We start from the raw sequence: 102,295 nt of genomic DNA, 5'->3' as shown, positions 1-102,295 counted from the left end.
CTGGTCGTTGTCCGACTGGCCGGTGATCTTGCGGATACGCTGCACCACCTCGTCCTTGCCAGGCATATCGATCATGTCGAAGGCCAGGTCCAGCAGCTGGATGGACATCTCCGGTGGCAGCTTGCCCAGCATGTCGAAGAACTGCTCGGCAAAGGCCTGACGCATCGATTCGCGGAAGTCCTGCTGGTCGACGATGAAGTCGGCCTGGTTGCGACTGATGTCGTTGTCCACCACCCAGACGTTGTTGAGCGTGTCCAGGCGCAGCTGGTTGATCACCCGCCAGTCCAGCCCCTTGCGCTCCCCGACGATCCGGAACTGCCGTTCCTCAGTCATGTATTGCTCGGTGAGGGACAGCTGCTTTTCGCCGCTGAGCTGGATGCCCAGACGGTAGTTGTCGAACAGCTCCGCGGTGCTCACGGCACCTTCCTGCTGCTTGGCCAGGATCGCCCTGCCACTGGCCGCGTTGGTCTCACGGCCAAGCAGTTCCCGGTTCACACCGGAGCCGTCGTGGATATGCGCTGCATCCAGCTCCAGCAGCTTGATCTGAGCCTCGGCCACATCGAGGTTGCGCTCGACCTTGATCCTGGCAAGTCCATTGTTCTTCAGCGGGATCACGCCGTTGGGCTTGGCGATTTCGCGCTTCACTTCCTCGATGCGGTCCTCATCGATGGCGCCATCCTCATAGAACAGCTGATTCGTGCTCAGCGCCCAGAGCAACTTGCTCATGCGCTTGTTCAGGTCTTCCTGCGAGTCGCGCACGCCGCGGACCAAACCGTATTCCATGCCATCGCGGTTGCGGCGATAGCACCAGTACGGGGTGTAGGGGAACCGACCGTGTCGGAACGGGCTGCGTTTGAGCTGCAGCAGTCCGCCTTCGGTGAAGATCGCACACCACATTTCCTCGACCACGGCGTCGGAGAGCGAGTAGACCGGCGAGGCCTGGCCCTTCATTGCTGCCAGCGCCGCCTGGTGGTCGGGGTTGTTCGGGTCGAAGCGATCGCCCCGGAACTCGCCGCCCCACAGGCGCTTGTGTGCGACCGGGCGTTTGAACCAGCACTCGATCAGACGGACCCGCAAGCGGCAACGGCTATCCAGGGAGGCCCTGCCGGTGATGCGACGGCCGGTCACGGTATGGCCGCGGCTGTCGTAGCGGCGGAAGACCTGGGGAAGGTCCAGCTCTTCGTCGAAGGCGCCGTTGTCGCCGTCGTAGTGGTCCTGGGCCGCCCGGTTCACCAGTTCAATGCGGTCCGGGAACATTGCCTCGGCGTAGTCGAGGTCCGCGAACTTCTCCCGCAGCAGGAAACGACAGTCGCTCAGATCCAGCGCCCGGCTGACCGGATCCCGACGCATCTGCCGCCAGGGAATGTGGCCCACCATCACCGGCTCGTCCGCGCGGTCGGTCCGGATCGATTCCTCGGTCCAGCCGCACCCGGCGATCGCGGCATCCTTGAAGGCCTGGCTACGCGCCCAGGGCACGCGGTTGGTGTCGCTGAGGTACTTCATCAGCTCCGACTTCACCGCGGCAATGTCGACGTCGTCCTCCGCGCGGGGGTGCACCACGCCATCGATGCGAGTGCGTCGCTCCGTGCCGATGACCCAGTCGATGGCCATCTTGATCTTGTTGTAGGTCAGTGGAGCCTGGTGCCGGGCAGCCAGGACAGCGCGGTCTTCCTCCGACCACTGGATGTGGTCATAGAAGTCGTAGTCGAGCATCTGCTCGATGCGGTTGTCGTAGAACGCATCGAGGGCCGTGTACCAGTAGTCCAGGACCTTCGCGTGGAGGCGGCGGTTCTCCAGGCTGTCCAGCGGGTGGCCTTCCACGTCCGGCGGCGCCGCGGTGGCCACGTCTGCAGCGCCGGGGTCGTAAGCCGGCTCGCTGCGCAAGTTCTCGATCGTCTGCATCAGTTCACCTTCTGCCCGTTGATCTTGATCTGGATCCCCATCCGGGCCATCTCGCCGAGCCACTGCTCCCGCGTCTGCTCCGCCGGCGGCCGCAGATTCTTCACGTCCTCGCAGAATTCGAGGATCGCGTCGTGGATGCGGTGGCGGTAGGCCGGCACGTCCAGGCCGTAGAGCGCGACCGAGGCGTTCTGCAGGCGGGCGACCATGTCGCCGATGTGGTGGTGCCGGCCCCGATCCCTGTCCTCCGGCCGGAAGATCCAGAAGTCGCGGAACGGCACCAGGTAGGCCGGGCTGCCATAGGCGATCATCCCGGTCACGGGGTTCACACCCTCGACGCGGCGGTTTTCGTTCCGGATATAGAGGGCCGCATCGTCGTCGCCATCGCGCACGATGTGGGTCAGGTAGAGGGTGAGGTCCCCCTTCTTGCCACACCACACGAAGCCATCCGGGGCGAGCTCGACCCCGGCGCTCATGCTTCTGCTCCCAGCAGTTCCAGGGCTGCGTCCAGCTCTTCCACAACCGCCGCTGCGGCCTGGTCCGGTGACAGGACGTGGTCCTCGACCAGGCTGCCGTGGTTCTCGCCCCCTGGCAGGTACCGCGCGTAGGCGCGGGCCTGCTGCAGGTGGATGGCCAGCTGCTCGACGTCACGGTCTTCCACGTCAGTTCGCCTTCCTGGCCAGGTCGGAGGTGATCTGCGCGGCGATCGCCGGATGGGTGCCGGCAACGTCCTGGGCAATGCGCTGCAGGACGGTACGAGCGGTGAGCTCGCTCAGCTCGTGGTTACCGCGGTAGTCGACCATCGTGTCGCCTTCCGGCGATCGCAACATGAAAGCGACGCTTACCAGTTGCCCTTCATCAGCGGCGGCCACCAGCATCGACAGCAGGTCGACCAGCTCGACCGTGGTGGGTTGGTTCCGCTCGCGGGGGGAAACGCTCATGCAGTTCTCCAGTTGTCGTTGGTCGTGCCGCGCGACTCGCCCACGCGACGGCCGCTGCTGCTGACATAGCCCTGGGCCGCCTGCCGGAACGCGTCGGCAGGATTGCTGGCCCAGTTGTGGAATGGGAGGTCGGAATACGTTTCGGTCTTCTCGTTCCAGACCTTGGTGTAGCGTCGCAGGGCTTCCAGCCCTCCGCGGCCCTGGCCTGCCTTGGGTGGGCCGCACCGGACCCTGTCGAACCGGCAGCGCGGCAGCATGTTGCGCACCATGTCGATGCCCTCGGTGATGTCGTTGATCCGGGGCACCACAACAATCGGCTTGATCCCCAGCTTTCCGGCCACCTGAACCCGGTTCTCGTTGGCGGACCAGTCCTCGTTGGCACCGTCGTGGGGCCAGTAGTGCTTGCCGTACAGGTAACCGCGTTCCTTGAGCACCTTGGCGTAGTGCGCCACGCCGAAGCCGGAGTTCTCGTAGAAATCGACAAAGTCCAGCCAGGGGCCGTTCTCCTGCATGAACCAGATGCTCGTCGCATCGCTGCGCCCGATGTCCCAGAAGGTGTGGATGGGCACCTGCGGGTTGATCGGGAGATCGGTGATCCGCCCGCTGCTGTCGGCGGCAGCCATTTCCTTGCCGTAGTACGCACCTTCAGTGCTCGCCTGGAAGGCCTCTTCCGGCGTGCTGGGGTGCTCCCGCTTCATCTTGTCGCGCTGCTCGGCCGCCTTCTTGACGTACCAGGCCTTCTGCTCGGGCCGCAGCGTGTAGTTCATCTCCGCCTCGACCTTGGCGAAGTAGGCCTCGTCCTCGGCGGTGAGCGTGACGCCGTCCGGGTCGAGCTCGTTGATCGGATCCCGGAACCACGGATAGAAGTGGAAGCGGTAGTCCATCGCCGTCAGCTTGGCCGTGCCGGCGCGGATCTGCCGGTCCAGCTCGATCGCCGTCTGGCAGCGCTCGTAGAAGTCGCCGGCGGCGCCATAGGCGGTCGACTCGATCACCACGATGTTGCCGGAGGCGATCGCATTCAGCGCACCGGAAGCCACCTCCCCTGCCCGCTCCGGGTACATGGCGCACATCGGGCCGTACTCGGAGATATGCAGGAACGTCAGCGTGCCGCCGCGGTGGGAAACCGAGACCTCGATGCTGGATCCATTGGCCAGCTCCAGGACGCCGTCGCGCATGTCGCGCCGGACTGCCGGCCGGATCTTCTTCAGCCAGTCCGGCAGGTTGTCGTAGGCGTAGAGCACCTTGCTGCGGAAGAACTTGGCGGCATCGCCGGCGGTATGGGCGACCACACCGGCCTTGGTGTTCTTCTTGAACAGCGCCATGTCCAAGGCGCGGATGCAGGCCCAGGTCGTGATGCCGTGCTGGCGCGACTTCAGCGCCAGGTTCAACGTGTGCAGGTTGTCGTCGAGGTCCGCCTGCACCTCGTTCAGCTTGAACTGCACCCGTCGACCGAACTTGTCGGTGATGTAGTACAGGTTGTTCAGCCGCCACCACCGATCGCCCAGCTTCTCGATGATTCGGCTGGCGTCCTGGTCGCTAAGTTCCTCCACGGCCTACTTGCTCCGCGACGTCGCCGGGCCGGGGCCGGTATCTGATCCGTCGATGAGGTCCATCACGTCGCCCAGGATCCGCGTCTGGCTCTCGATCGGACCACCGTTCTTGCCGGTGTGCTCGACCTTCTTTGCGAACATGCCGAAGTGCGTACCCAAGGTCTTGACCGCATCGAGGCGGCTGACCAGCTTGATCTTCTTGGTCAGGCCGACGGCGCGCCGCTCGTCGCCTCGCCCCTCCCACTCTTCGAACACCTCCACACCCTGGACCAGGCTGGCCTCTTCCGCAGTGAGCTCGCTCATCGGCTTCAGGTTGCCGTGCTGATCGAACAGGGTGCGGATGTCACCCAGGGCCATGAAGGCCAGCCGGGCAAGCACCGCTTCCTGATCGACCCGCTGCGACAGCAGCAGCTCTTCTTTCCTGCTGGCCAGGTAGGCCTGCACTTTGGAGTTGGCCAGCAGCCTCGCTGCGGCGGCGCTGGCCGCGGCACCGGTGGCCTTGTAGCCGGCGCGCATGTAGGCCGCAGTGCCGTTGAAATCGACCAGGTACTCGTCCGCGAACCGCCGTTGCTGGTCCTGCAGGCCCGTCGCCGGGTCAATCTTTCCGGCCACAGGCTGGGTTCCTCTCAGATTGGATCAACGTTGCACTGCAGGGCCGTCACCTACCCCGAGCGGGAGTTCGACGCTGGACGGCCAGTTGAACTGGGACGGTTGGGGTAGCAGTGGTCGCACCTGCTCCCAGGTCTCGATACCTGCGGGCGGAGATACGACGAGCGCTTCCAGCGCCTGATTCACTGCATCGCGCCATGCCACCATGGCGTGGGCCTCCAGACGGTAGCGATCCACGCCACTGTTGAAGTAGCCAACGCACGTCTCGATGCTGTCGTATCCGCGATCCTGCACAACAGATGCCATCCACTCCCAAGCTGCAGCGCGGATTGCGCGGTAGTGCTCGGGCGAGTGCAGCTCGTAGGGCGGCGGGATCGGGAGTGGTGTATTGCCTTCGTCCAGCCACTGCTGATATTCGTCCCACATGCGATGGCCGCGTGGGATGAACGCGCCGGTTTCGATGCAGCGGATCACATCAGGGTTTTCAGTAAGCTGATACACGATCAAAGCTCCGCATCAAGTAGGACTTTGTACCCGCTTCCTCGCGAACCAAGGTAGGCGGACTGGCCGGAAGTCAGCCCGGAACTTTGCACGGTGACTGCCAATCGGTTAGTGCCTATGGGGATCAGGTTCTGAGCGACAAATGGGCGATTGCCGCCAGAAGCATCCGTCACGCTGGGGGTGTCCCCCACGTTCTGTGCGGATGGTGTCACACGCATGGGGATTGCAAAGTTAATGAACCCCAGCACCGTGGTTGGGTTAAGAACCATGGCGAGGGTAAAAGCGTTGCCCGAGTCCTGACTGTATAGATAGCAGTACCTGTAGCACAGCATCAGTTCGAGAGCGTCGGGGCGAAACTCAAAAGGCGTGGCGATGATGCTGTCTTCGACCTGTACTTCCGTAATGCTGACTGTCCCGCTTTTTTGGCCTGCGTTGAGAGAGCGTCCGGCGAGATTCGCGCCTGCGTCCAACCAGAAGCTGAGCTGGAGGTAGTCATTGTCGCCGATCGTTTTACCAACCACGGTCGGGACTGCGATCTGGACGGCGAATTGCTGCCAGTCAGTGCCAAGCGTGACCGACGCGTTCAAACTATCGACACCAGCAGAGCCGCCAGCGCCGAATGATTGCTGAAACTCTACGCCAACCTTGAAATCGGCGGCACTGGCCTTGGCTTTGAAGCTGACCGTCACAGTCTTACCGGACAGCTGGCGAACACCCTCGATACGCTGCTGAATCAGCGCGAAGTTGGAGGCCCCAGCGACGCTACTGACGATCGCTTGGAGCATGTGCTTCGACTTCTGGAGCATCGGCACAGTGCCGCCGCCAGGAGGAATGTCGACCCGCTGAATCCAAATAGTCGACCCGGTGGCGTTGGCCTGCCACCTATCCGACGTATATCGCTGTCCGGCTGCAGCCGGGAAATTCGCGCCACGCTGCCAGAAACGGAAGTCGCCGTTGATCAGCGCGTTTCGGCCGACCAGTCCTTCGATCATCGTACCGGGGATCGTGTCAGCAGCGGCCATCTCCTCGATACGGGCCGTGGTCTGGTTGAGGATGAGTGGAGTGCGGGTAGCCATCAGGTGGTCGCCTGTACGTTGAACGTGCCGCCTGCGCGCAAGCCGATCGTCATCGTGTAGGTCGAGGTCAGCGCGATGTTGAACACCCCGCCAGCCCGGAGCCCAACCGCGACCTGCAGTGGAACACCGATCAAGATGTCGTCGGCGGGCAGCTCCCTGGTGCGATTGCTCGCATCCAGCACAAGCGGGCGGCGCGCTGCCATATCAGGCCCTGACCACAGGGTTACCGATCTCGGCGTTGATCTCGCCCACGTCGGTGGCCACGCCCAGGACCTGCAGGATGTGACCCGCCGTGGTCGTCCCCGACGCCAGCGGCACAACACCGCCCGGCGTGGTGTGGCTCAGCACGTAGGTCGCCCCGGGGGACAGACCCGAAAGCGAGCTGTTCGGCCCTTCGAAGTAGACGGTGGCGTCGCTGCCGATGGCGCCGACGCCGGCGCGCACGAAGCCATGGGCGCGCTTGCCTGCGTTCGCAGCGCTGGCATCGGCCTTGCGCACCTTGGCCGTGCCGGCGTCGTCCCAGATGTTCACGTAGTCGCCGGCGGCCAGCACCTCGCTGGCCGGGTAGATCTTGGTGTCTGCGCCAATGCCAGCCGGCAGCAGCGAGTCGTCGAAGCGGCCATCCGGGCCCAGGGCCGCGATCTTGCCGGCATCGGCAGCACCAGCTGACGCGGTGACGCCTTCGACCTCAGTGGTGATGTTGTTCTTGAGCTGCAGGGTCTTGTCGGCCATGGGTTCAGATCCGCGCAATGGGTGAGTCGAAGTCGATCATCAGGGTGGTGGCGTTGAGCGCCCGGCCAACGCACAACAACCAGCCGGTGGTGCCCGGGGCTTGCGTGAGCGCGCCGTCGGTGCCGCACCACACCGCGCCGTCGCGCCAGGTCCAGCTGGCTTCCTCGATCGTGCCGGCCAGGCGCACCGCGACCTCGCCGCTGTTGGCCGACTGCAGGGCGATGCCAATGCAGGCCTGCGCGTGTTCCAGCACCGCCGTGTCCGGGTGATAGGCCTTGCCGTTGTCCAGGCGAACCACGCGGTGACCATGGATCGGCTGGCCAACTGGGTACGTCGCTTCTGGCGAGGTGCCGGCCGGACCGGCCGGGCCCTGCGCGCCGCGCGCTGCAACCTCGACCGTCCGCGTGTCTGCCTGGATTGCCTCGACCTGTGTCGGGCGGGCCGTTGCGACGATCGGTGTGCGGGGATCGCGAATGGCGACGGCACCGCGGCGCTCGACCACGATCACGCGGGCCGCGCCCTCGCTGGCTCGAATCACAGGCATCAGCGTGTCGTCTCGCCCTGGACCGTGACCTTGCCGGCCACCAGCGGGATCACGTACTCCGGATCCGCGCCCGCCGGCTTGAACAGCTCCAGGCTGTAGCAGTGCTTCACCTTGCGTGCGTTCGCCGGGTTCAGCACCTCGGTGGCCACCGCTGGCACGGTAATCGAGACCATCCCGTCCAACGGATCGGCAATGACCAGCGAACCGGCCGCGGTACTGAGCTCCATGACCAGGGTGTCGGCCTCGGTCAGCCCGAACTGGCCCGCCAGCGTCCGCACCTGCATCCGCGCCTGGTAGCCGGTCAGGTCGAACGGGCTCCCATCCGGGTTGGTGTAGGTGAAGTCGTCCTCCCAGGTCGCGCCGCGCACGACCGTGAGGCTGAAGCTGGCGGGCGTCCGGCTCACAGGGTCAGCTGGGCGTGCAGTGCGTTGACGAAGTCGAGGGTCTGCGCAGCTGCGTCTCGCCTCTTGAACAGATCTTCGAGCAACGGGGACGCACCGACGGCACGTCCGGTGGATGCCTGGGAGTCGGGCTTCGCCTCTGCCAGCGCCGGCGCGAGGCGAAGCGCCAGCTGCTCGACAGCGATGTGCAGATCCTGCTGGGCCCGCGCCAAGTCCTTCACGGCGGATTCGATCGGGGTCTGCGGGTCCGCCAGTGGGGTTGTGCCGGCTTGCTGGTTCAACATGCTGCTCTCCTATGGCGTCGGGATGGCGATCAAAGCTGGATTACGTTCTTGGCGTCGAGCCGGCGCAGGCACTGTTCGCAGGCCTTCCGTCGCACGTCGCAGGTGCGGAGCTTGTCGGCCAGCTGGCCGACCACGTCCCCGCCGATGCTGTCCCAGGCGTCCGCGGCGGCAGGATCGGCCGTCACACGCACGCCGGTGTCTTCGCCGGCGTCGACGCACGGCCGGAAGCACATCGCGTCGCACTGCGCCGGCACACGCTGCAGGTGCTGCGTGCAGCCCACCAGCAGGATCAGTGCCGCGATCGGGAGAGCCTGGCGCAGCTTCATGGCGTCAGCGCTGCGGCCAGTGCCAGCGGCCGGGGTGGCTGCCGGATTCCTCACTGGCCTCGTCACGGCTGGTGACCCACAGCACGTCATTACCGTCCAGGAACACCTGGGCGTTGACCTGGCCGTTCGGCTGGACCGCCACGACCAGGGCGGGCAGCACGTCGCCGGCGGCTGCCCGGTTGCCGACGTGGGCCTGTGCACCGACTGGCCAGGTGCTGTCGAGCAGCCGCTCCTGCATGGACGGACCGTCGGTCCGGCGCGCATTGATGCGCAGCGCGTCGGTGTCGCTCAGGGTGTAGTGGACGATCCGTCCGATCGAGGGCTTCTGGGTCACTTCCCGGTCCTGCTGGTCGGCCCGAGGGCCTGGTTGATGGCGTCGACCCGGGCCTGACCCGGGGCGCAGTTGGCTGGCAGTGGCTGCGCTGCAGCTGCCGCTCGGTAGATGGTTCTGGTTCGCTCGCCGCGTGCAGCGATCGCCTCGAGCCGCTGCAGCAGCTCGGCGCTGTCGGTCTGAGCCTGGCGTGCGATCCCGGCCGTCACCTCCAGCGTGTCTTCGAGGGTCGCGGCGCGAGCTGCAGCTGCAGCCTCACGGCGATCGCCGTACTGCCTGACGTTGAGCCAGAGCGACATGGCCAGCAGGCCGGCCAGGATGGCCACCCACTTCCAGGCTGCCCACCAGGCCCTGATCGCCGACCTGGTGATCACTGCAGGCGGCCTTGGCAGGTGGCCATTTCCCACTGCCGGCGATCGATGATGCCGCCGCACTTCGAACGCCACTGCGGAAGCGCGCAATCGCGCTTCACGCCGTCGATCCTGACGAGCCGCCACTTCCACATTTCGGTGCATGCGGCCTGGCGCTCGCCGGCGTTGAGCCGCTTCGCCGCGGTGCTGGCACAGAAGGCCGGCGTGCCGATGTTGTAGGCGAAGTGGCCCCAAGCCTTGATCTCATGGAATTCGAACTCACCACGGACGCACTGCCCCATGTGGCCGAGCATGGTCCGCACGTAGGCCGTCTCCAGCCTGGTGCACTCGTCGTCGGTGTAGCGCTTGCCCTTCACCACCGCCGGGCCAGTGATGCCGGCGCAGACAGTCAGGATGCCGGCCGAATCGTAGTACGGCGTATATCGGCGCCCTTCGTGCGCTGAGTCGTTCGTGCCCAGGGCAGCGACGAGCGCTCCGATCAACGCCAGCGGCGCGGCGGCGAAGCCGACGCGTTGCTTGGTGCTGAGCTTGGTATCAGCCACGGCGGCGGATCCACGCCCAGAATCGCTTGGCGTTGCCCATGCGGGCGGTCCACCAGGCCGACCAGTCACCCCAGTTCTTCACCATGACGGTGAAAGTCTGGACGATGGTGAAGATGATCGTGCCGATCAGGGCCCAGTCGCTCAGGGTGTAGCCCGGCGAGTAGGTTGCAGCGGTGACGCTGACGGCCGCTCCGATCTTCGAACCTGCGACCGCCAGGTCCGTCGTGATCTGCTCTTTGATGCTCACCGCGGTTCCCCCAATGAAAGGAGGCCGGCATGGCCCACCACTACCGCGGTTGCAAGGTCGCGCGGACACCAGCGGCGCGTCTCACGACGGCCTATGTGCTGGCTTGAGTGGTGGCCATGACTACCGGCCGTTTGGTAGCGGGAGGTGGATTCGAACCACCGACCTCGTGGTTATGAGCCACGCGAGCTGCCGGACTGCTCTACCCCGCAAACAAGAAGGCCGCTGATCGACCAGCGGACTCCCACGTCCTGGTCAATCAACGGCCTTTGAATGGAGGCGCCCATAAGAACGCCCACTGTAGGAATTCAAACCTACTTTCGGTTCCCGAGGCAACTGCGGTTCCTCATGAGGAAGATTTCTTCCTCATGAGGAAACAAGTGAGGTCAGCTAGGTGAACGTTTTACGCGCCGGGGCCACGCTCCAGCAGCGCCACAACGAGCCCACCTATCATCGACGTGTAGATAACCGACGTGCCGATGGCCACCAATGCCGCAGTGCGCCGGTGGGCGAATGTTCCCCCTAGGCTCCACCCCGCACCAATACAGATCCTCAACGCCAGAAAGGCAACGGCAATCGCTACCACGTAGTTCAGTCCCGGAATTGGGAACAACCGAGCCGGCGCAGCGAACATTGCACCGGCTGCGGTCACCAAGGCGGCAGTGATGGCCAGGGCCTCACCAAACTCGTACCACTTGTCCTTTCCGCTCAACGATCTACCCCTGTCGGCGCAAGCAATGGGCGCAGCCATGGGACTGACCATCAGCCCCTAACAAACCTTAACAAATGTGATAATCCCGGCCAATACAGGGAGGGTGTCGCAATGGTTGAGACCGTACTGGGCATGACCGATCTTCAGATCAAGCTCTTCACTGCAATCGGCCAGATCCTCGTGGCTGCAGCAGTCGGCATCATCGCCTGGCGCCAGTGGCGGACGGCGAGGAACAAACTTAAAGCTGATTTGTTCGACAGGCGATTCACGCTCTTCCGCAACCTCGAAGATGCGCTCGACGTCGCTATGACCGTCAGCAAGCGTCAGGAAGGTTTAGAGGAGCTTGAGTACTACGCCCGGGAGGTGAAGTGGGTGTTCGGCAAGTCTCTCGAGAAGAAGCTCCGGGAACAGGTGATCAAGCCAATCAAGGAACTCGTCGATCTTGTTTCCAAAGCGACTGAGCAGAGGAGATTGGAGAACATTGCCAAAGCCGCGAGGGCCCCTTTCAACGACACTCAGCTTCGAAAACTGAGAGAAAGGATTGCGACCATACGCAAGACTATAGAGAGTTCCCCGGGCAAGCTGCGTACCCTCTTTGATGAACAGCTCACCCTTAAGCACTAGCGCCGAGGGAGCTATCGGTCCGGCACAACCCATAGAGCGTTTCGGAAGCCCCGCCTGCCACCGTGAAGCGCTTCCTGCAGGGCAGCGCTGGCGCACTTGTGGGCCTTGATGTAGTTGCCCTTGCGCATCTTTGCCGACTTGGCCAGGCCAGCGAACGGCTGGCGCCGCTCCGGCCACACCAGTTCGTGGGCTGCGTCGTAGATCACCAGGCGAAGGCGCCACCGATCTGCCGGCTTGCCGAGATCCAGCGGCCGCGGGCGCATTGCGCGCACGTCCTTGGCCACCTGGCGGTAGGCAGCGAGGGAGAGCCTTGCGATCGCAGCGGGGCCCATCCGCGTCGCTACAGCCAGCGCGGTGTGCTTCTCCAGCGGGTTGCGCATGTAGCCGACCGCGCCGGCGATGTCGCTGCTGCCCAGCGGCGCCAAGGTACTGCGCCCCTCCACTGGCATACGGTAGCTCCCGCCAACCAGCAGGCGCGACAGCAGCTCCAGGACATCGCCCTTGCCCTCGTCATCGAATCCATCCGGGGCTGCGCCGCGGCGCCGCTGGCCTGCACCGTCGTCCGCCGGCGGCGGAAGAACCGGTGCACGGCGGCACCAGGCATCCAGCGCCGCCGCCAGGGCACCGGCAGGATCCTGGCCAACGAACACGGCTGAGGATGCCCCGCAGCTGCAGCACTGGATCTGTGCGCCACGCGGGAACAGGCCAGTCGGGGCGGTACCACAGCGGCCACACCGGACTGGCGCGCTGCTATCGAAGATGGCTCCCTGCGACCCGCAGTGCCGGCACTGGAACTGTACGAGCTGCGACTCCCGGCCAGGCCAGCACACCCTCGCCTTGCCGTTGCAGTTGGCGCAGGACGGGATCTTCTTCCCATTGAGGAACGCCACTTCGAGCTCGCGTGCGGCAGCGAGCGCGGTGGTACCGACTGCAGTTTCGTTCATGGCGTCTGTTCCAGGGTCTTCTTGGGATCCGCTGCAGCGCGCGCGGCGCGCGCCTGGGCCAGCACCTGGGCATAGGCCTCGGGGTGCTGGACCTCGAAAGCAGGGAGGGTTCCGCGGGCCCATTTCCCGCCGCCCAGTTGCTTCAGCCATCCGTCGGTCGCGCAGAAGCGGCGCGGATCTACGCCATGGGCCCGGACACCCTTCGCCGTCGTGAAGCCATCGAGCTCGAGATCTGCCAGCACCTTCAGCGCGCCGACCTTCCAGGGCGTCAACTGCAGCGGCGCCGGCACACCTGCGGCCACTTTCGGCACAAACTCAGGCAGCTCACAGCGCCTGGTGGGGTTCCAGTCGAACCATGCCGTGGGCCCCCACTCGCGGAGATCGCCGGATGCCCGGTCCCATGGGGCGGCCTGGTGCAGGCCATGCCGATGCACCTCGCGCTGGATCTGCTGCCCGGGCTCCGTCTTCCACCGGCCGGTGCAGCTGTCCGGCACCAGGACCTGCACACCTAGCGCATCGAGCATGCGTGCAATGCCGTAGTTTGCTGCCGTCGTACAGGGAACCAGCACAGCCCTGAAGTCCGGGCCCCGCTGGTCGGCGTTGCTCCAGTGCGCCGGCAGGATCTGGTCGGCCACCTTGGCGTTGAGCTGCAGCTTCGCCTCGATGCCGAGCTGGTGCCCGGTCGCCTTCCACACAGCGAGGATGTCGAAGCCTGCCGTCTCGGGGTAGATCTCCCAGCCGTCAGTCGCGGTCAGACAGTCGATCAGGCACGTGCACAGGGCAGCTTCGGTCGGGAACCGCGCCTTCAGCTCCGCAGGTTTCATTGGCCCTTCCTCTTGAATGCCTTGGCCATGCCGTCGTACTTGACGACGTCGGCGACCAGTTGCGAGTCCTGGGTGGAGCGGGCGGCGCGCTCGGCCTCGCAGGTCGGTACCGGCAGCGCGCGGAGCTCGGCAAGCCGGGCACGTGCCTGGTTGACCTTGTCCTCGGCCCAGAGCGCCTTGGTCGCGAATGGCCGGTCCTTCGCAGGGCGGTCGACCTTGGGCGGTCCGCCCGCCGAGCAGCGCCGTTCGATCTCCCGCAGCAGGTCGGTGGTGGCCACCGCACTGAGGTCGACGCCGGTACCGCCTAGGCGGCCACTGGATCTCCAGCCGCTCATGCCAGCAACACCTTGATCGGGTAGTGGTGCTCCACTTCGCGCTTCTTGATGCGGAATTCCTTCGTCTCCCGGCCCTTCACGTCCACGAAGTCGACATGCCCGTCGCGCAGGAACACCAGGAAGTCCAGGACGTACCTGGTGCCGCCGGGTAGGTGGATCGGTACCTGGCGCAGCCAGAAGTGCACCTCGCCGGCCTGCTGGCGCAGTTTCAGCTGCTCGTAGTAGCGGGCCTCGCGCTTCGAGTCGAAGCGGATCCCGTCCACCGTGGTGATCACATTGCCGTACTTCGGCCGCTTCTCCACCGGTGCGCGCGGCTGATGGTCGGCCGGCCCACGTGCAGGTGCAGCCTGGCCAGCCTTGTGCACCAGCTGCTGCATACCCTGCGGCATGTCCTCAATTCGGTTGTAGCGGAGCCCACGGTTGCTCATTGGCCACCGTCCTGCGGTAGACCGAGCAACCGTGCAGCGCGCGCTTCGAACGCCTCCAGCTGGTTTCGAACCCGGAGCTCGAACGCCGCATGTTCCTTTGTCACGTCCGCCAGCAGCGCCGCGCACTCGGCCTGCAGGAATGCCAGGCGCTGATCAATGGTGATCTGGCGGAGCTGGGTGCCCTGCCCCGCCATCGGTGACGCGGCAGCCAATGAGGCCGTGCTCCTGCCCGGGGCCGATGGCTGCAGGACCCGCGCCTGGCCAGCTGCGATCGACCAAGTCGGCTCGGCACGCCCATAACGGCGATTCGCCCTGTCGTCGCCCTGGGTGACCAGTTGCTCGCCGAGCATGCCACGCAGTATCCCGGCCACAGCGGCTGGGGTGATCGCTGCGCATTCCCTGGGGTGGCCCATGGCCAGCGCCAGGGTCGTCATGGCCTCGTGCACTTCGGAGGCCGTCATCGGTTCGCTGGCCTCCTGCAGGGCATACAGCACCTGCGACCGGTGGTAGCTGCGCAGTTGCTCCTGGTCGATCATCGATCCAGCCCTGCCGCTGCCATCTTGCCCGTCGCCGGCGGATGGTCGTCGTTGCCTGGCTCTGCAGATCCCTTGCCGAAGATCTCCGCGATCTCGCGCTCAGCACGGCGGAGTGCTTCAGGGCTGGCCGGTACCGGCGTGGCCACAGCGGCCTGGCCCAGGACCGCCACCGGCTCGTCCGGCAGCTGCCCGCCGCGCATCACGTATTCGCGCGCCTGGTCGTAGGCCTCCCGCAACAGGCGATCGCTCTTGTCGGCACTCGATGTGCGGTAGCGATGGCCGTCCAGGTACTGCCACACCAGGCGCGTGAAGCCGTCCCGGCGGCCGGTGTCGTTGCGGACAGCGGCGAAGCTCGGCACACCCAGGCAGCGCAGCCGGAACTCCGGCAGGGTCGGTGGCCACGGGTCGGCCGAGGCGATGCTCGAGCCCAGGCCCGCGGCCAGCTGGTCCCCGGTGAGCCCGGCAAGCCCTTTCGCCCAGGTAGCGGCAGCGCCGCCGCTGGGATCCTCGCCGTAGGCGCTGGTCCAGCGGTAGCCGTAGATCTCAGCCATGCGCACCCACAGCGTGCGCGTAGCCCGGGCCGTCAAGGGCGCCTGCTGTGCCGGCGGCGGCGTCTGCCTCTGCAGCGGCGTCACGGAGCTCGTCTGCCTCTGCGCGACGTCGGACTCGTTCGGCAGCAGAGCCTGAATTGTTGGCATGGTCGGTCCCCTCGGGTTTCGGTGTTACGGGCAGTGCCAGGCCTGCAGCCATCGTCTGGCGCAGGGAGCGATTGAGGTCGTGGCCGTCGGCCGTGAGCTGACGGAAGCGCGGCTGTAGTTCCAGCCAGCTGCTGATCGTCATCGGCTTGCCCAGCACACGGCGGTGCCGCACGAACCTGGCCAGGACTTGCGGGTCCAGACCCGGCGGCAATCGGGGGATGCCCATCAGCTCGCGCTTGACCTCGTCGTCGCTGAGCTGCGGCACCACCGCATCGTCGTCGCGCGCCTGCGCGTTTGACGGTTCAATGACCTTTACTGACCTTTCATGACCTTTAGGGTCCGTCTCGCGGACCGGTTGAGTACGCGAGACGGACCGGTCAGGTCCGCCAGACGTACCGGTCGAGTTCGCGAGACGTACCGGTCGTTCTTGCGCACCGGTACTTCCCGCGTACCGGTCGGAGCCTTCAGTCTCTTCCAACCCGTCCGTATCGCGTACCGGTTCGGCATTCGTACCGGTCTGCGTGCCGGACCGGTCTACACCTTCGCCGTTCTCCGACCGGTCCGTCGGGCGAACCGGTTTGGATGCACGCCGTGGCTTCGACGCGAACACCTCTGGGTCCAGGCGGCCAAGGTTGAGGCTGTACCGGTTGCTGTACTTGGTGCCGCCGGCATCACTGCCGCCGCGGCGGATGGTCAGCACCTGGTTGTCTTCCAGCCACGCGATCGCGCTGAGCAGCGCGGTCTTGCTCAGGCAGGTCTTCTGGATCAACGTGGTGAATCCCGGATAGGCCATGCCGAAGTCGTCCGCGTGCCACGCCAGCGCCATCAGCAACGCCTTTGCGGGCGGCGGCATCTGCAGCTTCCAGCAGAGCTCCGTGATTTTGTTGCTCATTGCGCAGGCCTATCCCGTTACGGGCAGCCCACGCTTTGGACGGCGTTGCCCCTGATGGGCGCGCTCCAATCGCTCGGGCTGGTGCTGAACTGCGCGCGACCCTGTCCATGGATGGCACCTGGGCGCGGCTCCGGCGCGGGCGTGTTGAGGCGTTCCAGCTGGCCGGCGGCGCGCTCCACGGCGGCTGCACACTGCGCCTGGACGTCGAGCAGCTGCTGCATCAGCTCCTGCCGGCGGTGCTCGGTCGGGATCGAGCGGACCTCATAACCAAGATCCGCGGCCATGGCCAGGAAGAGCTGGTGCCGGCCGAAGCGGCGCATCAGCGCCCACAGCTCGCCGATCTTGAAGAACTCGGCCTTGTTCGGGTTGAGGCAGCTGTTGAACTTGGCAACAGCGCTGGTCCAGTCCTTCAGCTTCTCCTGATCCCAGAAGCCGTTGTCCAGCAAGAACTGAATCATCGCGTTGCGGGTGTGTGCGTCGACATCGCACGTGGCCTTCAGGGCCGCCAGTGCGTCCTGCAGCCAGGTTTCATCGATCCAGGGCATGGGAGTCCTCGGTAGTAAGGGCGGGTCCTCCGGCTGGCAGAATGGCGGTGCAACCCAACCCAAACACCAACCGGAGACACCCATGGCAGATTTGCAGCAACTTGCAATTGACTTTGACGGCTTCCAGCACCGCGTCCGCGGACAGTTCGAGGCGGTCGCTCAGGACATGCACGTACTCCATGGTGAGAAGGCAGCCATGGACCTATGGATTCATGCGCTGATCGCTACTCATCCAAACCCAGCCGCTCTGAAGGCTCGGGTCCAAGACCTTGTCGGACAGGTAGAGAAAGCGGGTACGCCAGACTGGGCGGTTCAGAGACGAGATTCCCTGACCCGGATGCTTCAGCGGTATGGCGCCTTCTTCGATCAGATTCATCCGGGGGTCTGATTTCCCCGGAGTTGTCGTCGAAAACCGGCGCCCAATGCCCTGGTCGACTCGGATCTCGAGTTTCGGCGGTAAACACCAGGTCCGATGCGCCGACATGCTTGTCGGCCATCGGCTTGCAATCGCCAGACATCACTCGGCACCTCCAGATGAACGTGGCACACCCTTGTTCGTAGGCATCAGTTGCCGACTACTGACAGAATCGACCCCCGCCCAAAGGACAATCTCCCCCATGACCCCATCCGAGCTGGAAGCCCGGTTCGCCCAATACGACGAACGAATCGCCGCCTTGGAGGCTGAAAAGCAGGCGAACAGCTGGTTCACGCTGGCCGTCATTGGCAGTCATCCCGACACAGAAATGCTGCTGGAGGTGGTTCGCGCCGCCATCCAAACACTGCGCGGCAAAACCTCGCCCGAAGCCCCAGCCGGCGTGGCCGCTGCGACCGTGCTTCGCCTGTTGGAGATCGAGCGTCAGATCCTGAAGGCGCAGCAGAGCCGCCAGGAGCTGGCGGAGGCGGCGGAAGCGGAGCGGCTGTTGGAACAGCAGCGCGCTGGTTCTGAGCAGGAACGCTAGACGCCGGCTGCCGCTGCTCCAGCGCGCGCACTCGGCGCTCCAGCGCTCCGATGCGCTTCAGCGCCGCGGTCATGACGGTCGGCGTGCTCGCAGGCAGCGCGTTCGACCGGCCTGCGGTATTGCGGCCGCTGTTCATCGCGCCCCCTTACCGAACACCACCAGAAGGCGGCCCCAGAATCCGACCGGCGGCGGCGGCGCTTTCGTCGCGGTCCGCATGGAATCTTCGTGCTGCTGGACGCGCCAAGCGCTGAGGTCGTCGACCTGGCGCTGGAGGTCCCGGACCTGGTTGCGCAGCGCGCGCAGCTCACGGATCTCACGCCCGTGGCCTTGGCCCTCCCCTTCGCGAGGATTGCTGAGGTGTCGACGGGCCATCAGGCTGTCTCCAGCGGAACGATGCGGCCGGCGTCCACGTCGCCGCTCGGTTCGGTGCGCTGTTCCATAACCGGATCCATAACCGGATCGGCCTGCGCCACCACTTCGGCCAGGCCGCCCCGTTCCAGGCCTTCGAAGGCGTTCAGCGCCTCGATCAGCTGCTGCAGGCTGGCGATCGTCGGGTTCGTTATCTGCCCGTGCGCCAGCTTCGTCAGCCACGAATAGCCGATGTCCGGGTTCTGCCGGGCGATCTCGGCGTACTTCCCTTCATGCGCACGCAGGCGCACCACGGTTTGATGCAAGAGGGTATCGGCGTCCATGTCCGCAACCTATCATTCTAATGCTAGGCAATCAAGCATCGAAGAGCGTTCAGCCATCACTAGCATGGTAGCCATGGCAAGACGTCCCTCGAGCGCAGATGTCATCGCCGCCAATGTGCGGCGACTGATGAAGCACCTGAACCTCTCTCAGGCAGAGCTCGGCCGCAAAGCCGGGGTTGCGCAAACTCTGCTGTCGGGGCTGCTGAGCCCGGATGGCGCCTCCAAGAACCCGACCTCTTCGACCGTCGACAAGCTCGCCGACGCCTTCAAGATCACACCTTGGAAGCTCCTGGTTCAGGACATCACGCTGGATAGCCTCTTGGACGAGGAGGTCGAACGCCTGGTGGACGCCTTCGCCACGGTGCCACCAGAGGGCCGTTCGGTAATTCTGCGGGTGGCTGATGCTGAAGTTCGCTACTCCCAGGTGCCGGCGACCGTTCCGATCAAGGACACAGGGACATGATCAGCCATGGGAATACTCGACTTTCTTGGTAGTGCAGCAGGCGTCATGACGATGCAGACGGGCGCGGATGTATTCATTCACCGCCATACGCGCGTCATCACCTTCAACCTGCCGTCCCAATGGCGTGACCACGCCAACAAGCTCGTCAAGGAACGCTTCCAGGCGCAGCTCGTCCGGTCCGAAATGGATGCGGCGCTGCTGAAGCTCGCGGTGTTCTGGACCTGCGCGATGCAAAGCGATCCTGCTCGGGCAGAGCAAATCGCCGACGCCATGTACGACCTCCGCACTGCCGCGGGAGGCGGGATCACGCCTGGCCTGTCCCTTGAAGTCAGGGAATTCACCGGCCACTAAATCCTGATCAATCAGCTGCTTAGCATCAAGTCGGGACTATCTATCATTTTAGTGCTTGACTGTTCACCAACCTATCATTATGTTGCTAGCCATCCCAAGCACGGATGGTTGAGCACATGTCTGCACTGTCTTCGTCGCTGTACCTGGCACTTGGCATCGCCACTGCCACCGGCATTGGCGCCACCTTCTCCACTTCGTCCCCTTCCACAGACGAACCCGGCCAGACCGTCCGGGCACCAGCTGCACTGGTGATCACCAGCCCGCGCATCTGCGCGGCGCTGGAGGTCTACACCCTGGCCAACGAGAACGACTGGGGCCTGCGCACCACCATCGCGCAGGCAGTGCTCAACGGCTTCAACGATGCCGGCCGCGTGCCGGACTGTGCCGCCGGCGTCTCCGCCGCGTTGGCCAAGGACTTCTCCCCCTATCGCTGGCAGCTCGCGCTCGACGCCGTCGACGCGGTTGTCGCCGGTACCTATTCCGTTTCCCCCGACGCCTGCGCCCGGGCCAATACCGTCGTCCTCCTGTCGACGGAAGCCACCTCCCCAGTGGTGGCCCGGGCGCAGTGCGTCATCTATGACCTGGCTTTCGTGGAGGTGCACTGATGGCCTTCACCGAACGCCGCTGCCGCATCTGCGGCTGCACCGAGCTGCAGGCCTGCCGCGGCGGCTGCTCCTGGATCGACAAGGATCTCTGCAGCAGCTGCGGCGAGGCTGCCAGCCATACCGCGCCCGTCATCATGGGGCAGCGCCTGCTGATCGCCGGCAGCAGCATCAAGCTCAGCCGCACCGAGGCCGTGGTGATGCAGGTCCTGGTCGCGGCCCCGGATCGCCTGGTGGACGTCGACGCGCTGCACGCGGCGATGTACCCGGGCAGCAAGCCCCCGTCGCGGGAATCCAACGTCCTGCAGGTGCTGGTGTCGCGCGTGCGCCGCAAGCTCGCTGACGCTGGCCACAAGCACGCCATCGAGACCATCCGCCTGCGCGGCTACCGCTTCGTGATGCCCCAAGGGGGTGGCGCGTGACCGCCCAAGTCGACTTCACTGCCAAATGCTTCGGCGCGAACCTTCGCCTCACCCGGGAGAGTGACAGCTCCTGGCGCGTGTCGCTCTACACCTTCGTCGGCAAGAACAAGACGCTCCGAAACATCGCCTTCGCCTGTACCCATCCCGGCAAAGTGCCGCGCGTAGTTCCGCCCGATGCTGACGCCGACACGCCCGCCGCTCTGTGGCTTGGCTCTGCCGCCTTCGATCTACCGGACACCCTCGCCCCGAAGATCCAGGCCTTCCTCGCTGAGCATGCCAAAGGCGGTGCCGCATGAACGCGCCTGGTGAAGTGCTGGCGGCCAAGCTGGCCGGTCGATGTGCGAATGGCCTCGAGCGCGGCCAGGGCACCAAGCTGCACGCGATTCCCGCCGCCCAGGTGCGCCAGCATGCTGGTTTTGTCGAAGCCACTGGCAAGGCACTGTGCGGTGCACAGCCTGGTCGCCGGTCGGTGGGTTGGACCGTGTGCGAGCAGCATCTGGTGTCCTGCCCTCGCTGCCAGCGGGTCCTTGCCCGCGTCAAAGGCGGTGCAGCATGAAGACGGAAGAGATCATCGCCGAGGCCACCGGTGCGCTGTTCCGGCGCGTGCTGGCCATCGGCACCGCCGCCGGCTTCGTGCTGGGCGTGTTCGCAACCCTCGGATCCCGGGCGGTGCTGTCATGACCATCGTGAACATGACGGTCGACGCCGAGATCGACCTCGACGACCTGGTCGAGAACCTGGGACCGCAGAGCAAGGAATACCTCACGAACCTGCTGAAAGTCGACGGCGAAGCAGCGCGCGCGCCAGATGGCCGCACCTTCGAACAGATCATCGAAGCCGCGTTCTATGAGACGCGAGCAATGCCGTCAGTACCGCGGGCGTTGGTCGAGCTGTTCTGGGTAGTGCACGGGAGGGCCATGTCATGACGCCAGACCTGCACCTGCTGGGCCACGGCGTCGACGCGATCCTGCAGCACGACCTGGACCGCATGCCGCCGGCAATCACCCCCGCGGCGCGCGTGCAGCGCTACCAGCGCGCGGTGTCGATCGCACCGCCGGACCAGTGGCGCGCGCTGCGGATCCGCTTCGGCACGATCTTCCAGACCGCCTGGAGCGCGGGGATGAAGCCCGACCTGGCCACCTGGGCGCGGAAGTTCCAGCGCATCGCCGAGGCCTGCCGACCATGAGGCTCTTCCACGTCCACATCCCGGGCGTGGCTGGACCGCACAGCGTCATCGCAGAAGCCGAGCAGGCCGCGATCGACGACGCGCTCTACAGCCTGGGCCTTTCCGAACTGCCCGAAGGCAGCAGCGTCACCTCTGAACAGACCGGAGACACCTGATGTTCTTCCGCAACCTCACGATGTTCACCTATCCGCAGCTGCAGATGTTCGACTGGCAGGACGGCCTGCAGGCGCGTGCCCTGAAGCCGGTCGGCCCGCTGGAAATGTGCTCGGCCGGCTTCATTTCGCCATTCGGCCGCGAAGAGAAGGAGCTGCTGTCGCACGAAATCGGCCGCTGCATGTGGATGGCCATCGGCGCCGAAGAGAAGATCCTGCCGCCGGCGGTGGTGAACAACCTGCTCGACCTCAAGCTGCTGGAGATCGAGGAACGCGACGGGCGCCGCCCCGGCGGCCGCGAACGGAAGCGCATCAAGGACGACCTGCTGCACGAGCTGCTGCCTCGTGCCTTCGTCCGCCCCTCCCGCACGGATCTCTACCTGGACCACCAGCGCGGCGTTGTGTTCGTCGACACCAGCAGCCGTAAGACAGGCGAGGCCGCCATGAGCCAGCTGCGCAACGTGGTCGGCAGCTTCCCCGCCCTGCCCTTGAATGCCGAGGTTTCGCCGCGGGCGATTCTGACCGGTTGGGTTGCCGGTGAAGCCCTTCCCGATGGCCTCTGCCTGGGCGAGGAATGCGAGCTGCGCGATCCAGTCGAAGGCGGCGCAATCGTTCGCTGCCAGCACCACGAACTGCGCTGCGACGAGGTCGACCTGCACCTGGAGACCGGCAAGCAGGTCACCAAGCTCGCCCTGGTGCTGGACGACCACCTCTCCTTCGTCCTCGGTGACGACCTGATCGTCCGAAAGCTCCGTTTCCTGGACGGCGCAGTGGAGCAGCTGCAGCACGGCGACGAGGACGGCAGGCGCGCCGAGTTCGATGCCCGGTTCGCCCTGCAGATCGCCGAAGTCGGCCGGCTCTACGACCTGGTCCGCAAGCAGTTCCGCCTCACCACCTACGCATGAGGTTGCCATGCACCCGACTTCCCTGATCACCGGCCGTTTCCCTCTCAACACGTTGCTGGCTCATGCGCTGGCTCAGGCACGCGTGGCCAGCCCGGAGCTGGCAAGGCACCTGCGCCGCATTGCGCCACGCCATCGCACAACCTGGGCGCCGGCCGGTGGTGGCCACGCCGAGCGAGCGCGCCGCGTGCGCCAGATCCAGGCCGGCTCGCTGACCGCGGCCAATGGCCTGATCCCCACATACACGGGGGATCACTCATGAACCGCGTTCGCGCCTTCCTGTGTGCCCTGTTCGGCTGCGCGCGCGACTGGCCGGATATGGAGTCGTGCGCCCGCTGCGGCAGCTACATGGATCTGCAGGCGCCGCCCCGCACTGTGGGCCGGCGCGTATTGGACCGCGTCGCCACTGCACTGATCCAGCGCGGCACCCGCACGCCCTACTTCCACCTGGTCAACGCCGATGGCACGCCCTACATGGACCGCTTCTGGCTGCTGCGTATCGGCCGCGCCGGCGTCGACGACCGTGGTCAGCCCCGGCCCTGGTTGGCCCTGCGTCTGCACCACATCCGCAGCAGCGACCACGGCGGCGTCTTCCACGACCACCCCTGGTCCTTCTTCAGTCTGATCCTGCGCGGTGGGTACTTCGAGCATCGCCCCTTCGACGGGCCGCTGCCGGCGGTACCGGACGCGGTGCCCTCGGCGATCGCCGAGGAACCGTACTCGTCGACCTGGTATGGCGCTGGCCAGCTGCTGTTCCGCCGTGCTGAGGGCTGGCATCGCATCGCGCTGGCCGAGGACCTGCAGGCCGAAGGCACCTGGACGGTGGTGCTGACCCTACCGCCGCGCGCGCACAGCTGGGGCTTCCGAATCCGCGGTCAGAAGATCGAGCACGGCGAGTTCTTCCGGAAGGAAGCCATTCGGCAGCGCGCGCGGCGGCAGCCCCCCGCTCCAAGGCGTTCCGGGTGGAACCCGTGACCCATGACGCGCAAGTCACACCCCAACGCGCGCCGGCCCTGGACGGTCGACGAGGACGAGACGCTGCGGCTGAACTGGCCGCGGTTTCCCGCCTTTCTGATCGCCCACGTCCTCGAGCGGCCCAAGGCCGCGGTGTACCGACGAGCAGCGTTGCTGGGCCTGCAGAAGGCCGAGGACTTCCACACCCAGCCGATGGCCGCGCTCTGGAACGGGACGCAGGAACCGGGATCGATCGCGTCACGGATCAAGCCCGGCAGCACCCCACCGAACAAGGGCCTGCGGCGACCTGGCTGGTATGCCGGCCGGATGCGAGAAACCCAGTTCAAGAAGGGGCGCCCGGCCAGCGAGGCGCGCAACTACGTGCCGATCGGGACCGAGAAGGTCGATCCGAAACGGAAGGTGCTGATGCGCAAGGTCACAGACGACCCAGCCCTGTTCCCAGTCAATCGCTGGCGCCCGGTGCACGTGATGGTCTGGGAGGCGGCAAACGGCCCGGTACCGGAGGGACACATCGTGGTGTTCCGGCCCGGCCTGAAGACGCTGGTCGCCGCCGAGATCACTGCTGATCGCCTCGAGACCGTGACCCTCGCCGAGAACATGCGGCGCAACAGCTACCACAACCGGTTCCCGCCGGAACTGAAAGAACTTGTCCACCTGAAGTCCAGCATCACGCGCCGGCTCAAGAGGCGAATCAAGGAGCAAGAAGATGAAGAACAAGGTCAGTGACGTCCGCGACCACCTGGTCGCCATGCTCGAACGCTTGGGCGACGACGACCTGAGTGCCGAACAGATGGGCCAGGTCATCGAGCGCGCCAAGGCCTCGACCATCGTGGCCACCACCTACATCGGTGCGGTGAAGGTCGAGCTCGACGCGATCCGGTTGGCCCATGAAACCGGAAACCTGACGGCGGCAGTTGCCGAGCCCCAGCAGCTCCCCACGTTGCTGCCCGGCCAGAGGCGCTGACGATGACCGCAGATCGCCCCGTAGCAATCGAGGGCTGCGACATGGCCACCGGCCCTGACGTCACCTCCGTAGCGGACATCGTGGACGGCAAGGTCATCAACGTCCGCCATCTACCTCGGCAGGATCCGCTCACGAAAAAGTCGCAGGTGCTGCTGGTTCTGCGCGCCGGCGGCCGCATCGCAGCTGGCCATCGGCCCGGCCTGCTGCAGCTGCTCGGCGCCGACGACAGCCCGATACCCGCTTGGCAAACCGCCCTGAAGGCCGCCCAGGCCTCGTCCGCACAGTCCGGAGATACCAATGAGCCGCAGTGACGTCCTCCCTCGCTTCCTCGCCGATACGGCCTCCCATGAGCTGCGGATCGTGGTCGACGACGGCGTGCACCGCCACCTGCAGTTCCGGCGCCCTGGTACCTACTGCTACGGCTTCGACATCGTGACCTGGCCCGGGCACCTGGCGATCTCCGGCGACATGGGTACGGCCGTCTTCAGCCGCCTGCACGACATGTTCGAGTTCTTCCGCGCCAAGCCTGCGGAGCATGAAGAGGCCGGTGGCCTGTTCGTGAACGATGGCTACTGGGCAGAGAAGTGCGTGGCCAACGACGGCGAGAAGAAGGAATTCAGCGCTGACCTCTTCCGCGCGCTGGTGACCCGCCTGTTCAAGGAATACGTCGAGGAACGCGTGGATCCCGACGACCTGGCGGATCCGGACACGCCCCCGGAATGGGTGGCCCGGCTGTGGCAGGAGCTCGAGCTCGAAGTGCTGAACGACTCGGAAGATCACGATGCCCTGAGCAACGCGATCAGTGCGATGTCGGACTTCAGGCCGAACGACCCGGACTACAGCGACTTCCAGATCACCGACGCCTGGGAATACGCATCGTCTCTGCAGCAGTACACGTTCCACTTCCTCTGGCGCCTGTATGCGATCGCCCACGCGGTCCGTGCATACGACGATGCCGCCGGCGCGGACGAACCGACAGGCCTGCCCGGCGACATTGCCGCGCCGGCACCGCTGGCGGAGGTGGCCCATGCGTGAGCATCCCATTCTTTTCAACGGCGCCATGGTGCGAGCCATCCTGGACGGCGAGAAGACGCAGACGCGCCGCCTGTGCAAGGACATGAACGCGTGGGTAGACCAAAGCTGCCGAGAGGTGCGGCATGTTGACGGCGTGCCCCATCACTTCCTGCTCGGCGCGCAAATGCCCATCGAGAAACTGCGCTGCCCCTATGGCCAGCCTGGCGACCGACTGTGGGTACGCGAGACGACGGTGAACGTGGAAGAGCATGGATACGTCGGCACCGTCTACCTGGAGTCCAAAGAGGGCTACGCCACGCTGCAGGGCGGGTTGGCACCTGGGCCGGACGACGTGACCGAAGTCGAGCCGAACGAGATCACATTGCGGCCGTCCATCCACATGCCGCGCTCCATGTGCCGGCTGTTCCTTGAAATCACCGACGTGCGGGTCGAGCGACTGCAGGCCATCAGCGAGGCCGATGCCGCCGCCGAGGGCGCCAGCCCGGCCGTGCTGCTGGATATCCGACTGCGCCACGGCCAGCCACGCGCGGCAAAGCCGATGGTCTACGAGGACCGCCGGGAGATCTTCGCCGACCTCTGGGACAGCACCGGGGGCGACTGGAACAGCAACCCCTGGGTGTGGGTCATCACCTTCAAGAGGATCGAAGCATGAACGACGTCAACAAGGCCTGCTCCTGCCCGAGCGGCGGCGGCTCGCTGCGCCACCCGTGTCCGGCCCATCCGCCCCGGGCGGACGTGCAGCCCGGTGGGAGGATGAGGCAGGGAGATCAGGCCGAGCGGGGGCCGTGGCGCTCGATGGACACGTGCCCGCGCGACGGAACCGTGGTTCGTCTGCGGTGGGGTGAAGACCATGTATCGCCAGGCTGGTGGTCTGCGCCGGTGGCGCCGGTGCAGAACGACGATGGAACCTGGCCGACCGATACGGGTGGATTCCCCTGGGCATTCATTGATTTCAACAACGGCGCTGCGTTCGTCAACCATGCCGTAGACACCGAGTATGGGCCTACTCATTGGGCACCCTATGTCACCCTCTCCGCCCAGCCCTCCACGGGTGGTCAGGATGCGCCGTTCCCATGGGAGAACTTCCCGGCGTACCTGATCGACAAGTGCGAAGGCGACACGATCAGCGAAGAAGGCTTGCAGCACGCGTTGGCCGCGATGGCAGAGGATGAGCGCTACTGCCGCGCCGCCCGCCAGCCGACGGATGGACTCTCATGGGCTGACTACTGGATCGAACGTGGACAATCCGACGTGGCCCACGACTTCGAGGCGTTTTCCCGCGCTGAGGCTTGGGCGCTCCAGCGCTTCCCAGACGCTGGCCAGCCGGTGGGGCAGCTCACCGATGCCGAGATCGACGCCCGCCTCAACACCCTGTACCGCGACATGGTGGCCAGCGGCCAGCACAACGGCGGCATGTCGGGCGTTGCATGGGACCGGGCCGTCTATCGCATGGCATCAAACCAGTCGTCCGGAAATTCCGGAGAACTCACCGTTGATAGCCAGCCGGTGGGGGAGCCGGTGGCGTGGGTGAACGGCCGACACCTGGACGATTGCATTGCCACGCCGATGATCGAGAGCAACGATGACGCGACGATTCTTAAGCCGCGGAACATCGGCGCCAGCTCCCGGCCGGACGGCTATACGGACATACCTCTTTACCGTGCGCCCGCACGCGACGTCGACCTAGTGCCAGGCATTGTCCGTTGTGCGAAGTGCTCGTTCCAGCTTCATCGCACGAACCTCTACCTGCAGAGCGGCACGGTCGGCGCTGGCGATAGCCAGACCGAACCTTGCCCGAACGGCTGCGGCCCGCTGTGGCCGGTGACGTGGGAAACGTGGGCACGTGAGGGCTGGGCCGAAGTTGAGCGGCTGCACTTGGAGAGGGCCGACCTTTCCAACCAGCACTCCCCCACTCTCACGGAGATCGGGATCTTCCTGAAGAAGTGCGACCCGCGCCTCGTCTGTGAGTATGTGGATGACGACGTGAACCTGAAGGTCGCACTCCAGGCAAGCCTTGAGCAGCGTCAGCACGTTCCGCAGCAGCCGGTTTGCTACGTGCACCCGATGGACGCCGATCTACTACGAACCAAGGCAGTCGTGCTGCGCCGGGTCGACACCTACTGGAGCAAAATCGCCGATGCAGTCCCGGTCTATCTGGGAGCGCCCGCGCAGGCCGTGGACCCGGTGCCTGCCTCGTTCCCGGACACGCAGGAAGTGCGCGACATTCTCGGACGCCCCAACTTCTGGTGCAGCCCGTGGGCAAATGTCCTGCGCATGCGCGGCGACGAGATTCCGAACAAGGCCGAAGAAGAACAAGCGGCGGTGATCAGGTTCATGCTGAATCACTACCTCGCTAACGGTGCCGATTGGGCTGAAACCGCTGGTGCCGAGTTGGACGCGATCCGGAAGGCCGGCAGCCAGGCGGTGGGCAAATGAGCCTCCCCTACGAGAACGCCACCAGCGGCAACAATGCGATCAACGACATCCAGAAGATGCTGCGATCCTTCGGATGCCAGCGCTTCGCCACAGGTGAGGACTACGAGACCGGCGAGCTGTTCATCCAATTCGAGCACCGCGGCCGGCAGGTGCAGCTCAAGGCCAGCGCGCGCGGCTACGCAGCGGCCTGGCTGCGCGAGCACCCCTATGGCCCCCGGATCCGGGCCACTCGAGCCGAACACGAAGCCAAGGCGCTCAAGATCGGCGGCGTCGCCGTCTACTCGATCCTGCGCGACTGGGTGAAAGGCCAGGTCACGGCAATCGAGATCGGCATGCTGACCTTCGAGGCCGCGTTCTTGTCGCACATCCTGCTTTCCAGCGGGCAGACGGTGATCGAGCACGTGCAGCAGCAGAAGCTGCTGCCGCAGGAGGCAGACCATGGCTGAGGTCGCAATCGACATCACCGGCGAGGAAGGGCAGCTGACCATCGAGAACACGGTCGCTTTCGACCTGCAGCTGAGCGGCTGCGGGTTGTGCATCGACATGACCCACGACCAAGGCCATGCGATCTACCTGGCTTTGGCAGCCTTCTTCGGCCCGGGAGATACGACCAATGGCTGAGTGCATGACCCTGGTCGCCCATGGGGCAAAGGCCGCTCAAAACTTCGACCCTGACCCTCCGCGTTGCATGACGTGCGTCTATTTCCGCCGCGAGCCCCACACCCTTCACCGGTTTGTCTCCCGGCCGAATCGTAGGGGCAACATGGTTACGCGCAAGGTGCCACTGCGGAAGGATCCGATCTTGAACCCCATTGTGGACCGCTGCAGCTTCGGGAACTTCCTGACCAAGCCGCATGCCATCTGCGACGAATGGCGGAGCCGCAAGGGGGAGGTCATCGACCATGGCTGACCAGGCAGCGCGCGATCGCGCCACCGACCACAACATTCACCCAGATCTAGCCAGGGAGCTTCGCGCGATCGCCGCGGTCCCCATGGATCTCCGCCGGCCGGCGCTGCGGCACCTGGCCGAGAACATCGGCACCGCCGCAATGGTCGATCTGTTCGGCGAGTTCATTGGGCTGGCCAACCAGGTCGCTCGCAATGCCCGCGAGCAGGCCGAGGACCTGCTGGTGCTGCAGGGCCACGTGTGGCCGCACGAGGCCGAGCGCGTGAACATGCCCTGCATCCTGGGCGCCCTCAACGGCATCGTGCTGGCCGCCGGCATCGACCCTGGCCCGCTCTGCGGGGGCTGTGCGTTCCGCGCCGGTACCGTGGCCAACCAGTGCCTCCCGACCACCGAGGACGCTGACTACTGCTCCACCCCGGGCGAGCGCCCCTTCCTCTGCCACGAAGCCGTGGACGAGCACGGCAACGCCATCAGCGCCTGCCGCGGCTTCGCCCAGCGGCGCGCCGCCTTGAATGCTGCCGAGCGCAGCACCGAACACCAGGAGCCCGACGCATGAATACCTCTGACCGCCTGCCTGTGCACTACCACGTGCACCTGGACGTCGCCGGCGCACTGACGAACTTCACCGACCAGGATCTGGACGGGCTTTTCCAGCGCAACCCGCCCGGCGAGCCGGTGACTGCAGCCGAAGCCCGCCGAGTGCTGACCGACCACCTGGCCGGCGGCCGCAGGGTCATCCCGCTCGCGCCCTGCGAGGGCTTTGATTACAGCGGTACCGGCTGCCCGGGCCACCTGGCAGAAGCTGAGGCAGACCATGGCTGATGCAGGCACTGCCGACGGCACTGCCACCCGGATCCTGCAGCTGCTGCAGGAGGGGCCGGGCCTGGCCGGCGAGCTGGCCGCCGAGCTGCAGCTGCCTTCGAACCGGGTCAGCAGCTACCTGCACCAGCTGGCCAAGACCGGCCGTGTGCAGCGCGCGGCCTTCCACGGTCCCGACGAGCGCCCATCGGTCCTATGGAGCCTGCAGGCGGTGCCCCATGAGTAACCACGTCCCCTCAGCGCGAGGGTTGTCGAGGACCACATCCCCCGCGAACCTGCGCCCGGTCCGATTCGTCACGCTCAAGCAGTTCGAGACGCTGACCGGCTACACGGTCGATGCCATCAACTCGAAGATCAAGCGTGGCGATTGGCTGGAGGGCGCCGTGTTCATCAAGGCGCCAGATGGAAGAAACCTGATCGATTTGGAGGGGTACGAAGAGTGGGTAGTCCAAGGCAAAGCGGCGTCCGGCCAGTTTCACAAGGCAGCATCGAGATAACGTTCCACTACCGCGGCAAGCGCTGCCGCGAACGACTGAAGCTGCCCCCGACCGCTCGGAACCTGCGGTACTGCGAAAACCTGCTGGGCCAGATCAAGATCGAGATCGAGAAAGGCACGTTCGACTACGCCACCCACTTCCCCAACAGCAAGCGTGCCCGTCAGGTCGCCACCCGCCCTGCAGCCCTGGACAACCTGGAGCAGGTGCTGACCCGGTGGCTGGCGCAGAAAGAGCCCGAGCTCGAGCACAGCAGCCTGATCGGTTACCGGCGCATCGTCGAGAACATCCTGGTGCCGCGCTGCGGAGCGATCGCGCTGCGTGACTTCGACCGTATCGCCCTGAAGGAGCTGGTGGCCACGTTCGACGAGTCGACATCGGCCAAGCGCATCAACAACGTCCTGGGCCCGCTCCGCGGCGCCCTGGATGAGGCCGTGGCCGACGACCTGATCCCGAGCAATCCCCTCGACGGGTTCAGGGTGAAGCGGCGTGCCAAGGCCAATGCGCGCGAAGAGGTCGACCCCTTCACGCCGGAGGAAGTCCAGGCAATCCTGGCCTCCTGCCGCGAGGACCAGGTCCGCAACTACTGCCAGTTCAACTTCGCCACCGGCCTGCGCACCTCGGAAATGATTGGTCTCTGCTGGTCGGACATCGACTGGCGCAAGGGAACGGTCAAGATCCGGCGCGCCTGGGTCATGGGCAAGATGAAGGCTCCGAAGACCGAGTCCGGTGTGCGTGAGGTGCAGCTGCTGCAGCCGGCGATTGATGCCCTGAAGGCCCAGCGTGCCCATACCGCCACCGCCGGCGAGTTCGTCTTCCATGATCCCAGGACGAATGCGCGGTGGGGGTCGGATCAGAGCATCCGCGCTGGCGAATGGCAGCGCGCGCTGCGTAAAGCTGGGGTCCGGTACCGGTACCCGTATCAGATGCGCCACACCTTCGCCTCCCAGGCGCTCAGCGCCGGCGAGAACGTCATGTGGGTGGCGCGGCAGATGGGGCACCGAGACTGGACGATCACGGCGAAGAAGTACGGCCGCTGGATCCCCTCGATGGTCCCCGATGCGGGCGCTAAGGCTGCCGCGGTTTGGGGCGTGGTGTCCACACCTTAGTGGGCTATCCTGAGCTTCCTGAACGGCATGAGGAAGCGAATGAACGACGAATCGAAAGGTACGGATGCCGGCTCCGCCTCCCAGACAGACGCCGATGCGGACAGGGATACGCTATTCATCCGTTCCCCGGAGGACTTCACCTCCGACTTCTTGTCAGGTTGGATCGTAGACGGTCGTAGCGGAGGCTTGGTTCGCGGCCGCCTTCACGAAGAGGGGCATGTATCTATGATTGAGCATGTCGGTCCACTCGGAACGTTCGAATTCCGAGGGGTGATGGAGGGTGGGGAGTACATCATGAGCACCGACGCGACAGCGGCTCATTTTGATCGCCTTGTGCAGATCAACAGCGACAAGACCCCTTGCGACATCCCGCTACCGGATGCGCCGCCAGGGCGCGTAATTGACGTGGCCGCGGAACCACACGACAAGCTGTTGTTGATCCAACGACAATTCATCATCAACCGCGTTTCCACTCGCAGGCACCTCAGCGAGCTCGTCGCTCTTAACGCCTCCCACACCTATTACCGTGGCCAGTTCTTTAGTGACGATGTGGTTACCTATCTGAACGATCATCCTGAGCTCGGGGATGGTCCAGCCGTTGACGGCGACTGACGCGTGACTGTTCAGGAAGATTGCCGTAGTATTCGCGTCGTTGGGCAGGGTTAGTGCCAGCTTTTTGCCAGCATTGACCCCAAAAGCCTTGCAATACTTGAAGAAACCGGGGGTGCATTGGTTTCGACGGGGGTTGTGAAGTCGCCTGGCGCATGCCGAGGGGGTAGCTTTCCTCGTAAATCCAGCTGCAAAACTCTAGTTGCCAACGACGACAACTACGCTCTGGCCGCTTAAGGCCTAAGCCTCGAAACCGCTTGTGTCCATGCTCGCGGTGTAGAGTCACTATCATGGAATCGCGCTGGGTGGCTGCCTGTCAGTCCGGCACTAGAACACAACAGGCTGGTTCCCGGATGCGCTTTGCGCACCGTGCTGTTCGGGGACGAGATCCAACGGTGAGCTAAGCATGTAGTGCTGGGGATGGAGTGCCTTCGGACGGCGGTTCAATTCCGCCCACCTCCACCAACGAACGGTTCGTCAAGGACCGGAGAAGCCCGGAAACCCCCGCATCACAAGGGTTTCCGGGCTTTTTTACTTTCCGGCCTAGTTCGCGTCAGTTCGTTGCAGGCCGTGAGACGGTGGGGGCATATTTTGGGGCATCCGCCCGGACCTGAAAGACACATGCCCCCACTTACCGATCTGGCCATTCGCAAGGCCAAAGCAACGGACCGCACGCAGAAGATCTTCGATGGCGGCGGTCTGTACTTGGAGATCTCGCCCAAGGACAGCCGCTGGTGGCGGCTGAAGTATCGCTTCGACGGGAAGGAGAAGCGGCTCGCATTGGGCGTCTACCCAGACGTGACCCTGGCTCTCGCCCGGCAGCGGCGGGACGACGCGCGGCAGCTGCTGGCGCGCGGGGTGGATCCGGGCGAGCACAAGAAGGCGGCAGCCGTGGCTCGAGCGGAACTGGGAGCCAACACGTTCGAGGTCATCGCACGGGAATGGCTGGCCAAGCGCGATTGGGTGCCGAAGTACCGCATCAAGGTCGAAGCGTGGTTCGCCAATGACGTATTTCCGTGGGTCGGAAGCCGACCAGCGGCCGAGTTGGAAGCGACGGATTTCCTGTCGGTCGCTAGGCGCGTGGAGACCCGCGGCGCCATCGAATCGGCGCACCGAATCATGCAGAACTGCAGCCAGGTGATGCGATACGCCATCGCCACCGGCAGGGCGAAGCGCGACCCGGTTGCGGACCTGCGCGGCGCTCTTACCCCCTCGCCAGAGAATCACTACGCCGCAGTCACCGAGCCCGTCGAACTGGCGCCCCTGCTGCGTGCCATGTATGGCTACTCTGGGACGCTGACGGTTCGGATGGCCCTCCGCCTCGCTCCAATGCTGTTTCTGCGTCCTGGCGAGCTACGACAGGCCGAGTGGGCGGAATTCGACCTCGAGGAGCGGATGTGGACGATCCCCAAGGGAAGGATGAAGATGCGCCGACCGCACATTGTCCCGTTGTCGCTGCAGGCTCTCGCGATCCTTGAGGAAATCAAGCCGCTCACCGGACGGGGAAAGTACGTCTTCCCCTCGGCTCGTTCCAAAGCACGGCCCATGTCAGAGAACGCAGTGACTGCGGCTCTGCGCAGAATGGGGTTCGAGTCGGGCACGGTCACTGGACACGGCTTCCGCGCCACAGCGCGCACCATACTGGACGAGGTCCTGAAGGTCCGGCCCGACATCATCGAGCACCAGCTGGCCCATGAAGTGAAGGATCTGAACGGCCGTGCCTACAATCGTACGACCCACCTCGATGAGCGGGTTCGGATGATGCAGGAATGGGCGGACTACCTGGACAGGCTGCGCGATGGGAACGTGGTGCAGCTGCGGGTTGCTTGATGCCTACACGCCGCGACGCAGCTGCTGCAGCCCTGCCCTCACCCACGCCTTGCGCGCGTCCTTCGGGCGGGGCTTGGTCGCCGGCAGGGGCTTGGCGGGCTCCAACGCTTCCTTGACCCGCGCTGTGGCGAGCGCGGTCGCCTCGGCCAGGCGCCGGGCCTGTTGCTGCTGCTCAGGTGTCGGTGGCAGGCCGGGCAGCGGTTCGAGCGGTTCGGCTGGCGTGGTGTCCAGCAGCCGGGCCACTGCCGCGCGCAGGCGCATGTCCGGGTAGAGCCGGACTGCGCACCACCGCTCGGCGTAGCGCTTGCCCTGGGCGATGCTGGCGGCCGGAACCTCCTTGATCTGCCACATCTTCCGAGCGTCCAGACGCACGCGCACAGCGCCATCCTTGCCGCATCTGATGTTGGCGATCTGCCGGCCGCTCCACCACAGCACCCACGTGTCGCCCAGCTGGACCCAGCCGGAGGGTGGTGGTGCGGTGCGGAAACCTTGATAGCCGTGCATGGGAAGCATGGCCGGAAGGATACGGCCGGCGGTCGCAAAGGATGCGACAAGGGATTGTTCACCGGCTGAACCGTTCGGCGAAGGAATTGTTAAGGCTTGCATCGGCGGTTTGACGAAATCGTCAATTTGCCAGAATGGCAGTGTCGAGCATGGCTCGCCTATGCGCGTCATGTTAGCGCGGCCATCGTCATGGCCCCGGCGTATCAGTCCTTCGTCGGCAGCATGACCGCGCCTGCTTCCGAATGTTCCTCCAAGCACATTCTGTAGTTCTCCTTCTGAGTACCACCGTAGTAGTCAGCGCGCTCGTACGACTCTTTGATACACGTCGCACGGGCCTCTTCACGCTCGGCTCGCCGACTCTCTCTGACCTGAAAGTAAGAGACGGCTAGGATCAGGAGGATCACAAGCCCCACTATCACGTCTTTTCTGCCCACTGCTGTTCCTACCATTGACGTCTAGCCCAGATCGTATCAGGCCCCGTGCCCTACACATTCCGGGCACAAGCAGGCGGGCTACGCTCCGGCCATGTGCGGCCGATTCGTCCAGCTCCCCGTTGTCGACTTTGGCCAGCCCGGTCTGGCTGACCTTGCCCCCGGACTGGCGGAGATCCAGCCCAGCTACAACCTGGCGCCGACGCAGCGCGCCTCGGTGATCCTGGACCGCGGCGAAGGCCGGCAGGTCACCCGGCTGGCGTGGGGCCTGCTGCCGTTCTGGGCCAAGGCCAAGGGCCTGCAGGGCTCGACCATCAACGCGCGGATCGAGACGGTGGCCACCAAGCCAGCCTTCCGATCGGCGTTCAAGAAGCGCCGCTGCGTGATCCCCATGGCCGGCTACTACGAGTGGTCGGTGAGCCCGATCGACGAGAAGAAGGATCCCTGGTTCATCCACGCCACCGGGCCGCTGCTGGCCGCCGGGCTGTGGGAGGACACCAGCCCGCTGCTGCCCGACGGCAACCTGGGGACCTTCACCATCATCACCGGCGACAGCAGCGGTGTCTCGGCCGACATCCACGATCGCATGCCGGTGTGGCTGCAGGCCGGCCAGCTAGACGAATGGATGGCCGCCAGCCCGGACGATGCCATGGCGATGCTGCTGGCCAGTGAGCCACCGGCGATGGAGGCTTACCGGGTCAGCCGCGCGGTGAACACGCCGCGGAACAACCGCGAGGACCTGCTGCTGCAGGTCGCATAGTCCCACATCATCCGAACCCCAGCGGCACCTCGGTCAGATCCACGATGAAGATCGTGGCGTTCTGCGGCCCCATCGTCACGCCGCCCACCGGGAAGGTGTTCGACGTAAGGGTATGCTGGGAAACGACCTGCTTCGAGATGAAGATCCGGTTATCGCTGGTCATGTGGAAGTAGTCAGCATTCATCGTGCAGCGATCCTGCGCCACGGACGAGTAGTAGAACCGCGGCGACGGGATGGCGATGCCGATTTTGGTGCCCGGGAAGAACTGCCCGATCTCCACAGGCGGCCCTGCCACAGACGGTAGCGCCACCACCTGCAGCACGCGCAGGCCCTTTCGCCGGGAGTCGTAGAAGACCGTCCCATCTTCACCGCGCATCCGCAGCCCCACCGGACCTGATGCTGCACGCTCAGCCGCGCTGAACGTGTAGTACTCCAGCGACTTGTTCGGAGCCGACCTCGACGCGTAGGCGAAGCACGTCACGCCGCTTTGCACCAGGCTGAAACCGGTATTCACCGACACCGAGTCATTCACATATCGGCAGACGTGCAGGTTGGACGTGCCGTTGGTGCTGGCCAGGAATCCGCGATCTGGCCAGGAGGCGAATGGCGGCGAACCGCCGGTGGCTCCGCCTGCAAAAGACCCGGAGTCGAGCGTCCCCGACTTGGCCAACTGCAGGTTTCGATACCCGATACCGATCTGGATCTGCCCGGTGCCCTGATTCCGTATGCGCAGCCCGACGGCCATCAGCTGAATACCCCATAGTGAAGCGTGATGCCGCCGACCGTGTTCGTCGTCGGCTGGCTCGGGAACATCTCCATCCTGACGTGGTAGTTCACCACGTCAGGGTCCCAGCTCCAGTTGATGCTGTTCCCCGAGATGGTCACCGAAGGGACCAGCATCCCGTACACAGATCGTTGCCCCTCGCAGGTGAAGTAGTAGAAGGGCTCACCGCCTGAAAAGTCATTGACGATGAGCCCACCGTTTGCCTCGGGCGGCGCGATCCACTTGTTGTTGGAATTGACCGGGTTGTAGAGCGGGAACGTGTACGACCCGATGATCTTGGTCAGCCGCGTGGTGACCGTGGTCTCCACGTACCCGCTCTCGCTCCTTACCCGCAGACCCACGTCGACCATTACTGCAGCACTCCAAGCTCTACGGCGAGATTGCCGTTCGGGTAGCGGATGTAGATGCCCTGGTTGGTGATGTTCAGCCGATACCCGCCGGCGACAGTGCCGTTGAACTCGAAGCCACCGCCCGCCGCCTTGTTTATCCGCCAGCCAGTTTGCCCTGACACGTAATCGTCGGACTGGATGGTGCCGCTGATCTTCGCGTTGGTGATCGCCGCATCGGCGATCTTGGCGCTGGTGATCCACGCGGTGCCGATCAGGGCCTGGTTGATGAACGTCTGCCCGCCCTGGATCACGAACGGCGCGGTCACGTTGCCGTTGACCACGTTGATGACGCCAAACCGGTCGGCCTGCATCAGGATCTGGCTCTGGTAGCTGCCATCGGGCTGCTGCTCGACACCCAAGCCCATGCCGGCCATGTAGATCTGACCAGCGCTGGTGATCTGCGCCTTCACCGTGTAGGTGGCGCTGATCCTGCCATTCACGTCCACCAGGGCCTGGCTTGTCGCCTGCACCATCGCGCGGGTTTCGCCTACCGATGCCTCGGTGGTATCCACACGCCGGCCCAGCGCATAGTCGCCGCTGGCAATGACCGTCAGCGTGGTGATCGTGCCCGCGAAGGAGTCTTCATCGCCTGCGTTCCAGTCCTCATCGCCCGCATGCTCTGCGCTGTACTGCGCCACCAGGCCATCTACTCGGTTGCCCACCGCGGTGACCTTGCCATCGATCTCCGTAACGTCCAGCTCCAGCTGATCGATCCGCCCGGCCAACGCACCGGCCTCGGCCACGGCATCGCCCACGCTCTTCCACTTCGTGCCCGGCGGCTCCTCGTTGCCGGGGTCGGCATCGGTCCACAACCAGATCTTGCCGTTATGCACCACCGTCTGGCCCGGCTCATACGTGGCATCTGCGACCCAGATCAACGGGACGATACTGCTGATGCTCTCGATTTCCGACAGCAGCTCATGCCCCAGCGCGCTCTTGTTGATAAGGCCGGAGAAGTAGGCGTCGTACTCGGTAACGTCGGTGCTCGATTCGCCCACGACACCCGCACCAGCTGGATACCACGGCCCGATGTTGCCGCTGCGGTCCACCAACCGGCCCCAGAAGTAGAACTTCGCACCTGCAGACAGGCCGTCGAGCCGGTGCCGGTTCTGGGGATAGGCGAAATCGCCGAGCTTCGTCGCGTTCTCCAGGTTCGGCCCAGCGCTGCGCCAGATCTCGGTGCGCTCGGTATCGGTCGCCCCGGGCGGAAATGCCCAGGCCAGCTGGATGCCGAACACCACCGAGGCTGCCGTCAGCGAGGTGAGCGCCGGCGGCGGCTCCGTCTTGCCCTGAATGTCGGTCAGGACGCTGAGAGCCGGCTGCGACACGGCATTGAGCGCGTTCACTGCACGCACCCTGGCCAGGTACTTGCCCGCGTAGATCCCGCGCACCTCCGCGCTGGCCGTGCCGACGCGACCGACACGCACCCAGTTCAGGTCGTCCCGACGCCATTCCACGTCGTAGGCGATCGCCTTGTCGGCCGCATCCCACTCGATGGTCAGTACCGGCGTGGCAATGCCCTGATCGATCACCACATGCGAGGACATGCGCACGTTGGCCGGTGGCGGCTGAACGCTGGGAGGGACGATGCTGATCGGCGGCGGCTCCAGCCTGGTGCCGTCGTCGATGGCCGCGAACTTGTCCGGGCGGTGCTGCAGCGCGGTGATGCGGTAGGTCAACCCGTCGTCCTCAGTGATGCTGATCACTCGGAACTGCTGCATCACCAGGTCGCTCGACTCCGTCGCCCAGATCGACTGCGCCACCGGCACCACGCTCCAGGGCGCCGAGACGGTCACCACACGCGTCACCGGGTTGACCCCGCTGATGGTGCGGGCTTCGGTCTTCCCGCTCGGCAGCGTGGCGCGCAGGAGGTCTCCGGCCTGCATCGAGGGTGGCACCACATCCAGGGTCAGGCTGCTCGCCGATGCCGCGCTGATACGACCAGAATTGCGCCGGCCGGCACGCTTGGCATCGGCGACCTGGATCACATCACCTGGCATGCAGTTCAGAGCGTCCAGACCGACCGCGAAGCTGACCGTCTCGGTCTCCAGGTTTTCGCTGTAGAGGATGTGCAGCCCCACGCGCTGGGCCTGCGACTTCGAGTGGCAGCCGAATGCCGTCACCTCGATCTGATTCACGCCGTAGCGCGCGATGCCCTCCTGCAGCTGGACCGGCTCGACCTTCTGCCGGCCGAAGTCGTCGGGATCAGACCATGAAACCAGAGCCACCGTGTGCCGCGCTTTGCTGCCGCTGCCGGTGTAGGTGAACTTCCCGTCGACCACGTTGGCCTGGCTGTAGGTGTAGACCGGGTCCTTCGGCATGTCCGCCGAGGCCATGATCTGCCCTGCCGCGTAGAAGCTGATGCCGCGGAACATGCTGGCCATGTCCTGCAGCACCTTGTGGGCCGACTCCCGGGTCTGCAGGTACAGGCTGCAGGTGAAGCGCGGCTCCATGCCGCCCATGCCGTCACTGACCAGCTGATCGCAGTACTGCGCGATCTCGTACAGGCGATACCTGTTCACCCAGTCCAGCGGGATGCGATCGCCCAGGCCGAAACGGTCGTTGGTGACCATGTCGAAGAACACCCACGCCGGGTTGTTCGTCCATGCCGACTTGAAGGTGCCATCCCACACGCCGGTGTAGGTGCGCGCGATCGGGTCGTAGTTGCTGGGCACGCGGATGATCCGGCCCCAGATGCGGTATGCGGTGGTCGGCTTACCCTGGAACTGGCTGCCATCGATCTGGATCGCGGCGATCGCGCAGTTGGGGTAGCGCAGCTTGACGTCGATGATCTCGGTCATCGAGATCACGTTCACGGTGTCGGCGACGGTCGAGCTGTTCGCGTTCGGCGTGAGGCGGCGGATCCGCACCTGCCACTGGTTGCCCGGCGGCAGGTCGATGCGGTGGCTGCGCTGATACTCGGTGGTGGTCTTGCCGCGAAAGGCGTTGGTCAGCACCGTGCTGAACGCACCACCGTCGGTGGATAGGTCGATGGCGTACTCGACGGCGTAGCCCTCGGTGTCGCCGTTCTCGGTGTTCTGTCGCTGCAGGGCAGGCACACCGAACCGGACCCGCACCGCGGACAGATCCTGCCCGGACGCCGTGCGCACCACCGGCGTATCGCGCAACTCAACGCCGACCCCGATCTCGTTCTCGACGGACGGGAAGCCGGCGATGTACTCCTGGTCCTGCGTACCCGAACGGGTCTCAATGCGAACGCCGTTGAAGTTGAAGGTGCCGTCGCTGTTCTGGATTGGCACCTCGTTGAGGTAGATGGACTGGTTACCGGCCACCAGGCCGCGGATCTCGCCCTCGCTGGTCAGGTCCAGGACCTTGGCGTAGGAGATCGAGTGCAGGCTATCGGCCGTCTCCACCGGCGTGCGGGCGTTGGTGCTGCTCTTGCCGCCGGCGCCGATCACGTCCGCGCACGCATTGGCCAGCGGGCCATGCTGATAGTTGAGGGCTCGATTCACTGCTGGTCCTCCGCGTAGATGCCGCCGCTTATCACCACGGATCCGACGACCATCCCCTTCGTGTCGTGGCCTCCGTAGGCGACGGGCACCGGGTTGCCTTGGGCCTGCACGTTCACAGGCCCGTTCATGCTGTAGTTCGGCGTGTTCTCGGCACTCTCCTTCGACCCCAGGCCACGCGGCTGGGGCGACAGCATCTGCACCACGCCGCCGATGGCCAGGCTCCAACCGGCCGCGCCGACCGCGCCCCAGAACTTGGCGACGCCAGCGCCGGCACCCGGACCGCCGTAGATGGTGGCCACCACGATCAGGGCGACACCGACGATGGTCTGCAGGGCGCCGCCGCGCTTGGAGCCGACCAGCACCGGTGCAATGCGGATATCGTCGGCACCCGGCGGATCGTGGAGCTGCGCCTTGCTCAGGTTCTCTCGGCCGATGAACACGGCGAACTCGATGCCCTGGTCCCTGCAGCCGGTCAGGAACTGCCGGAAGCCAGGCAACAGGATGCCGAGCGCGAAAATGGCCTCGGCTGGGCTGTTCACCGCCAGCTGGAACTTGCGGCCGAAGCGAGCGCCGAGGCGGCCGTAAAGCCGGACAGTGCGCAGGCGCTCAGTCATGGCCGGCCTCCTTATGGCGAACGATGTACCGGGTGCGCTCGGCCCACATGCCGCCGTAGACCACCGTCTCGGACAGGCGGCCGTGCATGTGGTGCAGCATCTTCCCGTCGCCCAGGTAGATGCCGGCGTGGTTCGTCACTGGCGAGCGGATCTGCATCAGCACCATGTCGCCGCGCTGCGGCTCGCCTTGGATGACCGCGAAGCCCTCCGCCTGCAGCCGGTCCAGGCTGTAAAGGTCCTGGCCCTTCTCCCACCAGTCATCTTCCCGCTCGTACTGGCTGAGCCGGATGCCCAGCTCACGGGCGTAGAAGTCCCGCACCAGGCTGTAGCAATCGAGCACGCCGTGGGCGAACTGCCGGCCCACCAGCGGCGCCTCGTAGCCGCAAGGCTCAAACGTCTGCAGGTCGCCGCACTCTGGATCGGTGCCGACACACTGCCCCACGCTCACGATGTGCCATGGCAGACCACTGGCCTCGCACATGACGCGGTCGGCATCAGAGGCGGCCGCAGAGGCGTTCGGGTGGCTATGCACGACGGCCAGCACCGCGCCGCAGTCCTCCGCATCGGCGAAGTCCTCCGCCGGCAGCCGGAAGTGCTCGCTGGGCGTGGTGGCCAGGTTGCGGCACGGGATGTACGTCTCCCCGTCGCGACCGGCCACGATCAGGCCGCAGCACTCGCGCGGGTACTCGGCCACGGCATGCGCCTGGATGGCCTGCAGGGTGCTCTGTTGCATGGATATCGCCCATAGAAAAGGCCCGCGCTGGGCGGGCCTTGTGGTGCTGCTGGAGCAGCGCGAAGTTGCGGGTGGTGTCGGCGGGCGGGTCGTCAGGTCCGCAACAGGCCGGCGGCCGGAAACCCACCATGCGGGATCGGCTTGTCCTGGCCGAACCGCAGTTGGCAGCTGCGAACCAGGCCGGCGCACACGTCCCTGGCCGGGTCGTCGACCGGCTGGTCGTTGATATCGAAGTAGACCGAGCCGGTGTAGCCGCAGTAAGGACCGCGATAGCCGCCATGCAGCAGGGCGCTGCAGATCCTGGTGCACTGCCGCGCGGGCAGCTCCCGCCCGTTGAAGTCGGCCACCGTGGTCAGCTCGAACTCGACCGTTTCGTCGTCCTCGCCCACCTTGCGCTCGATGTACCAGATCTCATCGGGGAAGTGCTCGCCCGGATCGGCCAGCGGGTTCCCCTCGGGGAAGTTGGCCGCGTCCAGGTACTTCACCAGCGTCTGCCGGCGAATCAGCTTGGCACCGGCCAGATCCTGGAACATGCGGCACAGGGCGCCGATACGGCCGTCGATGTTGCTGACCTTCAGCCGGGGATTGGGCTGCTGCTCGCTGGTGCGCTCGAAGCCGGTAGCGTTGATCGGCCACGGGCCATACTCCTGGCCCTGCCACCAGATCACCCCCGACTGCAGGTGCTGGTGGAAGAACAGCTGATCGGCACCGAAGCTGCTGCAATCCAGCTCGTAGACGGTGATCCGGCCTCCGGGCTCAAGCTGCTGCGCGTCGGCGGTGATCATTGAAGCGAGACCTCTTTTCGGCCATCGGCGTCAGCCGGTAGAACCTGTGGAAGGTCCACAACGACCGTAACGCGCACCGTCAGCATGTAGACAATGTCCTTCGGCTCGCCAGATGTCCGATCCGTACAGCGGTACTCGATGTAGCCGCTGCCTGGGGCGATCGACAGCCTGACGGTAGGCTCGTCGTTCTCATCACGGAACACGCTGGCACGCCATCCTTCTGGCAGGCCGATACCGCCTCCGTGTACACGATAGATGCCGACTGAGACGCGTTCGGAAGTAAGGCCAGCCACGTCGAAGGGGATGCCTGTGCTGGTCCCTGGTGAGTGATCACCGTCCAGCACGATCTCGCCCGTCGACCGCAGATTGAGCGCAATGCTGATTCTCTCGTCCATGGTCAGGCCCGCTTGATGAAGTTGTTGCCGTCGACAGTGGTGTTCGCAGAGGTCCATGGGCGTCCACCGTCGATGGTGACGCCGGTGTTCGTGCTGGGCTGACCGAACTCCAGAATGCCCTGCTGGAAGCCGTTGACGATTCGCCGGAAGCGCCAGATGACACCAGTCCAGCCGGACCCAGCTACTGTCCGAACCGCTAGCAGTTGCATCTTGTCGTCATCGCCGTTCGGCGCCCCAAACTCAAAGATGGTTCGAACGGCCCCGGCTCCCGTTTCCAGCGGTGTCTGGGTACTCGAAATCGTCCCCGTAAATGAGGGACTTGCCTTGGGTGCGGCAGCGTTGGCGGTGTTCTGGGCAGCCACCGCCTTGCCATCTGCAACAGCGGCAGCGTCGATGCCACTTGTTGCCACCCCCTCCAGATAGGTGTCGTTTGCGTTGATCTTCTGCGACATGACACGTGCGGGGTCGCCCTTCTTGCCGTTTGGCTGGACGGTGTCGATATCGATAGGCTGAAGTGCCATGTTCTCTCCTTACGGCTGGAACGTCTGTTCGAAGGTGGCCGTGACGCTATAGGTCAGGCCATTGGGGAATGGCTCGCCTTGGGCTGTGCACTCGAACAGCAGCAGGCCGCGCGGGCTCTGCCACAGGAACGAGCGGCCGACGTGGGCGTCGAGGAAGGCGATGATCTGGTCGATCGTCGCCTTGGTGCCGGTGAAGGTGAGCTGGTAGCTGCGGCTGCGCGGGTTGATTCCGTCCGGCGCCACCTGCCGGTAGCCGTCCCCAAACTGCACGCGGTGCACCACATCCTTGATGGTGCTCCCGCCTGTGCTGGTGGGCTTCCAGGTGAAGGTGTCGGTCATCGTCCTGCTCCCATCACCCGCATCGCACCGCCGTCCTTCATGGACCTGACCTGCGCCTCGTTGATCTTCATGTCGATCAGCTGCCCGATTTCCTTACCGAACCGCTGCCACACTGGGGTATCGGCAGAAACGTCGGTCGATCCGTCGCTGTTGACGATCACGCGCACGTTCACCACTGACCCGCTACCGGTCGCCGCTCCACTTCCCGCTGTCGGCGCCGCAGGGATCACCGCTCCATTGTCGCCGGGAATGAGGTATGTCCTGCCGTTCTGTCGGAACAACTCAGGCTTGCCACCCTCGCCCACCTGGTAGAACGAATCCGCTGCAACAGGTCCGCCGGTGGCCCTGCCTCCGCCAAAGTTGGACATGTTGTTGCCGAACCCGCCAATAGAGCCTGCGCCGGTGCCGTTGCCGGTATAGTTGCCAGCGCCGGCACCGCCACCCCATGCGCCAGCCACCGCATTGATGATGCCCACCGCCGCCTGCTTCGCAGCGATGCGTGCCAGATCCGCAACGATGGCGTTGGCCATGTCGCGGAACGACAGCTTTCCTGTCTGTGCGAACCGCACCCAGGCATCCTCCCAGCCGCCGAGTGCGCTGTTCATCAGACCGTTGGCTTGTTCCAACGCATTGCTGGCGGCGAAGGAGTAGTCCTCCCATGCCCGGCGCGCTCCTGCACGCCAGTCGCCCAGCATCGCCAGGCGCTGCTCCTGGAACGTGCGTTCCTTGGCCAGCTCACTGTCGCGGTACGCAGCTGCATTTGCGGCCAGCAAATCCCATGACGCCTTGTCGCTGGCCACATCGCGGCTGCCGATGCGCTTCAGCTCGTCCTGATACTCGCGCTGGATGTCCAGCTGCCGGCGAAGCATGCCCACCGCATCCGACCCACGTCCCATGCCCATCAGGTCCAGCTCGTTGGAGCGTGCCCGGTTGCTGCTGCCCTGCTCCAGGATCGCCTGCTGACGTGCCAACGCCTCCGCTGCTTCCTTCTCCTTGGCGTATGCCGCCGCCTTTTGGCCCGAGGTGACCAGCTCTTCCTTGGCAGCCGTCAGCAACGCCCTGGTGGACGCCGTCATGGTGTTCTTGCCCTTGGCCAGCACCTGCTCGATCGCCATCGCCTGGCGCTCGCTCTCGGTCACCTTGACGCCGGTCTCCACCAGCTGCTTGTTGGCCTCGATCTGCCGTTGTGCCGCTGCCAGCATGTTCTGCGCGGCGCTGTCGTCGCCGTTGCGCTTGCCTACGCCGTCGCGGCGGTTGAACGACTTGTCGACGTCGGCCTGGGCCTTCGCGATCAGCCGCTGCATGGACCCGTCGAAGTGCCGGGCATCGTTGTCGGCCAGCTTGTTGTACTGGGCGATGATCTTCAGCCGTGCCGCTTCCTTCGCGCTGGCACGATCGAGGCCGGCTACCTGGGCATTGATTGCCTCGGCGGCAGCCTGTTCGGCTGAGGCGCGCTCCTGCGTCACCGCAGCCAGGTCACGTGCGGTCTGCGGATCCAACGCGCCACCCTCATCGATGGGCTTGGGCAGCGGCGGCAGGCCTCGCATCGCGGCCGCCGCGCCGTTCAGCGCCTCGGTGACGGACGGCAGACCGAGGTTCTTAACCAGGGTGCCACCGGCCAATCCAAGGCCCAGCACGTCGCTCAGGCGCGGCAGACGGGCCAACACACCCCACTCCCCGGCGAGGTCCACCACGGCACTGGTGAAGTTGCCCAGCGCGCCCCACGCGCCCTCGACGTCGGCCTTGATATCGCGCCAGCCTTTGGCCATCCCGGGCATCACCGCCTCGGTGCGGTTCGCCACGTCGTCCAGGTGGCTGGCATAGATCTGGATCGCCTCGTTGGCGGCTTCCTGCGACCTCCCCTCATCCCGCAGCGTAGTGATGCGCTGCAGCTGCGCGGCGGTCAGGAACCGCTCTGCGTCGTTGAGCTTCAGCAGGCCCTCCACCGGTTCCTTTGCGATGGAGTCGAATGCACTGACCGTGGCCGATAGGGAGCGCCCGGTCGACGCTTCCATGCGCGCAGCAGCGGCGGCCACCATCTCGAACTGCTCGCCGGCATAGCGACCAGCCTTTGCCGTCTCCGTCAGCGCCGCAACAGCGCCACTGCGGGACACGCCCTGCAGGTGATCAATGCTGCTGGCCAGCTCCAGGAAGCCAGCGGCACCGACGGCGGCACCCTGCCCGCTCAGGATCTGAGCCTTCTGGAACTCGAACAGCTGGTCTTCCGACTGCTTTGCGGCGATGGCCAGAGCCGCCAGTGCTGCGGCAGTCAGGGTCAGGGGATTGATCAGCCCCAGCACGTAGCCACCCACGGCACGCGCGGCAGGCCCAATGCCACCGAATTGATCCTTCAGCTGCCCGCCCTGCTGGATCGCCACCATCCACGCCGGCTGGCCGCTGATCAGGCTGGTGGTGATGTCGGTCACCTGCATGGGGATCATGCGCAGGTTGTTCTGCAGCTGCCGCGCGGACATACCCATGCCGTTCTGCGCGCCGGTGGCGTTAAGCACCGATGCACGCATGGCGTCGATCTTGGTCTGGTACTGATCGAACACCGCCGGATTGATCAGTCCCGCCTTGTGCGCTCGCTCCAGGCGGTCTTCCATGGCCGCCAGCCGGTTCAGCGCACCCACGGTCGGGTCGATCTGGCCCAGCAGCTGCTTCAGGTTGATCTGCTGCGCCTCGGCAGCGGCAGCGGCCTGGCGCACCTGATTGGCGGCCCGCGCCTCAGCCTCTTCCAGAGCGCGCGCACGGGCGACCATGCGGTCTTGCTCGCTGCCGGCGCCGGCCAGCGCCCGCGCCTTGTGGTCGATGCCCAGGGCGGCGTCACGGGCAGCCTCGGCCAGGGCGCGCTCGGACAGGTTGGCTTCCCGATTACTTGCGGCCCATTCCATGGCGCGCTGGGCCACACCCTTCAGCCGTGCATCCTGATCGGCCAGCTGCTTCTCCAGCTGCTGGCTGGCCGTGGCCACCTGTGCCGTCGAGGCCGCTGCAGCAGCGCCTGCGGCGCCATAGGCCTGCGCCTGAGCCGCGGTGCTGGTCAGCTTCCCGTCGAGCGCGCCCAGCGAGGCCAGGATCTCGGTGTTGGTCCGGTTGAGCGTCTGCAGCTCGGTGATGACGGCGCCGGTGCCAGTGCCGATGCGGTCCAGCGCGCCGCCAAGACGGTCACCGAGCGCGCTGGAGGAACGCTCCACGGTCCGGGCCAGTGCCGAGTACTCGCGGTCCAGCCGGTCCGCAGCGCCGCCGGCGCGATCAGCCGCCGCAGCATTCTCGTCCAGGGCCTTGGTGCCCTCCACCAGGCCGCTGCTGTCGACCTTGTACCCAAGCTCTGCGATGTCCATCGGGGCTCCTGTGCTACTGCTGCTGGGCCCGCTCTCGCGCGGCCTTCTGGTCTTCGCGCACCGCGCGCAGGTATTGGTCGTCCATCGCCATCAGCATCTGGACCTCCTCCGGCAGCAGTTCGAGCTGCAGGAGAGAGGCCCATTGGCCGATGTCAGCAAAGGTCAACGCTTCCGGGCCGCTGTGCCTGCGCCCGGATAGCTCCCAGAACCAGCCCCATACGTGGCTGGCTGCCTCTGGGACTTCCAGCTCAGGCGATTCGGCGAGGCCGAAGCGCGCATTGCGCTGGCGCCGGGTCTCGCCGTTCTCATCCGCCATGTCGTAGCGGACGGCGATGTAGACGGCCTCAGCCGTCCGTTTCGTCAGGTCGGCGAAAGAACTCCGCCCGGTCGGTCAGGGCGACGTCGACCTGTTCCCCCACCCAAGGCAGTTCCTTCAGCAGCTGCTGCAAGGCCTGCTGGTTGAACTCGGGTTTCTCCCCGTGGAAGGTCAGCTCCCCCTGCCACTCCCAGCCACCGATCGAGGCACAGAGCATCCCGATACGGCTGGCCTCGATCTGCTCGGCACCCACCTTGCCGCGGTAGTTGATCCGGTCGTTGATCGACTTGCGTGCAGCGGTCTTCACCTGCGGGTGACTGTCGGGCAGCAGGATCAGCACCAGGCCCACCGGCTCCTGGTTGGCCGGGTGCACGATGTCCAGACGGCGCTCCGCCGCCACGATGTTGGTCAGTTCGGTCATGTTCGAGATCCTTGATGGCGATCCGGTAGAGAGCCCCGGGGGAAGCCGGCCGGATCAGTTCCGGCTTGTCAGGCGGCCGCCCTATCCCCCGGGGTGTTCGAGTTACGGGGTGACGGGCGCCGGCACGGTGATCGGAGCCTGGTTCAACGCCAGGGTGAAGGTGTTGAGGACGAAGTCCTCGTTGCGGCCGCCGGTCACGTTCGGGCCAGCAACCAGGCCGCGCAGGAACTCGATGGAGCCGTCGGCACGTTCCACCTTGAACGCGTAAGCGTCCGGTACGTTGGGCGCACCCGCAGCGCGCAGCGCCACCTGGCCCGGGTCGGTCAGATCCTCGGCCACCTCCACCTGCGGGTCGCCCGCATTGGTGATGCCCTTGCCTTTCAGCGCCACCAGGGTGTCCAGCGTGTCGTACTGGACGATGTTGGTATTGATGCCGCGCTCGCCGATGCTGCCCACCTTCTTCACCTGGACGAAGGTCAGGGCCGCAAACTCGGTTTCGGTCAGGTCGGCGTTCTTGGGGGTGACGCAGATGTAGAGCTTGGAACCTGCGTTGGTTTTTGCTTCAGCGGCCATAGCCGTATCTCCTCGCGATGGGCGTAAAAAAACCCGCCACGGGGCGGGGTCGTTGGAAAAGCGAAAGGCCCGCTGGTGGGCGGGCCCCTGGAATAGATTCGGGAATAATTTGCGGTCGGTTCTGTCTCTACTTCTTGGCTGGGCCCAGCTTTGCCGCCACAAGCTGCATGGCTTGCGGCCGGGTGAATCCCGCCTCCACATAGGCCAGGTATTCCGCCCGGACGAACCGCGCCTGTTCGGCGCAGAACTCGTCCAGCAGCTGCCGGTTCCGCTTCATGCGGGTGATGGCATCGCGCATGGCCTGCAGCTCACCCTCGTTCGGGATCTCGTTGCTGCTGACCAGGTGCAGGTTGGGCGGCTTGGGGCTCATGGCCGGAGTCTACCCCGAAACGAATCCCCGCCACGGGATGGTCACCGGATGCATGACCCGCTCCGGGTCCTGGATGATGCTGGAGGTCCAGGGCTTTCTCTCCACCCGCATGCCGGCGAAGGTAGTGCCCTTGGCGAAGGCGGCGATGATCTGGTCCGTGACCGCAGTACCGACCATGATCCCCTGCCCCGGCCGGTAGCAGGCCGACAGCTGGCCGAATCCCTGCATCAGGAACGGGCCATCATCTGCGATGCCGTAGTTCTCGGTCCGGTTGGGGAACCACTGCAGCTCCAGCCATCGAGCGCCGTTACCGGTGGGCGGCTTGAACCCCTGCCCCGGGTAGGAGCAGTCCAGCGTCTGCGCAGCAGCGAACTGCCCCACCAGCGTGGCGAATGCGTCATAGATCGCGGTGTCGCTCATCCCATCCGTCCTTTCACGTCGGCAGTGACCTCGGCCACGATGAAATCCCAGCGCTGGGCCGCCGCGCGCGCGAAGCCTTTGCCCGCTTGCGCGTAGGTTCTGCCCAGGCTGTCCTCGCCTTGGAAGCCGTGCTCCATGCGCATGGCGTACTTCGCGGTCCAGCCAGCCCACACGGTCTGCCCCAGCTCTATGGTGGCGAACACCACCTCCGGGGCTTGCGCGCTGTCCGATGGCATGCCCTCGACCGATGCAGCGGCAGAGTTGCGCAGGAAGCCGGTATCCACCGGCATCTTCCCGCCCTGCCCTTCGGGCGTGCCGGCTTCCTCCATCAGCTTGGTGGCCGACTCGCGAAAGATCACGCCCTGCATGGCCTTGGCCTTCTCTGTGAAGGCCCGGACCTGGGCTCCGAATTTATTGGCCACGCTTCACCTCCGCCGCCATGTTCACGCGGTACTGCTTCATGCAGCGGCAGCCGATGGTTTCCTCTGGCCCGGCACCGAGCGCGGTGTCGCCAGGGAACCGCATCAACGCACCGCTGGGCGTCTGGAACGGTTCACCGAACCGGCGAACCTGGCCGTTCATCGCCTGGTGGCTGTGGCGGGTCCTGTCGTCACCGGTGGCTGACCAGGTGCCCTCGACGTTCTCCGGCGCCAGGCGGCCGCTCTCGATCTGCTGCCGGAACGCCTCCTCGCGACCAGCGGCCATGGCCGTCAGCGATTCGGTCCGCGCGATCATCTCGCCGCGCAGCGCCAGCAGCCTGTCCGCGTAGCACGCAGCGATCTTCTCCACGTCTGCCGGCGCCACCGGCTGGCCAGCCTTGATGGCCCGGCTCACGATTCCGTCCAGGCGCTTGTCGCGCCGCTTGCGCCCGAAGTACTCCGCCATCTGCGCCGGATCACCGCTGGCAAGCTGCTGCCGGACATTGGCCACGAACTGCGCCTGCTGCGCGGTGAGCCCCACTATGCCGCCGGTTCTCCTGCCGGTCTCGCCCACCCTGCCGACCAGCTCCAGCGCCGTCTGGCGCGGGTTGGTGCCGGTGGCCATGCCGCGCACCAGGTGCTGGCGCACCAGCGTTCGCTGGTCCTCCACCATGCCGGTGATCAGGCGCGAGGAATTCGACTGCAGCCAGCTCTCCACACCGCGGTTGCGCATGTCGAACCCGAACCGCAGCAGCGGCGTGTCGTTGGCCGGGTTGTACCGCCCGCGCACCTGCTGGCGCAGCGACAGGGTGGGCAGCTCCTTCATGCCAACCTCAGCACCAGTTGCGAATGCCTGGCGCACCTGCTCGGCCAGCGGCGAGAAGCGCTCGCCGTCGAAACCCAGCGCCTCCAGTACAGCGTCCACCTGCCCGGCCTGCAGGAGGCTCGCAAGCAGGTCCAGCTGCACCTGCGAGCGCACGCCTGCGATGGCCTGCTCGAACGCACGGCGCATGGCCGGCTCCAGGCGTCGTGCCAGCAGTTCCAACTCGCGTGGTGTGAGGTTGGCCATCAGCGTCGGGCGTGAAACTCATAGAGAAGGACCTGGCCACCCGGGGAGAGCGGCTGCAGGTCGATGAGGTGATACAGCTGGCCACCCAGCAGCAGCCGGTCGTCCTTGCCGGGCTGGATGTCCACTGCAGTCGAGATCAGGCCCAGCTTGTCGCCTTGCTGCACCAGCGTGGTGTCGCGGTCGGTCAGGCTGTATTCCAGCTCCACCACCGTGCAGTCGTGCCGCGTCGGCTCGCCCGGCTGCGGGTTGTGCGGCGGGCCGGTCGGGGCACCGTCGCGCTCCAGCTGCGTGACGTAGCCGAAACGGGCAATCAGCCGCTCTGCTGTCGCCTGCATGCGGGCATAGAAGGCGCTCATGGCTTCAGGCCCAGTGCCGAACTTCGATGGCCTTGGTGATGTCACGCGGACACACCGGGCACTTGATGCGCAGATAGTCGCCGTCGCGCTGGTCGGCAACGTAGGCGGCCTCGGACTGCATGAACTCGATTTTCGTTCCGCAGTTCCTGCAAGTGGCGCGGTGCTTGTTGTCGCCCGGCGCGGTGCCGTGCTTCATGATTCTCATCTCAGACAACCCTCACTGCAGGGAACGTTGCTGGCGTCCGCAGCAGCGGCGCCAGGATCTCATCGATGGCCGGAACCACCGGCCTGTTCGGCACCTGGCCAGCGGCCGTGGAATCGGCGTAGGTGACCTCGATGGGGCCGACCTTCTCCTTGGTTACCGCCTCGGTGGCCACGTAGTCCGGCGACAGGCTGCCCGGACTGACCAGCTCGCGCAGGGCGGCCTCGTAGGCTGCGCGCTCCACCTCATCGGGCACCTCATCCGGCTGGATGGGGTCACCGTCATAGTCGATCGCACCGGTGCGGGGCCACTCGTTCGGCTGGCCCCGCCCGGCCGTACGCACGCCGGGGAACATCGACGCCCAGCGGCCAGATGCCAGCAGGATCCGGTACCGGCCGTCGATGTAATCCGTGGCGCGGATCAGCGCACCCTCGCGGGCCTGCTCCGTGCCGGCAGCCCAAGCGGCATTACCGCGCGCCTGGTGGTAGCTGTTCGCACCTTCCAGCGTGCCGTACATGGTCAGACCTCGCCCTTCTTGGCCTCGGCGTCGGCGATGGCGCCTTCCAGCTTCGCCACACCCCAGGTGCCCTTGGCATCGATGCCCAGCGCCTTGGCGCGCGCGATAAGCGCCTCCTTCTTGTCCTCCGCCGGCGGGTTCTGCGCGGTGCTGCCAGCGGTGCTGGTCACCTTGGCCTTCTCGGCTTCCGCGGCGGCGGCGGCTTCGCCCTTCTTGGCCTCGGCGTCGGCTTCAGCCGTGGCCTGCAGTTCGAGCACCGTCGCAGCCAGTCGTGCCTCGCGGTCGCTGTCGTCCAGCGCGTTCCAGTCGGCGATGCTTAGGCCCGAGGCTTCGTGAGCCTTACGGACCACATCACCCAGCGGCAGGGTGACGCCTTCTGCCAGGTCGACATTGGACGGCAGGACGTTGGAGCCGGTCAGGCTGGCCGGCGGCGGCGCGGCGGAGGTGCCGCCCTCGGCCTTCAGGATCTTCCCCTTCAGCCAGCCCTGCACTACCGCATTGCCCTTCAGGGCATCCCAGTTGGCGACGGTGGTCGCCTCGCCTGGCGGCAGGATCGTGCCATCCGGCAGGCCCAGCGGACCCTTGTGGTTGTTCGTGATCTTCATGCTTCGCTCCAGTGAGGCCCCGGCACTCGGCCGGGGCCATACAGATCAGATGCCGTCGAGGTAGACGACCTGCTTCGGCTGACGAACGTCCAGGCCACCCAGTCGCATCACGCCCGGCACGTCCACGCGCAGCGGGCCAGCAGGGTGCGGAGCCAGGAAGCGGTGCGGCATCGGCATGTGCAGCTTCAGCACGTTGGGGTCGTAGCGATAGGCGACCAGACGTGCCACACCGCCCACACCGGCAGTGTCCAGGCCGCGCTGGCCACGCACGGTCAGTGGCTGCCCGGTAGTTGCAGTGTAGACGTTGTTGGCCAGGAAGTACTGCAGGACGGTGAGGTCGCTGTACTGACTCATCTTCTTGGTGGAGATCAGCATGAACTTCGACCACGGCAGCAGCAGTCGGTCCGCCAACGCAGTCGTGTTGGTGCCGTTGAAGACATTCATCAACGACGCGTTCATGTCATCGACGATCTGGTCCGAGGTTGCGGTACCGGCGACCTGCAGCGTGCCCCAGGAACCAGTTGGCGCCGCAACCGGGGTGACATTGGCGGCGTTGAACAGGCCGCTGAAGCCCTTCGCCGTATCACCCAGCAGCGCCACGCGATCGACCATCTCCTCGGAGGCGCGGCGCGCGGCGGCAGCATCTTCGGTCGGAAGATTGATGCCCAGCAGCTGGGCCCGCCCGAGTTCCTCGAAGCCGAAGCCGTAGCCGATGCCGGCGGTGTAGACCGGGGTCTCGAACTTCGAACGGGTGGTGCCGGCCTTCGGGATATCGTCGGCATTGCCATTGATCCAGTCGGCCTTGCCGTACTGGTCCTGCGACATGTAGGTCACCGAAGTGGCGAACTCGCTGCCGCTGGTATCAACCGGGACCAGGCCGCGGTACTGAATGTCCGGGTATACGGTGCGGTAGATGCCCGGCTCGATGATCGAAGCCTGGGCGATCACGAAGCCCAGGGCTGCCTGGGCATCGATCAGGGGAATTGCGCTCATGTGGTGGGCTCCTTAGCCGAGACGGACGACGGCCAGCTGACCGGCGGCGGTGGTGCTGGTGTCCCAGCGGGCGCCAGGAATGGCGGTGTTGTCGGTTGCCACGTTGGTGAACGCGCCGGCGTCGGTCAGGTAGACGGCGTCGCCTGCGGCCACCGCCACTGCGGCGGTCACCCACAGGTCGCCCTTGGTGCGGACACGGGCCGACTCGCCCACGCCGAACGCGTCGGTGGCTCGGCCGGTTACCTGGCCCGCCGTGACCGTCAGGCCCGATGCCGAACGGTCCAGCATCGCGATACCGACGTACTTGCCGCCGGCGAAGGCCTTCACCGACTTGTCGGTGGCGCCCTGCTCCACGGCCTTGCCGAAGGCGATGGCGGCACCTTCGACGGTGCGGGAGATCTCGGTAGCCGGCAGCATGGTGGCCGGGGCGCCAGCAATGGCGGCCGGCTGGGTGTCCGGGTAGTTGGTCTGCAATGCCATGGCTTAGGCCTCCTTCTGGCCAGCGGTGCGGAAGTCCAGGCTGGCCACAGACGCGGCATAGCCGTTGTCCTGCACCGGCTGGCGGTGGGTGGAACGGTCGCCGAGGGCCAAGGCCACCGGATCGCGCGGCTTTGCCTGGCCAAACAGGCCATCGAACAGCGCTTCGACGTAGGCCTCATGCTTGCCGGCCACGGCTGCGTCACCGAGCCTGGCCACCACGGCCGCCTTGCGGACGTCGGCGTCGCTCTTGCCGCTGTAGTCAGCGTCGTGCACGGCCTTGGCCTTGGCGATCAGGTCGCCGCGCTGCTGGACGCGCTTGTCCAGGTCGGCGTCGCTGAGGACCTGGGCCTTCAGCGCGTCGCGCTCGCCCTGAGCCTTGGCGATGTCCGCATCCTTGGCGGCGATGGTTGCCTGGTGGGTCGCCGCAGCGGTGCCGGCGGCGGTGTGGGCGTCCTGCAGCTGCTGCTGCAGCTTGCCGATGGCGGCGGCCGATGCGTCGGTGCACTCGACGGGCAGGCCGTCGACCACGACGATGCGGGTCTGCTGGTTGCTCATGTGGTTCTCCTGCGATTGGGGATGGGCGCTCGGATCCGGTGCACCGGGGGTGCGCCCATCCCCGATGCGAAACTGGGAACCAGCCCGGCCACGGCGACACATGGCCAGGTGGTTGTTGCGGATGTTGATTTGCTTGGCTTGGTAGGCCTCGCCGTCGGGGGTTACGCCGTCCTCCCATACGATCTCAGCCGAGTAGCCCTGGGAGAGCTCTCGCTTGCCAGACTCCCAGTCGGAGATGGCCGCCTGGTCCATCAGCACCAGCGGCACGCGTACGCGGGTTTCGTCGTGCGACACCTCGTCGCCGGTTTGCCCTACCGCGTACTTCTTCCAGTTGTCGGCGGTGACCATCTCCGGCGGGTGGTCGTTTGTCATTGGCCGATGCGCAAAGCTGCGCAGCGTGGCGTCGGAGAAGACCTCCTCCGGTGGCCGGTACACCTTGACCTTCAGCAGGTCAGGTCGTCCCAGCTCCTCACCCAGGTATTCCTGGATGCCGGTGCGAGCCACGTAGGCATCGGCCACGAGATAGCCGTCCGCAGTGCGGCGGGGAGCCGACACCGAGACACGATCAGTCAGGAACACCATGGTCAGTCCTCGCGGATCTCTTCGAAGATTTCCGGGCCCAGCACGATGCGGCCGCGGTAGGGCTCGACCTTCGACAGGTCGACGGTCGCCTTCGTCAGGCTGATGTGCGGGGTGTAATCCGGGTAATCGTGCGACCCGCCCGCGCGGATGATGCTTTCGTGCCGCCAGCACAGCTGCCCCGACGCGAACAGGATCACCGCCGACATACCACCCAGCGGTTCAACCGCTCGCGGGCCGCCCTCGGGGATGACGAGCTCATCCTTGCCGCCGTTGCTCCACTCGTTGGCATTGCCGGCCTTGATCCAGTCGAAGGCCTGGCGCGAGTAGGCGACGGTGACATGCAGGTCATCCTGCAGCTCTCCGATGCCCTGCTCCTTCGCCCAAGCCGCGATCTCGTCGGTATTCACTACCTTGCGGCTGACATACAGCGAACGGGGCTGGGCGTCCTTCACCGGCGTTGCAGCGGCGCGCTGCTCGTCGTCGTCCTGTTCGTCGCTCTCCGCTGGGGCTGCTTCGCCGTACTTCAGCATCTCGGCTTCCAGGCCCGGCGCGACGCCGGCTTCAGTCAGCATGTTCACCGCCACGGTGGACATCACCTCATCCGGTAGCAGCCGCGTTTCGGAGATGGTCTTGATGGTCTCTGCAGTGGTCTTGCCAATGCCCGCGCGTTCGGTGTCGGTGGTCTGCCACAGGCTGCGCCAGTTGTAGAACACCTCTGCCGGCCGGCTACCGAGCGCCGAGCGGATCAGGCACTCATCCAGCACCTGCAGCGCCGGCTGCAGCACCAGCTCCTGGTTGCTGCTGATGCGGTCGTAGTAGTTCCGCAGGTCACTCTCGCCGCTGGCGTTCAGACCACCTGGCGACTGGCCTAGCAGGCGGGTCATCGGGATGTCCGACGCGCCCGACACCAGTTGCATGAAGCCCATCAGCAGGTCGACCAGACCGCCGAACTGGAGCTGCTTCTGATCGTAGTTTTCCTCGGCGTCCATCACCAAGGTGCCGTTGATCCCCTTGGCCATCGCAGCCAGCTGCAGCCGGTTGAGGACCTTTTCCTCGTAGCCCGGATCGGCCAGCTGCGCCATGAAGTTCGGAATCTTGATCACATCGACCTTCGCTTCGAACACCAGAGAGGCGATGTTCGCAGCGCTGGCGTCGGCGTCTTTGATTGCCTTGCTGATCGCCAACAGGACCGAGTCGCCCCAACCGTTGCTGGTGTCCAGTTCCGGATCGGGCCTCACCGCGCCCTGCAGAATCACCAGCCGCGAGGGATGGATCTGCAACTGCCCGGCGGTGCCGCTGCTCAGGGTGTAGAACGCAGGTCGACCATAGCCCGGCGACTCGGGATCGCGGTCCAACTCACCCGCCTGGAGCACGCGCTTCGACAGCACGTTCAGATGACGGATGCCGGCCTTGCCCAAGGACTCAGGCTTCAGCGGCAGCATCGGATCGGAGTGACCGGTACCGATGTAGAGCGCGGCTCCGCCGGTGAGGCGCGCACGGATCAGTGCTTCCAGCAGCTTCTGCTGCAGGCCCAGCCGCTTTTCCTCACCCTCGATCGCGGTGATGTTCGCCTGATCGGCGCTCCAACCGCGCCACTTCCTGCAGCTGTCCATCGCCGGGATGTCGATCACCTTCCGAGCCAGCCAGGTGCCGCGGTAGGCGTTGTCTGCCTCCTGCTCCGACAGGCTCGGAATACCGTAGAACGTCGAGGCCGCCTTGTCGCGCGGTGTGCCCAGGTTGGCCACCAGGTTGACCAGCCCGTCCTTGAATTGTGCGAGCTTGCCCATCAGAGCGCGTCCCCGAGGTTGTAGGTGCTGCCGTTGACCAGCTCAGCGAAAGCGCCCGAAAGGGCGTCCACCTGGTCGTCGTGCTTTGCGTTGGGGAATTCGGCGATCTCATCCAAAAACGCCGCCACCCATGGGCCATTCACCAACTTGATGTTTCCGGCTTCGGCCTGAGCCTCGACCGGCGTTGCCCGGACCTCCTTGGATCCGGATTCCAGCGCCGCCTTCACGTCCCAGCCGGCCAGCAGCTTGATCTGGTGCGCGGCGTTGCTCTTGCCGGCGGCGCCAGGGTCCTGCGGAATCCGGACCTTGATGGCCTTGCCGTCCTGCAGCGCGGTGTTCTTCAGCATCCGCTCGACGCCGGCAGGCGATTCCTGCCCGCGCACGATGTCCAGCACGTAGTAGATGCCGCCGATCTCGCCCAACAGCAGGCCAACCGTGTAGTCGGGGTCGCTGCTGGTCTTCTCTTTCGGATCGGTGGCGCCGAAATCCCACCGCCTGACCTTGCGCACCGCTGAAATGGCCGGCGCGGCATCTACTACCTCGAACCATTCCCGCTTGAAGGTGCCGCCATCGCGCGGCGTGGGCCGCTGCTGGTACTGGCCGGCGTAGGCGTAACTGCCTTTCGCCCGCTTCAGGCGCTCGATCTCCGCGCGGGGGAAGCGCTCGGGGAACAGCAGCTCGCCCTCCTCGGTACGTGGATCTTCGAAGAACAGCTCACCGTCGATATAGGTGCGGCACGGGCCGCCGGTCTTCTTGCCATCTTTGTCTACCCGCTCTGCCTCGAACTCCATAGGCAGGTTGAGGTGCACGAAGCCCAGGTCCAGCTCCATCGCCACCGCTGCAACGTCCTGCTGGTGCAGGCGCTGCATGATGATGACCATCGCCGACGATGTGATGTCGTTGAGGCGGTCGGTGATGCCCTCCCGGAAAATCCGAACAGCGGTATTTCGCTCGGCGTCACTCTCGGCCGTCTCGGTCGAATGAGGATCGTCCACTTTCACCCGGTCGCCGCGGCCACCGGTCATGGAGCTGAAGGGACGGGCCTCGCTGAAGCCGTTCCCGGTGTTCTCGAACTTGCCCTTGGCGTTCTGGTCTCCCCGCAGCTTCATCGGCCAGGCAGCCTGGAACTGGTCGCTCTCGATGAGGCGCCGCAGCTTCAGGTTGTCGCGCAGCACGTTCGGCTGGCTGTAGGAGGTGGCCAGCGTCTGCAGGTCCGGGCGGCCTACTGGACCCCATTCCCACGCCGTCCAGAACACCATCAGTAGCGACTTCATCATGCCCGGGGGCACGGTCATCAGCAGGAACTGGATGCGGCCTTCGGTGACTGCTTCCAGGTGCCGGCACATGGCCCGCAATGCCCAGCCGAACTTCAGCGGCCTGGCCGGCTCCAGCACCCTCCAGTGCTCCTTGATGAAGCCCTCCAGCGTCTGCGACCGCGCCCGTATGCCTTCGATATCCTCTGCGATGCGCGCGCGCTCTCGCTCAGCCGCCCTCCTCGCCCGCTCCGCCCGGATCTCCGCCAGCGTCGGCAAGCGGACCGAGGATCTGTTCAAGGCGGTCGAGTTCATGGTCTGAAAGCTTGCTCAGGTCGTAGGTGCCAATCGCACCGCTGTGCTTGTGCTTCTCCACCAGCAGGCCGGCCAGCTTCCCCTTGCCCATCGTGGCGGTGACCGCCGCGCTGGCCTGTTTCTCCTTCAGCGCGAGCATGCGGGCCTGCTCCAGCTCGGCCATCAGGCTGTCGACGGTCACCTCGGCTTTCTTGGCCACCTTCTGCTGGCCGGCGCGCACCGCAGCCTGGATACGCGGCTCGGTCAGGAGCCGTGACCCCTGCTGCTTGGCGGTCTTGTCGCTGTACCCGGCGCGGATTGCCGCCTGGGTCCCGTTGTGATCCTGCAAGTATTCCTGGACGAACCGCTGCTGCTTGGGGGTCAGCGGCGGCATCCGGGCTGGTTTGGTCTTGGCCATAGTCGGAGTGGAAATTCCGCAAGTGGAACGGCGGTGGGGCCTCGCCGACGATGTAACCGGCGGCGGAAATCGCGGAAGTGGAGATGTCGGCGGGCGTTGGACACCCTACCAACCAGCGTTCGAGAGTTTCGGTACACATGTAGCCAGAACGCGGGCCGAATCTGATTCGGTACCTATAGAACTCAGAAGAGGAAGCACCCCAACATGCAAATTGCTATCACCCCTGAACTCGTCACAACCCTCATCGGCTCGGCCGTTGCGGCTCTAGTACGAGCCATCATTCGTAGCATCCAAAGCCGAGGCACCTCCGGCCGGGGTTCCGGTCGCACCAACGTTGCGGTCAGCGTCGATCACGGCTTGGCAGGCGTGGACGTGGTCGTCCGCGTCTCGCCCGATTTGAATAAGAGCTCCCGCGACCTCTGCTCGTAGTTCGGCGTGCGCATCACGTTCGATGGCGCCGGCGACAGCTTCGGACAGGCGAGCGGTATTGCAGGTGGCGAGGTCGTCGCGCAGCTGGAGGCTGCCATCACGCACGCCAGCAGCAACAGCAGCAGGGACGGCCGTGGCCGCAGTGCGATCTTCTTCATGCTTGGCTCCGATGGTGGCCATGGTGTCGGCCTGCTGGTGCTCGACGGCGCGGGCCTGGTTGAGCTGCTGCACCTGCACGGCGCTGGCATTTGCCTGCTGTCGCGCCTGCCCGGTCTTTGCACGGTCACCACGCCAGGCCCAACCGGCACCGAACATGCCAGCGGACCAGGCGACGAACACCAGCAAGTAGATGGTGATCCGGTTCATGGCTCGATCTCCCTGCCGACGGTGATGGGTGAGACCAGTGCGCAGTCCTGCGGCAGCAGGCAGCAGGTCAGCTCCAGCAGCTGGTCGATCACCCAGCACCAAAGGTGCAGCGCTGGGATCTTCGGCGTCCCGGTGACCTGTTCCTCACTGTCCACGCGGAGCCAGGCAGGAACGCCGAACAGGGTTCCCTCATGGGTCATGCCATTTGCCAGCGCATCGTCCTTCGTGACGTAGATCAGCTCTCGCATATCAGCCTCCCGACCTGCGGGTCATGCCAAAGAAGTAGCCGATCACCATGCCGGTAGCGTTGTTCAGGCCGCCCACCAGCATGCCGAACGAGTCCTTGTTCTCGGCGGGGATCGCCACCGCTACCAGAGCGGCCATGGCCAGGCCGAGCATGGTCAGAACAAGCACGGCGATGCCGACGCGCGCAGCGCCGATGTTGCGGGTCGCGAAGGTCATGCGGCACCTGCCAGTGAGTGAATTTCCTCCAGCGCCCAGTGATAGAGCGGCTGGTCGATGATGGTCACGCGGGTGAGGCGCTTGCCGCGCACCACCTTCACCGCCACCTGGGTCGACTGCTGGACCGCCAGCAGAACAAACGCAATGCGCTGCTTGGTCGGGTCCGGCTCCTGCAGTACCGCCAGCGCATCGCTGACCATCTCGCGGATGGCCAGCAGCAGTTCGGCGGTCGGATTCTTGGCCTTATGGTTCTCCAGCACCACCAGCACGCCCTGCAGCTGGTTCACTGGTGACAGCTTCGCGGCCTTCTTCTTGGCGGCCGTCATGCGAGGCCGAACAGCTTCTTGGCCCGCGCCAGCCGGAGCTTGCGATCTTCCAGTCCGTTGGTGCCGCCGTTGATGCGCTTGGTGACCGCCACGACGTCGTCGCGGTCGGCCAGTGCGTTCAGGCCCTTGCGCTGCCAGAACCAGCCAGCCGCCACCGCCGCCCAAGGCAGTAGTGCCACCAGCTCCGGGGAGTGAACGAACACATCTCCCTGCCCCATGGCGTGGCTGAAGGTCGCGTAGTTCTCGCGCCCAGTGAGCTGGATCAGGCCGCGCCCCTTGTAGCGCACGCCATCGCCGGGCTTCACGTTCCCAAGATCGGCCCGGCCCTCGTAGGCCTTGCCCGAGGCGTACTCGGTTGCGGTGCGAAAGCCGTCCGATTCGTGCGCCACCTGGGCCAGGAAGTGCGCCTTCTGCAGCGCGGTCACGATGCCGAATTGGATGCAGACATCCTCCAGCGGTTTTGCGTACTGGCCGGCGCCCATGGCGGCGGCTACGGTTTCGGTGCTCACCATGGTCTCTCCTGCATAGGTGCCCGCCCCGCAACCGGCTGGTGCGCGAGGATGTGGTTGGTCCGGGGGGCTGCGGGCGTAGAGGGCCGATCACCACCGCTGCCTAGGCGTCTCCCCGCGCCGTGGCGCCAGGGATGCAAACCGCCCGGTTGCGTAGAAGCCAGCCCCAATCGCCTCACGGCGAGCGGAGGGGGGTTCGGCGCGGTGGTTGATCGGTGTTCGGGTCCCGGAAACGCAGAAGCCCCAGCGCAGGGCCGGGGCTTCAGGGACAATTCTTGACAGTGGCAGAATTAGGGCATCTGACTGTGCAACTTGTCAAGCGTCGCGAAATCCTACGGTGACCATGATCAGCGTCATCCCCTCGAAGGGTGGCACGTTGAAGGTTTCGTAGACGCGGCGCTGATCGAACTTCCAGCCGTCAAATTCTCGCCTCCAGGTCTCGGGATCTGCCTCACTTCGACGTACGAAGTTGTTCAGCCCGAAAGTCCTACGCAGGCCACCGCCGTCAGCACGCTCCCATTCGTGATCGGGGATCTCATTCAGCCATTCAAAGTTCGCCATGGCACCGTCCTTGTTAAGCGGCCAACCTACCGCCCACGAAGTCTACCCCGCGCTGTAGCTCACGTCGGTACTGCCAGACCGACAGGGTGCCTCCGTACTTTTCGGCCACCATGCGCGCCTTGACCGCCTGGCTGGCCGACACGGTGAACTCGGTCCGGACGATCAGGGCGCGCATCGGGTACTGCCGCTCCATCGATGCCAGCGCTCGATCGATCCAGCGCAGCTCGTCGGGGACACCGACATCAACCGCTATCTCCGGGTTGTCGTGAGGATGATCCGCGTCATTGGAGGCGCGAATCGGATCCGCCGCCCACAGTGGCACGACGCGCAGGCCCTTCACGCCGGTGCCGGCCGCCATCAGGCGCCGTCGATCAGTGCCATCCCGCCCAACCAGGTCATGAAGGGCACGCTCGCGGGTCAGCGGCGCGTGGTCGCGAACCTTGTCCAGGACATGGACGCTCCTGTCGGCGCGGCTCAGCGCAAACCGATTCACCTGGGCGTGGCCCCAGCGTCGCAGTTCTTCGGTCAGCGGATCAGTGTTGCGCATCGCGCATGCCCTCCAGTACGGCGTCATCGAATCGGAACACCGGCAGCTTTTGGTCGGTGTCGCAGGTCCCGGCCCGCTCCGGCCAGCCCTTGCAGTGGAAGCCAGCGGGGTCGCCGGCGCGGAACTGGCAGACCGAGCAGCGGCCGTGCTTCTGCAGGTAGGACCGGTAGCGCTTCTGCATGCGCAGCTCGGCGCCGGTCATGCGGCCGCCTGGCCCATGGCCAGCTGGTGCTCGGCCCACAGGGCGATCAGCAGCGCGTCGGCGCGGCCGTTGTCCTTCTTTCGCTGCAGCTGGCACGCGGCGGCCGGGAACCGCTGGATCGCCAGCAGCCGGGCGGCGTCCTTGTCCTGGCCGATCAAGCCGAAGCGGCGCTTCCACACCGCCGGAATGGCGCGCAGGTACGGCACACCCATCACCTGCAGCACCGCGCGGGCCTGGCCGTAGCTGTCGCCGAAGCGGAATGCGCTGGTGCCGCCGTCGCCCGGCCGCGCACCAACTTTCTCCAGCGCCGCCTTCAGCTCGGCGCCGGGATGGGCCTCCCGCTGGGCGCGGATGAAGGTCGCCACCGCGCGGGCGTCGACCTCCTTCCAGCCGTCCACCTCGCGGGTGGGCATGTCCAGAATTGGGCCGGGCGTGCCATCGATCAGGGTGGCTACCGCGCCGGAAAGGCCAGGGTCAATGCCAAAGGTCAGGCGGCTGGTCGCCATGAGGTCTTCTCCAGGTGCTTTTTGATCAGGGTGTTCTGCAGGTCCAGCAGGTAGTCGTCGGTGCCGACCTCCTGGCGGAACTTGCGGGGTTGGCGCGCATAGGACGGTCCGAACAGTTCCTCGCAGCGGGCAGCGGACATGCCGCCGAACGGTTCACCGCGGTGGGACCACGGATTCAGGCCGATGGTGTAGTCATGCCCTCGCCGCTTCTGGCCGTGCTTCCCGCCGACGGTCAGGTGGTGCTCCTCGGCCGGCACAGGCTTCTCGCCGAACCGGATCCCAAGGCTGTAGGCCACGATGCACCCGATGTCCTTTATGGCGTCGAGCCGGGCGAGCTGGGCCTTGGTTTTGTTGCCTGTGGAGCGCCCGTGCTTCATGCCGCTCTCTCCTGCCGCTGCCGGCCGTTGACCATCCGCCAGTAGTCCGCGCGCACGTCGTCCAGCATCACGTGCGCGTAGTGGTCACCGATCCAGGCGGTGATGCCCTTGAAGAAGGCAGCGAAGTCCTCCTCCTCCATCGAATCGAAGGCCAAGGACTGAGCTACCTTCACCGGAATGGTGCGAATCTCCGGCAGCACCGCCGACAGCACCTTCCGCGCGCCCGCGCCCAGCACCGTCTCTGCGGCATCCAGCAGCGCCTTCACCACCGGGCTGGCGTCCATCTCCACCATGTCGCAGCAGATGCCCGACTCCAGCTGCACCTGCTTCAGCGCGGCGTGCGCGTCCAGGTCACGGAACGCTTCGACGTTGTCCACCAGCAGGTGCCCGATGACGTGGGCAAGGCGATGGAATGCGGCATTGCGCGAGGCCTTGATCTCCAGCCGGTACTCATGGCCCACGCGGTAACCGCGGTCCTTGGCCAGCCTGCGGTCGATATCGTTGCTCGGGGCGAACGCGCCAATCTCCTCCCCCGTGGCCGGATCGACCAGGCGCAGGCAGAGGGCGTAGATGGGCCGGCTGGCCCGCTTCGCGCGGATCTTCCGCGCTGCTGCTGTCGATGCGGTCATGCGTCGTCTCCTGCGGCAAGGTCGCGGCGGCTGCGACGGCGGCGGCCCGAAGCCGGCACATCGAAGTCATCATCGCCACCGCCGACGATCGAGGTTCCCTTCAGGCTGTAGTTCGGCCGCGGGCCGGTGTAGTCATCGAAGGCGCTGCACTGCAGCCGGTGCTGCAGGTAGCAGGTGCCGGTTTCGCCCTGGCGGTTCTTCGCGACGATCAGTTCGGAAATCCCCGGCGCGCCGCAGGCGTCCTTGCTGTAGTAGTCGTCGCGGTACAGGAAGGCGATCACGTCGGCGTCCTGCTCGATGGCACCGGACTCGCGCAGGTCGGCCATGCCAGGGCGCTTGTCCGTGCGAGCCTCCAGGCCTCGGTTCAGCTGGGACAGTGCGATCACTGGGCACTTCAGATCCTTGGCAAGCCCCTTCAGCTTCCGAGAGATGTAGGAAACCTCAGCCGTTCGGTTCTCTGCCTTTGCTGGGCCGGTCAGCAGCTGCAGGTAATCCACCACGATCAGGCCCAGCCCACCGTCCACCTTGGCGTGCATGCGGGACGCCCGAGCGGCAAGCGCGTCAACGGACAGAGCGCCGCAGTCGTCGATCGCCAGCGGCAGTGTGTGCAGATAGTTCCGAGCCTGCGACAGCCGGGCCCATTCGTCGTCGGTCAGCACGCCCTTCGCGCGCATGCGACTCAGGTCGACGCCGGCATGCGCGGCCATCAGACGCATGCTCCACTGGGAAGCGGACATCTCGAGGCTGAAAGCCGCGACGTTCGTGCCACCGGCGGCTGCATACTCAGCCCAGTTCAGGGCGTGGGCGGTCTTGCCCATGGACGGACGAGCGGCCAGCACCATCAGGTCAGTCGGCTCCAGATACGGGATCTTCCGACGCACGCTGCTCCACTTCGGCACCAGTCCCGGCGTGCCCTCCCCGTGGTACCGGGCCTCCATTTCGTCCCAGGCCTTCTGGACGCCGCTGCGCACCATCACCAGGCCGCCGCTTCCGCTCGACTTCACGGTCAGGCTGGCCAGTTTCGTCGCCGAGGCTGACACGACCTCCTCCGCTTCGTCGTCGCTGGCGCCGTAGGCGCTGTCTGCGATGTCGGTGGTGGTCTCGATCAGCTGCCGCAGCAGCGCCTTGTTGCGCACGATCTCCGCATAGGCACGAACGTTGGCCGCCGATGGCGTACTGCCGGCCAGGTCGTAGATGGTGGCCACCAGCTCCTGGGCACCGATCTCGACGTTGGCCGTGATCCAGTCGCCCACGGTCACCACGTCGACCTCGCGCTTCAGGTCGGCCACGCCGCAGATGCCCTGGTAGATCAGATGGTGGTCCCGACGATAGAAGTCCTCCGGGGCCAGCTGGTCGCGGACCTGAGCCAGCGATTCGCCCACCAGCAGCAGCGCGCCGAGGACCGATTGCTCGGCCGGCACGGAATGCGGCGGCACGCGCAGATGGGCGACGTTGTCCAGGTAGTCGGGCACCGCGCTCATGCTGCGGCCCTCTCGCACAGGCCGAGATCGGAGGCGCAGCCGCCGCCAGCCTGATGCTGGAAGAACAGATCGAACTGCCTGCCACCGCGGCTGGTTCGGCTCCATTCCACAAGGGTGTCGATCCGCGAATAGGTACCGGGGCGGTCGACGTCGGTCGGGTCGGTCACCGCCGGGAAGAACGTTGCACTGCCGCGCTTGTTGGCAGCAGCCACCACCGCCTCCCAGCTCCGAATCCGGTCGATGTGATCGGGGAACAGGTCAGCGATGTTGCGCAACTCCGACTTTCGGCAGTTGATGCACGGCATGCAGCCGACTCGGCCCATGCCGAGCGCATAGAGCGGGTTGGGCTTGATGCCATGACGGCGGTGCTGTTCCCAAACCTGCTGGACCGTCCAATCGAAGATCGGCCTCCATACCATCGAGCCCGCCTCATGGCGGTTGAACCGCGGCTGCCTTGCACGGTTGGCCGATTCCTCGGCGCGGATGCCCAGCCACTGCAGCACAGGCCCAGCCTTCAGCATCGGCCCGACCACCTGGGTGGTGATCGGGATGGTCTTCAGTTCCTCGGTGCAGAACTGAGCCATGCGCGAGGGGAAGCGACCCTTGCTGATGCAAAGGTCCAGGAAGGGGTTGCCGGTAGGCTCATGCAGCGCGGCGGCCTCGCGCACGACTTCGTCGGGGATACCCTGATCCGGCCACTTCTGCAGGATGTATTCGCGGTGTTGCGCCAGCTGCCGGCTGAAGTCCGCGCGCACCGTCTCCACGACTGGGCCGCCGGTCAGGCGCGGCAGGTCGGCGACGTAGTCGTACACCCGCTGGTCCTCGTTGCCGGTGTCGGCGAACACGGCACGGAACGGTCGGCCCAGCTCGATGGCGCGCAGGTACACCGCAGTGCTGTCTTTTCCGCCGGAGACGTTCACCAGGTGCTGTATCCGGCTCATGCCGCCCGCTCCTGCAGGGCCAGCTGATCCTGCCGTTCACGTTCGCGCTCTGCGTCTCGCTCCCGCTTGACCTGCACACCAGCCGTGGTCAGCTCGCAGCCACCCGCAGGCGGGCACCACCAAAGCTTGAACCAGTTCCGGCGCACGGCATCGCGGAAGTGGGCACGCCAGTCTTTCTGCTGCTTGCCGCTATCCCGGTGCTTGATCGCGAACTCACGCCAGGCCAGCGCAACGAAGTCGCGTGGGATGCCGGCGTCCTCGGCGAAGTCGAAGAGCGGGTCGCCGACGCGGATCATCCGCTCGCCTGCAGCCCGGCAAGCCTCCACGAACTGCGGGAAGGTCATCAGCTCACGCTTCGGTCGCGTCGACTTGGGCTTGGCCTTGTCCCCGGACTTGGGTTTCGAACCCACGTCGTCGCCCCCCTTGGGGGGTATGGGGGGTTCTTGTGTTCCTTGGGGTGGTAAAGATGGGGTGTTAGGGTCGCCCTGTGCGACCACCCCTGGTCGTCCTGTGCGACTAGGGTGGTCGTTCTGTGCGACTAGGGGTAGTTGTTCTGTGCGACCACCCTGGTCGTCCTGTGCGACCACCGGGAAGGCAATCTGATACGTGTTCGAGTCAGCCTCGAGCCGACCGGAGGCACCCGCGAAGCGGATCCGGCTCTTCTTCTTCAGCCAGCCCTGAGACACGGCCGTCTCTACGTGGCGGATGACCGTCGCCCGGTTGAGGGAGGCGCCGGCGGCGATGGTGCGATAGGAAGGGAACGCGCCGTCACCGTGCTGGTTCATGTACGTGCCGATGACCAGCAGCACCAGTTTGGTCGTGCCCTCCAGCTCGGACTTCGTCACAGCGGACTGCCAGGAGAACTGGACGCTCATGCGCCCCCCTTGACGGTCAGGAGCGCGCCGGCGACGTACCACAGCTGTCGCACGATGATCATGGCTTTCTCGGTGGCGTTCATACCCCACCCCGCTCCGCCGCTGCCTCAGCGTGCTGGCTGACCTGCACAAGCGCGGCCATGACCTGCTGGCAGGCGCGCGAGATGGCATCAGCCTCATTCGGGGTGATGCGGTTGTCGGCCATCGCTTCCGAGACCAGCTCGGCCAGGTCGCCCTTCGCGGCGGCAGCCGACAGCAGTGCGGTGATCAGGGTGCCGGACTCAGGTGCATCGACACGCTGAGCGATGAAACCGTGCTCTGCGCACAGCGCATGCAGGATCCGGTAATCATCGGTGCGCGCCATTAGCGCATCCGCCTCCTGCAGGCTCAGTAGGTTGCGGTCAGTGTTCGGGTTGACCTTGCCGCGCAGGGTCGCGGCAGACATGCCCATCCTGGGCGCCAGGGCCTCACTGCCGCCCGGGTACTGGTGGACGGTGTCGTAGGCGGCATCAGTGACATTCATGGGCGGGTTACTCGATTGGAGACGGGGCGGCGACGGCGGCGCACCATCTGCGCCATGGACGAAATCAACTCAGGGAAGAAAGGGGCCGCTCTCCAGCTCCGGGCCCGCGGTCACCACACGCGCGGGATGGTTGGAGATCGGCCGGGACCGAGATCACGCTGCCGCCTCTCGCCGGTCGTCGTTGGCCGCCGGTGGGCCGAAGACGTCCGGGCGCAGCAGATGGCGGGATACCCCCGTCGCTGCCTCGATGGCGAGGACGTGCTCTGCAGGGACCTTCCCGCGCTTGCGCCAGTTGCTGACCACGTTCTGGGCGACGCCAATGGAGGCTGCGAGCTTTCCGACGCCTCCAGCTGCTTCGACTGCCTGGGTTAGTGTGTTCATGTCCGGCACTATCACATATCGTGATCCTTCAATCAACACGCATCGTGTTAGACTGGTATCACGCCCCGTGAAGAATGGCCGCATGGCCTTCTCCGACAACCTCAAACGTCTGCGCCTGGCGCGCGGAATGACCCAAGAACAGCTGGCCCTTGCCTGTGGCTGGTCTGGCCAGAGCCGCATTGCGAACTACGAGTCGTCAGCGGCCAGCGCCCGCGAACCGAAAGTTTCTGAAGTGCCATTGATCGCTTCTGCCCTCGGCGTTCCCGTCGCAGAACTGTTCGGAGAGTCCGCTGCCACGTCTCAGGTTCAGCGACTGGACTTTGAAAGGATCTCAGCCGCGGTCACCGTGCTACGGACCTACCTGGAGCTGATGGGCAAGCCCATCTCCATGGTCGAGGACCCGCTGCTACTGGAGATCGCGCATGAGGTGGTTCAGGAGTTCGGAGGGAACAACCCGGCGGACAACGTTCTGGACCTGACAAAGGTGCTTGCCGAGAGGATGAGGGGTGATGGGATTGAGCAACGATCGATTCGGAGAGCTGGCGCGACGTCTGGCCGCTAGGACTGCAGAAATTGAATCCCAACACGTGGCTAGGCCTCGCCTGCAAATCGTGAAGCGCCATCCCATGCCGGGGATGGACGCGATAACCAGGGAGTCACATTGCAAGATGATCCGTCACCTGCGGCGACGCTGGGGTTTCCCGATGCAGGTCATCATCGACCAAGCTACCTTTGGCCTTTCTTCCATTGATGCTTTGGAGGACGACGCACTGATGCAGCTACACCGTGACCTGGAAAGAGCGCAGGACTGCATGCGCGAGGGCATCAGCTTCGAAGACGCGGGCCTGCTGCGTTCGCAGTTCGGCTAGGAGGACACACGGATGAAACTCAAGCTTTTGCTATGCACTGCGCTACTCGCTGGCTGCACCAACTCGCATGAACCACCCGCGCCGGAAGCAATCAACGAGAGTTCAGCTCACGACATCGTCGGGATCAAGCTCGGTGCAGATGTCCAGGCCATCGCAGAGTGCAGCAAGCACCGCGAAGGGGAATTCAATGTGTACTCGATACCCTATGGTCCGCGCCCATGCACGGCGAATTCACACCTATCTCTGAACGCGCCGAACCCACCCGAGGCTGATCCAAGTATCAAAGCAGGCGCATCAGAGATCGAGGTCCAGATCGCACCGCCCTTCGGAGTGAAATCCCAGGCTAAAGTCAGCGTAGTTGACGGCCGTGTCGAGCGGGTCCTGATTTCGACGGCGCCGGTCGACGCACAGCGAAACGTGCTCGATGCCCTTACTGAGAAGTACGGTAAGCCAACCTCCTTGCGAGTAAGGCCGATGCAGAACGCGTTCGGTGCGAAGCTGGATTCCATTGAGGCAAGCTGGAATCTACCGCTCATGGATATCTCCTTCATTGGCGCAGTTAGCTTGGATGAAGGCGTGATAGTCGCCGCCATTCCAGGTAGGCCTTCTCCTTCGAATCCCGCGAAGTTCTAACCTCTGGCCCCGCCTTCCCGGGGCCCCTCTTCCGCGCTGTAGAACCTGCGCCCCAGCCGCACCCAGACCGCCTGCAAAGAAACATCACATACCGTGTTGACACACGGCATCACGCTATGTGATTCTAGCCCCGTCGCCCAGCAACCCGTGCTGGACCGCCGGAGCCCGAGATGGACCACACCGCCCTCAATTTAGCTTCCCACCGTGCCCAGGCAACCTGGGAAAACCGCGAAGACCCGCGAATCGCCGCTGAGGCCGCCGTCGACAGCACGGCGCTGGAGGCCCTTCGCGCCGCTCCGACCATGCTGGAGCAGACCTTCGGCCTCCAGTCGCCGGCCTTCTGGGCCAAGGCTGCCCGCCTTCTCGATTCCTGCCAGGACGCTGCCTTCGCGGCCCTGATCCGTGATGCCCGCGACGCCTACGTCAACGAGGAAGTCGAGGACACGGCCGACGACAAGGGCCTTTCCGCCAATGGCGCAATCGACCATCTGCTAGCGCAGGTGGCGGCATGAGCGCCACCGTCCTCCAGATCCTCGACGACGAAATCGAGGTCATCAGCCAAAGCCTCTCGCGCCACCGCAGCCGTGCTGACCGCACCGCCGCGCGTAAGGGCGAGCGCGACATCCACGCCGACCGGGTCTGCGATTGGGCGGAGTACCGCCGCGACCGGTTGCGCGCCGCAAGGGCCGAAGTTGCCCGCCTCATCGCCAGCAACCAGCACGCACCCGAAGGAGCAACCGCATGAACACCAACGTTCGCCAGATCCGCGAGTTCCAGGCCGTGCGCGACGCGATCGCCTGCACTGGCCTGAGCCCGGCGCCGCTGTTCCAGCGCCTCAATGCCGAGCAGCGCCGGGGCTATCGCGGCCTGTCTGTGGTCGACAACGCGCTGCGCCTGCGCCGCCAGTTCCGCGACGAGTTCAGCAACCAGCCCGATCCGGAGGCCGCATGAGCTTCGAACAGGCTATCCGGAAGGAGACGGTGCGCATGTCGCTGGAATTCATGGCCTATGGCGCGCTGATCGGCTTCATCGTCGGCGCGGCAGCCGTGCTGATCCTCCAGGCCATGTTGAAGGCGGTGATGTCGTGAGCCGCCGCCTCGCATACATCCTCGCGCCGGTCCTGATGTGGGGGCTGATCTGTGGCTTCGCTGCCGCCGGCGCGCTGCTGGCCGTGATGCATGGCAACTACCTGTCGCTGCTGATGGTCCGCGCGGTGCTGGCCGGCGCTGCCTATCAGACCGCTCTGGAATGGTTCCGCGCCGAGACGGCGCTGGCCGAACGCCGCAGCAGCATCCAGTCCCTGACCTCCGCCATGCCGGTACCGGCGGAAGACCTGCAGTAACCCACTGCCGGCCCGGCCGGCTCAACCGACGAGGTCCCAATGTTCAAGATCGAAAAGAAGGTCGCGACGATCACAAACCTCAACGTGCGCATCGAGAAGCACGGCGAGGAGCGGAATCTGGCGATCGACATCCACTTCGCTGTCAGCACCGGAAACAACGTGCTGGACCACTTCGACAAGGATCTGCGCAAGTCGCTGTTCCGCAAGGCTGGGAAAGGCGAGCAGCAGTCACTACCGACCATCGGCGAGACGCTGACCGAGATCAAGCATCCCGGCCTGGAGCCGATCAAGCTCAGCCACGAATTCAAAGGCTATGAGCTGCAGTTGGACGGTGAACTGGACAGCACCCAGCCGATCTTCCTCACCGACGTAAAGGTCAAGAAATTCGGCGTCGCCGCGAAAGAGGGCGGAACGGTCGACCTGACGTTCAAGGCCTCAGCCAACGTCACGCCCGACGAAGTCGCCGAGCTGACCGAGGCGCTGATCCGCCAGTCCGTGGTGCTGACCCTGCAGCAGGGCCAGGCCAACGAAGCCACGCAGCAGGACGACCTCGCCGCCTGATCCCCCTGCCCTGCGCCTTCCCCCTGTGGCGCAGGGCTGACAGCCCGGAAAGCACGGGCACCTCTCTACCCGCCCAGGAGAACACCCATGACCCGCACCATGCCGGAACGGAATCACATCGCGCTGTTCGACGTGCAGTCGAGCCAGATCCACAGCATCGGCCACGACGCCGACACCAACACCCTCGCCATCCGCTTCACCAGGGGCTATGGCGACAAGCGCGGCCCCGGCTCGCTTTACCACTACGCCAACTTCAGCGCCGAGGAGTTCCTGGCGTTCAAGGACGCCGACTCGCTGGGCAAGCACTTCGGCGCGTACATCAAGCCGTTCCCGGAGAAGTACCCGTACCACAAGGTCGCCGAGCAGCAGCAGGCAGCCTGATCGTCTATGGAGAGGAATGCGCAGGCTGATGCGCAGCTACGGTCCGCCTGATTTGCCCCCGGCACCAGATCGAGCCGGGCCACTGCCGAAAGGGTGACGTCCCTCCGGTCAGGACCAAGAAAACACCGCAGGCAAGCCGGAGATCAGCACCGGCCCTCTCCACCCCCTATTCCGTGCACGCCGGCCCTGCCGGCCGGAGATCTGAATCCATGAATGCCCAGGTACAGGAAGGCCAGCTCGTCCCCGAGGAGGGCATGGCCGCGATGATCAACCGCTCGGAAATCGAGCAGCAGATCAGCACCGCCCGCCGCTTCCCCCGCTCGCTGAAGAAGTTCCGCGACGAAGCCATCCAGATGGTCACGCTGAGCCAGAGCATCGCTGAGCAGTGTGTCTATGCCCTGCCGCGCGACGGCAAAACTATCGAAGGCCCTTCCGCCCGCTTCGCCGAGGTGATCGCCTCTGCGTGGGGCAACAACCGCGCCGGCGCCCGCGTCATCGATGACAAGGGCGAGTTCATCATCGCCCAGGGCGTGTTCCACGACCTGGAGCGGAATGTCGCCATCACCTACGAGGTGCAGCGCCGGATCGTGGACCGGCAGGGCCGCCGCTTCAAGCCCGACATGATCGGCGTGACCGCCAATGCGGCCTGCTCCATCGCGCTGCGCAACGCCGTGCTGAAGGGCGTGCCCAAGGCCTTCTGGGAGGACATGTACGTCGAGGCACGGAAGGTGATCATGGGCGACATCAAGACGCTGGCCAACCGCCGCGCCGATGCCCTCGCCCACTTCCAGCGCTTCGGCGTCACTGCCGAACAGGTCTGCGCGAAGTTGGGCGTCGCCGGCGTCGAGGACATCGGCTTGGAGCACCTCGTCCTGCTGCGCGGCATCGTCACCGCCATCAAGGAAGGCGACACCACCCCGGAAGACGCGTTTGCCACCGAGGGCGCGCCCACGGCCCAGCGCAAGACGCCGCCGGCCTACACCGATGAAGCCTTCGCCTTGGCCCTGCCGCAGTGGGAGGCCGCCATCAAGGCCGGCAAGAAGACGCCCGACGCGATCATCACGATGGCGCAGACCAAGGGCGCGCTCAGCGACGCGCAGAAGAAGCAGATCCTGGCGCTGGCCGCGAAGCCCGAAAGCGAGCAGCAGGCCGGCCCGGCCGTGGCTGAGGAGGTGGTCGAATGATCACCGTCGACCTGATCCAGGGCACGCCGGAATGGCATGCCCACCGCGCTACCCACTTCAACGCCAGCGACGCGCCGGCCATGATGGGCTGCAGCCCGTACAAGACCCGCAGCCAGCTGCTGCGGGAGTTCGCCACCGGCGCGACCATCGAGCACGACGCTGCCACGCTGCAGCGCTTCGCCGACGGCCACCGCTTCGAAGACCTGGCCCGGCCGCTGGCCGAGCGCATCATCGGCGAGGAGCTGTATCCCTGTGTTGGCGTGGATGGCAAGTTCTCGGCCAGCTTCGACGGCCTGACGCTGCTCGAGGACAAGGCCTTCGAGCACAAGTCGCTCAATGACGACCTGCGCCTGGCCATGCCGCTGGACGGCGGCGACGCCTGCCTGCCGCTGCACTACCAGGTGCAGATGGAACATCAGGCAATGGTCAGCGGCGCCGAGTGCGTGCTGTTCATGGCGTCGAAGTGGAACGGAGACGAGCTGGTCGAGGAGCGCCACTGCTGGTACACGCCGAACTCGGAACTGCGCGCCAAGATCGTGGCCGGCTGGGCCCAGTTCGATGCCGACGTGATGGCCTATGACCCGGCGCCGGTAGCCGAGCCGGTGGCCGCCGGCCGCGCCCCGGACCAGATGCCGGCCCTGCGCATCGAAGTGACCGGCATGGTCACCGCGTCGAACCTCGCCGAATGGAAGGAGCAGGCCATCGCCGTGTTCCAGGGCATCAGCACCGAGCTGGTCAGCGACCAAGACTTCGCGGATGCCGAGAAGACGGTGAAGTGGTGCGGCGACATCGAGGATCAGCTGAAGGCCGCCAAGCAGCACGCGCTCAGCCAGACCCAGAGCATCGACCTGCTGTTCAAGACCATCGACGCGATCGCCGAGGAAGCACGCTCCAAGCGCCTGGCGCTGGAGAAGCGCGTCAAAACCCGCAAGGACGAGCGCCGCACCGAGATCGGCAACGCTGCCCGCCGCGCGGTGCAGCAGCACGTGCTGGCCATCAACGAGACGCTGGGCGAGCACGCCATCCCGATGCCGGCCACGCTGATCGTCGATATCGGCGACGCGATGAAGGGCAAGCGCTCGTTCGCCAGCATGCAGGAAGCAGTGGACACGGTGGCTGCCAACGCCAAGGTCGATGCCAGTCAGTCGGCTGAGCGGATCCGCGCCAACATCCGCGTCATGGAGATGGAGGTGGGCACGCATGCCGCCCTGTTCCCGGACCGCGTGCAGCTGTGCTCCACGAAGTCGGCGGAGGATCTGCGCAACCTGATGGCGGCGCGTATCTCCCAGCACCAGCAGGCCGAGCAGGAACGCCTGGACGCCGAGCGCGAGAAGATCCGCAAGGAGGAGGAGGCGCGTGCGCAGAAGGCCGCAGCCGCTGCATCAGAGCAGCAGCCCGAGCCCGTGGCCTCGCCGGCAGCAGCACCGGTGCGCACCGCGCCGACGGCAGTGGCCAGCGTCCAGGCACCGAGCGCCGCACCGCGCGAGGTCGTCAAGATCAAGCTGGGCCAGGTCGTGGACCTGATCGCTCCGCTGAAGATCGACGCCGAAGGCCTGCGCCAGTTGGGCTTCGAGCCGGTCTCTACCGAACGCGGCTCGAAGCTGTACGACGCCAGCCAGATCGATGCCATGCGCGGCGCGATGATCCGCCACCTGCAGCAGCCGCTGCCCGACACCTACGCGCAGGCCGCGTGATGGAGTTCTGGCGCACCAGCGAACTGCGGGCCCTGCGCCAGATGGAGGGCCGCGACGCGATGACCGTCGCGGCTGCCCTCGGGCGCTCGCCCCGCGCAGTCCAGGACATGGCCCGCTGCCAAGGCATGCCGGTACCGCGCCAGCGTCACGCCCGGTATTGGCCGGTCACCACCAAACGCCGCGCCCGGCAGCTCCGGGCCAGCGGCAACACCGTCAACCAGATCAGCGCAGCGCTGGGTGTCCCGTTCGGGACCGTGCGTCGCTGGGTCTACGAAGGAGCAGCAGCATGACAAGCATCCACGTGAAGCCAGTCTTCAGCGGCGCCACTGATCGCGAGAAGGAGCAGCACCGGCAGAAGCTGGCCAGCGACCTGGCTCGCTTCGAGGCGGCCGGCGGCAAGGTCCAAGTCCTGGGCACCACCGGCATCGACAAGAGCACGATCAGCCGCCGGCAGGTGGTTGAGGGTGGCCACGGTCGCCGCGGCGGGAAGAAGGCGGCCAGCGCATGATCCGTCGCCGCCAGCTGTTCCGGCATGAGCCGCACAATGAGATCTACGGCGACTGCCACCGGACCGCCATCGGCTGCCTGCTCGATCTTGAGCCGTGGCAGGTGCCGCATTTCGTCCAACTCGGGCATACCGTCCCGGGCTACACCTGGGAGGCTGGCCAGGCCAAATTTTTGGCAGAGCACGGCCTGTTCGCCGTCGACCTCTACTTCGATGGCAGCTCGCTCGACGGTGTCCTGGGCTTCATGCAGAACCGCAACCCGACGGCGTACTACCTGCTGGCCGGCCAGAGCCCACGGAAGACTGACCACTCCGTAATCTGCTGCGGCGGCGCCTTCGAATGGGATCCTCACCCCGATGGCGGGTTCTTGGTAGGCCCGATGTCTCACGGCTTCTACGAGATCACCTTCCTGCTGCCGCTGGCAATGCAGATGCAGGAGGCCGCATGAGCAACTGTCCCTTCTGCCGGTGCGACCCATACCACTACGAAGATGTAGGCGTTGGGTACGTCGCCGTGGCCATTACCTGCTGCGACATGGGCATCTCCCTGTTCGCAGAGAAGAAGACCGAGCGAGATGCAGCGCGCCGCATCCTTCGCCTACGCGGCAGCCACTCCCCACGACGCAAGGCCCGCGCGCAGCGACTGTTGGCGCTGATGGAAGCCGGAGAGTACCCATGAGCCGCCACGTCGCACGCCGCGCTCCCAAGGAAACCATCGGTTTTGCCTGGGGCCGGTTCCCGACCGTCGACGGTAGTGCCATCACCTGGCGCCTGTACCGCCGTGACCACCGCCGTGCGCTGCACATGCACGTCTTGACGTTCTTCGCGCACGACGACCGCGCCGTGATAGCGGCTCGCCTGCGCAGCGCGCGCCGCTACCTGCGCGACAAGGTGGACGACATCGATCTGCAGGCGATGGGCATCACTGACCTGGAGCAAGCCGCATGACCTACATCCACCCGAACGACCGGGTCTACGCGCTGGAGCGCGCCCTGGCCGCCGCCATCGCCCAAGGCGAGGACCGCAAGGTGCAGGACGACCTGCGCGAGATCCTGGCCGAAGCTCGCCGCGAGGCCCGGGGGTGAGCGGCCTGGTGCTGGTGCCGGCGCCGGAGGTGCCCGGTATCCCTGCCCGCATGCGGCAGCCGACGAAGGACGCCTACCGGCAGTGGCTGACCCAGGCCAATGAGCGCATCGAGCAACTGCAGGCCGAGGTGGCCGAGCTGCGCGCCGGCGGCAGCACCAGCTCCAGCACCACCCGGCTCGCATTGGTCGCGGACCTGGTCACCGCCGCAACTGCCCTCGGGCACCACGAAACGCTGCGCTCGAGCAGCGACGAAACCATCGACTACTGGCGCACGCGCGTTGAGCAGCTGCGCGCCGAACTGACTGGAGAAAACCATGGCTGACGGCTCCCGAGCGCCAGACATTCGCATCACCCCGAAGTCCCGCACTCGCGCCGCGCTGGTCGGCGACCTGTTCTGCGGTGCCGGCGGCCTTTCGAACGGTGCGGCGCGCGCCATGCGAGAGCTGGGCCGGCCGGTGCAGCTGATTGCCGTGAATCACTGGCCTGTCGCCATTGAGACGAACCGCCGCAACCATGCGGACCACGCCGACCGCATCCACTGCGCGGATCTGGAATCGGCGCTGCCGCTCACGCTGGTGCCCGAGGGCCGGCTCGATCTGCTCATCGCTGCCCCGTCGTGCGTGTTCCACAGCCGTGCGCGCGGCGGCCGGCCGGTGCATGACCAGCAGCGCATGGATCCTTGGCACGTCGTCCGCTGGTGCACGGAGCTTCGGGTCGGACGCATCCTGGTGGAGAACGTGCCCGAGTTCATGGAATGGGGCCCGTGCAGCCTGGTCACCGGCCGGCCGATCAAGTCCCGCCGCGGCGAGTACTTCTGCGCATGGGTTGCCGCGCTCGAGGCCGTAGGTTTCAAGGTCGACTGGAAGGTCCTGACCTGTGCGGACTACGGCGACCCCACCACGCGTCGGCGCTTCTTCCTGATCGGCCGCAGCGACGGCAAGCGCCTGCGCTGGCCCGAGCCGAGCCATGACCGGGTGGGCGGTACCGACCTGTTGGGCAGCCGACAGCGCTGGCGCGGTGCGCGCGAGGTAATCGACTGGACCATGACTGGCAACAGCATCTTCAGCCGGAAGAAGCCCCTGAAGCCCAACACGCTGCGTCGGATCCTGGCGGGCGCGCAGAAGTACCGCTGGCCCCAGCCCTATAACGACGCAGTGCAGGCGCTGCTGGACGGCACCGTGCCGCGCCTAGTGTTCAACCGTGCGGACGCTATCGCCCAGGGCCTGATCGAGGTGGACCCGATGCTGGTGCACCTGCGCGGCACCAGCGCGCAGCACCTGCAGGCCACGGCGAAGTCCGCCGACGAGCCGCTGCCCACGCTCACTGCAGGCGGCGGCCATGTGGGGCTGGTACTGGCCACCAGCAGTGGTGGTGCAGCGCGTGATCTGGACCAGCCGCTCCCAACGATCACTACCGGTGGCGCTGGCAGCGAGCGCCCCGGCTGCGCACGGCCGCAGCTGGTCGAGCCGATCATCGTGCCCACGTCGAACACCAGCAGCGCCGGCGTGCCGCGCTCTGCCGCTGATCCGATCCGCACGGTCACCACTGCCAAGGGCGGCGACCAGGCACTGGCAGTGCCGCTGGTTGCCCCGTACTACGGCGGCGGGTCAGGGCTCACTGCCTCGTCCGTGGCCGAGCCGGTCCCGTCAGTCACCACCAAGGCACGATTCGGCCTGGCTGAGCCGGTGCTGATGCGCGCCTCGCACGGCGACAGCGACGGCAGGGACCCCGCAGGCCGAGTGCTGGATCTCGACGGACCGCTGCCGACCCTGACTGCAGCCGGTGGCGACATCAGCATGGCGCAGCCCATCGTCATGCGCGGCAACGTCGGCACCGGCCGCACCGGCGACATGCGGCCGGCCAGCGAGCCCATGCCCACCATTACCTGCTCCGAATCCCTGGCGCTGGCCGAGCCGTTCACCATGCCGGTGACCCACCACGGCGGCGAGCGCGTGCGCGGCTTGGATGAACCGCTGCCGACCATCACCGGTGCCAACCGGGGCGAGCTGGGCCTGGCCGCCGCTGCGGCAGACGGGGCCGACGAGATCCGCATCGATATCAACTACCGGATGCTGCACTGGCGCGAGCTGGCACGGGCCACCTCGTTCGATGACGAGGGCGAGGTCTACGACTTCGCCGGCAACGCCACCGAGATCACCAAGCAAATCGGCAACGCGGTCCCGAACCGCACCGCAAAGGCGCTGGTCAAGGCCCTGATGCAGGAGGCCGCATGAGCGCCCGTCGCCACCAGGTGATGCATGTGCGCCGGAAGATCACCGGCCGCCCGATGGTTATCGCCAAGGACGCGCGCACGGTTCGCGAGCTGCTGCGCCGCCACCTCCGAGAGGAGGGCATGCGGCTGATGGATCTGGCCCCGGCTTGGGGCCGCAGCGCGCACACCGTCTATTCCCTGTTCGCTGTCAACCGACCGCTCGCACCTGAGCATCTGGAGGCATCGATTCAGGCCCTCGGCCTGGATGAGTTCGACGCCAACGAGCTGCGCCTGCAGGGCGCCCGCGAGGCTGGCTGGCAGATCGATCCCACCTTCCTTCTGGAGAAGCACGCATGACCACCGACAAGACCCCCGCCACCCTGGCGACCGTAAAGCACGGCGGATGCGTGCAGTTGGGGGATGGGCTGCTGCCCTGCCCGTTCTGCGGAAACGGTGCCGAGTTCGTGCCCTACAAGAACAACGGTCTCACCCTGAAGTGCAAGAGCATGGGCTGCATCCAGCGACACCAGCGCACCCTCCGCTACGGCATCGAATGGCTGCGGACCTCGATGACAGAACACTGGAATACGCGCAGCCTCGCCGCCCTGCCCTCCCCGGCCGACGCGCTCCCAGATATCGAATCATGGTCCAAGGGATACGATTCCGGGTATGCGCGAGCAGTTGCCGACTTCGCCGCCAGCCAGCGGGTGGTGCAGATCACCGACACCGAGATCGACGCACGTCTCAACGCTTTGTACCGCGAGATGGTGGATAGCGGCCAGCACAACGGCGGCATGTCGGGCGTTGCGTGGGACCGGGCCGTCTTTCGCATGGCATCGAAGCAACACGCGCAGGCTGTGGACTTCGGGCGGTTCCGTCAGCCGGTCGAGTTCTTCATCGCGTACACCTTCCCGGGGACGCCGAGCCGCGCTGAAGGCGAACGCCTACTGGCCCTGATCGACAGGACGGCGGTGGGCAATGGCTGACCCCTACCGCGACTTCCTCGAGCGCAAGGTCCGCGTCGCGCCGTCTCTGGGCTTCGAATTGCAACCGGAGGATGTCTCCCCGATCCTGAAACCTCACCAGCGCGACAGCGTAGTCTGGGCCTGCCAGGGCGGGCGCCGCGCATTGTTCCAGCGCTTCGGCTTGGGCAAGAGCGTGCAGCAGCTGGAGATCTGCAGGCTCGCCCGGCAGCACCAGGGCGGCGCGGTCGGCATCGTGATCCCGCTGGGTGTTCGCCAGGAGTTCCGGCGCGATGCCGCGATGCTGGGCATCGCCACCCGGTTCGTGCGCTCCAGCGACGAGGTCGACCCCGAGTTCGACGGCGTGCACCTGACCAACTACGAATCGGTGCGTGACGCGAAGCTGGACCCCAACCTGTTCACTGCGGCCAGCCTCGATGAGGCTTCAGTCTTGCGCAGCTTCGGATCGAAGACCTACCAGCAGTTCCTGACGCTGTTCGATGACGTCCGGTATCGGTTCGTCGCCACCGCCACCCCGAGCCCGAACCGCTACAAGGAGCTGATCCATTACGCGGGCTTCCTGGGCGTCATGGACACCGGCCAGGCGCTGACCCGCTGGTTCAAGCGCGACAGCACCAAGGCGAACAACCTGACCCTGTACCCGCACAAGGAGCGTGAGTTCTGGCTCTGGGTGGCCAGCTGGGCCCTGTTCCTGCAGCGCCCCTCCGATCTGGGCTACAGCGATGAGGGGTATGACCTGCCCGCCCTGCAGGTGCATTTCCATGAGGTGCCGGTTGACCACGGCAGCGCCGGTACTGAACGCGACGGCCAGGCCAAGATGTTCCGCGATGCCGCACTGGGGGTCATCGATGCCGCCCGCGAGAAGCGCGACACCCTGCCCGCGCGCGTGGCGGCGGTTCAGGAGATCGTCGCTGCCCGGCCGGACGACCACTGGCTGATCTGGCACGACCTGGAAGCCGAGCGCCACGCCATCGCTGCAGCGGTACCGGAGGCGGTCAGCATCTACGGCGACCAGGATCTGGACGAGCGCGAGGCGGCGGTTGTGGCCTTCAGCGACGGCGAGACCCGGATCCTGTCGGCGAAGCCGGTCATCGCCGGCAGCGGCTGCAACTTCCAGCGCCACTGCCACCTGGCCGTGTACGCCGGCATTGGCTTCAAGTTCAACGATTTCATCCAGTCGATCCACCGCATCCAGCGGTACCAGCAGCAACACGGCGTCGAGGTGTGGATCGTCCACGCTGAAAGCGAGCGCGAGGTGCTGGCCAGCCTCATGGAGAAGTGGAAGCGGCACGAACAGATGGTGGAGAAAATGAGCGAGATCATCCGGGAATACGGCCTGAGCAAGGCCGCCATGGCGCAGGTGCTGCAGCGCTCGATCGGCGTGGAGCGGATCGAGGCCAGCGGCGAAGGCTGGACGGTAGCCAACAACGACTGCGTGCTGGAAGCGCGCGTCATGGCCGAGGACAGTGTCGACCTGATCGTGACCTCGATCCCGTTCGCCAATCACTACGAATACAGCCCCAGCTACAACGACTTCGGGCACACCGACGACAACGCGCACTTCTGGGCCCAGATGGACCACCTGGCGCCGGAGCTGCTGCGGGTCCTGAAGCCAGGACGGATCGCCGCCATCCACGTGAAGGACCGGATCCAGTTCGGCTCCGTCACCGGCGCGGGCGCGCCGACCGTGAGCCCCTTCCATGCCGAAACGATCTTCCATTACCGCCAGCACGGCTTCGACTACATGGGCCTGATCACCGTCGTCACGGACGTGGTGCGCGAGAACAACCAGACCTATCGCCTGGGCTGGTCGGAGCAGTGCAAGGACGGCACGAAGATGGGCGCCGGCTCCCCGGAATACATCGTGCTGCTGCGAAAGCCGCAGACCAACCGGTCCAAGGGCTATGCCGATGAGCCGGTGCGGAAGGAGAAGGCCGCCTACACCAGGGCGCGCTGGCAGGTCGACGCGCATGCGTTCTGGCGCTCCAGCGGCAACCGCCTGATGACGACCGAGGAGTTGGCCAAGCTGGGGCCCGGGAAACTGGCCAAGATCTTCACCCAGCACAGCCTGGCCGAGGTCTACGACTACGAGGCCCACGTGCGCATCGGTGAGCAGCTGGAGGCACGCGGGGCGCTGCCCTCTGACTTCATGTCACTGGCGCCCGGCAGCCACCACCCCGATGTGTGGCACGACGTGAACCGCATGCTGACGCTCAACGGTGACCAGACCAAGAAGGGCCTGGAGAACCACATCTGCCCCCTGCAGTTCGACATCGTGGATCGCCTGATCGAGCGCTATAGCAACCCGGGTGAGCTGGTGTTCGATCCCTTCGGCGGGCTGTTCACCGTCCCGTACCGCGCCCTGAAGCTGCGCCGGCGCGGCCGGGCCGCAGAGCTGTCTACCAGCTACTTCCTTGATGGGGTGAAGTACCTGCAGGCCGCCGAGCGGGAGATGTCGATGCCTGACCTGTTCGAAGGCCTGGAGCCGCCACTGGATCAGGCCGCATGAACGCCGACCTGCTGCAGGGCACCGACGTGCCCGACTACCGCGAGGTGGGGCACATTCTGGCCAGCCTGTCGGGGGTGGACCTCGCCAAGGCCAGCAAGGCCACCGTGCGCTCCTGGGAGGCCCGTGGCCTGGCCCTGATCGAACTCTCCCGTGGGGACCGGGCCGAAGCCGACCGGATCATGGCCCCCGTATCGAAACGCCGCCGCCGCGGCACCAATCTGGCCGCCGCCGGCGCGCCGAAGGAGGAAGCATGAGCGACAACATCATGGCGAGCCCAACCCCGCTCGTCTTCATTCGGATGCCGGAGGTCCGGCGCCGCACTGGCCTGAGCAAGACCACCATCTACAAGCGGATCCATGAACGGACGTTCCCGGCTGCGGTTCCTCTCGGAGAGGGCATGGTTGCCTGGGTTGAAGCGGAGGTAGACGCCTGGCAGGCCGAGCGTCTGGCGGAGCGGTCGCCACCCGACCCAGAGGAATCGAACCTGTTAAGGGCGGCGTAGGCGGGGGCATCATTGGGGGCATGCGTCTTCAGCGACGTGCCAAACCACTTTCCCTATCAACAACTTGCGGGCTTCGTGGGATAGAGCCCACCTCCACCATCTGTATGGCCTGTCGAGGCCGCAAGAAGCCGGATCTCCCGTCGATGGGGTTCCGGCTTTTTTGTGCCTGCTCGTCGTGCAGGAAGCGTGGCGCATAATCAGGATGAAGCTCCCCCTCCATCGCTGCATTCCCCCGCCCTGCTACCGCCAGAAGGATCTGCAATGAAAACCGCCACAACCACGCTCGCCCTGCTCCTCGCTGCTTTCGCCGCTGCCCCAGCCACACACGCTGCCACACCAGCCATCGCGCCCCCCGGCACCGCCACGCTCGAAGCGCTGCTGGCCTGCAAGGCCGGCTCGAACTTCAGTGCGGCCGAAGCCATCGATGCGCTGCAGGCGGCCGGCCTGGCCAAGAAGCCAGGCGGCACGTTCGAGCCGGAGGACAAGCCGGTCGCGCTGTTTGGCGGCACGGTCACCAGTGCCGATGTAAACGTGGCCGAAGGCGAGAAGAGCCTCTTCGTGTACTTGAACGGTGTCGATTCCAAGCGCCTGGCCAAGGCCTGGTCGGTGACCGAGGTCAACGAGCACGCCAGTACCGAAGAGCCGTCCTACGTGAAGCGCATCGACAAGCGCCACACCCTGCACGTGATCGCGGGTGACGACTACGAAGGCTATTCGGCAGCGGTGAAGTGCCAGATCAGCCGCTGATGGGGTAGCCGACGCTACAGCCAGCGCGGCACGCGATGACGGTACTGCGCGTACGCCTCGGGAAAGCGGGCCATCAGTGCCCGCTCCTCCGGCAGGATCTGCAGCCGGGTGATGTACACCAGGAACAGCGGCACCACCAGCAGCGCGATCAGGTTCTGCAGGTACACCATGGCACCAAACAGGACCAGCGCCTGGCCGAGATACATCGGATTTCGCGTGCGGCGGTAGATTCCGCTGGTAACCAGCGCGCTCGACGCCGAAGGCCGCAGAGGATTGACGGTGGTACCGGCGCGCTGGAACGACAGCTTGGGCAGCAGATTGAGCACGACACCCAGCGTCATCGTCACGCCTGCCAGCAGGATCGGCACCGGCACACGAAAGTGCAAACCCGGCAGCAGCCAGCGTGCTGCAAAGCCTGCAGCGGCGCACAGCAGCAGTACCACGGGCGGGGGAATGCGGGTTTCAAGCCAGGCCATCGCGATCACCGTGTCCCTTCCATTCACCGCAGTGTCACACGGCAATGGCTGAATCGCCCACGGCGGCCAGGCCCAAACCGACCGCCCGGTCTATTCCGCTTTGACAGGCCGGCCGCTAGAGTGGCGCCACCGCGCAGGAGGATCGTATGGCTACCACGGGCTTGGGCTTCATCGGCCGCACGACCCTCATCATCACCGTGCTGCTCACCCTGGGTGGCTGCGCGACGCTTCGCCAGTTCGGGCCGTCGGTGCAGGTCGCCTCGGTCACGCCCGGCCAGTACATCGCGCTCAAGCGCGGTGACATCCTCACCTCCGGCAAGCTCAGCGCGGCAACCACGGAGACCCTGCGGGTGGCCGGCCTCGACGAAGGCGTCTGTGCCAAACCCGGCCTGCCCTGCATCGAGGCGATGGAAGGTAGCATCGTGGTGCGCGAGGAAGACAAGCGCTCCAGCCTGGCCGAGCTGTGGCTGCAGTATGCGATGACCCTGCCGGCGCCGAAGCGCGAGTACTCGGCATCCGGCCGCGCCAAGACTGCGATCACCGAGCTGGATGCCGACTTCCAGCCGCGCCTGGACGCCTGGATGCAGGTTGCGCGCCAGGCCTATGCCTATCTGTTCTTCACCGAACGCACCGCCAACCAGCGTGGTTTCGAAGACCGCCAGACCCAGGTGCGCGACTACTACAACCTGGCTGTGCAGGAAGCCTCGGTGCAGCTGTACAACGCGTATGCCACCGGGCGCGTGCACGGCCAGGCCAGCCATTTCCAGCTGGGCCGCTGGACCTTCGTGCTGGCCCCTTCAGGCGAAGCATCGCCGCTGGATACGCGTACCCCCACCGAGCTGGTACCGGCGGCCTCGCTGTCGTTCACCGGCACGCTGCGCAGCGTGCATCGCCGCGATGGCTTCGGTGCCGAGCTGGTGGCGGTGATGGACGACCCTGCCGGCAGCACGGCCACCCCGCCTGCGGCAACGACGCCTGCCACGCAGGCAGGCACCCCAGCCCCGCAGAGCTGGAGCGAGATGCCCTCGCCTTCGATGACGGTGCTGCTGCGCTTCTCGGGCAAGAACCTGTGGGAAGTGCTGCATGACGACGAGCCGGAACTGGAGATCCACGATCCCTACCAGGTCTCGGAAGTGACCCTGCATGGCCAGCAGGTGCCGCTGGCGGCCAACTTCACTGCGGGCTATGCACTGTGGCTGGCACGCTCGAACTTCAGCCACCAGTCGCTGCGCTCGTTGTTTGGTGGCAAGGGCGGCATCGACACGCCGCATCTTTACATGATGCAGCCCTACGACCCGAACCGCCGCGTGCTGTTGATGATCCATGGCCTGGCCAGCAGTCCGGAGGCCTGGGTCAACGTGGCCAACGAACTGATGCGCGACGACGAGATCCGCCAGGACTTCCAGGTCTGGCAGTTCTATTACCCGACCAACATGCCCATCGCGATGAGCCACGATGCAATGCGCCACACGCTGGCCGAAGTGTTCAAGCACTTCGACCCCAGCGGCAAGGCGCAGGCCTCGCATGACATGGTGCTGGTCGGGCACAGCATGGGCGGGGTGATCGCGCGCTTGATGGTGTCCTCTTCCGGCGACCACCTGGTCGACACCCTGCTGGCCACCGCGCAGATGACGCCCGCCCAGCGCGAGCTGCTGCGCACCAAGGGCGCGCCGGTGCTGACCTTCCTGCCGGAACCGGAAGTATCGCGGGTGGTGTTCATCGCCACGCCGCATCGCGGCACCGACGTGGCCGGCACCCGCCTCGGCCGTTGGATTGGCCGCCTGGTACGGCTGCCGCTGACCGTGCTGGAAGACGTGACGACGCTGGCCAACGACGGCCAGATCGATCGCAACGATGGCAAGCACGGCTACCAGATGAACAGCATCCAGAACCTGGACAAGGACGATCCGTTCGTCCGCGCCGTCGCCGACCTGCCGATGTCACCGAAGGTGCACTACCACTCGATCATCGCCCGCGCCAAGGCCGATGGCCCGCTGGAAAAGACCGACGACGGGCTGGTGCCCTACTGGAGCTCGCACCTGCCGCACGCGGATTCGGAGAAAGTGATCGTGTCCGGGCACAGCGTGCAGGAAGCCACGCCGGCCATCATCGAGCTGCGGCGGATCCTGCATGAGGACATGCAGGAATACGGACGAACGGGGAAGTAAGCCGCCGGCCCCGGCAGATCAGGCACCTGCCGTGCGCCGCGAGAACGTACCGTGCAGCGCTGCCGGGATCGCGAAGCCCTCCATGCGCACCTCGGGCCGGTAGCCGGCGCTGGGGGTGAAACGGAATTCGCGCGCCAGCAGCCCGCACAGCAGTACCAGCTGCGCGTTGCCGACCGCCGATCCCACGCAGGAACGCGTGGGGAAGCCATAAGGCACATAGATACCAGCGGTGCGCTTGCGCCGCTCCGGCAGCCAGCGATCGGGATCGAACTGCAGCGGGTCATCCCAGTACTTCGCCGAGCGATGCTGGATGAACGAGCTCAGCTCGAACACCGTGCCCTCGGCGATGGCCTGCCCTTCCACCTGCAGATCGCAGGCGGCCACGCGACGGTTGTTGAAGGGCGTGGAGTACAGCCGCATTACTTCCTTCAGGAAGCGCATGGTGCAGGGAATCCTGGCCATCGGCAGCGCATGGATCTCCGCATCCGAGAGCGGTGCGAATTCCTCCTCGATGCGCTGGCGCCAGTGCGGATGCATCTGCATCGCCAGCAGCAGGCAGGCGGCCATCATGCCGGGCACGCCGGAAATGGCGATCAGCTGCACGGTGACCAGGTAGGTAACCTTGTCCAGGCCGATGCGCTCGCGCAGGCTCAGCAATGACTGCGCGTAGTCCAGCGGCACGCGCCCGTCGCGTACGCGTCGCTTCAGTTCGGCGGCGATCGCCCGCGATTCGCCGCGACCGATGAGGAAGTTGCGCAGCAGATGACGCCGATGGATGACCTGCTCGACCTGGGTGGTGTAGCGCAGATGCAGGGCGCGTTCGATGGCCGCGGTGCCGCGCGCGTCGAGTCCGTCGATCACCAGTGGCACCAGCGGATGCGCCATCACCTTCCACACGGCGGGCGTGGCATCCAGCTCGCGCCCGCACAGTGCGTCCAACGCCTGCCGCATGCGCGACTGCAGCGCCTCCAGGGTCTGCGCTCCGGTAAGCTCAGCACTGCGCGTGGCGATCAGGCTGCGTACTTCGGTCCAGCGCACGCGTTCGTGCCGGCGGAACAGGTCGGCCAGCGACTCGACCACGAACAGGTGCTCGGAATTCTTCTTGTCGACCTTGCCGGCCAGCTCCGGGCAGAACACCCCGATGCCGCCGGTTTCCAGTTTCAGCACCGGTCCTTCGCGCTCCACGCGCGCAGCCAAGCGCTCGGCAGCAATGGCGCTGCCTTCATTCGACATCCCTTGCATGCAGTGCGTCTCCGGCAGGAAGGGACTCGAAAGACGAGTCCCTTCGTCTTGCTACCGCTCAATCGCGGGGTTGCCCCGCAGGATCAGAACTCGACCCAGAGCGGCCAGGTATTCCACACACTGCTCTTCTCGTTCGGATGGATATTCAGAGTGACGCGCAATGCTCGGGCGAATCTTTTCATTTTCATTCCTTTGCTTGCTGTGTGGTTATGCCGGGATTATCCCGGCACCGGCTAGATAACACGACATAATCCTGCTGTCCAACCGGGCCGCTGCCGCGATGCAGCATCCGGGTGATGGTCCATTGAGGGGAATCCCTCATCGCGCCTGCGCACGCGGCCTCCTATGCTGGGCTCACTTTCCCCCCAACGGAGGTCCGCATGAACACGCAAGAGCCCAGCCGCCAGCCCAGCCCCGATCCGGCCGAGCGCGATGCCTTCTTCCCGTCGCCGTATTCGCTGTCGCAGTTCACCTCGCCGAAGAGCGACCTGTCCGGCGCCGACTATCCGGATGCGCGCCGCGATGGCCGCTGGAAGGTACTGATGATCGCCGCCGACGAGCGTTATCTGCCGACCGCCAATGGCCACCTGTTCTCCACCGGCAACCACCCGGTGGAAACCCTGCTGCCGATGTACCACCTGGACAAGGCCGGCTTCGATATCGACGTGGCGACGCTGTCCGGCAACGCCGTCAAGTTCGAATGGTGGGCCTTCCCGCGCGAGGACCGCGAGATCGGCGCCCTGTACGAACGCTACGAGGCGCGCTTCCGCCAGCCGTTGCAGCTGGACGAGGTGGTGGCTGGCCTGGGCGCCGATTCAAACTATGCCGCCATCTTCATTCCGGGTGGCCACGGCGCATTGATCGGCCTGCCTGAAAGCACGGCAGTGAAATCCGCGCTGCAATGGGCCATGGCCGGCCAGCGCCACATCATCACGCTCTGCCATGGCCCGGCAGCGCTGCTGGCGGCAGGTATCGACGAAGCCGGGGGTGGTTCGCTGTTCCGTGGTTACCGCATCTGTGCCTTCCCCGACGCGATGGACCGGCAGACACCGGAGATCGGCTACATGCCGGGGCAGTTGCGTTGGTTCTTCGGTGAACGCCTGGCCCAGCAGGGCGTGCAGATCGTCAACGAGGGCATTGATGGCAGCGTGCTGCAGGATCGCCTGCTGCTGACCGGCGACAGTCCGCTGGCCGGCAATGCGCTGGGCAAGCTGGCCGCGCGCACGCTGCTCGACGCGCTGGCCGGGCGCTGAGCCAATGCCTGCGCTGGTGCCCGCGCTGCTGGAACTGGAACAGGCGCGGTCGCTGGCCGCGGTGGGCGGCGTGCTGCGCGCCGCCGCCTCGCCACTGGGCTACGACCGGCTGCTGGTGTTCGCCACCGGAACCGGGCTGGAGCGCGACGCGCAGCGCGTGTACTGGATCGAGGGTGACTGGTTCGGCGACGGCAGCGATACCGATCTCACCCGCTACCTGCACGCCTGCCCGGTCAACCGCCATGTGCTGGACAGCAATGCGCCGTTCTTCTGGAGCAAGCGCCAGGGCGTGCGCGGCGAACGCTACCAGGTGGTGAAGCAGCCGCGCGGCGATGGCCTGCATGGGTTGCAGGTACCGGTGTTCGGCCCGACCGGCCTGGAAGGTGCGGTCAGCTTCGCCGGCACCTCGATTGATGCGTCCGCCAGCGCGCGCCTGCAGCTGGAAATGGTCGGTGCGTCAGCCTTCCGTGCGGCGCGGCGGCTTGCCGAAGCGCCGGCGGATGTTCCCGTAGGCGCTTTGAGCGCACGCGAACGCGAAGTGCTGCGCTGGGTTGCCGCTGGCCGGCGCCAGGCCGAAATCGCGGCCACGCTGGGGCTGTCTGCACGCACGGTGGAGAACCATCTGCGGCGAGCGCGGCAACGGCTCGGCGTGGCTACCACCGCGCAGGCGGTGCGCGCGGCAGCCCGCCGTGGCGAGATTGAAGACTGATCCAGGCACTGCCGTTGCCGTCACGCGCAGCGCGGCGTCAGCGTACCGATGAAGTCGACCGGAATGGCAAAGCCTTCCAGCTGCATCCACGGTGTTGGCTCATCCTGTACCGTCAACTCGAAATCGCGGGTCACCAGCGCGCAGAACAGCAGCAGCTGCGCGTGGCCGACCGCACTGCCGATGCAGGCCCGCGAGGAAAAACCGAAAGGTACGTAGGCGCCCTTGTTGGCCTGGCGTCGCTCCGGCAACCAGCGATCAGGATCGAAGCTGTCCGGGTTCTGCCAATACTCCGGGGAGTGATGCTGGAAGTAGGACGACAGCTCGTACGCCCCGCCCTTGCGGATGCACACGCCCTCGATATCGATATCGTGCGAGGCCGGACGGTGCAGGGCGAACAGCCCCGGCCACAGCCGCAGGGTTTCCTTGACGAAACGCGACGTGCACGGCAGCGACTTGATCGGCAGTGCGTACAGCTGCTCCAGGCTCAGCGCCGAGGTTTCCTCGCGGATGCGCGCCTGCCAGTGCGGAAAACGGTGCATTGCGTACAGCAGGCTGGCCGCAGTGATGCCCGGCAGGCCCGACATGCCGGCCAGCACCATCGATACCAGATAGGCCACGCGATCCACCCCCACCCGCTGCACCAGCGGCAGCAGGGATTGCAGGAAGTCCTCGCGCGGCACGGTCCCGCGTGCACGACGCCGGATGTGCCGCGACACCGTGCGGGCCGCGCGGCGGGAAAGATGGAAGTCGATGATCCGTCGCCAGAACGAGAAGTTCTGCAGCACGATGGCGTTGTATCGGGTCTTCTGCTCACCGATGAGCGCATCGACATCGGAACGACTGAGGCCATCGATCAGCAGCGGCAACAGCGACTGCGAAATCGTCCACCAGCTCAGTTCGCTGAGGTCGTGCGGCCTGTCCGCGCGCTGGGCAAGGAAGCCGTGCATGCGCGTGTAGAGGTCGCGCATGTGGCCGGGACTGGCCAGCCGCCCGGCCTGCTCGCTCAGCAGTGCCCGCACCTCGCGCCACGCAACCGGATCCCTGCCTCTGCGCAGCCCGAGAAAATCAATCAGTGAATCCGGTACGGTGTGCTGGTCGGTGTTGGCCTTGTCGATCCTGACCGCCAGGGCCGGATCAAAGATGCCGACAACATCATTGTTGAAGCGCAGTACCGGCCCTTCGCGACGCACGCGTTCGAGCAGGTCATCGATGGAAACCACTTCCGCATCCGCTGCCCGCTCATCCATGCCCTGCCTCCAATGCCAGGGAAGATCATCGACCTTCCCTGGCCATGTCATCGAATACGTGGAGTCCTTCCGGTCAGAAGATATTCCAGTAGCGATACTTGGAACGGATGCACTGCGTGGAATTGTCCGAACGCAGGTTCAGCGACACCTGCAGGGCGCGAATCAATCGTGACATGGCACAGCTCCTTGTGGTTCCGTTGATGGTTGCTGCGGCGCCGGATTCAGTGGCCGGCAGCGCCGTTCTAGCACGCAGGCCCGCGCGGGCGGGTCAATGCGCCGTCAAGGCCCTGCTGAATACGCCGCGGCGACCGGCGGATACCGCCAGCGCACGCACAGCCATGAACAGGCAATCCGTGCGATGCTCCGTGAAACCGTTTTCATGGAATGGAGGGATTCCACGATGTTGTCACGTTTCCGTCGCCCCGTACTGTGTGCCCTGCTGGCGCTTGCCCTGCCTGCGACCAGCGCCTGGGCCGCAGCCCCCGCGCCGTTGAAGGTGATGTCGTTCAATGTGCGCACCCCGGCCGATACCGAACCCGGCAAGCGCTGGCCCGACCGTCGCGATGCGATGGTGAAGGTCATCCTCGATGCGCACCCGGCGGTGATCGGCACCCAGGAGCTGGTGCAGGAGCAGGCCGAGTACCTGGCCGGCCACCTGCCCGGCTACCGCTGGTTCGGCGAAGGCCGCCGCGGTGGCAGCGGCGACGAGCACATGGGTGTGTTCTACGACAGCACGGTGCTGGCGATCGAGGAATCAGGCAACTTCTGGCTGTCCGACACGCCTGATGTGCCCGGCAGCATCACCTGGGGCAACCTGTACCCGCGCATGGTCACCTGGGCGCTGTTCCGCCGCATCGACGACGGCCGCCGCTTCTATTTCATGGATACCCACCTGCCCTACCGTGACGAGGACGAACCACGCCGGGTGAAGGGTGCCGAGCTGATCGGCAAGCGCCTGGCCAGCCTGCCGGCCGACCTGCCGGTGGTGCTGACCGGTGACTTCAACAGCGAGCCCGGCGGTGACACCTACAAGGCATTCACCCGTGTGCTGCAGGACACCCGTGCCCAGGTGAAGGCACCGCAGGGCCCGCGACTGACCTTCCACGATTTCACCGGCAAGGCCACCGTGCAGCTGGACTGGGTGCTGGTGCGCGGCTTCCGTGCGCGCAGCTTCCTGACCGATGACCGCCGCATCGACGGCGTGCTGCCATCGGACCACTTCCCGCTGGTCGTCGAACTGGACTGGCCGAAGCACTGAACCCCCACGGCAGGCGATACAGCGCCTGGTGCTGATCGCGCGCCTGGCAGATGCGGGCGCCGATTGCCAGGAACACGGCGACCCCGATCAGGCCCAGCCCCAGCATCGAATCCTGCAGGCGCAGGAAACCGACCGCGGCGGCCATCGTCGCCAGCACCAGCAGCACCACGACCGCCACCGACAGCCCCGCACCCGGTGGACCCGGATCGCCGAACAACATCCGTTGGGTATCCCGCCTTCCGTCCGCCATCGCCTGTCCTCCCGTGTGTCTGACCCACTAGTTACACGGCGGGCCGGCATTCCGGCAGAGTCAGAAACGTCACGACGATGGCAATGTGCACGGCATGCACCGCCCTTCCTGCGCCTGCCGCCCACGCAGGGAGCAGGACACACCGCTGCCGCGGGGCGTGAAAGCAGAAGAGGACGGAAGCCACTGCCTCCGTCCCCTGCGGTTACTGCACCTGCGCCACGCTCGGTTGCTGCGGTGATTGCCCCCAGCCGCCCAGCGCCTTGTACACGCCGACCACGCTGACATTGACTTCGGACTCGGCCGCCGCCAACGCGTCATCAGCCGCCAACTGCGTGCGCTGCGCATCCAGCAGGGTCAGGAAGTCTTCCGAACCCTCGCGATAGCGGATCTGTGCCAGCGATTCGGCACGCCGTGCCGCCTGCGCCTGCTCGACCACGATCGCCAGCCGCGCCTGCTGCTTGGAGTAGCGGGTCAGCGCGTTCTCGGTGTCTTCCAGGGCCAGCAGTACCGCCTGCTCGTACTGCGCGGCCACGCCTTCGGCTTCAGCCTTGCTGGCACGCAGGCGCGCACGCACGGTGCCGAAGTCGAATGCGGCCCAGCTCAGCGACGGGGTCAGCGACCAGGCCTTGTTGTTGCCATTGACCAGGCCGCTGGCATCGCCCCCCAGGAAACCGACGAAGCCGGACAGCGACAGCCGCGGGAACAGGTCCGCGGTGGCCACGCCCACGCGTGCGGTCGCGGCCGCCAGGCGACGCTCGGCCACGCGCACGTCGGCGCGCTGACGCAGCAGTTCGCGGGTATCGCCCAGCGGCAATGCCTTGGCGAAGGCCGGCACGTCATGCGGCGCGAGCATGTCGGTCAGCACTTCCGGGCGCTGGCCGAGCAGCACCGCCAGTCGGTTGCGCGACTGCGCCTCGGCCACTTCCAGCAGCGGGATGTCGGCCTCGATCGCCTTCAGGCGGGCGCGGCTGCTCTGCACATCCAGCTCGCTGCCGGCGCCCAGTTCCCAGCGCGCCTCGGTCAGCTTCTGCGTATCGCGCAGGTTTTCCAGGGTGTGCTGGGCTACGGCAATACGCTTCTGCGTGCCGCGCAGCTCGAAGTAGTTGCGTGCCACTTCGGCGGCGACCAGTACCTGTGCGTCGGCCAGGTTGGCCTGCTCGGCACCGAGGTCGGCACGCGCGGCTTCGGCAGCACGGCGCTTGCGGCCGAACAGATCCAGCTCCCAGCCGGCGTCGAAGCCGAGCTGGTAGCTTTCACTGAACACCCGCTGCCCACCCAGCTGCGGATCGGGTTGCTTGCGGCGGTCGTAGCTGCCGCCTGCGGTGATGTGCGGGGCCTGGTCGAAGCGGCTTTCGACGAACACCGCGCGGGCCTGGCTGACGCGGGCCACGGCCACGCGCAGGTCCAGGTTGTCCGACAGTGCGCCATGCACCAGCTGTTCCAGCACCGGATCATCGAACTGCGCCCACCAGCTGGCCACCGGCGAGACGGTGCTGAAGACCGGCTGCTGTGCGCTCTGCAGGACCACCGGTTCCTGCACCGGGGCCTTGTAGTTCGGGCCGACGCTGACACAGCCTGCCAGCACCAGGCTGGAGACGGCCATCGCCAACGTGCGGATCACCATGGCAGCACCTCGCCCAGGTAGGTGAAGCTGCCGTTCGGGCCTTCATGGCCGATCAGTGCCATCTGCACGCTGGAACGCGCGCCCTCGGCGATTTCGATTTCGCCCTGGCCACCGTTCATGTCGGTCTTCACGTAGCCCGGATGCACGGTGTTGACCTTGATCTGCGAACTGCGCAGTTCGTGTGCCAGGGCCAGCGTCCAACTGTTCACCGCTGCCTTGGAGGCGTTGTAGGCCGGGATCTTGAAATCGTAGATGCCCGATGCCGGATCGGCGTGCAGGGTCTGCGAACCGAGGATGCTGGAGACGTTGACGATGCGTCCGGCCTTGGCCTGCTGCAGCAGCGGCAGGAACGCCTGGGTCACCGCGACCAGTGCATAGACGTTGGTGTCGAAGGTGCGGCGCCAGGTATCCAGCGACTGCTCCGACGGCAGCTGCGCCGGGTTTTCCAGCAGCACGCCGGCGTTGTTGACCAGGATGTCGAGACGGCCGTGGCGTTCGCGCACCTGCTGCACGGCGTCGGCGATGCTGGCGCCGTCGGTGACGTCCAGCTGCAGCGCTTCCACCGGCAGGCCCTCGGCCTGCAGCTTCAGCGCCTGCTCCACGGCGGTCTCGCGCTTGCGGCCGGCCAGCAGCGTGTGCACGCCGGCCTGGGCCAGCTGGCGCACGGTCTCCGCGCCGATGCCACGGGTGGCGCCGGTGACCAGCGCGATCTTGTTCTGATGGGTATTCATGGATGCATGCCTTGTGAGGGGAAAGCCGCCGCCGGCCAGTGACCGGCGGCGACGGGGTTCCATGTCAGTGGTGGATGGTCGGCTCGCCGTGCTGCACCAGCTGGCCACCACCGTTGCGGGTGACGAACTTGCGCAGGGCCACGTAGAACACCGGGGTGAGGAACAGGCCGAACAGGGTCACGCCCAGCATGCCGGCGAACACGGTGATACCGGTCACCGAGCGCACCTCGGCGCCTGCACCGTGCGACAGCACCAGCGGCACGGTGCCGGCGATGAACGCGATGGAGGTCATCACGATCGGACGCAGACGCAGGCGGCAGGCTTCCAGCGCGGCTTCAACGATGCCCTTGCCGCCCATCTCCAGCTCTCTGGCGAATTCGACGATCAGGATCGCGTTCTTGCACGCCAGGCCCATCAGCACCACCAGGCCGACCTGCACGAACACGTTGTTGTCGCCACCGGTCAGCCACACGCCGAACAGTGCGGACAGCAGGGTCATCGGCACGATCAGGATCACCGCCAGCGGCAGCGACCAGCTCTCGTACAGCGCAGCCAGCACCAGGAAGGCCAGCATGATCGCCACCGGGAACACGATGAAGGCCGCCTTGCCCTGGGTCGCCTGCTGGTAGCTCAGGTCGGTCCATTCGGTGGTCATGCCCACCGGCAGCACCTTGCCGGCGATCTCGGTCAGCTTGTTCATCGCCTCGGCCGACGACAGCACGCGCGGGTCGGCTTCACCGGCCAGGTCCGCTGCCGGATAGCCATTGAAGCGCAGCACCGGGTCCGGGCCGAAGGTCTGCTTGATGGTGACCATCGAACCAATCGGCACCATCTCGCCGCGGTCGTTGCGGGTACGCAGCTTGCCGATGTCCTCGACCGTCTCGCGGAACGGACCATCGGCCTGGGCGATCACCTGCCAGGTACGGCCGAACTGGTTGAAGTCGTTGACGTAGGCTGAACCGAGGTAGGTCTGCAGGGTGTCGAACAGTTCGGTGAGCTGCACGCCCTGTGCCTTGGCCTTGACGCGGTCGACCTCGGCATCCAGCTGCGGCACGTTGGCCTGGTAGCTGGAAATCGGGAAGGCCATGCCCGGCGTCTGCGCAACGGTGCCCTGCATTGCCTGCACGGCATTCTGCAGCGCGCCGTAGCCCAGGTTGCCGCGGTCCTCGATGAACATCTGGTAGCCGTTGCCGTTGCCCAGGCCGAGGATCGGCGGCGGCATCATCGCGAACGCGAAGCCCTCCTGCAGACCGGCGATCTTCTGGTTGATCTCGGCATTGATCTGCGCGGCGGTGCGGCCATGGCGCTCGGCGAACGGCTTGAGCGGAATGAACGCCACACCGGTGTTCGGCGTATTGGTGAACTGCAGCGCGTTCAAACCCGGGAACGAGATGGTGTGGGCCACGCCATCGGTTTCCTGGGCGATCTTGGCGACCTTGCGCAGCATTTCATCGGTACGCGCGATTGACGAACCTTCCGGCAGCTTCACACCGGCGATCAGGTACAGCTTGTCCTGGGTCGGGATGAAGCCCGGCGGCACCAGCTTGAAGATCACGCCGGTACCGACCAGCAGGATCGCGTAGACCACGAACACCGCACCGCGACGGCCAAGGATGCGGGCCACGCCACGCTCGTACTTCTCCGAGCTGGACTTGAAGAAGCGGTTGAACGGACGGAACACCCAGCCGAACAGGCGGTCGATCAGACGGCTCGGGCCATCCTTCGGCGCACCGTGGGCCTTCAGCAGGCGCGCGGCCAGGGCCGGCGACAGGGTCAGCGAGTTGATCGCCGAGATCACCGTGGAGATGGCGATGGTGACCGCGAACTGCTTGTAGAACTGGCCGGTGACACCGGACAGGAAGGCCATGGGCACGAACACGGCACACAGCACCAGCGCGATCGCCACGATCGGGCCGGACACCTCACGCATGGCCTGGTGTGCCGCCGCGGTGGGCGACAGGCCTTCCTCGATGTTGCGCTCGACGTTCTCCACCACCACGATCGCGTCGTCGACCACGATGCCGATCGCCAGCACCAGGCCGAACAGGCTCAGCGTGTTGATCGAGAAGCCCAGCAGGTACAGCGCGGCGAAGGTACCCACCACCGACACCGGCACCGCGATCAACGGAATGATCGAGGCACGCCAGGTCTGCAGGAACAGGATCACCACCAGCACCACCAGGGCGATGGCTTCCAGCAGCGTGGAGACCACGGCCTTGATCGAGTCGCGCACGAAGATGGTGGTGTCATACACCGCTTCGTACTTCACGTCGGCCGGCATGGTCTTCTGCATCTCGTCCATAGTCGAGATGACCTGGTCACGGATCTCCAGTGCATTGGCACCCGGCGACTGGAAGATACCGATACCGACCGCATTCTTGCCGTCCAGCTGCGAGCGCAGGGTGTAGTCGCCGGCACCCAGTTCCAGGCGGGCCACGTCGGCCAGGCGCACGATCTCGCCATCGGTGCCGCTCTTGAGCACGATGTCGCCGAATTCCTTTTCGGTCTTCAGACGGCCCTGGGCATTGATCAGGGTCAGGAACTGGCTGTTCGGCAACGGTTCGGCGCCGAGCTGGCCGGCCGAAACCTGCACGTTCTGCTCACGCATCGCGCGCACCACGTCGCTGGCGGTCAAGCCGCGCGAAGCCACCTTGTCCGGGTCCAGCCAGGCACGCATGGCGTAGTCGCCGCCACCGAAGATCTGCGCGTCACCCACGCCCGGAATACGCGCCAGCGCATCCTTGACGTGCAGGCGGGCGTAGTTGCGCAGGTACAGCGTGTCGTACTTGCCTTGCGGCGAGGTCAGGTGCACCACCATCAGGAAGGTCGGTGACTGCTTCTGCGTGGTCACGCCCTGCCGGCGCACGTCCTCGGGCAGGCGCGCCTGCGCCTGCGCCACGCGGTTCTGCACCTTCACCGCTGCCGCGTCCGGGTCGGTGCCCGGGCGGAAGGTGACGGTCATCTGCAGCACGCCGTCCGAGCCCGCCACCGACTTCAGGTACATCATGCCTTCGACGCCGTTGATGGCCTCTTCAAGCGGGGTAGCGACGGTCTCGGCGATGACTTTGGGGTTGGCGCCCGGATACACCGTGCGCACGACCACCGACGGCGGCACCACTTCGGGGTACTCGCTGATCGGCAGGATCGGAATCGTGATCAGGCCTGCGGCGAAGATCACGATCGACAGCACCGCCGCGAAGATCGGCCTGTCGATGAAGAAACGGGAAAAGTCCATGGAGGAATTCCTGGGAAAGGCATTCGGCGGGCAACAGCCACCCCGCCCCTCGCCGATATGACGAAGGCAGGGAAGGCTGCCGCTGGCGCCGGCAGCTAAGCGGGGACGCGGATCAGGAGACGGCGGATCAGTGGTTCAGTGCGGCGGTGGCATCGCGGCCCGGTGCCGGCGCAGCCTGCGGCTGCATCGCCACGGCCTTGGCCTGCACCGGCATGCCCGGCATGAAGACCTTCTGCACGCCATCGATGATCACCTTGTCACCGGCGGCCAGGCCGTGCTCGACGATGCGCAGGCCTTCAGCGGTGCGGCCAAGCTGGATGTCGCGGCGCTGCGCCTTGCCATCCTTGTCGACCACGTACACGTACTTGCGGTCCTGGTCGGTCAGCACGGCCTTGTCGTCGATCAGCAGGGCCTGGAACTGGCCGCTGCCGAGCAGCTGCACGCGGGCGAACAGGCCCGGGGTGAACTGGCGGTCGGCGTTGTCCAGCAGCGCGCGGACGCGGATGGTGCCGGTGCTGCGCGCCACCTGGTTGTCGAGGAAGTCGACCTTGCCCGCATGCGGGTAGCCCTCTTCGCCCGACAGGCCGACCTTCACCGGCAGTTCGCTGTCACGCTCGCTCGGGCGCTCGCCCTTGCGTGCCATCTGTGCGTAGCGCAGGAAGGTGCTCTCGTCGGCATCGAAGTAGACGAACACGGTATCCAGCGAGACCAGCGTGGTCAGTACGCTGGCACTGTCGCCGGCCGTGACCAGGTTGCCGGCGGTGACCATCGCGCGGCCGGCGCGGCCGTCGATCGGTGCGCGCACCTTGGTGAACTCCAGGTTGAGGCGGGCCGCATCCAGCGCAGCCTGCGCCGCCTGCACGGCGGCACCGGACTGGTCGGCGGCAGCGCGACGCTGCTCGGCGGTCTCGGTGGAGATCGCCTGCTGCTCGGACAGCCGCTTGGCACGCTCGGACTCGCTGCGGGCCAGCGTGGCCTGGGTGCGGGCGCGGGCCAACTCGGCGGCGGCACGATCGTATTCGGCCTGGTAGCTGCGCGCGTCGATGGTGAAGAGCACTTCGCCCTTCTTCACTTCCTGGCCTTCGACGTAGTTGACCTTGTCGATGTAGCCGGACACGCGCGGGCGCAGTTCAACGCTCTGTACCGCTTCGACGCGGCCGCTGAACTCGTCCCACTGGCTGACCTGCTTGACCAGCACCGGCGCGGCGCTGACCTGCGGCGGCGGCGGAGCACCGGCTTCATCGGCATGGCCGCCGCTGCAGGCTGCAAGCACGGCCGCGGCGAGGATCGACACGCCGACCATCGCGATGCGATGGCCGAAACGATGTGGGGTGGTGTTGGGGGAAGTCATGGCATGCATCCGTACGGAGGGGTGGTACAGCTATATGAGAAGGTGTTGCGAAAATCGGCGGCGCATACTGCGACCTCAACCTTGGTCGAGGTCAAGCGACGCCAGCGGTGTCGCGCCAAAGCGGAGGAACTTCCAGGTGCAGCAGGCCGCGCGGCAGTTCGGCATCACTGCTGTCGCAACGGACGATGGCGCGGTTGTCGCGGCACCCATCGAGCAGGGAGACCACGCGCCGGCCGACCAGCAGCGAGCTGGGCCACTCGATGCAGGCGTTGGCCGCGTTGGCCGGGGTACACACCGGGCTGCAGACTTCCAGCATCTGCGCGCGCACGCCGATCGCCTGCGCTTCCTGGTGCACCACCTGCGCGTACATGCGCATCGCCGCGGCGGTGATCGAGCTTTCGCCGTAACCGGCCCATGGCTTGACCGCGGCCGGGCTGCCGATCATCACGTAGCGGCGCGCATGTACGTTGTCCTGCAGCAGCGGCAGCAGGTGGCGCACCGCGTGCACGTGCGGCATCAGGTCGGCCTGCAGCGCGCCGAGCAGCTCGTCGCCGTTGCGGTCGACCACGCGGCCGCGACGGTAGGGGCCACCCATCGCGGCGATCACTGCAGCCAACGGACGCGGCCGCTGCGCGATGCGTTCGGCCAACGCCCGTGCCGAGCCGTCATCGCTGAGCGAACCCAGCACGGTTTCCAGGCCCGGCTCATCGGCGAACTGCTCATGCAGTGCCGCCAGCCGGCCCGGATCGCGCCCGACCACCAGCACCGGGCTGCCGGCCTCCAGCAGGGCGCCGACCACGCCCTGGCCCACGGCACCGGTGCCGCCGAGGACCAGAACTTCGGGCGTCAGTATCCCATTCACGGGACATTTCCTCCCAAATCCGGGATAGTCCCAATTCGACGCAGTCGGTCGCCCTTGTGTGGGACCAGGCGGATGACGCCGCCACGCTGCTGACGCATGGGCGCGGTAAACTCACGAAAATCCTTGTGTACCAAGGAACTCGGACGAGCTTCGACGGTCATCGCCAGGTCCAGGGCGTTCTGGCCGGCATGCCGGAAGCGGGCAAGAATGTTGCGCAGGCTCATGGCGAGGGGGCTCCATTTCACGAATGGCGCCACGATAGACCTCAAACCTTTACTTGATTAGTCCTGATTAAGGGGAATAATCATCCCGCTCCCGGTCCAATCGTTCTGTCACGATTGTCCCATCCCCGACGTCCAGGATCCCCGACCATGTCCCACGATCTCAACGAGACGCTGATCTTCGTCAAAGTGGTCGAGCAAGGCAGTTTCATTGCCGCTGCCAAATCGCTCGGCCTGCCCAAGACCACGGTCAGCCGCAAAGTGCAGGAGCTGGAAACGCGCCTGGGCGCGCGACTGCTGCACCGGACCACCCGCCGCCTCGGCCTGACCGAAGCCGGCTCGATCTACCACGAGCATTGCCAGCGCATCGCGCGCGAGCTGGAAGAAGCCGAGAGCGCGGTGAGCCAGTTGCAGTCCGGCCCGCGCGGCTGGCTGCGCTTCACCGTGCCCTATTCGATCGGCATCACCTGGATCGCCCCGCTGCTGGGCCAGTTCCATGCGCAGTATCCGGAGATCCGCCTGGACATGCACATGGGCAACGAGAAGCTGGACCTGATTGCCGGCGAAGCGGACCTGGCGCTGCGCGTGGGTGCCCTGCCCGATTCCAACCTGGTCGCGCGCAAGCTCGGCAGCCTGCGCACGCAGGTGTTCGCCAGCCCGGCCTACATCGAGCGCTATGGCGAGCCGCTGCATCCGGAAGAGCTGCAGTTCCATCGCATCCTCGCAATGCGCAAGCCGTACCACACCGGTAATTCGCCGCGCTTCACCTGGCAGCTGGGCGAGAACGGCGGCGAGCTGCGTGACTTCCCGGTCACCCCGCTGATGACCGCCAACGACATGTCCGCGTTGAATGGTGCACTGGTATGTGGCGAAGGCCTGCTGCTGACCGGTGATGTGATGGCCAAGCCGTTCGTCGAGTCGGGCATGGTACGCCGCGTGCTGGCCGGCTGGACCGGCCCGGAAGTGGACTTCAACGCCGTGTTCGCCGGTGGCCGCCTGGTCTCGCCGAAGGTGCGTGCGTTCGTCGATTTCCTGGTGGAAAAGCTCAACTTCGACGCCAACTACATGCTGGCGCAATGCCCGGGTGCGAAGCTGGCGCAGCAGCAGAAGGAAAAGGAAGACGCCGCGCTGGAGAGCAGCGGCAAGCGCATCCTGGAGAAGGTCGCTGCTTCGGCGGCGTAACCGGGTTTTGTAGAGTCGAGCTCGCTCGACTTGGTTTTTTGAACGGTGCCGACCTTGGTCGGCGCCATTCGGAGAAGCCGCGACCGGGAGCGCTATCGGCGTGCCGAGCAAGCTCGGCACCTACAGAAAATGCCGCCTGCAAGGGCGGCATTTTCGTTCCGGCTACGCCGGAACAGCAGTAACGCTATGCGTTACTGCTTGAGCGGAATCACGCGGATCTCGACGCGGCGGTTCTTGGCACGGCCGGCATCGGTGCTGTTGTCGGCAATCGGATACGACTTGCCGGCGCCCAGCGTTTCGATACGCACGCTCTGCACGCCCTGGCCGATCAGGTACTGCGCCACCGAGTCGGCGCGTTCCTTCGACAGGCGGTTGTTGACCGCGTCGCTGCCGATGCTGTCGGTGTGGCCGACCACTTCGATCATGGTCTGGTTGTAGTCACGCAGGGTGCCTGCCACGCCGTTGAGCGAGCCGTAGAACTGCGGCTTCAGGGTCGACTTGCCGAAATCGAAGGTGATGCCATCCGGCAGGTTCAGCATGATGTTGTCGCCCTGGCGCTGCACATCGATGCCGGTGTTGGCGGTGCGCTCGCGCAGTGCGCGTTCCTGGCGATCCTGGTACTGGCCGACGGCAGCGCCGCTGAGCGCGCCGATACCGGCACCGATCAGCGCGTGCTGACGACGCTCGGTAGCGCTGTCGCCGGTCAGCAGGCCGGCGGCCACACCAATCGCGGTGCCGATCAGCGCATTGCGGCCGGTGCGGTTCTGCTGCTCGGTCGGGTTGCCGTACTGGTCACTCTGCACGTAGGAGCCGCCGGTGGCGCAGGCCGACAGGACGGCCGCACTCATCAGGGCCAGTGCGACGTTGCGGGTGGTGTTGCGGATCATGTGGTTCTCCTTGGTTTCCGGTCGGGCCGGCGGCTTGCGGGCGCAGAGAGAATAAACAGCCCAATGCGATGTCGGGATGATGATGCGGCGCGGCGACAGGGCCGCGTTCAGCTAACTGACTGGATCGCTCAGCCCGCGCTTTACCCTGCCCCCGTCTGCCGGTAGGCGGCCAGCGCGGCGTCCCGACCGGCCGCCAGGTCCACCAGTGCGGTGCGCGGATAGCCGGGGGCGTGCGTGGCCAGCAGCAGTGGATGCTGCCACGGCGCGAAGCGCGCTTTCATCGGCAGCGCAGCCAGTTCGGGCACCCAACGGCTGATGTAACGGGCCTGCGGGTCGAACTTCTCAGCCTGGGTCACCGGGTTGAACACGCGGAAATACGGCGCGGCATCGGCGCCGGTCCCGGCCACCCATTGCCAGCCCATCGTGTTGTTGGCCAGGTCGGCATCGACCAGGGTGTCCCAGAACCAGCGCGCGCCATGCAGCCAGTGCGCACGCAGGTGCTTGCACAGGTAGCTGGCCACGATCATCCGCACCCGGTTGTGCATGTAGCCGGTGTGCCACAGCTCGCGCAGGCCGGCATCGACGATCGGCACGCCGGTGTTGCCGCGTTGCCAGTCGTGCAGCTGAGCGTCACTGGGCGTTGCCCATGGGAAGCGATCGAAGCGCGGGTTGAGGTTGTCGGTCGGCGTCTTCGGGAAGTGATGCAGCAGGTGATAGGCGAAGTCGCGCCAGCCCAGTTGCCGCAGGTAACCGTCGATGTCGGCGTCAGTGCCTGCACTGC

General features: G+C 65.9%; 147 protein-coding genes, 1 tRNA gene, 1 other RNA gene and 1 pseudogene (2 of these 150 only partly in view). 64 read left to right on the top strand and 86 right to left on the bottom strand.

All coding sequences use genetic code 11. From position 1 onward, the window contains the following. From ACZK1G_RS08980 to ACZK1G_RS08885, 20 genes are all read right to left on the bottom strand, one after another. Positions 1–1,902, bottom strand: the 5' portion of a protein-coding gene (locus tag ACZK1G_RS08980; protein ID WP_189719642.1) for a portal protein. The gene continues 270 nt to the left of window position 1, outside the view; the window shows 1,902 of its 2,172 coding nt (coding positions 1–1,902); its start codon is at positions 1,900–1,902; its stop codon lies off the left edge, out of view. Further along, complete coding sequence (locus tag ACZK1G_RS08975) at positions 1,902–2,375, bottom strand: hypothetical protein (RefSeq protein WP_189719643.1); 474 nt, start codon at positions 2,373–2,375, stop codon at positions 1,902–1,904. The genes ACZK1G_RS08980 and ACZK1G_RS08975 overlap by 1 nt, the downstream gene beginning before the upstream one ends. Further along, positions 2,372–2,560: a hypothetical protein gene (locus ACZK1G_RS08970; protein ID WP_046430104.1), complete on the bottom strand. Its 189-nt coding sequence runs from the start codon at positions 2,558–2,560 to the stop codon at positions 2,372–2,374. The genes ACZK1G_RS08975 and ACZK1G_RS08970 overlap by 4 nt, the downstream gene beginning before the upstream one ends. Position 2,561: 1 nt before the next feature. Then, positions 2,562–2,840 (bottom strand): hypothetical protein, encoded by a 279-nt coding sequence (locus tag ACZK1G_RS08965; RefSeq protein WP_189719644.1) that lies wholly within the window; start codon positions 2,838–2,840, stop codon positions 2,562–2,564. Then, positions 2,837–4,390: a terminase large subunit gene (locus ACZK1G_RS08960; protein ID WP_189719645.1), complete on the bottom strand. Its 1,554-nt coding sequence runs from the start codon at positions 4,388–4,390 to the stop codon at positions 2,837–2,839. The genes ACZK1G_RS08965 and ACZK1G_RS08960 overlap by 4 nt, the downstream gene beginning before the upstream one ends. 3 nt (positions 4,391–4,393) lie before the next feature. Further along, a complete protein-coding gene (locus ACZK1G_RS08955) occupies positions 4,394–5,002 on the bottom strand; it encodes a terminase small subunit (RefSeq protein ID WP_189719646.1) in 609 nt (202 codons plus the stop codon). Positions 5,003–5,026: 24 nt separating this feature from the next. After that, a complete protein-coding gene (locus ACZK1G_RS08950; RefSeq protein WP_478448266.1) occupies positions 5,027–5,500 on the bottom strand; it encodes a hypothetical protein in 474 nt (157 codons plus the stop codon). A gap of 2 nt (positions 5,501–5,502) precedes the next feature. Further along, positions 5,503–6,576: a hypothetical protein gene (locus ACZK1G_RS08945; protein WP_478448264.1), complete on the bottom strand. Its 1,074-nt coding sequence runs from the start codon at positions 6,574–6,576 to the stop codon at positions 5,503–5,505. After that, entirely contained in the window at positions 6,576–6,779 is a 204-nt protein-coding gene (locus tag ACZK1G_RS08940; protein ID WP_189719649.1) for a hypothetical protein, read from the bottom strand. The genes ACZK1G_RS08945 and ACZK1G_RS08940 overlap by 1 nt, the downstream gene beginning before the upstream one ends. Position 6,780: 1 nt before the next feature. Then, on the bottom strand, positions 6,781–7,308 hold the full coding sequence (locus tag ACZK1G_RS08935) for a hypothetical protein (RefSeq protein ID WP_189719650.1): 528 nt from the start codon (positions 7,306–7,308) through the stop codon (positions 6,781–6,783). A gap of 4 nt (positions 7,309–7,312) precedes the next feature. Next, positions 7,313–7,852, bottom strand: a complete 540-nt coding sequence (locus ACZK1G_RS08930) for a hypothetical protein (RefSeq protein WP_100441495.1) — start codon at positions 7,850–7,852, stop codon at positions 7,313–7,315. Continuing rightward, positions 7,852–8,256: a hypothetical protein gene (locus ACZK1G_RS08925; RefSeq protein WP_100441494.1), complete on the bottom strand. Its 405-nt coding sequence runs from the start codon at positions 8,254–8,256 to the stop codon at positions 7,852–7,854. The genes ACZK1G_RS08930 and ACZK1G_RS08925 overlap by 1 nt, the downstream gene beginning before the upstream one ends. Beyond that, positions 8,253–8,537 carry a hypothetical protein gene (locus ACZK1G_RS08920; protein ID WP_100441493.1) on the bottom strand — a complete coding sequence of 95 codons (285 nt, stop codon included), beginning with the start codon at positions 8,535–8,537 and terminating at the stop codon, positions 8,253–8,255. The genes ACZK1G_RS08925 and ACZK1G_RS08920 overlap by 4 nt, the downstream gene beginning before the upstream one ends. A gap of 29 nt (positions 8,538–8,566) precedes the next feature. Further along, entirely contained in the window at positions 8,567–8,863 is a 297-nt protein-coding gene (locus tag ACZK1G_RS08915) for a hypothetical protein (RefSeq protein ID WP_100441492.1), read from the bottom strand. A gap of 4 nt (positions 8,864–8,867) precedes the next feature. After that, positions 8,868–9,197 carry a hypothetical protein gene (locus tag ACZK1G_RS08910; protein WP_100441491.1) on the bottom strand — a complete coding sequence of 110 codons (330 nt, stop codon included), beginning with the start codon at positions 9,195–9,197 and terminating at the stop codon, positions 8,868–8,870. Continuing rightward, complete coding sequence (locus ACZK1G_RS08905; RefSeq protein ID WP_157804530.1) at positions 9,194–9,520, bottom strand: hypothetical protein; 327 nt, start codon at positions 9,518–9,520, stop codon at positions 9,194–9,196. Before ACZK1G_RS08905 ends, ACZK1G_RS08910 begins: the two co-directional genes overlap by 4 nt. A 44-nt stretch (positions 9,521–9,564) precedes the next feature. Beyond that, positions 9,565–10,107, bottom strand: coding sequence for a lysozyme (locus ACZK1G_RS08900; protein WP_100441489.1), 543 nt, complete (start codon positions 10,105–10,107; stop codon positions 9,565–9,567). Continuing rightward, positions 10,100–10,354 carry a hypothetical protein gene (locus tag ACZK1G_RS08895; protein ID WP_238379914.1) on the bottom strand — a complete coding sequence of 85 codons (255 nt, stop codon included), beginning with the start codon at positions 10,352–10,354 and terminating at the stop codon, positions 10,100–10,102. The genes ACZK1G_RS08900 and ACZK1G_RS08895 overlap by 8 nt, the downstream gene beginning before the upstream one ends. 132 nt (positions 10,355–10,486) lie before the next feature. Next, a tRNA-Met gene (locus tag ACZK1G_RS08890) sits at positions 10,487–10,563 on the bottom strand. Between the two features lie 191 nt (positions 10,564–10,754). Further along, entirely contained in the window at positions 10,755–11,102 is a 348-nt protein-coding gene (locus ACZK1G_RS08885; RefSeq protein ID WP_157804529.1) for a hypothetical protein, read from the bottom strand. A 72-nt stretch (positions 11,103–11,174) separates the two neighbouring features. On the opposite strand from ACZK1G_RS08885, the gene ACZK1G_RS08880 reads away from it, so the two are divergent. Continuing rightward, positions 11,175–11,687 (top strand): hypothetical protein, encoded by a 513-nt coding sequence (locus ACZK1G_RS08880; protein ID WP_100441486.1) that lies wholly within the window; start codon positions 11,175–11,177, stop codon positions 11,685–11,687. Positions 11,688–11,698: 11 nt separating this feature from the next. On the opposite strand, the gene ACZK1G_RS08875 is transcribed toward ACZK1G_RS08880, so the two are convergent. The 8 genes from ACZK1G_RS08875 to ACZK1G_RS08840 are packed head-to-tail and all read right to left on the bottom strand — an operon-like array spanning position 11,699 to position 16,889. Then, positions 11,699–12,631 carry a hypothetical protein gene (locus ACZK1G_RS08875; RefSeq protein WP_100441485.1) on the bottom strand — a complete coding sequence of 311 codons (933 nt, stop codon included), beginning with the start codon at positions 12,629–12,631 and terminating at the stop codon, positions 11,699–11,701. Then, complete coding sequence (locus ACZK1G_RS08870) at positions 12,628–13,455, bottom strand: hypothetical protein (RefSeq protein ID WP_100441484.1); 828 nt, start codon at positions 13,453–13,455, stop codon at positions 12,628–12,630. The genes ACZK1G_RS08875 and ACZK1G_RS08870 overlap by 4 nt, the downstream gene beginning before the upstream one ends. Then, positions 13,452–13,790, bottom strand: a complete 339-nt coding sequence (locus ACZK1G_RS08865) for a hypothetical protein (protein ID WP_100441483.1) — start codon at positions 13,788–13,790, stop codon at positions 13,452–13,454. Before ACZK1G_RS08865 ends, ACZK1G_RS08870 begins: the two co-directional genes overlap by 4 nt. Then, entirely contained in the window at positions 13,787–14,218 is a 432-nt protein-coding gene (locus tag ACZK1G_RS08860; protein WP_100441482.1) for a DUF1064 domain-containing protein, read from the bottom strand. Before ACZK1G_RS08860 ends, ACZK1G_RS08865 begins: the two co-directional genes overlap by 4 nt. Continuing rightward, the gene (locus ACZK1G_RS08855) at positions 14,215–14,754 is read right to left on the bottom strand and encodes a hypothetical protein (protein ID WP_100441481.1); all 540 of its coding nucleotides are present in this window, start codon (positions 14,752–14,754) and stop codon (positions 14,215–14,217) included. Before ACZK1G_RS08855 ends, ACZK1G_RS08860 begins: the two co-directional genes overlap by 4 nt. After that, positions 14,751–15,305: a hypothetical protein gene (locus ACZK1G_RS08850; RefSeq protein WP_100441480.1), complete on the bottom strand. Its 555-nt coding sequence runs from the start codon at positions 15,303–15,305 to the stop codon at positions 14,751–14,753. Before ACZK1G_RS08850 ends, ACZK1G_RS08855 begins: the two co-directional genes overlap by 4 nt. Then, entirely contained in the window at positions 15,298–16,344 is a 1,047-nt protein-coding gene (locus ACZK1G_RS08845; RefSeq protein WP_100441479.1) for a helix-turn-helix domain-containing protein, read from the bottom strand. The genes ACZK1G_RS08850 and ACZK1G_RS08845 overlap by 8 nt, the downstream gene beginning before the upstream one ends. Before the next feature lie 17 nt (positions 16,345–16,361). Further along, complete coding sequence (locus ACZK1G_RS08840) at positions 16,362–16,889, bottom strand: hypothetical protein (RefSeq protein WP_100441478.1); 528 nt, start codon at positions 16,887–16,889, stop codon at positions 16,362–16,364. Positions 16,890–16,971: 82 nt separating this feature from the next. On the opposite strand from ACZK1G_RS08840, the gene ACZK1G_RS08835 reads away from it, so the two are divergent. Beyond that, positions 16,972–17,277, top strand: a complete 306-nt coding sequence (locus ACZK1G_RS08835) for a hypothetical protein (RefSeq protein ID WP_088475871.1) — start codon at positions 16,972–16,974, stop codon at positions 17,275–17,277. A 229-nt stretch (positions 17,278–17,506) separates the two neighbouring features. Then, positions 17,507–17,848, top strand: a complete 342-nt coding sequence (locus tag ACZK1G_RS08830; RefSeq protein WP_088435592.1) for a hypothetical protein — start codon at positions 17,507–17,509, stop codon at positions 17,846–17,848. 132 nt (positions 17,849–17,980) lie between these two features. Here ACZK1G_RS08830 and ACZK1G_RS08825 read toward each other — a convergent pair whose 3' ends face one another. Together ACZK1G_RS08825 and ACZK1G_RS08820 are read right to left on the bottom strand one after the other, a co-directional pair. Further along, positions 17,981–18,220, bottom strand: a complete 240-nt coding sequence (locus tag ACZK1G_RS08825; protein ID WP_088475872.1) for a hypothetical protein — start codon at positions 18,218–18,220, stop codon at positions 17,981–17,983. Next, on the bottom strand, positions 18,220–18,540 hold the full coding sequence (locus ACZK1G_RS08820) for a hypothetical protein (protein WP_406752889.1): 321 nt from the start codon (positions 18,538–18,540) through the stop codon (positions 18,220–18,222). The genes ACZK1G_RS08825 and ACZK1G_RS08820 overlap by 1 nt, the downstream gene beginning before the upstream one ends. A 127-nt stretch (positions 18,541–18,667) precedes the next feature. On the opposite strand from ACZK1G_RS08820, the gene ACZK1G_RS08815 reads away from it, so the two are divergent. From ACZK1G_RS08815 to ACZK1G_RS08670, 30 genes are all read left to right on the top strand, one after another. Next, the gene (locus ACZK1G_RS08815; protein WP_478448259.1) at positions 18,668–19,003 is read left to right on the top strand and encodes a helix-turn-helix domain-containing protein; all 336 of its coding nucleotides are present in this window, start codon (positions 18,668–18,670) and stop codon (positions 19,001–19,003) included. A 45-nt stretch (positions 19,004–19,048) separates the two neighbouring features. Then, complete coding sequence (locus ACZK1G_RS08810) at positions 19,049–19,354, top strand: hypothetical protein (RefSeq protein ID WP_478448258.1); 306 nt, start codon at positions 19,049–19,051, stop codon at positions 19,352–19,354. 116 nt (positions 19,355–19,470) lie between these two features. After that, on the top strand, positions 19,471–19,959 hold the full coding sequence (locus tag ACZK1G_RS08805; RefSeq protein WP_478448257.1) for a hypothetical protein: 489 nt from the start codon (positions 19,471–19,473) through the stop codon (positions 19,957–19,959). Then, complete coding sequence (locus tag ACZK1G_RS08800; RefSeq protein WP_478448256.1) at positions 19,959–20,378, top strand: helix-turn-helix domain-containing protein; 420 nt, start codon at positions 19,959–19,961, stop codon at positions 20,376–20,378. Before ACZK1G_RS08805 ends, ACZK1G_RS08800 begins: the two co-directional genes overlap by 1 nt. Continuing rightward, positions 20,375–20,674 (top strand): hypothetical protein, encoded by a 300-nt coding sequence (locus ACZK1G_RS08795; protein WP_478448254.1) that lies wholly within the window; start codon positions 20,375–20,377, stop codon positions 20,672–20,674. Before ACZK1G_RS08800 ends, ACZK1G_RS08795 begins: the two co-directional genes overlap by 4 nt. Then, positions 20,671–20,934 (top strand): hypothetical protein, encoded by a 264-nt coding sequence (locus ACZK1G_RS08790; protein ID WP_478448252.1) that lies wholly within the window; start codon positions 20,671–20,673, stop codon positions 20,932–20,934. The genes ACZK1G_RS08795 and ACZK1G_RS08790 overlap by 4 nt, the downstream gene beginning before the upstream one ends. After that, on the top strand, positions 20,931–21,059 hold the full coding sequence (locus tag ACZK1G_RS08785; RefSeq protein ID WP_268233548.1) for a hypothetical protein: 129 nt from the start codon (positions 20,931–20,933) through the stop codon (positions 21,057–21,059). Before ACZK1G_RS08790 ends, ACZK1G_RS08785 begins: the two co-directional genes overlap by 4 nt. Next, positions 21,056–21,304 carry a hypothetical protein gene (locus ACZK1G_RS08780; protein WP_242875747.1) on the top strand — a complete coding sequence of 83 codons (249 nt, stop codon included), beginning with the start codon at positions 21,056–21,058 and terminating at the stop codon, positions 21,302–21,304. Before ACZK1G_RS08785 ends, ACZK1G_RS08780 begins: the two co-directional genes overlap by 4 nt. Continuing rightward, entirely contained in the window at positions 21,301–21,564 is a 264-nt protein-coding gene (locus tag ACZK1G_RS08775; RefSeq protein WP_478448250.1) for a hypothetical protein, read from the top strand. Before ACZK1G_RS08780 ends, ACZK1G_RS08775 begins: the two co-directional genes overlap by 4 nt. Beyond that, on the top strand, positions 21,561–21,719 hold the full coding sequence (locus tag ACZK1G_RS08770) for a hypothetical protein (protein WP_196239340.1): 159 nt from the start codon (positions 21,561–21,563) through the stop codon (positions 21,717–21,719). Before ACZK1G_RS08775 ends, ACZK1G_RS08770 begins: the two co-directional genes overlap by 4 nt. Next, positions 21,719–22,621: a recombination-associated protein RdgC gene (locus ACZK1G_RS08765; protein ID WP_478448248.1), complete on the top strand. Its 903-nt coding sequence runs from the start codon at positions 21,719–21,721 to the stop codon at positions 22,619–22,621. Before ACZK1G_RS08770 ends, ACZK1G_RS08765 begins: the two co-directional genes overlap by 1 nt. A 7-nt stretch (positions 22,622–22,628) precedes the next feature. After that, positions 22,629–22,880, top strand: a complete 252-nt coding sequence (locus ACZK1G_RS08760; RefSeq protein WP_478448246.1) for a hypothetical protein — start codon at positions 22,629–22,631, stop codon at positions 22,878–22,880. Then, positions 22,877–23,593, top strand: coding sequence for a hypothetical protein (locus ACZK1G_RS08755; RefSeq protein ID WP_478448244.1), 717 nt, complete (start codon positions 22,877–22,879; stop codon positions 23,591–23,593). Before ACZK1G_RS08760 ends, ACZK1G_RS08755 begins: the two co-directional genes overlap by 4 nt. 3 nt (positions 23,594–23,596) lie before the next feature. After that, positions 23,597–24,319 (top strand): HNH endonuclease, encoded by a 723-nt coding sequence (locus ACZK1G_RS08750; RefSeq protein WP_100441467.1) that lies wholly within the window; start codon positions 23,597–23,599, stop codon positions 24,317–24,319. Beyond that, positions 24,300–24,557: a hypothetical protein gene (locus tag ACZK1G_RS08745; protein WP_478448242.1), complete on the top strand. Its 258-nt coding sequence runs from the start codon at positions 24,300–24,302 to the stop codon at positions 24,555–24,557. The genes ACZK1G_RS08750 and ACZK1G_RS08745 overlap by 20 nt, the downstream gene beginning before the upstream one ends. Before the next feature lie 2 nt (positions 24,558–24,559). Beyond that, a complete protein-coding gene (locus ACZK1G_RS08740) occupies positions 24,560–24,868 on the top strand; it encodes a hypothetical protein (RefSeq protein WP_100441466.1) in 309 nt (102 codons plus the stop codon). Beyond that, on the top strand, positions 24,855–25,592 hold the full coding sequence (locus ACZK1G_RS08735; RefSeq protein ID WP_478448240.1) for a hypothetical protein: 738 nt from the start codon (positions 24,855–24,857) through the stop codon (positions 25,590–25,592). The genes ACZK1G_RS08740 and ACZK1G_RS08735 overlap by 14 nt, the downstream gene beginning before the upstream one ends. After that, entirely contained in the window at positions 25,585–26,244 is a 660-nt protein-coding gene (locus ACZK1G_RS08730) for a hypothetical protein (protein WP_478448238.1), read from the top strand. The genes ACZK1G_RS08735 and ACZK1G_RS08730 overlap by 8 nt, the downstream gene beginning before the upstream one ends. Then, a complete protein-coding gene (locus tag ACZK1G_RS08725) occupies positions 26,241–28,028 on the top strand; it encodes a hypothetical protein (protein WP_478448237.1) in 1,788 nt (595 codons plus the stop codon). The genes ACZK1G_RS08730 and ACZK1G_RS08725 overlap by 4 nt, the downstream gene beginning before the upstream one ends. Continuing rightward, complete coding sequence (locus ACZK1G_RS08720; RefSeq protein WP_088475888.1) at positions 28,025–28,474, top strand: hypothetical protein; 450 nt, start codon at positions 28,025–28,027, stop codon at positions 28,472–28,474. Before ACZK1G_RS08725 ends, ACZK1G_RS08720 begins: the two co-directional genes overlap by 4 nt. Further along, a complete protein-coding gene (locus ACZK1G_RS08715) occupies positions 28,467–28,649 on the top strand; it encodes a hypothetical protein (protein WP_046430035.1) in 183 nt (60 codons plus the stop codon). Before ACZK1G_RS08720 ends, ACZK1G_RS08715 begins: the two co-directional genes overlap by 8 nt. 4 nt (positions 28,650–28,653) lie before the next feature. After that, complete coding sequence (locus ACZK1G_RS08710) at positions 28,654–28,938, top strand: hypothetical protein (protein WP_152665611.1); 285 nt, start codon at positions 28,654–28,656, stop codon at positions 28,936–28,938. Between the two features lie 82 nt (positions 28,939–29,020). Continuing rightward, positions 29,021–29,491 (top strand): hypothetical protein, encoded by a 471-nt coding sequence (locus ACZK1G_RS08705; RefSeq protein WP_049420516.1) that lies wholly within the window; start codon positions 29,021–29,023, stop codon positions 29,489–29,491. Further along, positions 29,488–29,757: a hypothetical protein gene (locus tag ACZK1G_RS08700; RefSeq protein ID WP_046430034.1), complete on the top strand. Its 270-nt coding sequence runs from the start codon at positions 29,488–29,490 to the stop codon at positions 29,755–29,757. The genes ACZK1G_RS08705 and ACZK1G_RS08700 overlap by 4 nt, the downstream gene beginning before the upstream one ends. Then, on the top strand, positions 29,750–29,980 hold the full coding sequence (locus ACZK1G_RS08695; RefSeq protein ID WP_046430032.1) for a winged helix-turn-helix domain-containing protein: 231 nt from the start codon (positions 29,750–29,752) through the stop codon (positions 29,978–29,980). The genes ACZK1G_RS08700 and ACZK1G_RS08695 overlap by 8 nt, the downstream gene beginning before the upstream one ends. Further along, positions 29,973–30,251 carry an excisionase gene (locus ACZK1G_RS08690; RefSeq protein ID WP_080342732.1) on the top strand — a complete coding sequence of 93 codons (279 nt, stop codon included), beginning with the start codon at positions 29,973–29,975 and terminating at the stop codon, positions 30,249–30,251. The genes ACZK1G_RS08695 and ACZK1G_RS08690 overlap by 8 nt, the downstream gene beginning before the upstream one ends. After that, positions 30,194–31,357 carry a site-specific integrase gene (locus ACZK1G_RS08685; RefSeq protein WP_046430030.1) on the top strand — a complete coding sequence of 388 codons (1,164 nt, stop codon included), beginning with the start codon at positions 30,194–30,196 and terminating at the stop codon, positions 31,355–31,357. Before ACZK1G_RS08690 ends, ACZK1G_RS08685 begins: the two co-directional genes overlap by 58 nt. A gap of 39 nt (positions 31,358–31,396) precedes the next feature. After that, entirely contained in the window at positions 31,397–31,969 is a 573-nt protein-coding gene (locus ACZK1G_RS08680) for a hypothetical protein (RefSeq protein ID WP_046430028.1), read from the top strand. Positions 31,970–32,077: 108 nt separating this feature from the next. Then, positions 32,078–32,431: a transfer-messenger RNA gene (gene ssrA, locus ACZK1G_RS08675) on the top strand. 156 nt (positions 32,432–32,587) lie between these two features. Next, entirely contained in the window at positions 32,588–33,796 is a 1,209-nt protein-coding gene (locus ACZK1G_RS08670) for a phage integrase central domain-containing protein (protein WP_197659335.1), read from the top strand. Positions 33,797–33,799: 3 nt separating this feature from the next. Here ACZK1G_RS08670 and ACZK1G_RS08665 read toward each other — a convergent pair whose 3' ends face one another. Beyond that, positions 33,800–34,309, bottom strand: a complete 510-nt coding sequence (locus ACZK1G_RS08665; protein WP_197659340.1) for a hypothetical protein — start codon at positions 34,307–34,309, stop codon at positions 33,800–33,802. A 516-nt stretch (positions 34,310–34,825) separates the two neighbouring features. Here ACZK1G_RS08665 and ACZK1G_RS08660 point away from each other — a divergent pair. Continuing rightward, entirely contained in the window at positions 34,826–35,491 is a 666-nt protein-coding gene (locus ACZK1G_RS08660; RefSeq protein ID WP_197659334.1) for an SOS response-associated peptidase family protein, read from the top strand. A gap of 7 nt (positions 35,492–35,498) precedes the next feature. On the opposite strand, the gene ACZK1G_RS08655 is transcribed toward ACZK1G_RS08660, so the two are convergent. From ACZK1G_RS08655 to ACZK1G_RS08445, 43 genes are all read right to left on the bottom strand, one after another. Continuing rightward, positions 35,499–36,236, bottom strand: a complete 738-nt coding sequence (locus ACZK1G_RS08655; protein ID WP_197659333.1) for a hypothetical protein — start codon at positions 36,234–36,236, stop codon at positions 35,499–35,501. Beyond that, a complete protein-coding gene (locus tag ACZK1G_RS08650; protein WP_478448233.1) occupies positions 36,236–36,583 on the bottom strand; it encodes a hypothetical protein in 348 nt (115 codons plus the stop codon). Before ACZK1G_RS08650 ends, ACZK1G_RS08655 begins: the two co-directional genes overlap by 1 nt. Positions 36,584–36,624: 41 nt before the next feature. After that, positions 36,625–40,137: a TipJ family phage tail tip protein gene (locus ACZK1G_RS08645; RefSeq protein WP_478448231.1), complete on the bottom strand. Its 3,513-nt coding sequence runs from the start codon at positions 40,135–40,137 to the stop codon at positions 36,625–36,627. Continuing rightward, a complete protein-coding gene (locus ACZK1G_RS08640) occupies positions 40,134–40,751 on the bottom strand; it encodes a tail assembly protein (protein ID WP_164116210.1) in 618 nt (205 codons plus the stop codon). Before ACZK1G_RS08640 ends, ACZK1G_RS08645 begins: the two co-directional genes overlap by 4 nt. Continuing rightward, a complete protein-coding gene (locus ACZK1G_RS08635) occupies positions 40,744–41,484 on the bottom strand; it encodes an NlpC/P60 family protein (protein ID WP_197659330.1) in 741 nt (246 codons plus the stop codon). The genes ACZK1G_RS08640 and ACZK1G_RS08635 overlap by 8 nt, the downstream gene beginning before the upstream one ends. Before the next feature lie 92 nt (positions 41,485–41,576). Beyond that, positions 41,577–42,269: a phage minor tail protein L gene (locus tag ACZK1G_RS08630; RefSeq protein WP_197659329.1), complete on the bottom strand. Its 693-nt coding sequence runs from the start codon at positions 42,267–42,269 to the stop codon at positions 41,577–41,579. Beyond that, positions 42,266–42,664: a hypothetical protein gene (locus ACZK1G_RS08625; RefSeq protein WP_197659328.1), complete on the bottom strand. Its 399-nt coding sequence runs from the start codon at positions 42,662–42,664 to the stop codon at positions 42,266–42,268. The genes ACZK1G_RS08630 and ACZK1G_RS08625 overlap by 4 nt, the downstream gene beginning before the upstream one ends. A 2-nt stretch (positions 42,665–42,666) precedes the next feature. Beyond that, on the bottom strand, positions 42,667–43,185 hold the full coding sequence (locus tag ACZK1G_RS08620; RefSeq protein WP_197659327.1) for a hypothetical protein: 519 nt from the start codon (positions 43,183–43,185) through the stop codon (positions 42,667–42,669). 9 nt (positions 43,186–43,194) lie between these two features. After that, entirely contained in the window at positions 43,195–43,524 is a 330-nt protein-coding gene (locus ACZK1G_RS08615; protein ID WP_197659326.1) for a phage tail protein, read from the bottom strand. After that, positions 43,521–46,865: a phage tail length tape measure family protein gene (locus ACZK1G_RS08610; RefSeq protein ID WP_197659325.1), complete on the bottom strand. Its 3,345-nt coding sequence runs from the start codon at positions 46,863–46,865 to the stop codon at positions 43,521–43,523. Before ACZK1G_RS08610 ends, ACZK1G_RS08615 begins: the two co-directional genes overlap by 4 nt. 13 nt (positions 46,866–46,878) lie before the next feature. Continuing rightward, entirely contained in the window at positions 46,879–47,181 is a 303-nt protein-coding gene (locus ACZK1G_RS08605; RefSeq protein WP_197659324.1) for a phage tail assembly chaperone, read from the bottom strand. Between the two features lie 28 nt (positions 47,182–47,209). Next, positions 47,210–47,602, bottom strand: a complete 393-nt coding sequence (locus tag ACZK1G_RS08600; RefSeq protein WP_197659323.1) for a hypothetical protein — start codon at positions 47,600–47,602, stop codon at positions 47,210–47,212. A 102-nt stretch (positions 47,603–47,704) separates the two neighbouring features. Further along, on the bottom strand, positions 47,705–48,175 hold the full coding sequence (locus tag ACZK1G_RS08595; protein ID WP_197659322.1) for a hypothetical protein: 471 nt from the start codon (positions 48,173–48,175) through the stop codon (positions 47,705–47,707). A gap of 127 nt (positions 48,176–48,302) precedes the next feature. Then, positions 48,303–48,545 carry a hypothetical protein gene (locus tag ACZK1G_RS08590; protein WP_065183278.1) on the bottom strand — a complete coding sequence of 81 codons (243 nt, stop codon included), beginning with the start codon at positions 48,543–48,545 and terminating at the stop codon, positions 48,303–48,305. Between the two features lie 9 nt (positions 48,546–48,554). Beyond that, positions 48,555–48,965: a phage tail terminator-like protein gene (locus tag ACZK1G_RS08585; protein ID WP_197659321.1), complete on the bottom strand. Its 411-nt coding sequence runs from the start codon at positions 48,963–48,965 to the stop codon at positions 48,555–48,557. Further along, complete coding sequence (locus ACZK1G_RS08580) at positions 48,962–49,387, bottom strand: hypothetical protein (RefSeq protein WP_197659320.1); 426 nt, start codon at positions 49,385–49,387, stop codon at positions 48,962–48,964. Before ACZK1G_RS08580 ends, ACZK1G_RS08585 begins: the two co-directional genes overlap by 4 nt. Next, positions 49,377–50,453: a phage minor head protein gene (locus ACZK1G_RS08575; protein ID WP_478448226.1), complete on the bottom strand. Its 1,077-nt coding sequence runs from the start codon at positions 50,451–50,453 to the stop codon at positions 49,377–49,379. Before ACZK1G_RS08575 ends, ACZK1G_RS08580 begins: the two co-directional genes overlap by 11 nt. Continuing rightward, positions 50,453–50,809: a hypothetical protein gene (locus ACZK1G_RS08570; protein WP_478448224.1), complete on the bottom strand. Its 357-nt coding sequence runs from the start codon at positions 50,807–50,809 to the stop codon at positions 50,453–50,455. The genes ACZK1G_RS08575 and ACZK1G_RS08570 overlap by 1 nt, the downstream gene beginning before the upstream one ends. Before the next feature lie 4 nt (positions 50,810–50,813). After that, positions 50,814–51,005, bottom strand: coding sequence for a hypothetical protein (locus tag ACZK1G_RS08565; RefSeq protein WP_053506989.1), 192 nt, complete (start codon positions 51,003–51,005; stop codon positions 50,814–50,816). A gap of 10 nt (positions 51,006–51,015) precedes the next feature. Next, positions 51,016–51,528 (bottom strand): DnaT-like ssDNA-binding protein, encoded by a 513-nt coding sequence (locus ACZK1G_RS08560; RefSeq protein ID WP_478448221.1) that lies wholly within the window; start codon positions 51,526–51,528, stop codon positions 51,016–51,018. A 2-nt stretch (positions 51,529–51,530) separates the two neighbouring features. Continuing rightward, the gene (locus tag ACZK1G_RS08555; protein ID WP_478448219.1) at positions 51,531–52,133 is read right to left on the bottom strand and encodes a hypothetical protein; all 603 of its coding nucleotides are present in this window, start codon (positions 52,131–52,133) and stop codon (positions 51,531–51,533) included. A 45-nt stretch (positions 52,134–52,178) separates the two neighbouring features. Continuing rightward, a complete protein-coding gene (locus ACZK1G_RS08550) occupies positions 52,179–53,126 on the bottom strand; it encodes a DUF2184 domain-containing protein (RefSeq protein WP_478448218.1) in 948 nt (315 codons plus the stop codon). Positions 53,127–53,138: 12 nt separating this feature from the next. Beyond that, positions 53,139–53,606 carry a structural cement protein Gp24 gene (locus ACZK1G_RS08545; RefSeq protein WP_478448216.1) on the bottom strand — a complete coding sequence of 156 codons (468 nt, stop codon included), beginning with the start codon at positions 53,604–53,606 and terminating at the stop codon, positions 53,139–53,141. Positions 53,607–53,609: 3 nt separating this feature from the next. After that, the gene (locus tag ACZK1G_RS08540) at positions 53,610–54,743 is read right to left on the bottom strand and encodes a DUF2213 domain-containing protein (RefSeq protein WP_478448215.1); all 1,134 of its coding nucleotides are present in this window, start codon (positions 54,741–54,743) and stop codon (positions 53,610–53,612) included. Between the two features lie 2 nt (positions 54,744–54,745). Then, positions 54,746–56,530 carry an anti-CBASS protein Acb1 family protein gene (locus tag ACZK1G_RS08535; RefSeq protein ID WP_478448213.1) on the bottom strand — a complete coding sequence of 595 codons (1,785 nt, stop codon included), beginning with the start codon at positions 56,528–56,530 and terminating at the stop codon, positions 54,746–54,748. Then, a complete protein-coding gene (terL, locus tag ACZK1G_RS08530) occupies positions 56,530–58,098 on the bottom strand; it encodes a phage terminase large subunit (RefSeq protein WP_478448211.1) in 1,569 nt (522 codons plus the stop codon). The genes ACZK1G_RS08535 and terL overlap by 1 nt, the downstream gene beginning before the upstream one ends. After that, a complete protein-coding gene (locus tag ACZK1G_RS08525; protein ID WP_478448209.1) occupies positions 58,013–58,495 on the bottom strand; it encodes a terminase small subunit in 483 nt (160 codons plus the stop codon). Before ACZK1G_RS08525 ends, terL begins: the two co-directional genes overlap by 86 nt. A gap of 264 nt (positions 58,496–58,759) precedes the next feature. Then, a complete protein-coding gene (locus ACZK1G_RS08520; RefSeq protein ID WP_478448208.1) occupies positions 58,760–59,290 on the bottom strand; it encodes a lysis system i-spanin subunit Rz in 531 nt (176 codons plus the stop codon). Next, positions 59,287–59,538: a hypothetical protein gene (locus tag ACZK1G_RS08515; RefSeq protein WP_478448207.1), complete on the bottom strand. Its 252-nt coding sequence runs from the start codon at positions 59,536–59,538 to the stop codon at positions 59,287–59,289. Before ACZK1G_RS08515 ends, ACZK1G_RS08520 begins: the two co-directional genes overlap by 4 nt. A 1-nt stretch (position 59,539) precedes the next feature. Further along, a complete protein-coding gene (locus tag ACZK1G_RS08510; protein WP_053506032.1) occupies positions 59,540–59,752 on the bottom strand; it encodes a hypothetical protein in 213 nt (70 codons plus the stop codon). Then, positions 59,749–60,078 (bottom strand): hypothetical protein, encoded by a 330-nt coding sequence (locus tag ACZK1G_RS08505; RefSeq protein WP_164116164.1) that lies wholly within the window; start codon positions 60,076–60,078, stop codon positions 59,749–59,751. Before ACZK1G_RS08505 ends, ACZK1G_RS08510 begins: the two co-directional genes overlap by 4 nt. Then, complete coding sequence (locus tag ACZK1G_RS08500; protein WP_478448205.1) at positions 60,075–60,590, bottom strand: glycoside hydrolase family 19 protein; 516 nt, start codon at positions 60,588–60,590, stop codon at positions 60,075–60,077. The genes ACZK1G_RS08505 and ACZK1G_RS08500 overlap by 4 nt, the downstream gene beginning before the upstream one ends. A gap of 312 nt (positions 60,591–60,902) precedes the next feature. Beyond that, positions 60,903–61,148, bottom strand: a complete 246-nt coding sequence (locus tag ACZK1G_RS08495; RefSeq protein ID WP_478448203.1) for a hypothetical protein — start codon at positions 61,146–61,148, stop codon at positions 60,903–60,905. A 13-nt stretch (positions 61,149–61,161) separates the two neighbouring features. Next, complete coding sequence (locus ACZK1G_RS08490) at positions 61,162–61,695, bottom strand: hypothetical protein (protein ID WP_478448201.1); 534 nt, start codon at positions 61,693–61,695, stop codon at positions 61,162–61,164. Then, on the bottom strand, positions 61,682–61,897 hold the full coding sequence (locus tag ACZK1G_RS08485; RefSeq protein ID WP_478448200.1) for a hypothetical protein: 216 nt from the start codon (positions 61,895–61,897) through the stop codon (positions 61,682–61,684). The genes ACZK1G_RS08490 and ACZK1G_RS08485 overlap by 14 nt, the downstream gene beginning before the upstream one ends. After that, positions 61,894–62,403: a hypothetical protein gene (locus ACZK1G_RS08480; RefSeq protein ID WP_478448198.1), complete on the bottom strand. Its 510-nt coding sequence runs from the start codon at positions 62,401–62,403 to the stop codon at positions 61,894–61,896. Before ACZK1G_RS08480 ends, ACZK1G_RS08485 begins: the two co-directional genes overlap by 4 nt. Then, the gene (locus tag ACZK1G_RS08475; protein WP_478448196.1) at positions 62,385–62,780 is read right to left on the bottom strand and encodes a Ref family recombination enhancement nuclease; all 396 of its coding nucleotides are present in this window, start codon (positions 62,778–62,780) and stop codon (positions 62,385–62,387) included. The genes ACZK1G_RS08480 and ACZK1G_RS08475 overlap by 19 nt, the downstream gene beginning before the upstream one ends. After that, on the bottom strand, positions 62,777–63,409 hold the full coding sequence (locus ACZK1G_RS08470; protein ID WP_478448194.1) for a hypothetical protein: 633 nt from the start codon (positions 63,407–63,409) through the stop codon (positions 62,777–62,779). The genes ACZK1G_RS08475 and ACZK1G_RS08470 overlap by 4 nt, the downstream gene beginning before the upstream one ends. Beyond that, positions 63,406–64,890 carry a replicative DNA helicase gene (gene dnaB / locus ACZK1G_RS08465; protein WP_478448193.1) on the bottom strand — a complete coding sequence of 495 codons (1,485 nt, stop codon included), beginning with the start codon at positions 64,888–64,890 and terminating at the stop codon, positions 63,406–63,408. Before dnaB ends, ACZK1G_RS08470 begins: the two co-directional genes overlap by 4 nt. After that, positions 64,887–65,810: a phosphoadenosine phosphosulfate reductase domain-containing protein gene (locus ACZK1G_RS08460; RefSeq protein ID WP_478448192.1), complete on the bottom strand. Its 924-nt coding sequence runs from the start codon at positions 65,808–65,810 to the stop codon at positions 64,887–64,889. The genes dnaB and ACZK1G_RS08460 overlap by 4 nt, the downstream gene beginning before the upstream one ends. Before the next feature lie 17 nt (positions 65,811–65,827). Next, positions 65,828–66,706, bottom strand: coding sequence for a helix-turn-helix domain-containing protein (locus tag ACZK1G_RS08455; RefSeq protein ID WP_478448191.1), 879 nt, complete (start codon positions 66,704–66,706; stop codon positions 65,828–65,830). A gap of 79 nt (positions 66,707–66,785) precedes the next feature. Beyond that, positions 66,786–67,229 carry a phage regulatory CII family protein gene (locus ACZK1G_RS08450; protein WP_478448190.1) on the bottom strand — a complete coding sequence of 148 codons (444 nt, stop codon included), beginning with the start codon at positions 67,227–67,229 and terminating at the stop codon, positions 66,786–66,788. 153 nt (positions 67,230–67,382) lie between these two features. Continuing rightward, on the bottom strand, positions 67,383–67,610 hold the full coding sequence (locus ACZK1G_RS08445; protein ID WP_478448188.1) for a YdaS family helix-turn-helix protein: 228 nt from the start codon (positions 67,608–67,610) through the stop codon (positions 67,383–67,385). Positions 67,611–67,692: 82 nt separating this feature from the next. Here ACZK1G_RS08445 and ACZK1G_RS08440 point away from each other — a divergent pair, with 82 nt between their 5' ends. From ACZK1G_RS08440 to ACZK1G_RS08320, 25 genes are all read left to right on the top strand, one after another. Beyond that, entirely contained in the window at positions 67,693–68,172 is a 480-nt protein-coding gene (locus tag ACZK1G_RS08440; RefSeq protein WP_478448186.1) for a helix-turn-helix domain-containing protein, read from the top strand. A 106-nt stretch (positions 68,173–68,278) separates the two neighbouring features. Continuing rightward, positions 68,279–68,479 (top strand): hypothetical protein, encoded by a 201-nt coding sequence (locus tag ACZK1G_RS08435; RefSeq protein WP_478448184.1) that lies wholly within the window; start codon positions 68,279–68,281, stop codon positions 68,477–68,479. 12 nt (positions 68,480–68,491) lie between these two features. After that, on the top strand, positions 68,492–69,112 hold the full coding sequence (locus ACZK1G_RS08430; RefSeq protein ID WP_478448183.1) for a hypothetical protein: 621 nt from the start codon (positions 68,492–68,494) through the stop codon (positions 69,110–69,112). 170 nt (positions 69,113–69,282) lie between these two features. Then, positions 69,283–69,624 (top strand): hypothetical protein, encoded by a 342-nt coding sequence (locus tag ACZK1G_RS08425; protein WP_478448181.1) that lies wholly within the window; start codon positions 69,283–69,285, stop codon positions 69,622–69,624. Further along, the gene (locus ACZK1G_RS08420) at positions 69,621–69,857 is read left to right on the top strand and encodes a hypothetical protein (protein ID WP_478448180.1); all 237 of its coding nucleotides are present in this window, start codon (positions 69,621–69,623) and stop codon (positions 69,855–69,857) included. Before ACZK1G_RS08425 ends, ACZK1G_RS08420 begins: the two co-directional genes overlap by 4 nt. Further along, a complete protein-coding gene (locus ACZK1G_RS08415) occupies positions 69,854–70,063 on the top strand; it encodes a hypothetical protein (protein WP_049402473.1) in 210 nt (69 codons plus the stop codon). Before ACZK1G_RS08420 ends, ACZK1G_RS08415 begins: the two co-directional genes overlap by 4 nt. Then, on the top strand, positions 70,060–70,200 hold the full coding sequence (locus ACZK1G_RS08410; RefSeq protein WP_414492032.1) for a hypothetical protein: 141 nt from the start codon (positions 70,060–70,062) through the stop codon (positions 70,198–70,200). Before ACZK1G_RS08415 ends, ACZK1G_RS08410 begins: the two co-directional genes overlap by 4 nt. Then, a complete protein-coding gene (locus ACZK1G_RS08405) occupies positions 70,197–70,454 on the top strand; it encodes a hypothetical protein (RefSeq protein WP_478448179.1) in 258 nt (85 codons plus the stop codon). The genes ACZK1G_RS08410 and ACZK1G_RS08405 overlap by 4 nt, the downstream gene beginning before the upstream one ends. Positions 70,455–70,493: 39 nt before the next feature. Continuing rightward, on the top strand, positions 70,494–71,015 hold the full coding sequence (locus ACZK1G_RS08400; RefSeq protein ID WP_478448178.1) for a hypothetical protein: 522 nt from the start codon (positions 70,494–70,496) through the stop codon (positions 71,013–71,015). 87 nt (positions 71,016–71,102) lie between these two features. Then, positions 71,103–71,396 carry a KTSC domain-containing protein gene (locus tag ACZK1G_RS08395; protein ID WP_478448177.1) on the top strand — a complete coding sequence of 98 codons (294 nt, stop codon included), beginning with the start codon at positions 71,103–71,105 and terminating at the stop codon, positions 71,394–71,396. 209 nt (positions 71,397–71,605) lie between these two features. After that, positions 71,606–72,580 (top strand): hypothetical protein, encoded by a 975-nt coding sequence (locus ACZK1G_RS08390; RefSeq protein WP_197659287.1) that lies wholly within the window; start codon positions 71,606–71,608, stop codon positions 72,578–72,580. Then, the gene (locus tag ACZK1G_RS08385) at positions 72,577–74,274 is read left to right on the top strand and encodes a YqaJ viral recombinase family protein (protein ID WP_197659286.1); all 1,698 of its coding nucleotides are present in this window, start codon (positions 72,577–72,579) and stop codon (positions 74,272–74,274) included. Before ACZK1G_RS08390 ends, ACZK1G_RS08385 begins: the two co-directional genes overlap by 4 nt. Beyond that, positions 74,274–74,564 carry a hypothetical protein gene (locus ACZK1G_RS08380; protein ID WP_197659285.1) on the top strand — a complete coding sequence of 97 codons (291 nt, stop codon included), beginning with the start codon at positions 74,274–74,276 and terminating at the stop codon, positions 74,562–74,564. Before ACZK1G_RS08385 ends, ACZK1G_RS08380 begins: the two co-directional genes overlap by 1 nt. Further along, on the top strand, positions 74,561–74,782 hold the full coding sequence (locus tag ACZK1G_RS08375; protein WP_197659284.1) for a hypothetical protein: 222 nt from the start codon (positions 74,561–74,563) through the stop codon (positions 74,780–74,782). The genes ACZK1G_RS08380 and ACZK1G_RS08375 overlap by 4 nt, the downstream gene beginning before the upstream one ends. Further along, on the top strand, positions 74,779–75,228 hold the full coding sequence (locus ACZK1G_RS08370) for a hypothetical protein (RefSeq protein ID WP_478448175.1): 450 nt from the start codon (positions 74,779–74,781) through the stop codon (positions 75,226–75,228). Before ACZK1G_RS08375 ends, ACZK1G_RS08370 begins: the two co-directional genes overlap by 4 nt. A 226-nt stretch (positions 75,229–75,454) precedes the next feature. Further along, positions 75,455–75,727, top strand: a complete 273-nt coding sequence (locus tag ACZK1G_RS08365; RefSeq protein ID WP_197659282.1) for a hypothetical protein — start codon at positions 75,455–75,457, stop codon at positions 75,725–75,727. Continuing rightward, on the top strand, positions 75,724–75,864 hold the full coding sequence (locus ACZK1G_RS08360) for a hypothetical protein (RefSeq protein WP_197659281.1): 141 nt from the start codon (positions 75,724–75,726) through the stop codon (positions 75,862–75,864). Before ACZK1G_RS08365 ends, ACZK1G_RS08360 begins: the two co-directional genes overlap by 4 nt. Further along, positions 75,861–76,187: a hypothetical protein gene (locus ACZK1G_RS08355; RefSeq protein ID WP_197659280.1), complete on the top strand. Its 327-nt coding sequence runs from the start codon at positions 75,861–75,863 to the stop codon at positions 76,185–76,187. The genes ACZK1G_RS08360 and ACZK1G_RS08355 overlap by 4 nt, the downstream gene beginning before the upstream one ends. Next, positions 76,180–78,099, top strand: coding sequence for a DNA cytosine methyltransferase (locus ACZK1G_RS08350; RefSeq protein ID WP_197659279.1), 1,920 nt, complete (start codon positions 76,180–76,182; stop codon positions 78,097–78,099). Before ACZK1G_RS08355 ends, ACZK1G_RS08350 begins: the two co-directional genes overlap by 8 nt. Beyond that, positions 78,096–78,434 carry a hypothetical protein gene (locus tag ACZK1G_RS08345; RefSeq protein ID WP_478448172.1) on the top strand — a complete coding sequence of 113 codons (339 nt, stop codon included), beginning with the start codon at positions 78,096–78,098 and terminating at the stop codon, positions 78,432–78,434. Before ACZK1G_RS08350 ends, ACZK1G_RS08345 begins: the two co-directional genes overlap by 4 nt. Continuing rightward, positions 78,431–79,063, top strand: coding sequence for a hypothetical protein (locus ACZK1G_RS08340; RefSeq protein ID WP_197659278.1), 633 nt, complete (start codon positions 78,431–78,433; stop codon positions 79,061–79,063). Before ACZK1G_RS08345 ends, ACZK1G_RS08340 begins: the two co-directional genes overlap by 4 nt. Then, positions 79,056–81,569 carry a DNA methyltransferase gene (locus ACZK1G_RS08335; protein ID WP_478448170.1) on the top strand — a complete coding sequence of 838 codons (2,514 nt, stop codon included), beginning with the start codon at positions 79,056–79,058 and terminating at the stop codon, positions 81,567–81,569. The genes ACZK1G_RS08340 and ACZK1G_RS08335 overlap by 8 nt, the downstream gene beginning before the upstream one ends. After that, positions 81,566–81,823: a hypothetical protein gene (locus tag ACZK1G_RS08330; protein ID WP_197659276.1), complete on the top strand. Its 258-nt coding sequence runs from the start codon at positions 81,566–81,568 to the stop codon at positions 81,821–81,823. The genes ACZK1G_RS08335 and ACZK1G_RS08330 overlap by 4 nt, the downstream gene beginning before the upstream one ends. Continuing rightward, entirely contained in the window at positions 81,820–82,071 is a 252-nt protein-coding gene (locus tag ACZK1G_RS08325; RefSeq protein ID WP_197659275.1) for a helix-turn-helix transcriptional regulator, read from the top strand. Before ACZK1G_RS08330 ends, ACZK1G_RS08325 begins: the two co-directional genes overlap by 4 nt. A gap of 261 nt (positions 82,072–82,332) precedes the next feature. Next, positions 82,333–82,818 carry a hypothetical protein gene (locus ACZK1G_RS08320; RefSeq protein WP_101765288.1) on the top strand — a complete coding sequence of 162 codons (486 nt, stop codon included), beginning with the start codon at positions 82,333–82,335 and terminating at the stop codon, positions 82,816–82,818. A 14-nt stretch (positions 82,819–82,832) separates the two neighbouring features. Here ACZK1G_RS08320 and ACZK1G_RS08315 read toward each other — a convergent pair whose 3' ends face one another. Beyond that, positions 82,833–83,294, bottom strand: coding sequence for a methyltransferase family protein (locus tag ACZK1G_RS08315; RefSeq protein WP_101766393.1), 462 nt, complete (start codon positions 83,292–83,294; stop codon positions 82,833–82,835). A 146-nt stretch (positions 83,295–83,440) separates the two neighbouring features. On the opposite strand from ACZK1G_RS08315, the gene ACZK1G_RS08310 reads away from it, so the two are divergent. Beyond that, the gene (locus ACZK1G_RS08310; protein ID WP_101765287.1) at positions 83,441–85,462 is read left to right on the top strand and encodes an esterase/lipase family protein; all 2,022 of its coding nucleotides are present in this window, start codon (positions 83,441–83,443) and stop codon (positions 85,460–85,462) included. A gap of 18 nt (positions 85,463–85,480) precedes the next feature. Here ACZK1G_RS08310 and ACZK1G_RS08305 read toward each other — a convergent pair whose 3' ends face one another. Next, the gene (locus ACZK1G_RS08305; RefSeq protein ID WP_233490848.1) at positions 85,481–86,704 is read right to left on the bottom strand and encodes a cytochrome P450; all 1,224 of its coding nucleotides are present in this window, start codon (positions 86,702–86,704) and stop codon (positions 85,481–85,483) included. Positions 86,705–87,084: 380 nt separating this feature from the next. Between ACZK1G_RS08305 and hchA the strand changes: the two genes are divergently transcribed. Next, on the top strand, positions 87,085–87,957 hold the full coding sequence (gene hchA / locus ACZK1G_RS08300) for a glyoxalase III HchA (RefSeq protein ID WP_101765285.1): 873 nt from the start codon (positions 87,085–87,087) through the stop codon (positions 87,955–87,957). 4 nt (positions 87,958–87,961) lie between these two features. Beyond that, positions 87,962–88,666: a PA1136 family autoinducer-binding transcriptional regulator gene (locus ACZK1G_RS08295; protein ID WP_049445539.1), complete on the top strand. Its 705-nt coding sequence runs from the start codon at positions 87,962–87,964 to the stop codon at positions 88,664–88,666. A 20-nt stretch (positions 88,667–88,686) separates the two neighbouring features. On the opposite strand, the gene ACZK1G_RS08290 is transcribed toward ACZK1G_RS08295, so the two are convergent. Further along, positions 88,687–89,913 (bottom strand): cytochrome P450, encoded by a 1,227-nt coding sequence (locus ACZK1G_RS08290; protein WP_101765284.1) that lies wholly within the window; start codon positions 89,911–89,913, stop codon positions 88,687–88,689. Positions 89,914–90,313: 400 nt separating this feature from the next. Between ACZK1G_RS08290 and ACZK1G_RS08285 the strand changes: the two genes are divergently transcribed. Continuing rightward, positions 90,314–91,171 carry an endonuclease/exonuclease/phosphatase family protein gene (locus ACZK1G_RS08285; RefSeq protein ID WP_049445442.1) on the top strand — a complete coding sequence of 286 codons (858 nt, stop codon included), beginning with the start codon at positions 90,314–90,316 and terminating at the stop codon, positions 91,169–91,171. Positions 91,172–91,181: 10 nt separating this feature from the next. Here ACZK1G_RS08285 and ACZK1G_RS08280 read toward each other — a convergent pair. From ACZK1G_RS08280 to ACZK1G_RS08250, 7 genes and pseudogenes are all read right to left on the bottom strand, one after another. After that, positions 91,182–91,421: pseudogene (locus ACZK1G_RS08280) on the bottom strand (hypothetical protein); the annotation flags it as partial. 202 nt (positions 91,422–91,623) lie between these two features. Next, the gene (locus ACZK1G_RS08275) at positions 91,624–93,045 is read right to left on the bottom strand and encodes an efflux transporter outer membrane subunit (protein WP_014646790.1); all 1,422 of its coding nucleotides are present in this window, start codon (positions 93,043–93,045) and stop codon (positions 91,624–91,626) included. After that, the gene (locus ACZK1G_RS08270; protein ID WP_049445446.1) at positions 93,039–93,776 is read right to left on the bottom strand and encodes an SDR family oxidoreductase; all 738 of its coding nucleotides are present in this window, start codon (positions 93,774–93,776) and stop codon (positions 93,039–93,041) included. The genes ACZK1G_RS08275 and ACZK1G_RS08270 overlap by 7 nt, the downstream gene beginning before the upstream one ends. Positions 93,777–93,840: 64 nt before the next feature. After that, the gene (locus ACZK1G_RS08265; protein WP_014036828.1) at positions 93,841–97,011 is read right to left on the bottom strand and encodes an efflux RND transporter permease subunit; all 3,171 of its coding nucleotides are present in this window, start codon (positions 97,009–97,011) and stop codon (positions 93,841–93,843) included. A gap of 127 nt (positions 97,012–97,138) precedes the next feature. Then, complete coding sequence (locus ACZK1G_RS08260; protein WP_478448167.1) at positions 97,139–98,362, bottom strand: efflux RND transporter periplasmic adaptor subunit; 1,224 nt, start codon at positions 98,360–98,362, stop codon at positions 97,139–97,141. A gap of 91 nt (positions 98,363–98,453) precedes the next feature. Next, positions 98,454–99,224, bottom strand: coding sequence for an SDR family NAD(P)-dependent oxidoreductase (locus ACZK1G_RS08255; protein ID WP_014036826.1), 771 nt, complete (start codon positions 99,222–99,224; stop codon positions 98,454–98,456). Then, positions 99,221–99,448, bottom strand: a complete 228-nt coding sequence (locus tag ACZK1G_RS08250; RefSeq protein ID WP_014036825.1) for a hypothetical protein — start codon at positions 99,446–99,448, stop codon at positions 99,221–99,223. Before ACZK1G_RS08250 ends, ACZK1G_RS08255 begins: the two co-directional genes overlap by 4 nt. 147 nt (positions 99,449–99,595) lie before the next feature. Here ACZK1G_RS08250 and ACZK1G_RS08245 point away from each other — a divergent pair, with 147 nt between their 5' ends. Continuing rightward, positions 99,596–100,627: a LysR family transcriptional regulator gene (locus tag ACZK1G_RS08245; protein WP_005409107.1), complete on the top strand. Its 1,032-nt coding sequence runs from the start codon at positions 99,596–99,598 to the stop codon at positions 100,625–100,627. A 191-nt stretch (positions 100,628–100,818) separates the two neighbouring features. Here the strand turns inward: ACZK1G_RS08245 and ACZK1G_RS08240 are convergent, their stop codons facing one another. Together ACZK1G_RS08240 and ACZK1G_RS08235 are read right to left on the bottom strand one after the other, a co-directional pair. Further along, positions 100,819–101,514 carry a YiaD family glycine zipper/OmpA-like lipoprotein gene (locus ACZK1G_RS08240; RefSeq protein WP_010484399.1) on the bottom strand — a complete coding sequence of 232 codons (696 nt, stop codon included), beginning with the start codon at positions 101,512–101,514 and terminating at the stop codon, positions 100,819–100,821. A gap of 140 nt (positions 101,515–101,654) precedes the next feature. After that, a protein-coding gene (locus ACZK1G_RS08235) for a cryptochrome/photolyase family protein (protein WP_101765283.1) crosses the window boundary here: on the bottom strand, positions 101,655–102,295 show its 3' end. It continues 775 nt past the right edge of the window; 641 of the gene's 1,416 nt are visible here — the last part of the coding sequence; its start codon lies beyond the right edge, outside the window; the stop codon is at positions 101,655–101,657.

Source organism: Stenotrophomonas sp. 109824_Sma (genome assembly GCF_056480025.1).
The sequence above is the reverse complement of the archived record's forward strand: the minus strand, read 5'-3'. Positions and strand labels throughout refer to the sequence as shown.

Excerpts from the sequence above, each read along its gene's own strand:
- ACZK1G_RS08540 (WP_478448215.1), bottom strand. The coding sequence starts at position 54,743 with ATGGTGTTCCTGACTGATCGTGTCTCGGTGTCGGCTCCCCGCCGCACT.
- ACZK1G_RS08400 (WP_478448178.1), top strand. The coding sequence starts at position 70,494 with ATGTTCAAGATCGAAAAGAAGGTCGCGACGATCACAAACCTCAACGTG.
- ACZK1G_RS08500 (WP_478448205.1), bottom strand. The coding sequence starts at position 60,590 with ATGGTGAGCACCGAAACCGTAGCCGCCGCCATGGGCGCCGGCCAGTAC.
- ACZK1G_RS08570 (WP_478448224.1), bottom strand. The coding sequence starts at position 50,809 with ATGAGCGCCTTCTATGCCCGCATGCAGGCGACAGCAGAGCGGCTGATT.
- ACZK1G_RS08625 (WP_197659328.1), bottom strand. The coding sequence starts at position 42,664 with ATGGACGAGAGAATCAGCATTGCGCTCAATCTGCGGTCGACGGGCGAG.
- ACZK1G_RS08845 (WP_100441479.1), bottom strand. The coding sequence starts at position 16,344 with ATGAGCAACAAAATCACGGAGCTCTGCTGGAAGCTGCAGATGCCGCCG.
- ACZK1G_RS08445 (WP_478448188.1), bottom strand. The coding sequence starts at position 67,610 with ATGAACACACTAACCCAGGCAGTCGAAGCAGCTGGAGGCGTCGGAAAG.
- ACZK1G_RS08885 (WP_157804529.1), bottom strand. The coding sequence starts at position 11,102 with ATGGCTGCGCCCATTGCTTGCGCCGACAGGGGTAGATCGTTGAGCGGA.
- ACZK1G_RS08720 (WP_088475888.1), top strand. The coding sequence starts at position 28,025 with ATGAGCCTCCCCTACGAGAACGCCACCAGCGGCAACAATGCGATCAAC.
- ACZK1G_RS08610 (WP_197659325.1), bottom strand. The coding sequence starts at position 46,865 with ATGGACATCGCAGAGCTTGGGTACAAGGTCGACAGCAGCGGCCTGGTG.
- terL (WP_478448211.1), bottom strand. The coding sequence starts at position 58,098 with ATGAACTCGACCGCCTTGAACAGATCCTCGGTCCGCTTGCCGACGCTG.
- ACZK1G_RS08550 (WP_478448218.1), bottom strand. The coding sequence starts at position 53,126 with ATGAGCGCAATTCCCCTGATCGATGCCCAGGCAGCCCTGGGCTTCGTG.
- ACZK1G_RS08790 (WP_478448252.1), top strand. The coding sequence starts at position 20,671 with ATGAACGCGCCTGGTGAAGTGCTGGCGGCCAAGCTGGCCGGTCGATGT.
- ACZK1G_RS08385 (WP_197659286.1), top strand. The coding sequence starts at position 72,577 with ATGATCACCGTCGACCTGATCCAGGGCACGCCGGAATGGCATGCCCAC.
- ACZK1G_RS08370 (WP_478448175.1), top strand. The coding sequence starts at position 74,779 with ATGATCCGTCGCCGCCAGCTGTTCCGGCATGAGCCGCACAATGAGATC.
- ACZK1G_RS08705 (WP_049420516.1), top strand. The coding sequence starts at position 29,021 with ATGGATCTCCGCCGGCCGGCGCTGCGGCACCTGGCCGAGAACATCGGC.
- ACZK1G_RS08830 (WP_088435592.1), top strand. The coding sequence starts at position 17,507 with ATGACCCCATCCGAGCTGGAAGCCCGGTTCGCCCAATACGACGAACGA.
- ACZK1G_RS08660 (WP_197659334.1), top strand. The coding sequence starts at position 34,826 with ATGTGCGGCCGATTCGTCCAGCTCCCCGTTGTCGACTTTGGCCAGCCC.
- ACZK1G_RS08585 (WP_197659321.1), bottom strand. The coding sequence starts at position 48,965 with ATGAGCGACACCGCGATCTATGACGCATTCGCCACGCTGGTGGGGCAG.
- ACZK1G_RS08920 (WP_100441493.1), bottom strand. The coding sequence starts at position 8,537 with ATGTTGAACCAGCAAGCCGGCACAACCCCACTGGCGGACCCGCAGACC.
- ACZK1G_RS08480 (WP_478448198.1), bottom strand. The coding sequence starts at position 62,403 with ATGGCGACCAGCCGCCTGACCTTTGGCATTGACCCTGGCCTTTCCGGC.
- ACZK1G_RS08915 (WP_100441492.1), bottom strand. The coding sequence starts at position 8,863 with ATGAAGCTGCGCCAGGCTCTCCCGATCGCGGCACTGATCCTGCTGGTG.
- ACZK1G_RS08745 (WP_478448242.1), top strand. The coding sequence starts at position 24,300 with ATGAAGAACAAGGTCAGTGACGTCCGCGACCACCTGGTCGCCATGCTC.
- ACZK1G_RS08815 (WP_478448259.1), top strand. The coding sequence starts at position 18,668 with ATGAAGCACCTGAACCTCTCTCAGGCAGAGCTCGGCCGCAAAGCCGGG.
- ACZK1G_RS08430 (WP_478448183.1), top strand. The coding sequence starts at position 68,492 with ATGAAACTCAAGCTTTTGCTATGCACTGCGCTACTCGCTGGCTGCACC.
- ACZK1G_RS08345 (WP_478448172.1), top strand. The coding sequence starts at position 78,096 with ATGAGCGCCCGTCGCCACCAGGTGATGCATGTGCGCCGGAAGATCACC.
- ACZK1G_RS08360 (WP_197659281.1), top strand. The coding sequence starts at position 75,724 with ATGACCTACATCCACCCGAACGACCGGGTCTACGCGCTGGAGCGCGCC.
- ACZK1G_RS08725 (WP_478448237.1), top strand. The coding sequence starts at position 26,241 with ATGAACGACGTCAACAAGGCCTGCTCCTGCCCGAGCGGCGGCGGCTCG.
- ACZK1G_RS08335 (WP_478448170.1), top strand. The coding sequence starts at position 79,056 with ATGGCTGACCCCTACCGCGACTTCCTCGAGCGCAAGGTCCGCGTCGCG.
- ACZK1G_RS08880 (WP_100441486.1), top strand. The coding sequence starts at position 11,175 with ATGGTTGAGACCGTACTGGGCATGACCGATCTTCAGATCAAGCTCTTC.
- ACZK1G_RS08670 (WP_197659335.1), top strand. The coding sequence starts at position 32,588 with ATGCCCCCACTTACCGATCTGGCCATTCGCAAGGCCAAAGCAACGGAC.
- ACZK1G_RS08765 (WP_478448248.1), top strand. The coding sequence starts at position 21,719 with ATGTTCTTCCGCAACCTCACGATGTTCACCTATCCGCAGCTGCAGATG.
- ACZK1G_RS08525 (WP_478448209.1), bottom strand. The coding sequence starts at position 58,495 with ATGGCCAAGACCAAACCAGCCCGGATGCCGCCGCTGACCCCCAAGCAG.
- ACZK1G_RS08965 (WP_189719644.1), bottom strand. The coding sequence starts at position 2,840 with ATGAGCGTTTCCCCCCGCGAGCGGAACCAACCCACCACGGTCGAGCTG.
- ACZK1G_RS08615 (WP_197659326.1), bottom strand. The coding sequence starts at position 43,524 with ATGACCGACACCTTCACCTGGAAGCCCACCAGCACAGGCGGGAGCACC.
- ACZK1G_RS08265 (WP_014036828.1), bottom strand. The coding sequence starts at position 97,011 with ATGGACTTTTCCCGTTTCTTCATCGACAGGCCGATCTTCGCGGCGGTG.
- ACZK1G_RS08450 (WP_478448190.1), bottom strand. The coding sequence starts at position 67,229 with ATGAATGTCACTGATGCCGCCTACGACACCGTCCACCAGTACCCGGGC.
- ACZK1G_RS08350 (WP_197659279.1), top strand. The coding sequence starts at position 76,180 with ATGGCTGACGGCTCCCGAGCGCCAGACATTCGCATCACCCCGAAGTCC.
- ACZK1G_RS08275 (WP_014646790.1), bottom strand. The coding sequence starts at position 93,045 with ATGGTGATCCGCACGTTGGCGATGGCCGTCTCCAGCCTGGTGCTGGCA.
- ACZK1G_RS08735 (WP_478448240.1), top strand. The coding sequence starts at position 24,855 with ATGAGCCGCAGTGACGTCCTCCCTCGCTTCCTCGCCGATACGGCCTCC.
- ACZK1G_RS08240 (WP_010484399.1), bottom strand. The coding sequence starts at position 101,514 with ATGATCCGCAACACCACCCGCAACGTCGCACTGGCCCTGATGAGTGCG.
- ACZK1G_RS08600 (WP_197659323.1), bottom strand. The coding sequence starts at position 47,602 with ATGACCGAACTGACCAACATCGTGGCGGCGGAGCGCCGTCTGGACATC.
- ACZK1G_RS08655 (WP_197659333.1), bottom strand. The coding sequence starts at position 36,236 with ATGGCCGTCGGGCTGCGCATACGGAATCAGGGCACCGGGCAGATCCAG.
- ACZK1G_RS08395 (WP_478448177.1), top strand. The coding sequence starts at position 71,103 with ATGACCCGCACCATGCCGGAACGGAATCACATCGCGCTGTTCGACGTG.
- ACZK1G_RS08805 (WP_478448257.1), top strand. The coding sequence starts at position 19,471 with ATGTCTGCACTGTCTTCGTCGCTGTACCTGGCACTTGGCATCGCCACT.
- ACZK1G_RS08840 (WP_100441478.1), bottom strand. The coding sequence starts at position 16,889 with ATGCCCTGGATCGATGAAACCTGGCTGCAGGACGCACTGGCGGCCCTG.
- ACZK1G_RS08780 (WP_242875747.1), top strand. The coding sequence starts at position 21,056 with ATGACCATCGTGAACATGACGGTCGACGCCGAGATCGACCTCGACGAC.
- ACZK1G_RS08390 (WP_197659287.1), top strand. The coding sequence starts at position 71,606 with ATGAATGCCCAGGTACAGGAAGGCCAGCTCGTCCCCGAGGAGGGCATG.
- ACZK1G_RS08945 (WP_478448264.1), bottom strand. The coding sequence starts at position 6,576 with ATGGCTACCCGCACTCCACTCATCCTCAACCAGACCACGGCCCGTATC.
- ACZK1G_RS08270 (WP_049445446.1), bottom strand. The coding sequence starts at position 93,776 with ATGAATACCCATCAGAACAAGATCGCGCTGGTCACCGGCGCCACCCGT.
- ACZK1G_RS08475 (WP_478448196.1), bottom strand. The coding sequence starts at position 62,780 with ATGAAGCACGGGCGCTCCACAGGCAACAAAACCAAGGCCCAGCTCGCC.
- ACZK1G_RS08260 (WP_478448167.1), bottom strand. The coding sequence starts at position 98,362 with ATGACTTCCCCCAACACCACCCCACATCGTTTCGGCCATCGCATCGCG.
- ACZK1G_RS08325 (WP_197659275.1), top strand. The coding sequence starts at position 81,820 with ATGAGCGACAACATCATGGCGAGCCCAACCCCGCTCGTCTTCATTCGG.
- ACZK1G_RS08455 (WP_478448191.1), bottom strand. The coding sequence starts at position 66,706 with ATGAGCGTCCAGTTCTCCTGGCAGTCCGCTGTGACGAAGTCCGAGCTG.
- ACZK1G_RS08810 (WP_478448258.1), top strand. The coding sequence starts at position 19,049 with ATGACGATGCAGACGGGCGCGGATGTATTCATTCACCGCCATACGCGC.
- ACZK1G_RS08470 (WP_478448194.1), bottom strand. The coding sequence starts at position 63,409 with ATGACCGCATCGACAGCAGCAGCGCGGAAGATCCGCGCGAAGCGGGCC.
- hchA (WP_101765285.1), top strand. The coding sequence starts at position 87,085 with ATGAACACGCAAGAGCCCAGCCGCCAGCCCAGCCCCGATCCGGCCGAG.
- ACZK1G_RS08775 (WP_478448250.1), top strand. The coding sequence starts at position 21,301 with ATGACGCCAGACCTGCACCTGCTGGGCCACGGCGTCGACGCGATCCTG.
- ACZK1G_RS08740 (WP_100441466.1), top strand. The coding sequence starts at position 24,560 with ATGACCGCAGATCGCCCCGTAGCAATCGAGGGCTGCGACATGGCCACC.
- ACZK1G_RS08755 (WP_478448244.1), top strand. The coding sequence starts at position 22,877 with ATGAACCGCGTTCGCGCCTTCCTGTGTGCCCTGTTCGGCTGCGCGCGC.
- ACZK1G_RS08315 (WP_101766393.1), bottom strand. The coding sequence starts at position 83,294 with ATGGCCTGGCTTGAAACCCGCATTCCCCCGCCCGTGGTACTGCTGCTG.
- ACZK1G_RS08535 (WP_478448213.1), bottom strand. The coding sequence starts at position 56,530 with ATGGGCAAGCTCGCACAATTCAAGGACGGGCTGGTCAACCTGGTGGCC.
- ACZK1G_RS08380 (WP_197659285.1), top strand. The coding sequence starts at position 74,274 with ATGGAGTTCTGGCGCACCAGCGAACTGCGGGCCCTGCGCCAGATGGAG.
- ACZK1G_RS08715 (WP_046430035.1), top strand. The coding sequence starts at position 28,467 with ATGGCTGAGGTCGCAATCGACATCACCGGCGAGGAAGGGCAGCTGACC.
- ACZK1G_RS08485 (WP_478448200.1), bottom strand. The coding sequence starts at position 61,897 with ATGACCGGCGCCGAGCTGCGCATGCAGAAGCGCTACCGGTCCTACCTG.
- ACZK1G_RS08305 (WP_233490848.1), bottom strand. The coding sequence starts at position 86,704 with ATGCAAGGGATGTCGAATGAAGGCAGCGCCATTGCTGCCGAGCGCTTG.
- ACZK1G_RS08825 (WP_088475872.1), bottom strand. The coding sequence starts at position 18,220 with ATGGCCCGTCGACACCTCAGCAATCCTCGCGAAGGGGAGGGCCAAGGC.
- ACZK1G_RS08520 (WP_478448208.1), bottom strand. The coding sequence starts at position 59,290 with ATGAACCGGATCACCATCTACTTGCTGGTGTTCGTCGCCTGGTCCGCT.
- ACZK1G_RS08590 (WP_065183278.1), bottom strand. The coding sequence starts at position 48,545 with ATGAGCCCCAAGCCGCCCAACCTGCACCTGGTCAGCAGCAACGAGATC.
- ACZK1G_RS08785 (WP_268233548.1), top strand. The coding sequence starts at position 20,931 with ATGAAGACGGAAGAGATCATCGCCGAGGCCACCGGTGCGCTGTTCCGG.
- ACZK1G_RS08490 (WP_478448201.1), bottom strand. The coding sequence starts at position 61,695 with ATGCGCAACACTGATCCGCTGACCGAAGAACTGCGACGCTGGGGCCAC.
- ACZK1G_RS08565 (WP_053506989.1), bottom strand. The coding sequence starts at position 51,005 with ATGAAGCACGGCACCGCGCCGGGCGACAACAAGCACCGCGCCACTTGC.
- ACZK1G_RS08375 (WP_197659284.1), top strand. The coding sequence starts at position 74,561 with ATGACAAGCATCCACGTGAAGCCAGTCTTCAGCGGCGCCACTGATCGC.
- ACZK1G_RS08730 (WP_478448238.1), top strand. The coding sequence starts at position 25,585 with ATGCGTGAGCATCCCATTCTTTTCAACGGCGCCATGGTGCGAGCCATC.
- ACZK1G_RS08435 (WP_478448184.1), top strand. The coding sequence starts at position 68,279 with ATGATCCGTCACCTGCGGCGACGCTGGGGTTTCCCGATGCAGGTCATC.
- ACZK1G_RS08620 (WP_197659327.1), bottom strand. The coding sequence starts at position 43,185 with ATGGCACTTCAGCCTATCGATATCGACACCGTCCAGCCAAACGGCAAG.
- ACZK1G_RS08505 (WP_164116164.1), bottom strand. The coding sequence starts at position 60,078 with ATGACGGCCGCCAAGAAGAAGGCCGCGAAGCTGTCACCAGTGAACCAG.
- ACZK1G_RS08250 (WP_014036825.1), bottom strand. The coding sequence starts at position 99,448 with ATGAGCCTGCGCAACATTCTTGCCCGCTTCCGGCATGCCGGCCAGAAC.
- ACZK1G_RS08700 (WP_046430034.1), top strand. The coding sequence starts at position 29,488 with ATGAATACCTCTGACCGCCTGCCTGTGCACTACCACGTGCACCTGGAC.
- ACZK1G_RS08850 (WP_100441480.1), bottom strand. The coding sequence starts at position 15,305 with ATGGCTGAGATCTACGGCTACCGCTGGACCAGCGCCTACGGCGAGGAT.
- ACZK1G_RS08295 (WP_049445539.1), top strand. The coding sequence starts at position 87,962 with ATGCCTGCGCTGGTGCCCGCGCTGCTGGAACTGGAACAGGCGCGGTCG.
- ACZK1G_RS08875 (WP_100441485.1), bottom strand. The coding sequence starts at position 12,631 with ATGAACGAAACTGCAGTCGGTACCACCGCGCTCGCTGCCGCACGCGAG.
- ACZK1G_RS08770 (WP_196239340.1), top strand. The coding sequence starts at position 21,561 with ATGAGGCTCTTCCACGTCCACATCCCGGGCGTGGCTGGACCGCACAGC.
- dnaB (WP_478448193.1), bottom strand. The coding sequence starts at position 64,890 with ATGAGCGCGGTGCCCGACTACCTGGACAACGTCGCCCATCTGCGCGTG.
- ACZK1G_RS08545 (WP_478448216.1), bottom strand. The coding sequence starts at position 53,606 with ATGGCATTGCAGACCAACTACCCGGACACCCAGCCGGCCGCCATTGCT.
- ACZK1G_RS08330 (WP_197659276.1), top strand. The coding sequence starts at position 81,566 with ATGAACGCCGACCTGCTGCAGGGCACCGACGTGCCCGACTACCGCGAG.
- ACZK1G_RS08860 (WP_100441482.1), bottom strand. The coding sequence starts at position 14,218 with ATGAGCAACCGTGGGCTCCGCTACAACCGAATTGAGGACATGCCGCAG.
- ACZK1G_RS08285 (WP_049445442.1), top strand. The coding sequence starts at position 90,314 with ATGTTGTCACGTTTCCGTCGCCCCGTACTGTGTGCCCTGCTGGCGCTT.
- ACZK1G_RS08510 (WP_053506032.1), bottom strand. The coding sequence starts at position 59,752 with ATGACCTTCGCGACCCGCAACATCGGCGCTGCGCGCGTCGGCATCGCC.
- ACZK1G_RS08975 (WP_189719643.1), bottom strand. The coding sequence starts at position 2,375 with ATGAGCGCCGGGGTCGAGCTCGCCCCGGATGGCTTCGTGTGGTGTGGC.
- ACZK1G_RS08245 (WP_005409107.1), top strand. The coding sequence starts at position 99,596 with ATGTCCCACGATCTCAACGAGACGCTGATCTTCGTCAAAGTGGTCGAG.
- ACZK1G_RS08935 (WP_189719650.1), bottom strand. The coding sequence starts at position 7,308 with ATGGCCGACAAGACCCTGCAGCTCAAGAACAACATCACCACTGAGGTC.
- ACZK1G_RS08340 (WP_197659278.1), top strand. The coding sequence starts at position 78,431 with ATGACCACCGACAAGACCCCCGCCACCCTGGCGACCGTAAAGCACGGC.
- ACZK1G_RS08800 (WP_478448256.1), top strand. The coding sequence starts at position 19,959 with ATGGCCTTCACCGAACGCCGCTGCCGCATCTGCGGCTGCACCGAGCTG.
- ACZK1G_RS08870 (WP_100441484.1), bottom strand. The coding sequence starts at position 13,455 with ATGAAACCTGCGGAGCTGAAGGCGCGGTTCCCGACCGAAGCTGCCCTG.
- ACZK1G_RS08290 (WP_101765284.1), bottom strand. The coding sequence starts at position 89,913 with ATGGATGAGCGGGCAGCGGATGCGGAAGTGGTTTCCATCGATGACCTG.
- ACZK1G_RS08495 (WP_478448203.1), bottom strand. The coding sequence starts at position 61,148 with ATGGCGAACTTTGAATGGCTGAATGAGATCCCCGATCACGAATGGGAG.
- ACZK1G_RS08515 (WP_478448207.1), bottom strand. The coding sequence starts at position 59,538 with ATGCGAGAGCTGATCTACGTCACGAAGGACGATGCGCTGGCAAATGGC.
- ACZK1G_RS08410 (WP_414492032.1), top strand. The coding sequence starts at position 70,060 with ATGAGCTTCGAACAGGCTATCCGGAAGGAGACGGTGCGCATGTCGCTG.
- ACZK1G_RS08605 (WP_197659324.1), bottom strand. The coding sequence starts at position 47,181 with ATGGCGGATGAGAACGGCGAGACCCGGCGCCAGCGCAATGCGCGCTTC.
- ACZK1G_RS08710 (WP_152665611.1), top strand. The coding sequence starts at position 28,654 with ATGACCCTGGTCGCCCATGGGGCAAAGGCCGCTCAAAACTTCGACCCT.
- ACZK1G_RS08365 (WP_197659282.1), top strand. The coding sequence starts at position 75,455 with ATGAGCCGCCACGTCGCACGCCGCGCTCCCAAGGAAACCATCGGTTTT.
- ACZK1G_RS08630 (WP_197659329.1), bottom strand. The coding sequence starts at position 42,269 with ATGATCACCGCCGACGCGCAGCAGCTTGAGCCCGGAGGCCGGATCACC.
- ACZK1G_RS08555 (WP_478448219.1), bottom strand. The coding sequence starts at position 52,133 with ATGAAGATCACGAACAACCACAAGGGTCCGCTGGGCCTGCCGGATGGC.
- ACZK1G_RS08560 (WP_478448221.1), bottom strand. The coding sequence starts at position 51,528 with ATGTACGGCACGCTGGAAGGTGCGAACAGCTACCACCAGGCGCGCGGT.
- ACZK1G_RS08750 (WP_100441467.1), top strand. The coding sequence starts at position 23,597 with ATGACGCGCAAGTCACACCCCAACGCGCGCCGGCCCTGGACGGTCGAC.
- ACZK1G_RS08420 (WP_478448180.1), top strand. The coding sequence starts at position 69,621 with ATGAGCGCCACCGTCCTCCAGATCCTCGACGACGAAATCGAGGTCATC.
- ACZK1G_RS08690 (WP_080342732.1), top strand. The coding sequence starts at position 29,973 with ATGAGTAACCACGTCCCCTCAGCGCGAGGGTTGTCGAGGACCACATCC.
- ACZK1G_RS08855 (WP_100441481.1), bottom strand. The coding sequence starts at position 14,754 with ATGATCGACCAGGAGCAACTGCGCAGCTACCACCGGTCGCAGGTGCTG.
- ACZK1G_RS08695 (WP_046430032.1), top strand. The coding sequence starts at position 29,750 with ATGGCTGATGCAGGCACTGCCGACGGCACTGCCACCCGGATCCTGCAG.
- ACZK1G_RS08640 (WP_164116210.1), bottom strand. The coding sequence starts at position 40,751 with ATGACTGAGCGCCTGCGCACTGTCCGGCTTTACGGCCGCCTCGGCGCT.
- ACZK1G_RS08635 (WP_197659330.1), bottom strand. The coding sequence starts at position 41,484 with ATGCAACAGAGCACCCTGCAGGCCATCCAGGCGCATGCCGTGGCCGAG.
- ACZK1G_RS08665 (WP_197659340.1), bottom strand. The coding sequence starts at position 34,309 with ATGCTTCCCATGCACGGCTATCAAGGTTTCCGCACCGCACCACCACCC.
- ACZK1G_RS08865 (WP_100441483.1), bottom strand. The coding sequence starts at position 13,790 with ATGAGCGGCTGGAGATCCAGTGGCCGCCTAGGCGGTACCGGCGTCGAC.
- ACZK1G_RS08415 (WP_049402473.1), top strand. The coding sequence starts at position 69,854 with ATGAACACCAACGTTCGCCAGATCCGCGAGTTCCAGGCCGTGCGCGAC.
- ACZK1G_RS08835 (WP_088475871.1), top strand. The coding sequence starts at position 16,972 with ATGGCAGATTTGCAGCAACTTGCAATTGACTTTGACGGCTTCCAGCAC.
- ACZK1G_RS08320 (WP_101765288.1), top strand. The coding sequence starts at position 82,333 with ATGAAAACCGCCACAACCACGCTCGCCCTGCTCCTCGCTGCTTTCGCC.
- ACZK1G_RS08440 (WP_478448186.1), top strand. The coding sequence starts at position 67,693 with ATGGCCTTCTCCGACAACCTCAAACGTCTGCGCCTGGCGCGCGGAATG.
- ACZK1G_RS08425 (WP_478448181.1), top strand. The coding sequence starts at position 69,283 with ATGGACCACACCGCCCTCAATTTAGCTTCCCACCGTGCCCAGGCAACC.
- ACZK1G_RS08940 (WP_189719649.1), bottom strand. The coding sequence starts at position 6,779 with ATGGCAGCGCGCCGCCCGCTTGTGCTGGATGCGAGCAATCGCACCAGG.
- ACZK1G_RS08760 (WP_478448246.1), top strand. The coding sequence starts at position 22,629 with ATGCACCCGACTTCCCTGATCACCGGCCGTTTCCCTCTCAACACGTTG.
- ACZK1G_RS08820 (WP_406752889.1), bottom strand. The coding sequence starts at position 18,540 with ATGGACGCCGATACCCTCTTGCATCAAACCGTGGTGCGCCTGCGTGCG.
- ACZK1G_RS08575 (WP_478448226.1), bottom strand. The coding sequence starts at position 50,453 with ATGGCCAACCTCACACCACGCGAGTTGGAACTGCTGGCACGACGCCTG.
- ACZK1G_RS08930 (WP_100441495.1), bottom strand. The coding sequence starts at position 7,852 with ATGCCTGTGATTCGAGCCAGCGAGGGCGCGGCCCGCGTGATCGTGGTC.
- ACZK1G_RS08310 (WP_101765287.1), top strand. The coding sequence starts at position 83,441 with ATGGCTACCACGGGCTTGGGCTTCATCGGCCGCACGACCCTCATCATC.
- ACZK1G_RS08680 (WP_046430028.1), top strand. The coding sequence starts at position 31,397 with ATGAACGACGAATCGAAAGGTACGGATGCCGGCTCCGCCTCCCAGACA.
- ACZK1G_RS08595 (WP_197659322.1), bottom strand. The coding sequence starts at position 48,175 with ATGGCCGCTGAAGCAAAAACCAACGCAGGTTCCAAGCTCTACATCTGC.